We start from the raw sequence: 115,343 nt of genomic DNA on the forward strand, positions 1-115,343 counted from the left end.
CTGTCGCACTCATCAGCAATAAATTTTACACACTCTTCAAAAGTGCTGCGCGGTAATAACATATCCTTATCCTTAAGACCAAATGATTTGGTAATAAGCGGCACGCCGCCCCAGTACTTCACCAGCATGTGATAGAAGTACGCTCTCAGGAAATGCGTTTCGCCGCGCAGGCGGTTACGTAAACTTTCGTCTTTAAACGGGACCTCTCCGATTTTTTCGAAGAACAGGTTGGTGTTACGAATCGCCGTGTAATGTTTATTCCACTCACCAAACAAATTGAATGCACCAATATCGTCGGGAGACATGGCACCGTTTGTACTTTGCGTAGTGCCGTAGTTGTGTATAAACCGGCTTTCGTCTGTCATAGAACTTAGCATCACTTCATTATAGCCATGGCGCATCTGGCTGTACATATCATTTACGAAAGCCTGCGTGAGCGATGGGTCGTTCCATACATCGCGATCGCTATAGGCATCCAGCGGTTTTTTTTCTAGGAAGTCTTTGTTGCAGGCGGCCAGCAGGAACAGGCAGCATACGGGCAAGAGGTGTTTTATCTGGAGTTTCATCATCTTACGGTTTAGAGGGTTACATTAATGCCAACGTTATAAATCTTGGTCTGCGGATAGTATTGACCGCTACCGGATGGTAATTCCGGGTCGAAGATCTTCACCTTGTCAACGGTAAGCAGGTTCTGGCCACTTACATAGATGCGAAGATCATCCAGGCCAATGCGTTTGCGCCACTTTTCCGGAAGGGTGTAACCCAGTTCCAGCGTTTTTAGACGGAAGTAGTCCGTATCCCAGAACCAGAACGTGTTGGGGCGGCTCACCCAATATTCGCGGTCGCGATCGTAGGGGCGTGGCCAGGAGCCGTCGATTTATTTTTGGTCCAGCGATCCTGCACGAACTCCATCGGGAAGTTGCCTATCAGGCCAGATTCAGTACGTAGGTATTGTTTGGCGCCGGCAGCACCTTGCCACAACATGGTAACATCGAAGCCTTTATAGCTGGCCGCCATGGTGAAGCCAAACACCCAGGTAGGCGTAGCGGTTTGGTCATTACGCACGCGGTCGAGATCGTTGATCACAGAGTCTTTGTTCACATCTTTGAAGATCACGTCGCCAGGCCGCGCATCTGCCAAATGAGGATTATCGTCAATCGCTTTTTGATCGCGGAAAATGCCGATAGCCTCATAGTACAATTGGGAACCGATTTGCCGGCCGGTAGATTTTTGCCAGGCGGGAACGTTGGGTTCCTCATCCCAGAAAAGGATTTTATTATTACCGTGATACACGTTGCCCAGTACTTCATACGTGAATTTGCCAATGGTGCGTTTGTGCCCCAGCTGAATTTCGAAACCACTGTTTTCTACACGGCCGATGTTTTCGTCTGGCAGAATCAACCCGGTGTAAGCAGGAATGGAAGCCCTGCGTTTGGCCAGGATGTTGGAGCGTTTCTCGTAGAAGTAATCGCCTTCCAATGTGAGTAAACCATTCAGGAATTTAGCCTCGATACCGATATCATATTTGTTGGCCACTTCCCAGGTAATATCGGGGTTGGGCGTACGGGTTTGATAAATTGCTTTGTTCAACTCATCGCCGAATATAACACCGGTACCGCTCAGGCCATACGTGGTGAGGTACTGGAAGTTATCGATCTGGTCATTACCCAGCTGTCCCCACGACAGGCGGAGTTTTAAATAATCGGAAACATTGGCGCCGATATTATTTTTCCAGAAATCCTCGCTGCTGAGTACCCAGCCGGCCGACACGCCCGGGAAGAAGCCGAAGCGTTTATCCGACGGAAAGTTTTGAGAACCGTCGTACCGCCAGTTGAAGTCGAACAGGTACTTTTCGCGGTAGTTGTACGAAACGCGGCCGAAGTAGTTAAGACGTGCATACGCATATCCGCCGCCGCCATTGTTTTTCTCACGGTCGCTACCAGCAAAGATCTGGTCAACCAGGTCGGAGATGAAGTACTTACGAATGGCATACAGGTTGTCGCCTTTGGCTTCGCTGCGTTCTACTGCTACGAAGGTGCTCAGGTAATGTTTACCAAACGTCCTGGAGTAATTGATTTTACCGTTGAGCGTAACGGTTTGGCTCTGGTTGTACCATTCTTCAAGTTCAGGCGCACTCACACCGCGCTGCGAGCCGTTCAGGATCGGCTCACCGTCTGCATCATAGCCGGCGAAGGAATAAAGCGTCCAGGGTTTCGTGAACTTTTTATTGAAGTTGAAGTTATTGTCCAGCGCAAAGTTGCCGTCGATGAACAGCCCCTCTACACCGGGAACATAAAACAGCAGGCCGAGGTTGTTATTCAACACATAGTTACGGTCGCGTTGATAGCCAATCTCGTTCGTACTGGTTACTACCGGGTTATCGCCGTACTCTATGTCCGGGCCGGGCAAGCCGTTAGGCCAGATGGCAGCTTCTGTAGGGCGGCCCCTCAGCAATGCACGAAAAATGGAACCAGCACTTCTCGGCGGAAAGTTCCTGTCCTCCAACCGGCCCGATAGATCGAGGCGGATGGTGAGGTATCGGTTGATGTTAGCGTCGATATTAGCGCGCAGGCTGTGTTGACGATATTTGGTGGCGCTCGTTTTATAGATGCCATCCTGGTAAAGCGTACCGAGCGAAACGAAGTACAAAATTTTTTCGTTACCGCCACGCACCGATACGTCGTGCCTGTTTTGCATGGATACTGGTTTTATAACCGCATCCAGCCAATCGGTGTTCGGATATCCCCAGGGATCGGAGCCGTCCCGAAACTTTTCTATTTCTTCCGGCGTATTGGTGATAGGCGAGCCACCAGCTTCATTAATCTCGTTCTGCACCTGTGCATAGGTAGCAGCATCGGCCATTTCAGGCAGCCGGGTAGGCGTGGTAAAGCCCTGGTTAAAGCTGTAGCTCAACATCGGCTTACTGGTCTTACCTCTTTTGGTGGTGATAAGAATAACGCCGTTGGCCGCGCGGGAACCATAGATAGCCGCAGATGCATCTTTCAAAACGGAAATGTTTTCGATATCGTTCGGGTTGATGCGCTGCAGGCCATCGCGTGGAATGCCGTCGATTACCACGAGCGGATTGGCATTTCCCAAGGTAGACCGTCCGCGGATGAGCAGGCTGGAACCGTCATAACCGGGTTCGCCACTGGAGTTGATTGCCACCAGTCCGGCTACACGTCCGACCAAAGCATTGGAAACGTTTACCGTAGGCGCCTGCCGAATTTCGGAACCTTTCACCGTACTAACAGCGCCGGTTTTGGTTACTTTCTTTTGCGTACCGTACGCCACTACAACGTATTCGTCCAGCTGTTTCTCACTTTCTTTCAGCAGGATAGAAAATGTGGTTTGTCCTTTAACCGGCAGCTCCTGCGACTCGTAGCCGATGAATTGCACAACGATAGTAGCGTCGGGGTTGACGGCGTTGAGGGTGAAATTTCCCTTTTCGTCCGTAGTGGCTCCTTTTGTGGTGCCTTTTATAAGCACCGTAACGCCAGGAAGAGAGGTGTTTTTAGCGTCGCGAACTTTACCTTTTACGGTGATATCCGCAGTGGAAGTCTGGGCGCGGGCGTGTGGCGGCCCCAGGGTTAAAAATGCAGCAGCCAGCAACAGCCCGGCGCTGAAAAGGCGTGGAATTGCAGTCATGATCAGGGTTTTTGGGTGATGGAATTGTTATACCAAGTCGAGTTACGATTTAAGTGTCCTGAATAAATAATGCGACGAGATCACGGGTACTTAAGCACGAGGATCAGATATGGTTACCAGTTTAGGTTTGATTTTTGTGAATGACGTTTTGATCAGATGAACTTCCGGGTCACATTGACGATCTGGATTTTTTGGCGTAATTTAATAACAAGGAAACGGATCAGCATCTTCGGTTTTCAGCATCGTAAAATTCCGGTCTATACTACTTTGGGCGTTGTAAATGTGGAGTCAGAAGTATTCAAATAGCTGTTGACGATTTAGAATTTGGTTACTTAACCAAGTTAAAAAAATAAGCGTTAAACGTTTTCTAAATATAAGTGTCGATTCGACACAATCATTCAAAAATCTCAAAACAAACCCTGCATCACATGAGGACCAGAACCATATTCGCAGTGCTATCCGGCGTGATGATCATCGCATCTGCCTGTAGAAAAGAGAAGAGCCAGGAAGGTACGCCCGTGGAGGAGTTATGCAGCTATGCACCTTATTACACCGGTTCCTCATTCGCTTATACGAATACAACCATCGACGATGACGTGACAGAGTATTCCGTCACGGTTACCGGCGATTCCACGATCGATGGCAAAAAGTATAAAATGCTGGAGACCGACCTGGACGGCAGCATCGCTTTTTCGCGCTGTGAGGGCGGGGTCTATACGCAGGTGGCTACAGATGTCGCTTTACAAGGTTATGAAGCCGACATCATTATCAGTACTAACCTGAAAGACAATGTGCGTGCAGGCAGCTCGTGGGAAGACACGCTTTCGGCCGATACGCCGCTTGGTTACGCCAAACTTACGCTTACCTACACCATTACCCAAAAGGATATCAGCAAAACTGTACTCACGGAAACCTTCAAAAACGTGATCGGTGTACGCATGGACGCCTCCGCGACAATCATGGGGTTCCCGGTTGACCTGGGTACGCTTGCGACTAATTACTACGCGGCAGGTGTTGGGTTGATACAAGTCGATACGGACAGCGACACTACGCGCATTACGAGTTACACGATCAATAAGCCCTAATAATTAGCCCTTACATTCATCAAAAACTTCTCTGTAGCCCTGCGAACATTGGTGGAGGTATTATGATGGTTATTCACCAGTATGCTAAAAATCAACGTTTTACCTTTCGCTGTTAACAGGTAACCGCTTAAGGCTACAACACCATTTAAGGTGCCAGTTTTCGCAAACACCGTTCCGGGATGTTCCCTGAAGTAAGCGCGAAGCGTGCCTTTACCGCCACTGGCAAATAGGGGGAATAGTCTTTCCTTCGGATAAGCTTTGTACATCTTTTCCAGGATCATCGTAAAGTCGCGCGGCGTAAACAGGTCGAACCGGGAAAGCCCCGAGCCGTCTACCCACTGCGGTGTGTCGGGCAAATCCTTCAAAGAGGTGGATAAGATGTCGTCAATCACCCTGCGCGAGCTGATCGTGTCATGCAGTTTTGCGCTCACCATCATTAAAATTTGTTCTGCGAAGAAGTTGTCGCTGCGGTGCATCATCGGTTGCAGCAGCGAGTCTGTCGGCTGGCTGTAGAGCGTGCGTACTGCCACTCCTTTGGGCCATGTGTCACCGATAGCAACCGGTTTCGCCAGCGTATCCTGCAAACGTAAAGCGATGTCCTTGAGCTGCCCCGTAATGTAAGGTACTTCGCCTTCGAGCCTTGACGTGTCGCCGGGGCGATAGTTCAGGTAAAAGAAATTGCGGCGTTCCTCGCGGCCGGCAACGGGTGCGCCTGCGTTGGGGGTAGGCTGTAATGAAAAATATTCTGGGTGATGAAAGTAGGAGGGATGCACGCTGTACCCCCGCTTATCGTAGTTGATCCACGCGACGTTGCCATACAAAGGAAACTCATTTCGCTCCGGCTGGTAATAGTCCGCATAATCGCCCCAGCCCCAACCGGGACCATACCGCTCGTTTTCATTGACCGCCGGTAACAGGATGATGCGTTTGTTTGTTTTGGCGAGGTAATCGAAAGCCGGCTGGTAGGTAAAATCAGGGTAAAGGAAAGATGGATCCCCCATCCCCTGGATGAAAACAGCCGTATCATTCTCCGCATAACGGATGGAAGGCAACGAATCTCCTAGAAACGAGAGCCCGGTAAACAAGGTAAGTATTTTCGTATTGGAGGCCGGTACAAAAAACTTATCCGGTTGATACTGATAAAGATACTTTCCCGTGGCCGGATCATAGATCGCCACGCCGGTATGAGCATTTTTCAGCGCAGGCGATTGTAACATCTCATTCGCCCAAGACTGCATTTGCTTCGTTTGCGCGTGAAGGTTGATAATGTTGAAGGTGAGCAAAATGGCCGGCAGGTAAAAACGAAAGCTCATAAACACGTTTATCATCAATATAAAAAAATAACCCCGTGCAGCAAGTACTGCACAGGGTTGTATGTAAGGTGTGAAAAATTAGCTAAAGTATTTGAGCGTGCCTGGTTTAGCGTAGGAATACAAACCATCCGCACCCGGAATAATCGGAGGAGGCGCATCAAATGCGTACTTCGCCGGCTGCAGGTTAATGTTGCTTTCCAGCGCTTTTTCCCACGGAATGGTTTGTCCGCTGTAAGTAGCCATACGACCGATAATGGCGCTCAACGTAGTTTCAGCGCCACGTTTTGCATCTTCAAACTTGTATTCGCCTTTGGCAATCGCCTCAAACAGTTCGTCGTGCTCGGTTTGATAAGGGTTGTTTTCATTCTTCTTATCGAACTTGTAGATGGTGTTGCCTTTATGATCGAGGATCACCGCACGATCGCACATCACGCGGCCTTTGGTGCCCACCAGTTCCTCGTCTACACGGCTGGTAGAGTCTTTCCAGTGGCGGCACTGGCTGTTCATCACCACACCATCGGCATAACGATACTCTACATAGTGGTGGTCAAAGATTTCGCCATACTCCTTGCCATTACGCCATGAGCGGCCGCCCATACCGACAGCACTTACGGGCAGTGCGCCTTTAAACCAGTTACCTACGTCAATATTGTGGATATGCTGTTCTACGATATGATCGCCGCAAAGCCAGTTGAAGTAGTACCAGTTACGCATCTGGTATTCCATTTCGGTATACTCAGGTTTACGTGGTTTTACCCAAAGCGCACCCTGGTTCCAATATACCTGCATAGACAGGATGTCGCCAATAGCGCCGTCCTGCACACGTTTGAACAGTTCGCGGTAAGAGTTTTGATAGCGGCGTTGCAAGCCTACTACCACGTTCAGCTTCTTCGCCTTTGCCTGTTCTGCAGTGGCCAGTACGCGTGCGATGCCAGCGGGATCGGTAGCTACCGGTTTTTCCATGAAGACGTGTTTGCCCTGCTTGATCGCCTCTTCGAAATGAATAGGGCGGAAGCCGGGAGGTGTGGTAAGGATCACCACATCTGCCAACGCAATGGCCTGTTTGTAACCGTCAAAACCCACGAACTTGTTGGATTCAGGTACGTTTACGCGGCTTTCATTGCCTTCAACGCCTTCTTTAATATTTTTATATGCATCGTCGAGCCGGTCGCGGAAGGCATCGGCCATAGCCACCAGCTGTACGTTTTGTTTTGTGCGAAGCGCCTGCACTGCTGCGCCGGAACCACGGCCGCCGCATCCGATAAGGGCAACTTTAATCACATCGGCAGCGCCGGAAAAATAGTTGGCGTGGGATAAGATCGGGGCTGCGAGCATGCCACCCGCCAACAGGGTGCCTTGCTTCATAAAGTCTCTGCGGCCTTCGTGGAATTTTTCGTTCTTTTCGTTTTGCATGATTACTATTTTGCGGACCTGCGGGAACAAGCCCAGAGTGTGTAAAATGGAACAATAAAGGAGGCGTACCTGGAACACCAAAAAATTACAAAATCAGCGGCACATTTTTCGGAAAATTTTCCGTGCCGGCCTACTGCAGTCTTTTAGCGGGAACCTTTATACTGATCAACAATTTCTTCAAAAAATTTCTCTACCTCTTCGGCGCTGGGTTGCTTCACCGGGCGCACCAGCCTGAAGCCGATAAAAGGCGAGTCCGCGTTCCACCAGTAGCTGCGTGGAATTTGTGGATCGCGGCGGTTCCAGTCCATGTCTGATTTCAGACGTGCTGCACTGCGCAGGCGACCGGCCGGGTCGGCATAGTGACCGCCTTTGATGGTGCGTGGATTCTTAGCAGTAGGTTTATTCCAGGGCGATTTCGCATCCATTTTAGCAAGATAGTCGGCGTCGTACTGGTCCAGCGTCCATTCGGCCACGTTGCCGAGCATGTCATATAGTCCCCAGGCGTTGGGCTTCAGTTCACCTACCTTATGATATTTTGATTCGCTGTTGCCGGCAAACCAGGCGTATTGCGACAGTTTGGAAGTGTCCTCCCCGTAAGGATAAGCAGTAGTGGAGCCGGCGCGGCAGGCATATTCCCACTCCGCTTCTGTCGGCAGGCGGTAAAACACGCCCGTCTTTTTGTATAGCCATTTACAGTACATGAGCGCACCATACTGGCTCATGCTGTTCGCCGGGAAGCCCCCAGCTTTGCCCATACCAAGCGTGAGGTCGATATAAGGAGGGCTCGGCCGCGTCATACCATCCGGCAGGTTCGTTTCTTTGTCCGGATCGGCGTAAAAGTCATATGCTTCGAACGTAACCTCCGTCGCGCCCATCCAAAAGGCTTCTACAGCCACTTTTTTACGGGGACCTTCGTCCGCACTGCGGTTTTTCTCCGAAGCGGGACTACCGATCATAAACTCGCCCGCTTTGATGGGCACCATTTTAAAAGAGATTTCCGATCCTGGAACTTTTTGGTCGTATGCGGTGAACTCAGTTTTTGTTTGTGCAAAGGCCGCACCGGTCAACAAGGCCGGTAGCAGAAAGGCCACAGTTTTTTTCGTCATTAATAGAATTTATAAAGAAGGATGGGTGAATTTATTAAAATGTTCCCGGGCATGCAATTGAAATTTGATGAGCACTAACCAATCATATAAAAACTTGCATTTTTTTTGGGATTATCGGCAATTAGCTGAAAAAAGCTATTAAATTTAAAGCGTATCTAGTAACCCTTATTCAACTAAATAGCTATATGGAAAGAAGAAAATTCCTCCAGCAGGGAACGCTGGCGGGGATCGGTTCCCTCGCGTTTGGAGCCGCCACCGCCAACAGCGTAACCGCAGATTCCACGTTACAAGAAAAAGGAAAACCCTTTAACCTTGACTATGCTCCACATTCTGGTATGTTTAAGAACAGCGCCGGCGAAAGTTTTCTCGATCAGATCCGTTTTATGTACGACCAGGGCTTCCGCAGCCTGGAAGATAACGGTATGATGGGCCGCAGCAAGGATGAGCAGGAAAAGGTGGCCCAGCTGATGAGCAAACTCGGTATGCGTATGGGTGTGTTTGTGATAGATGCAGGCGACAACTGGAAAGTATCGCTCGCCACCGGTAAGCAGGAGTTCAAAGACCGGTTCGTTGAGGTATGTAACAAAGCCGTTGAAGTGGCCAAACGTGTAAACGCCAAATGGATGACGGTAGTGCCAGGCTATTTCGAGCGTAATCTGCCTATCGGTGTGCAAACAGGTAATGTGATAGATGCGCTGCGCCTCGGGTCCGACATCCTGGCTAAACATAACTTAACCATGGTACTGGAACCGCTGAGCGATAATCCTGATTTGTTCCTTCGCACTGCGGATCAAACATATATGATCTGCCGCGCCGTGAACAGCCCTGCCTGTAAAATACTGTACGACATTTACCACATGCAACGCAACACTGGCCAGCTGATCCCGAATATGGACTGGTGCTGGAGCGAGATCGCTTACATTCAGATCGGTGACAATCCAGGCCGCAAAGAGCCGACATCCGGCGAGATCAACTATAAAAACATTTTTAAGTATCTACATAAAAAAGGTTTTAAAGGCGTACTGGGCATGGAGCATGGTAATGCCAAACCCGGGAAAGAAGGAGAGGAGGCGCTGATTAAAGCGTACCGCGAAAGCGATAACTTCCTGTAAGACATTTTTCGTGGCTGTGCGTAAAGTTCGTACAGCCACTTTATACCCCAACACCCCATGATACTACAATTTGTGCTGCTCATTCAGCTGCTCGCGTTCGGCATATTGGCCGGACAATCGTTCTATTATCTGGTTTGCTTTTCCTCTGTGCTGCGCGATTTACCGGCCCGCGAGTACATACTCATCAGGCAATCTATTGATCGACACATTATTAAACCGTTTAAAATCACTTACCTGGTTGGCTTCTTCAGCTGTTTGGCCTCCGTTTGCCTGTTGCTGGCAGCCAGCTTCCAGTGGCGCCATGCGTGGTGGTATGCTGCTATCTTGTTTTTTCTTTTTGATCTACTGCTGGCGCTGAAGGGGAATAATCCCATCAACAAGGAAATTGCGGGCTGGAACGCGGAACATTACCCCGCAGACTGGCAGGTTTATCGCGACCGTTGGGCTAAAATTTTTGCCTGGCGGAAGGTATTGGCTGTTGGTTATTTTATATTAATGATGATATTCCTGGTGTCTGCTATGAATGGGTAAAAGAAATGCGCTGAGGGATCTTACAACTTCAGCTTTTCGCGGATCCACAGCACCGCTACACCAGGCCAGGTATTAATCACCGGGTCTTTCGGCGCCATGCCGTAACCGTGGCCGCCATGGTCGAAGATGTGCAGGCTCGCTGGTATCTTGTTTGCTTTGAGTGCGTTATAGAACACCAGACTGTTTTCTACCGGTACGGTTTTATCGTCGGTAGAGTGGATTAGCATGGTCGGTGGCGTTTGTGCATTTACACGGGTTTGGGTAGATAGTGAATCTGCCAGTCCGGGCCGCGGATCAGCCCCTAACAGATTGCGTGCACTTCCTGCATGCTTGAAATCAGCAGAGAGCGAGATCACCGGGTATACCAACACCGAAAATGCCGGCCGCGAACTGAATTTCTCTGAAGTATTTTTAGCTTCGGCATTCGCCGGAGTATGAATTGTCGTAAGCATAGAGGCGAGGTGCCCGCCGGCAGAAAAACCGATTACACCGATTTTTTCCGGGTCCACCTTCCAGCCGGACGCTTTGGATTTTACAATGCGCATGGCGGTCGTTACATCATTATATTGATCGGGATAACGGGAGCCGCTTTGTTCCGCATCGTTGAGGCGGTAGTGAAGAACGATCGCGTCAAATCCCTCGTTGTTAAAAAACTTAGCCACGTCCGATCCTTCATGCCCAACGGCTAAATGTCCGTAGCCACCGCCCGGACAAATGAGAATAGCTGCACCATTACGTTTGTCTCCATTCGCCGCGAAGTGCTCAATAAAAGGGGCATCCTGCTCTTTTCGGGTACCGCCTATCTTTAGCCCCTTTTTTCGGGGTATAAATAAATTTTTTCCTGGGAGAAGACCGATGCTGTACTAATCATAAAAAGCGCAGTAAGAAAAAACGATTTCATGTTGGGTAGTAGCGTTGCTTTTTCATAACAGGGAACGCATGTCTGAAAGATAGTGAAAAGTCGCGTGGCGTGCAAGCTGCCTACACATGCGTGGCGCGGCGTTTGATCATGCCTCCCTTGGTATCGTTGATGTTGTGCTGAATGATAAACGCCTTTTCATCGATCTTTTCTATCTCATCGATGATTTTGTGCACCTCCAGCCGCGTTACGACCGTGTAGATGATATCAATCTCATTATCTACCTCCCCACGTTTTCCGTAACCGCTTTTGCCTTTAAACACCGTTACGCCCTTCTTTAATTTGAGCGTAAGCGTTTTGCGTACCAGGTCGCTTTGGTTAGAAATGACAGTCAGCGCGATGTATTCCTCAAAACCACTGATCACGAAGTCGACCGTTTTGGAGGCCGACAGGTAAGTGAGCATGGCGTAAAGCGCCGTTTCCACATTGATGAGCAGCGCTGCCACGGCAAATATGATCACGTTGAAGTACATAATTACTTCTCCCACGGAAAGAACAGTTTTCCGGTTGATGAATAGCGCGAGTACTTCCGTTCCATCAAGCACGGCGCCGCCGCGAACGCTGAGGCCAATGCCTGCCCCGAGGAAGAAGCCGCCGAAGATCGCGATCAGTAATTTATCGTGCGTAAGTACCGGCGCATTAAAAAACACCAGGCAGGCCGCCAGTCCCACAATCGCCGCCAACGTTTTGATCGTAAAAATCTTCGACAGTTGCTTGTAAGCAAGTAGTATGAACGGCACGTTCAGCAGCACGATCAGTAACGAGATGGAAATGCCTGTAAGCCGGTTGATGAGCAACGAGATACCGGTTACCCCGCCGTCGAGGAAACCATTGGGTAAAAGGAAACACTTGAGGCCGACGGAGGCCAGCAATACGCCAATGGCGATCAGCGAAGCGTCCTGCGCGTTTTGAATGATGCTCAGGCGCGCGATCCTTTCTCTCCGGGTGCTCATAACTTCTTTTTAAGGCCTACAGCCTTTCCTGCGACCGCAGCCAGCGCTCCGGTATTTCATTGTTGCTCGCAATCAGGTAGTCGCTGTAAGCGCAAGGGATAAATTGTTTATCCGGCAGCTGCATCCACCAACGGCCGGTTTTTTTACTCTTGATAAAAGTAGTGTTGATGTCGGTAAACGCGATGTGAAACTCGAGGAATGCTTCTTTTTCGTGCAGCATGGCCTCCTTGGCTTTAACGGAGCGGCCGTCCATAAAGTACCATAACATTTGCGCCACCTGTTTGGCGGTGAGATTGTCTTTATCCTTCGCGGGGTTATAACCGTAAAGGCCATACGTACTCAGCTGGGAACTCATACCTGCGTAGCGGGAGAGCGCACAGGCCTCTTCGCCGCTAAAGCCATTCGGAGAAAGGCTGTTGGCCGGCGAGTCTGCATGTTTGATCATGTTGAGGTCTACGCTAAACATGTCGGTGTTGCGAAGCACGGGCTCAATTTCCTCCAGGTTTTCGCGCACTTTGCCCAGGCGGAAGCAGTCGAAACGGAGCTTGTCCAGTGTTTCGAGCATACGTGGCTGTACAAAATAGCTCTGGAAGCCGATGTGATTGTAGTGGCGAATATAGTTTGGCTGTTCGGTGAACATCGTCATCAGGAAGCCGGTATCTGCAGTAGACGATTCCTCCATCAGGTCGATGAGCGCATCTGCCACAGATATTTCGATGATATATTTTTTATCGGCGTAGGCGCGATATTGTGCGTAAGTAAGGTCGTGGGAACCGCCGAGGATGATTACCGTTTTGTTGGCGTCAATAAACTCGGTGAGAACGGTGCGCATGGCAGCGTAAGCATCGATGAGGCTATTGCCGGGAAGAAGGTTGCCCGCGTCTGCGATTTTAAGGTCGCGATGCCAGTGGTAAAGGCGGTAAAATTCGCTGCGGATCGTATCCGGGCCAGTATGGCTCGTCTTGCGCGCAGCACCGCCACGTTGTTCACCAACGCCTAATAATATAATATGCGCCGCATCAAAATCGGGAATGCTGTCTTCGTCGTAGAGGTCTACAACGTGACCGATCTGATAGTCGTCATATTCATTCTCGTCATTCAAAAATGACTTGGAAACAGGCGATAAGAAGTCTTGGAGGTGCGAAAAGTCAATCATTCACAACGGATTTAATTGCTCGCAAACCTAACAAGAAAAAAGAAATTGACAGTGGTAGATTTAAAACGGGAGGAAAAAGTATGGACGTCGGATATGATTTTGCTACGCGGCGATATTCCTTTTCTATAACGTTTCTCTGCTATCAGTTCTTGTGGATAATAAATTCAAAGGCACGAGGCTCTTTCCTGAAAAAGGCTTTTTCCAGGACGCTGCGTTTACTACTAACGCGATGTTTGTTACAATCTGCTACTTCCGCTGCCGTGGAAATGTAATCCATAGTTTCGATCAATGACAGCATATCGCTCAGTTGTTTCACTTCATTCTGAATTTGCTGCTCATTGTAGCGGTCTTCATGAAGCAAGATCAATAAGTCTCTTTCTACAGGCTTCATTTGAAATAAATTTGAGTGTTCTCTGATTAGTTGACATTCTTGCTTAGCATTTTCCAGGATAGAAGGTTAGTTAGGCTATGGCTCAATGCATTCGTTTCTTATTCATCGTGGGACAGCCGCAATCATTTTTTTTCAAGACACCGCAACCCTGTGAAAGCAAACCAACAGACAACAACAGTAGCAAAATCCAATGTATTCTTTTCATCTTTCGATCTTCATTTAAACTTCCAGCCGCTGTGAGAGTTTACTGTTTCTTAACAATGAGCATTTCTAAATTAAACTATTTTCGTAAAAAAAACAGAAATATTTGTCCACATCTTCTCCTGTTCCAAAAAAATCCTCATAGTTCCGCTGGACTGGGGGCTGGGCCACGCCACGCGGGACATTCCGCTCATTGCTGAACTATTAAACGCCGGTTGTGATGTGCTTATTGCAGCAGAGGGAAAGCACGCCGCACTGCTCGCTCAGGAGTTTCCGCAACTGACCATTTTACCCCTGGCCGGCTATAAAATCACCTACGCAAAACGAGGTGTATTTTTCGGACTGAAGATCGTGCAACAAATACCTAAAATCTACCGGGCAGTGGCCAACGAACAGGCCTGGCTCCGCAAAACGGTGAAGGAACACGGCATCGATGCGGTGATTTCCGACAATCGCTTTGGATTATCTCTTCCTGATTTACCCTGCGTTTTCATCTCTCACCAGCTATTAATTAAAACGCCTTTTGGAGGAATTACGGAGCGCATCTTAAAGAAAATCAACTTTTTTTATATTAGGAAATACACTGAGTGCTGGGTGCCCGACTTTAAAGACGAACCTAACCTCAGTGGCGAACTCGCTCATCTCGAGGACATGCCAGGCAATGTTACCTACCTGGGCTGTCTCTCCCGCTTCGAAAAGAAGCCGAACGTTACTCAAAAATACGATCTGCTCGTCCTCATCTCTGGTCCTGAACCACAGCGCACCCGGTTGGAAGAGCTCATCATCTCCCAAATAAAACCGCTACCAGTAAAGGCCTTGATCGTGAGCGGCAAGCCGGACCAGGCATTCCGTAATGAAATTGCCACCGGCATAACTCACGTTAGTCACCTCAACGCCAAAGAACTGAACGACGCTGTGCTGGCTTCCGGGCTGGTATTATGCCGCTCTGGCTACACCACGCTGATGGACCTTGCTAAGCTCGACAAAAAGGCGATACTGGTGCCTACGCCGGGGCAAACCGAACAGGAGTACCTGGGTAAATGGCTGATGGACAAAGGCTATTTCTATAATGTACCGCAACACCAGTTCGACCTGGCCAAAGCATTGAAAGCATCCAAAAACTTCCCTTTCCGCTCCTTTAGCCAGGAACAGGATATGAACGCTTACAAGGCCGTTGTGCGCAGGTTTGTCGATTCGCTGCATGCGAAAGAAAAGGTGCTGGCAGCGGTTTAAATTCTTTACAAATATTAAACGATCCTATTTTTCTAAAGCGACCTTTAGGGCTTCCACCGTTTTCTTATCATTCCCTACAAAAATGCTTTTGCCGATAATGGCTACGGGGCGTTTCAGGAAAGTGTATTCCTGTAAAATGAGATCGCGGTAGTCGTTTTCGCTCAAGGTTTTCTCATGCAGTCCCATCGGACGGTATTTCATAGAGCGGCGGCTGAAAAGTGATTCATATGTGCCGGACAGCGACTTCATTTCGTCGAGTTGCGCGGGTGTGATCGGTTCGGTTTTTATGTCCTGCAGTTTGACGCCTTTTTCCACAGCGCCAACTTCCCCTAAAATTCGCTGACAAGTGCTGCAGGATGATAAATGGTAGATTTTTTTCATGCCGGCAAATTTAAAGAAATCGGTTCAGCATCAACATTAAATTAGAAACAGGTTTATTCCTTACTTTTACCCCCATGAGTAAGAAATTGTTTTTATTAGATGCAATGGCGCTTATTTATCGCGCCTATTACGCATTGATCCGTAGCCCGCGTATTACGAGCAAGGGCCGCAATACCAATGCGCAATTCGGTTTTACTTCCACCTTGTTCGACCTCATTAACAAAGAAAAACCTACCCACATTGCCGTAGCTTTCGATACGCATGCGCCTACCGAAAGGCATACGGACTTTGTCGATTATAAAGCCAACCGCGAAGAAGCACCGGAAGACCTGCTCGACGCGTTGCCGGACATAAAAAAAATAATAGAAGGATTTAATATTCCCGTGCTGGAACTGGACGGTTACGAAGCGGACGACATTATTGGTACCGTCGCCTGGCAGGCAGCTGCGCAGGGTTACGAAGTATACATGGTTACGCCCGACAAAGATTATGGACAGCTGGTGAAAGATAACATCTTCATCTGGAAGCCGCCTTACCAGGGTAACAAAGAAGAAATCCTTGGTCCAAAAGAGATTTGCGCTAAATGGCAGATTAAAGATGTGCACCAGGTGATCGATATCTTAGGAATGATGGGCGATGCGGTGGACAACATTCCCGGCATACCCGGCGTGGGCGAGAAAACGGCGATGAAGCTGCTCGCTGAATATCACTCCCTCGAAAATGTACTCGCCAACGCCGATAAAATTGGCGGCAAAATGGGTGAGAAAATTAAAGCAGGCGCAGAAAGCGCGATCCTCTCGAAGAAACTGGCAACCATCATTACCAATGTTCCGGTGGAGTTTCACGAAGAAAACTACTGCATCAAAGAAATGCAGAAGGATGTTTTGTCGGAGATTTTTACAGAACTGGAGTTTAAGTCCCTTGGCAAACGCATCCTCGGCGAAGGTTTTAATGCCCTCACCAGCGACCCATCGAAGCCGGTACAGCAAGACCTGTTCGGCAACGCGATAGAAGGCGCCGTGAAAACTGAAGCGGTGGCTGAAGAGTCGGAAGGACCGCAATTTGGTTTGCAGGCAGATAAAAATATTGAGAATACGCCGCACGAATATCATTTATCAGATACGCCCGAAAAGCAACAGGAGCTGGTAAACATCTTACTCACCCACGCAGAGATTTGCTTCGATACGGAAACCACCGGTACCGATGCGAATAATGTGGAGTTGGTGGGCATGAGCTTCGCCTGCAAACCTGGAGAGGCCTGGTACGTACCCGTGCCCACAGGTCGCGATCAGGCGCTGGCCGTGCTCTCTATCTTCAAACCGCTGTTCGACGCGATGGATATTACTTTCATCGGACAGAACCTGAAGTATGATATGCTGGTCTTAAAGTGGTATGACTACGAGATCAAAGGCAAAATATTCGATACCATGCTCGCGCACTACCTGATTGAACCAGAAGGTCGCCGTAGTATGGATTTGCTGAGTGCGCAATACCTGCAGTACGCGCCGGTCTCCATCGAAACGCTCATTGGAAAAAAAGGAAAGAACCAGGGCAACATGCGTGACGTCGAAATCGAGAAGATTAAAGACTATGCTGCGGAAGATGCCGATATCACTTTACAACTGAAGGAAAAATTCCTGCCCATCATCGATGCAAAAGAAGTAGCCAATGTGTTTTATGATGTGGAAAACCCGCTTGTAAAAGTATTGGTTGATATGGAGTTTGAAGGTATCGCGATCGATCATATTACACTGTCCGATTATTCGCGGCAATTAGGCGAGGATATTCGCCGTGCGGAGGAAAGTGTGTACGAACAGGCGGGTGTTCGGTTCAACCTCGGTTCGCCCAAACAACTGGGAGAGGTGCTGTTCGAAAAACTGCAACTGGACCCGAAAGCGAAGAAAACCCGTACCGGTCAGTACGCAACAGGTGAAGACGTACTGGCGAAGCTGGCGAGCAAAAGTAAGATCGTTGAAGACATCCTGATTTACCGCGAGTTGAGTAAACTTAAGTCAACTTATGTGGATGCGTTGCCTTTGATGGTAAATCCCCGCACAGGCCGCGTGCATACGTCGTACAACCAGGCAGTTGCGGTGACAGGCCGCCTGAGCTCCAACAATCCCAACCTGCAAAACATACCCATCCGCACTGAGCGTGGCCGCGAAGTACGTAAGGCTTTTGTACCACGTAACGCGGGATATACATTGCTCTCGGCGGATTATTCCCAGATCGAATTGCGCATCATAGCCGCCATCAGCGAAGATGAAAGCATGATCTCCGCTTTCCAGAACGGGATAGATATTCACACTGCCACGGCGGCCAAAGTTTACGGCGTAGAACTGTCGGACGTAACTTCTGACATGCGCCGCAACGCCAAAAGCGTAAACTTCGGCATCATTTACGGGCAGAGCGCTTTCGGCCTCAGCGAAAACCTCGGCATTGCCAGGAGCGAGGCTAAAATGTTGATCGACAACTACTTTGCACAGTATCCGGCGATAAAGGAATATATGGAAAAGCAGGTAACCTTTGCGCAAACGACTGGTTATGTGCAAACGCAACTGGGCCGAAAACGCTGGCTGAAGGATATTAATTCCTCCAACGCGGTGGTGCGTGGTTATGCGGAACGAAATGCGATCAACATGCCGATACAGGGAACTGCCGCGGATATGATCAAACTGGCGATGATCAGCATCCATAAAGAGATGAAGCAACAAAACTTTAAATCGAAGATGTTGCTGCAGGTACATGACGAGTTGGTGTTCGATGCACATGTGGATGAACTGGACCGCCTGAAACCCCTGATTCTCGATTGCATGAAACGTGCGTTGCCATTGCGTGTACCGGTAGAAGCCGAAATTGGTACCGGCGCTAACTGGCTTGAAGCGCATTGATAATAAACCATTTAAAAGGATAGTTAGTGAGTACTCCTAACTATCCTTTTTTTTAAGACCCCATTGCAAATTCCAAATTCCTTTACTAGTTTTCTCCCATGATCGAAACCTCAAGGTTACAATTGTTACCCTGCACGCTCCATCATTTCGAAGCCCTTTTCCAGGGCGAAGAAGTGTTGGCCAACTTGCTGGACATTACCGTACCTGATGACTGGACCGAATATCCCGAAATGGTATTACTCGCATACGACAAGCTGCGTAACGACCCCACTATGCTTGGCTGGTTTTTTTATCTCGTGATTCATAAAGAAGATAAACGATTAATCGGTACCGGCGGCTTCAAGGGCAAGCCGGGTGAAAGTGGCGTGGTGGAAGTTGGCTATGAAATTGCTCCCGACTACCGCGAAAAAGGCTACGCGACCGAAATGGTACAGGCCCTGATCAGCTTCTCCTTTAGTCATTCTTACATTAAAACGGTTAGAGCGCATACCCTCGAGGAATATAATGCGGCAGTAAAGGTGCTGCAAAAGGCCGGGATGCACTTCGCCGGCGCATTTACAAGCGAGGAAGATGATGAACTTTGGCGCTGGGAGATAAACCGCAGCGATTTTAAGCCGTAACGGCTGGCTTTCCGCTCTTCCTAAACTTTGTGCCCGTGTTGGGTCTGTTTCGTTATATTTGGTCCGTTTTAAAAATCAATCATTATGAAGAAATGGATCATATCTGCGGCGGTGCTCTGCACCTCTGCGGCATTTGCCCAAACCAAAACCAACAAAGAAGGTAGCAAGTACGAGTTCACTACCATTAAAAATCTTGAAGCCACCGCTGTTCAAAACCAGGGTCAAACCGGTACCTGCTGGTCTTTTTCCGGACTTTCCTTTTTCGAATCTGAAGTATTAAAGGCGGGTAAAGTAAAAAATGCCAACCTGAACCTGAGCGAGATGTTCGTGGTTCGTAACATGTATCCTTTAAAAGCAGAAAACTACGTGCGCATGCACGGTAAAACCAATTTCGCCGAAGGCGGTGGTTTCCCCGATGACCTGCTTTGCCTTAAAAATTACGGCCTGGTACCCCAGAGCGTATACGACGGTAATCGCACAAAAACATATAACCATGCCGAAATGGTAACCCTGCTCGAAGGCATGGTAAAACCACTTGGCGATGCGAAAGCTGTTAATCCGGCCTGGCGAAAAGCTTTCGACGGAGTATTAGACGCCTATATGGGCACCGCTCCCGAGAAGTTTGAATACGAAGGCAAAACCTATACGCCGCAATCTTTCGCAAAGCATCTTGGTCTGAATGCAGATGATTATGTCGTGATTTCTTCTTTCACGCACCATCCGTTCTACAAACAGTTCGTATTGGAAGTTCCTGATAACTGGAACTGGGAAAGCGTTTATAACGTTCCTTTAGACGAGTTTACAAAAATCGCCGAGAATGCGGTGACAAATGGCTATTCCATCGCCTGGGCTGCTGACGTAAGCGAAAAAACATTCAACTTCCGCGACGGCCTGGCCATCATCCCTGAAAAAGAAATGGCAGACATGACGCAGGAAGAGCGTTCCACCCTGTACACCGTTCCAGGTAAAGAAAAAGTAATTACCCAGGAGATGCGCCAACTGGCTTTCGATAACTACGAAACGCAGGATGACCACGGTATGCACATCACCGGCCTGGTGAAAGACCAGAAAGGCGGTAAATACTTTATCGTGAAAAACTCCTGGGGTACCGAAAATCCTTGCGGCGGTTACTTCTACGCTTCTATGCCTTACTTTGCCTACAAAACCACCTGCTACATGGTGAACAAAAAAGCGATTCCTTCGGATATTGCTAAGAAGATGGGCATCAAATAATCAGAAACTTACTTATTGTGCAGAAAGGCCGCCTGTTTTACGGGCGGCCTTTTATTTATACTGAATATCGTATCTTAGTAAGGATTACGTGTCAAAGCTGTATGCAGCCCCCAATTCATCAACGAGTAAAATACATTTTATGTCCGCAGCAGTCCCCAATTCCAAGCCGCGCTTATCTGCCGACCGGTTGAAAGAGCTGATCACGCCTTTCGTAATAGACAGGTCGCAACATCCCTTACTGATCATCGGCATCCGTGGTTATTATCTCAACACACTCGGCAAGGCCAACCAGAATGATCGCAGCATTTATGATGATGCGCTGTTCATCGACTCGCCGTTCGTTACCGCGGCGTTCAACGCCAATACCGACCCTTCCACATTCCGAAAAGGAAGAGGTACTGGTGCCGCCAAAGGTATGGCCTGCCTGCAGCCCGGCTTGTGGAAGGCACACCAGTTTGGCCTGCATAAAGGGCAATACCTTGCGCTGGTGCAAACCAAGGGTCAGGTAACGGTGATGCGCGATAGTGAGCCGAATTACGAGGATACCGGAATGTTCGGCATCAATATCCACCGGGGCGGTTATAATACAACGTCCAGCCTGGGTTGCCAAACAATACATCCCGCCCAGTGGGAAAGTTTTATCAGCCTGGCCAAAGATCAGGCTTCCCGCATTTGGGCCGCGAGGTGGAATAAGGAAACAATCCCTTACATCCTCATCGACAATAAAGGACAGGTTTAGTGTTTACCTTCGAGGCGATTCGTATGTTCCAGTGACCCAAGCCGGAACCGGATCGGTATGTTCGTCCGTTTCTCAAGCATCCATTCCTGTTTGCAGAAAAAACCGAAGTGACTTTGATAGCTGCTTGCCGGCGAAATGGAGAAGTAGCCGGAACTGCGTTTAACGGTGTCAGCTTTTAGTATCGTCTGAAAGAGGCTGGCACGTTTTGGAGCAGGCGCTATGGTCTGCGCCAGGCTGACCTGCCCGAAGAAAAGAAGTATTAATATGCCTGGGAATAGTTTCATTTAAAGTACTGCATCGTAACTGCCAACGCCTTCGCGTATCAGCTCTGGTTCACCGCTGGTGCAATCTATGACGGTGGAAAAGTGCATGCCGCCCGGCCCGCCGTCTACCACAATATCCACCAGTTTGCCGAATTTGTCGTGAATGATCTCCGGGTCGGTATATTCTTCTACATATTCGTCGATGGGTAACGAGGTACTCATCACCGGGTTGCCTAGCTCCTTAACGATCGTGCGACAAATGTTATTGTCAGGCACACGAATACCGACGGTATCGCGCTTGGTTTTGAGCATCTTAGGCACTTCGCGGCTGGCGTTCAGAATAAATGTGTAAGGACCGGGAAGCGCTTTTTTCAACACACGAAAGATGGGCGTATCCACACTTTTCGTATAATCGGAAAGATGACTGAGGTCATAACAGATAAAAGAGAACTGCGCTTTTTTAGGATCAATCTGCTTGATGCGACAGATGCGTTCCACAGCTTTATGTTGAAAAATGTCGCAGCCCATCCCATAAACCGTATCGGTTGGGTAAATAATCACCCCGCCATCTTTTAAACACTCAATAATAGTTTTAAGATGCCTGGGATTCGGATTCTGCGGATGTAGCTCTAATAACATAAGCTAAACTTACTGATTTATGCCGTATTAACAATCCGGCTAACAGAATGTTACAAATGTGGTTCCGAAATAATCTTTATAATAAATAATCTTTATAACTTTCCGGCGATTAAGAAAACCGGTTCCCTGAATGAAGACTAAAGGAATTTTTCCCAGGATCTGGCGCAAACTCAAAATCGTACTGTTAGTTCTGTTTGTGGCACACCTGGTTTATATAGTGATATTGAAATGGATCAATCCGCCTACAACTTTAACAATGATCGGCAGTCGCATCAGCCTCATCGGTTCCGGTAAAAGTTTTAAGCGGGATTGGGTCGATTTTGACGAGATCTCCGCAAACGCAAAACTGGCTGTTATATCCAGCGAAGATCAATTATTCCCCGATCATGAGGGATTTGATTATAAATCCATTGAAAAAGCGATGGAGCAGAATAAGAAGGGTAAACGGAGACGCGGGGCCAGTACCATCAGCCAGCAGGTTGCCAAAAACGTATTTCTTTGGCAGGGTGGTGGTTGGTTCCGGAAAGGCCTGGAGGTATATTTTACTTTTATGATCGAAAAGATATGGGGCAAGAAACGGATTCTGGAAGTGTACCTGAACGTAGCAGAAATGGGCGAGGGTATCTTTGGGATTGAGGCCGCTGCACAAACCTACTATAACAAACAAGCTCTGATGCTGAACCGCGAAGAAGCTGCGATGATTGCCGCCTGTCTGCCCAACCCGATCACGCATACCGTTGTTCCTCCCGCCCGCATCACCGTCTGGCGGCAAAAACGCATCCTGCAGCAAATGCGTAATCTCGCACCCGATCCTGATATCAAAGAAATGCTTAAAGTAGAAAAGACGACTAAACCAGATAAAAAGCCCGGAGCATAAACTCCGGGCTTCTTTTTTATGCTCGGTCAAAGATAACCTTGTCAACCGCCTTAATGGCCTTTTGCAGCCTTTCGTCATAACCTCCGCAAATATCTACCCAGGGAACACCAGAATTGATGACAATGTCGCGATACACCTGGTAAAAGTATTTACGCTCTTCCGGCTCGGGATGTTCGCGTTGCGGATCATGCTCCCACTCAATGTCGATGTAAGTGAGTAAGTACAAGTCGTAAGAGCGTGCGGCAATCAGCTGCATGATTTTCGGATCGCAGTCGCCATACTTCGCCTCACTCCACACCTTGATTACGTGGAGGTCTGTGTCACAAATTAACACGTCGCTGACGTCTGCGGCGAGTTTATCTTCCGTCGCCAACTGACCTTGGGCAATTCGCAACAGGTCATCCTTTTCGTAAGGCCTGGGCAAATTATCGATATAGCCGCGCGCAAATTCCGGCACCCAAACTGTGTTGTAATGCCTGGCGAGCATGTCGCTCAGTGTACTTTTCCCGGTAGACTCCGGCCCAATTACGACTACTTTTTTCAAGAGGTGGTTTTTAACGACTGCCTGTAAATACGCAGCCACTGGAAATACCCCATTACCGCAATGATGAACAGGAAAATAGTAAGCAGCCCCGTTAAGGCAAGATGTTTATAGAACAGCAAAGGTACGGCCACAAAGTTGGAGATATTCAGGAAAATCCAGTTCTCCACCTTGCGTTTCGCGAGCAGCCACATGCCAGCCCACGCCGTGGATGATACAAATGCATCCAGCACCGGCGTAGTTGAATCGGTGAAATGTTTTAAAACCGACCAAATCACCAGCCAACCTAAACCGGAAATAGTTACCGCGATGTACAATTCTCTCTGGTTGATTCTGCTGATGTTTCGTTCATGCTGTTGCGCGTCCTTCCGCGTCCACAGGAACCAGCCGTACAGGCTCATCACGAGATAATATGCGTTGAGTGATGCTTCCGCATACAGTGCGGCATTAATAAACAGGTAGATGTAAATTCCTGTACTTACAATCCCCGTCGGATAAACGCCGATGTGGTTTTGCTTCGAGAATAATACACTCAGCACGCCGAATACCACCGCGATTCCTTCCAGCCAGGTCATCGCCTGAAAGCCTTTGATCAGTTCTATATAGATTTGTTCCATGCTTATTTTTTGTCGCCTATCAGCGTTCCGGATACGTTCCACGCACTAAAGCTGCCTCCTTCAGGTTTGCCGAGCGGGATAGCTACCTTGAACGTATGTTTGCCGGGTTTCAGGTCCGGCAGTGGAACATCCACCGGTAATGTGAGTGTGCCCGGGCACCAGTTGGAGCGGCTTAAGTCCGAAGAGCTAAGCCCGGTGCCAAAATTCCCTGATGCTGGATTGCTAAGGCGGTACACCGCGCAATCGGTGCGCCATGGAATGAAGTGATAAACACGCTGCTCGTCCACAAAGATCTCATTCAGTTTCGGATTAAATTCATCGCCGCCTCCCCAGCCACCGTGGCCGGTTGTGATATAACGCATCTTCAGGTTGCTTACGCCTTCAGGAATATCCACTGTAACTGTCAACGAATCTTTCTCGAATATCGTCCCATATTCCTGCCCCGTCATCTCCATTACATTAGTCGTGTTAAAGATCGGGTTGATCCACGCTGTATGTTGCGCTTCAGGCCGATCGCCATCGAAACCAGGATAGTATTTAAAGTCGAGACTTACTTTATGACCGCCTTTATCGTAGTTGCCGATGAACACACCGATCCAAACTTCGCCTTCCAAACTCGGCGAGAGCTCCGTGATGTCTTGTTTATAAATCACTGAATCGGCCCAGGGATAGCCTTTGATCTGCACCTGTTTGTTGTAATGCCGCACGCCGAAAGGAGTGAAAAAGCGCATTATTTCTAACGGTGGCTGATAGGTGTCCGTGGCAACAACGCCCTGGTAGGTTTTACCATTGCTGGCAGTAAAAGAAGGAAGCGCCTTTGCGCCGTCGCGTAAACCGGTGAGAAAACTTTCCTTTTTATCGGTTGGGATAACGAAAACAGATCCTGTACGATCATATGCGTCACCGTTAGAGTATTGCGTAAGTTCGATAAACAGGTTTTGTCCGCGACGCATTTTAGGTAATTGCACTTTTTTAAGCACGATGGTGCCACCGGAATAATGATACGTTTCGTTCAGTTTATCTCCTTGCGGATTATTGATCGGATTGCCGAAGCTCAATTGCTCCTGCGTGAAAATATTGATGGTCCTATACCTGCTGCGGATAATGTTCGCCTGGTAAGTCGGCTCATCTACCACCTCGGCTTTCCCCGGCCACGAAAGTTCCTGCTCGGTGACAGGCCTGAAAGTGATTTCCTTCGCGTACGTTTCGGAGTTTCCGTTACGCACAGCTTTCAGTACAAGGCCTAACTGAGGCGCCGAACTGATGCCGGGCGCACCTTTGATCGCAAGTGCTGTAGTATACCATACCTCTATGGTGTTTGACCGCAATACAAATTTTGCCTTCTTCACCGGGTAGCCTAATATCGTGTCAGTTTCCGGCAGCAGCGTTACTTCCGGGTTGGCGGAGAAGGGCTTTTTAAGCAGATACGTTCCGTCGTCGAGTGTGAGAAGCTGCAGGCTGGATTTCTGGCTATAGTCGAGGTACTGTCGCTCGCGGCCGCCTGTTTGGGAAAAAGCAACTTTGTCATTTTTGATAAAAATCCGCACGGGGTTGCCCTGCATTTCGCGGCCGTTGCTTTTAGATGCGTAAGTGATTACAGCTTCTTTTGCCGCGTTGTTTTTCTTCGGTTCACTGTTTTTCTGGGCGAACGACGGGAGTTGTGCAAAACACAACACCGCCAGGGTCGCCGACATAAATCGTATCATAATAACTTGTTTAATGATCACAAGGCCGTAAAGCTATGAAAAGAAGGAAGAAAAAGACAGGCGCTTACACCGGTGGTCGTCGGCGGAGGCGCAATGGTAACCCTAGAAATAAGAAAAGCACGGTCAGCGACCGTGCTTTCTATTATCATTCACATAACTAAAAGTCTTATTCAGCTTCTGCTACTACTTCTTTCACTTCCGGGATCATGCGCTTCATCATACCTTCGATGCCTGACTTTAGGGTGATCATGGAAGACGGGCAGCCAGAGCAAGAGCCTTGGAGCATGAGCGTAACAACACCGTCGTGGTAATCTTTGAACTGGATAGCGCCACCGTCCATTTCAACCGCCGGTTTCACGTAGTTCTCCAACAGTTCCTTGATACGGGTCACGATATCGTTATCGTCGGTGCTCAATACAGGCTGCTCTATTTCTTCCTCATTGATAACGCCACGGTTATCTTCCAGGTATTCTTTCAGAAAAGCTTTGATGGAGGGAATTACATCACTCCAGTCAGTATCCGGCGTTTTGGTCAGGGTCACGAAGTTGCTGCAGATAAATACACCGCGAATAAAGGGGAATGTAAACAATTCAGCTGCAAGCGGAGATGCCTTAGTACTGGCCGCATCCGGGAAATCGATAGATTTGTTCGGATATAACAGCTTGTTAACCACAAACTTCATCGTTTCAGGGTTAGGCGTCATTTCCGTATAAATGCTGATGATTGGATTTCCTGTCTTAATCATTTTTTTCAATTTAACTGTGAACAAAGGTAGCAACTTTCGGCCATATAGGGGTTAAATAAAGGCCTGCCTGCCATCGAATTTTGTGATTGACCTATAGGCGCGGCCTATTTTACTTTTATATATTGAAGTTCAGTGCTATAACAAATTAAAATCTATTTCTATTTTTGTGCCATGCAACAGATCAAGACACTACATGCCCGTAAACGGATCGCGTTGATTGCGCATGACCACAAAAAGGCTGAAATGATAGAGTGGGCGGTATATAACAAAACCGTACTCACGCGTCACGAGTTATATGCTACCGGTACCACAGGCAAGCTGATAGAGGAGGCGCTGGATGTGCCTGTCCGCAAGTTGATGAGCGGCCCGCTCGGCGGTGATCAACAGATCGGAGCAATGGTTGCTGAAGGCAAAATTGACGTTATCATCTTCTTCTGGGATCCTATGGAGGCCTTGCCGCACGACCCGGACATCAAGGCGTTGCTCAGGCTTGGCGTCGTTTGGAATATTCCAATGGCCTCCAATCGCGCTTCCGCAGACTTCCTGATGACGTCACCGCTCATGCACCAGGAGCACGAGGTGAAGATCCCGGATTATACGGTCTACGTCGGACGTCAGGTCTAGCCGGCTCTTGCTGCTTGTTTACGGAAACGTTGTGAAATTTTGTGGTGGCTGTAACGGGTTGCCTCAAAGAGAAAGCTTTGCTGTTGGCATAAATAAAAAGTCCGCTTGAAAGCGGACTCTGTTACTAAACTAACCCAAACAAACGTTTAAATTAAATGGTTTAATGTCAACGTTATAAACTCTTATATATCCGGGAGCGACAGGATATTGCGCCTGCCGGCTCCCGTTTTATTTTTTATGTAGTTCTCTCCGTTTGCCGGTACCCATGAACGGACTAGCCGATCGATGAAATACCTCTTTCTGTTTAAGCGTTTGCCGCTTGTTGCTGTTCCAGCAACTTCGCTTTGATCTTTCCTTCTATTTCCGCAGCCAGCTCCGGATTGTCAGCCAGTAATTGCTTAACCGCATCGCGGCCCTGACCCAGTTTGTTGCTGTCGTAGCTAAACCAGCTACCGCTCTTCTGCACAATACCGAACTCAACACCCATATCGATCAACTCACCGACTTTGGAAATGCCCATACCGAATATGATATCAAACTCTGCCTGGCGGAACGGAGGTGCCACTTTGTTTTTTACCACTTTCACTTTCACGCGGTTACCCACAGCCTCGTCGCCATCCTTAATCTGGCTCATACGGCGAATGTCAAGACGAACGGAAGCATAAAACTTCAGTGCGTTACCACCGGTCGTTGTTTCCGGGTTACCGAACATCACACCGATCTTCTCACGAAGCTGGTTGATGAAGATACAGCAACAGTTCGTTTTGGAAATGGTTGCGGTCAGCTTACGAAGTGCCTGAGACATCAAACGTGCCTGCAGACCCATCTTGCTTTCACCCATTTCACCTTCCAGCTCACCTTTAGGTACCAGGGCGGCTACGGAGTCAATCACCACTACATCCACCGCGCCGGAAAGAATCAGGCGGTCAGCGATTTCGAGGGCCTGCTCACCGTGATCCGGTTGCGAAATCAGCAGTGAGTCCACATCAACGCCTAAACGCTGTGCATAACTGCTGTCAAAGGCGTGCTCGGCATCGATGATGGCGCAAATGCCACCTTTCTTTTGTGCTTCGGCTATCGTATGAATCGCCACAGTTGTTTTACCGGAAGACTCTGGGCCGTATATTTCAATGATCCTTCCTTTAGGGAAACCGCCAATGCCGAGGGCAATGTCCAAACCGAGAGATCCTGTTGAGATCACCTCCATTGGATCGGTACCTTTCTCGCCCATCATCATAACGGAACCCTTACCGAAATCCTTTTCTATTTTGTCCATTGTAAGGCGAAGCGCCTTCAATTTTTCTGCATTGGCTGTTGACATATTAGTAAGTATTTTTTACAAATTTAATGGTTATGCTAAGGTATAATCAAATTTCAACTATCCCAAAAAAATTAGCATTTTTATTTTATCCTGCTAATTTTTATAGCAACGCTTGTTTATTTACGATTAACCCTCAACGACAATACAAAGATCATCTGCCGCCACGCACAGGATCTGCGCAGCGAAAGGTATTTTTAAAGAAGCGAAATAATTAGCCGAGAATCCACCAGGCAACCAGCTGTGCCATGATGCCGGTAAACAATCCAATGTATACCTCCCAGGTCGTGTGAGCCGACAAAACTAGTCTGGACGTAGCTGCAATGCCCGTAAAAAGCAGGATTACCGCGAGGGGAATAGATACGTTCAAGCCCATACCCCACATCAACACCAGGAAAAAGCCAATTACACCGCCCCAGCCAGTCGTGTGCATACTGATCTTGATAAAGTTATTCGCGACGAGGCAGATGCTTGCGGTCAGGAAAATACCCAGGAAAAAGGCATTGAAGAAGGGAGGAGCCTTGCCTTCACGCAGAAAAGTATAGAACGCCCAGAAGTAAAATATGATGGTCGCCACGTACGGAATGATCCTGTCACGCTGCTTCTCCATATGAATCGTAGATACAAACCCTAATGCGGTCGATAACATCACAACCAGCATAGGAAACAGAATGGTGTTAACCCCTACGCGGAAATAAAGCCTGTCGTAAGGCAGGCGCAGGCTCTCCGCCCGGAAGGCGGTGAAATACTCCGGCAGCGCAGTTACGGCCATAAACGTGACCAGCACGGGCAGGAATAACGGGTGCAGCAGGTAAGAAAACATTTTTGCCGCAAATGTTACGCCTCCAGAGAATTGTGACCGGGAAGCAGGCCCGGCGGCCCTAGCTGTTAAATCGTCCATCGTTCTTGAAAAGTTCTGCGCGAAATTAAAGTTCTTTCGCCAATCCGCCGAACGGTCCTTTTTGTCGCAATCGGCGAGCAATAAAAAAGGCTGACGAATGATTGGCCAGCCTTTTCCTTTATATAAAGATGTTTAATTACAGCTCTTTCCTGAGTCGCGCCACCGGAATGTTCAGTTGCTCCCGGTATTTAGCCACCGTACGGCGGGCAATGTTATAACCTTTGTCCTGCAACATTTTAGTCAGGTTTTCGTCGCTGAGGGGTTTGCGTTTGTTTTCGCCACCGATCAGGTCGGAAAGGATTTTCTTTACCTCGCGGGTCGAAACTTCTTCGCCGCTGTCAGTTGAAAGAGACTCGGAGAAGAAAAACTTCAGCTTAAAGGTGCCAAATTCCGTCTGTACATATTTGCTGTTCGCCACGCGGCTTACGGTGGAAATGTCCAGTTGGGTGATGTCGGCAATGTCTTTCAGGATCATCGGCTTCATCGTCGTCTCGTCGCCGGTGAGGAAGAAGTCGTGCTGGTAGTTCATGATCGCTTCCATGGTAGACAGCAGGGTATGTTGCCTTTGTTTGATCGCATCAATAAACCACTTGGCAGCGTCTATTTTCTGCTTGATGAACAGTACGGCCTCTTTCTGACGCTTGTCCTTCTTATCCCCACGATCGTAATCACGAAGCATGTCGCGGTAGCCTTCGGAAATACGGAGGTCCGGTGCGTTTTTAGAATTAAGCGACAGCTCCAGTTTACCGTTATTATTAAGGATGAAGAAGTCCGGAATCACATAGCTCTCCGCCTTGTTAATAGTGGCGTGGTTGCCCCCGGGTTTCGGGTTAAGGCGGATAATTTGGGTGATCGCCTCTTTCAGGTCATCATCTGACAAGCCCAGTGATTTCTGGATTTTTTCGTAGTGTTTCTTGGTGAATTCATCGAAATAATACTCCAGGATCTGGATGGCGGTTGTAATGCCCGGATCGTCCTGTGGGCGACGACGAAGCTGAAGCAGCAGACATTCTTTCAGGTCTGCACAGCATACTCCGGGTGGATCAAACTCCTGGATCACTTTGATCAGTTCTTTGATCTCTTCTTCTTCGGTAGAAATGTTTTGAGAGAATGACAGATCGTCTACGATGGCACTTACCTCACGACGAAGATAGCCGTCATCGTCAATGCTGCCAATTATGTGTTCCGCGATAGCGGATTTGCGGGGATCCAGCTCGAGCATGCCCAGCTGGTTGAGCAAATAGTCATGAAACGAGGTTTCTACCTTAATGGGGATAGTCCTGTTTTCGTCGGGATCTGGATAATTGTCGTCGCGCAGCTTGTAGTCGGCAATTTCATCGTCTCCCTCACTCACATATTCAGAGATATCGATATTATCATATTCGTTTTCGCTGCCATCCGGTTCAAAGTCGTCGGTTTCACCATCACCGCTTTCCTCCGAGGCTTCGGTAGAAGAAAAATCATCGGCAGGCTGTTGCTCGTCTTCACCGTACTCTAATGCGGGATTTTCTTCCAGTTCCTCCTTAATGCGCTCTTCCAGGATGGCAGTAGGAACCTGCAACAGTTTCATCAGCTGAATCTGTTGTGGAGAAAGTTTCTGCAGTAGTTTCTGCTGTTGTGTCTGCTTTAACATGACTTATCTATCGGGCTCAAAATTAAAGATATATACAGTTATTACTAATCAAGTAGTCTTTTGTTGGCAGCACTCGGAAAAAGTTATTCCAGGTTCAGTTCTAGTTCCAATTGCCCGGGGAGCAAGCGGAATGTTTTGCGGTGATAGGGTGTATCGCCATGAGCCCGGATCGCATCGCGGTGTTGTCGCGTTGGATAACCTTTGTTTTCTTTCCATCCGTAATGCGGAAACTGATCATGAAGCTGGTGCATGAAGTCGTCCCGGTAGGTTTTAGCTAAGATAGAAGCAGCGGCTATAGAAGCATACTTTCCATCACCCTGGATAATACATTCGTGCGGTGTTTCGCCATATGGCAGAAAACGGTTCCCATCGACAAGGATCAAACCGGGTTGCATCAATAACTGTGCCAACGCCTTGTGCATAGCCTTGAATGAGGCTTTGAGAATATTGATCTGGTCTATCTCATCATTATCCACACTGGCCACTGCATAGGCGATAGCTTTCTCTTCAATGATGAAGCGCAGCTCGTTCCGGTGTTCCTCCTTCATCTGTTTTGAATCATTTAGGAGGGGGTGACGGAACTTCGTGGGCAGAATAACCGCGGCGGCGAATACCGGTCCGGCCAGGCAGCCCCTTCCGGCCTCGTCGCAGCCGGCTTCAACTAACTGTTTCTGGAAATATGACTTCAGCAAATCCTCAGGTTTATTAGGGTAAAATTAAAAAAATGAGGTTGCTAAAAAAATCATTTATATGAAAGGAGTTGCTTACAGCCGGTAATGTACAGACGCTCCGTAGGAGAGGTTGCCTGAAATATACGCCGCCAGCCCGGGCTCCTTGATAAAAAGTACACCAAAGCGCTGTTCAATTCCGAAGCTCACCTTGCCCTGCGGGAAAAAGCGCACGCCGAAAGGAAAAATAAGTCCGGTTTCGATACTGTTTTTCATATTGTGATACATGGTAACTTCCTGTATCAGCGGGGCCGAGCCGTCTTCGAACTCAGTAGAGCGTGTAAGGCGTTCGCGGATTTGCCCGGTAAAACTGTACATCATACGCAGGCCTGCGCCACCGAAAAGCTGAATCCTTCGCCGGTCGCTGCTTTTAAGCAGGAAGTCGGCGTAAGCACCGATGTAGTGACGCTTTGGCTTGTAGGCAACACTGGTAACGCGGGTTACATCGTTTTTGCGGATGGACGTGTCCAGTGAAATAGTTTTGTAATTGTAATTGAGGTACTCGACACCGAGCCGAAGTTCCTTCCGCGTACTGTAGGCATCCCTCCGCTTATTGTAGAATTGCCACGATGTATACACCGCAATGTGCGCACCCCCGGTATTGATGAATTGATCGTTTTCCCTGTAGAGCGTATCCGTATTAAATGCCGGAAAATGTGCTGTCTCTTTTACCCGCGAAGGCATTTCGGACAATTGTCCGGGGCGGGCACCGCTAAAGTATATACCGCCGTATCCATGAATGCTGTTAAGCTTCAGTGCTGGTTGTTGAGCGAGGGCTAACTGGCAGTAAAGGGCGCATAACAGTAATAGCAATATGGTTCGCATGCAGGGTAGAAATATCTTATTCTAATATACGCATAAATCAGCGGAGTTGTTGACGATTTCTGACGTAATTTTGCCCCGTTTATGGACACAAATATTTATCAAAGGAACCGCGCCATTGTAATCTGGCTGTTTGTAGGGGTAGGCATGATCATCGTGCAGGTTTTACTGGGAGGCATTACCCGTTTAACGGGCTCGGGGCTTTCCATAACTGAATGGAAACCAATCATGGGCGCATTGCCGCCGATGAATGAGCAGTCGTGGCAACAGGCGTTTGAAAAATACCAGCAAATTGCGCAATATCAATATGTAAACGATCATTTTACGCTGCAGGATTTTAAGCACATCTTTTTCTGGGAATGGCTGCATCGCAACTGGGCGCGGTTTATCGGCATCGTGTTTTTTGTTCCTTTTGTGATATTTATCATCAAAAAGAAAATCAGCCGCGAAATGATATGGCCAATGGTAATCCTGTTCATTTTAGGTGGACTGCAAGGCGCAATTGGTTGGATCATGGTGCAGAGCGGACTGAATGATACCGATATAACGGTGAGCCACATCCGTTTATCGATTCACTTTATCGCGGCATTGGTGCTGTTGTGTTACGTGCTATGGTTCGCGTTGAAGTTAAGTGTACCGGTAAAGGAGATACAACCACAGCCGACGCTTCGGCAGCTGAATAACTGGATCTTGATTTTACTCACCGTGCAATTAATATATGGCGGGTTTATGGCCGGGCTGGATGCTGCGTTGGCCGCTGCCACCTGGCCGGATATTAATGGCCAGCTAGTACCGCGCATGAGCAGTGGCGAAGGATTTATGCATAGCATTACGCATAACCTGATGGCGATTCACTTTATCCATCGCGGACTTGCTTATTTACTTACTATTCTTATCGCGATATGGTTCTGGAAATCGGCTGTGGTGAAAGATGACAGTCAGCTGCACCGCATTCGCATTCTGCCATTGCTGTTAGTATTGCTGCAAGTGTTCCTGGGTGTGATTACCGTGTTAAACAGTAAGTCGGAAATTCCTTTGTATTATGCGTTGCTGCACCAGTTTGTGGGTATGTTATTGTTGATGGCGATGGTGTGGACGCGCTTCCTGGTCCGGAAATAAATAGGAGGGGAAGGGACCGGCGCTTGGATTTTTTCCGTAAGTTTATCGAAACGACCGGTCACAAGTGAAATATTTTGTGTTCAAATTTTACTATTCCTTCCCTATTCAGTTATTGCTGTTGCACTTTCGTAAGTACCAGGTGCTGTTGATCTTTTGGGCCATTCTTTATAGTACCATCTTTGGTGGTTTTGCAAAAGTTTTTGGTGGAGATGCACTGTACCTGGCGCCGGAGTACCTGGGAGATGTGAGTTTTTACAGCACGACGATGCTGGGTATGGCGACTGCTGCTTTCACGATGAGCTGGCACATCACTACATTCATTCTGCATACAGGCCGTTTTAAATTCCTGGCCACTACCTCACAGCCGTTTTTTAAGTACTGCCTGAACAACTCCATCATCCCGTTCGGCTTCGTTTTTTGCCTGTTGCTGCGGCTCGCGCAATACCAGGCGTTCCAGGAGTTAAATTCTGTTCCGGGTATATTATTGCTGATGGAGGGCTTTGTGTGCGGTTACCTCATCATCATCTTCTTCTGCTTCTTTTATTTTTTTAATGCTGATAAAAATATTGGCCGCCGGCTGGAAAAGAAGTTTGGTAATCCACGCAACTTCCTGCGTACGGTGTTAAAGCCTTCGCAGGAGCCGGATGAAAACGCGCTGCCTGTCCATAACTACTTCACTTCTCCGTGGAGAATAAGACGGGCGCGAAATGTAAAACACTACAATAAACATTACCTCGACAACATCTTTAAACAACACCACTTCGCAGCGATGATCACTGTCGGTTGTGCGTTGGTATTGCTGGTGATTCTTTCTTACCTGATGGACTACGCCGCCTTCCGTTTACCGGCCGGCGCCAGCGTGATGATATTTTTTGCCTTCCTGATCGGAGTGGCCGGCGCGTATGCTTACCTGTTACAAAGCTGGGCTATTCCGATGGCGCTGGTGTTACTTTTTGCACTGAACTGGATGGTAAAAAACGATTGGGTCGACAGTCGTAATAAAGCGTACGGCATGAACTACCGGAACAAAGACGCACGTCCGGAATACAGCGTGCCCCACCTGCAGCGGTTTTTTACGGAAGAAAGGTCGGAAGCAGATAAGCAACACACACTCGCAATACTTGAAAAATGGCGCGCCCAGTTCCCGGCGGATGAAAAGCCCAAACTGATCGTAGTAAATACCAGCGGCGGCGGCACGCGTTCGGCGCTTTGGACGTTGTGCGTATTGCAACGGCTGGACAGCCTCCTTCAATTTGGCTTCAGTAAACGTACGACGGTTATTACCGGGGCTTCTGGCGGTATGATGGGGGTAACATATTACCGCGAACTGTACCTGAGGCATCTGCAAAACCAGCCAGTCGATCCGCGGGATACGATCTGGCGGGCGAAGATTTCGGGGGACTTACTGAATGCCGTATTTGGTTCCCTTTCGGTAAACGATTTCATTACGCCGTTCCGGCAATTCAGGATCGGGGATAATAAATATGGGCGTGACAGGGGATATGCATTTGAGATGCAGTTCAACATCAACACCGGTGATGCACTGGCCAAAACGATCGGCGACTATGCACAACCGGAGCGGGATGCGATTATACCGATGCTGATCTGGAATGCGACGATCAACGCGGACGGCCGGCGGTTAATGATTTCGCCGCAACCGATCAGTTACCTGTGCGCAGCGGACTATCTTTATCCGAATCGTAACGTGCGGGATATAGACGGGGTCGACTTTTCACAGTTCTTTCATGCGCAAAACCCTATGCAGTTGAGAGTTTCGAGCGCTATTCGTATGTGCGCGACGTTTCCCTATGTATTGCCGAATGTATTTTTGCCAAGCAAACCGATCGTAGATGTGATGGATGCCGGCATTCGCGACAACTTCGGACAGGAAACGACGTTGCGTTATCTGTATACCTTTCGCGAATGGATAAACGATAATACCAGCGGGATCATTTTTGTACAGATCAGGGATACGCGGAAGAATGATGTGCACCCGGTAAAGGCGCACAAAGATCTCAGCGATCTGTTGTTTGAACCTTTATTTTCTATGCAAACGCATTGGAGTGCCATGCAGGACTTTCACCAGGATCACCTGATCAACTATATGGAAGGGTATTTTGAAAAAGACCGTTTTCAACGAATTATCTTCCAATACGTTCCGCAGAGCGATGATAAGGCGGCGGCCTTAAGCCTGCACCTCACTTCCCGCGAGAAGCTCGATATTGGAAGGGCGCTGGATAACCCGGCGAACCAGAGCGCTTTCCAGCTGCTGCTGCAAACGGTTAAATAAAGAGAATACGGCCTTTTGTCCTGAACGTACTACGCAGGTAACAAACAATCAAGGTGGCAAATGACAACGCTCATCCGGTTGCTGCTGGTCGGTAGATAAAGACCGCACGTCTCCTTGCCGGACATACCAGTAATTTGTAGAATACAAGCCTCCGGAAGTCGTCTGAAAAGAAAGCACGTCTTCGTTCAAAACGAAGACGTGCTAACATCATTAGAAAACATCGCTAATTATACTCCAAAAACGCAATCAGCGGATTGATAAACCGGCTGTAAGCCTCTATATGCGGCAAGTGGCCTACACCTTCCAGCGGAACGAGGGTGGCTCCAGGGATGGTTGCTGCAGCGCGTTTACCCAGTTCCGGGTAATTACCCATCGTTTTCTTTACATCGTCTGGTACGTTGGCTTTGCCAAGGGCGGTGCGGTCGCGCTGGCCGATAATGAGTAAGGTTGGCGTTTTTATCTGGCCGAACTCGTATACCACCGGCTGCGTGAAAATCATATCGTAAGTGAGCGCGGCGTTCCAGGCGACGCGTGGGTAATCGGCGTGTTCGGTCCAGGAGGCGAGCAGGGCGGCCCATTTTTCGTAAGCAGGCGACCATTGGCCGGCGTAATAATTATCCAGCTGATATTTCTTGATCTTTTCGTAGTTCTGCGTTAACTCTCCTTTGTACCATTGGTCGATGGGCTGGTAAGGCACCTTCAGTTTCCAGTCTTCGAGGCCGATGGGGTTTTCAAGGATGAGTTTTTCGGCGGTTTCCGGGTACATGAGGGTGAAGCGTACGGCAAGCATGCCTCCCATCGAGTGGCCCAATACGGCCGTTTTTTTGATGCCGAGTGAGTCCAGGAGAGCTTTGGTGTTCTGCGCCAGTTGCTGAAAGGTATACTGCAGTTGTGCTGGTTTAGACGATTTGCCGAAGCCTACCTGGTCGGGCATGATGACCCGGAAGCCTTTGCTGCTCAGCGATGCGGCCGTGCTGTCCCAATAAGCGCCGCAGAAGTTTTTACCGTGCAGTAATACGATCGCTTTGCCGTTAGGCGTTGCGGGCTGCACGTCCATAAACGCCATCCGAAGCGATTGCCCCTGGGTGTGCAGCTGAAAGTAATGCACCGGGTACGGATATTTGTAGGTGCTGAGTTCTGCATCCTGCGGGGCAGGTTTCTGTGCGTTTGACAGGTAAGCTATGAATAGCAGGAGGAGAGTAAATGCTGATTTTCGATACATCATGGTGGGTTTATGAAAGCTGTGTTCGTCGCAAATATTGCACCGGATTCGGCTGGCTAGCCTTGTTGCGGTTGAAGAGTGCGACGGCGGTTGAAAGAAGGGAAGAAGATGGGTCAAAAACACTTATGGGTTTGCTTTAATGTGCTGATAATCAAATGAAAAGTAGATATGATACTTTGATTACATTAATTTAAACCTTCTCTCACCTCTAATGCGAAGGATTTTCGTACCTTTGCGCCTTCTTTTGGAAGCGCTGTCTGTTTTTTGGTCTGAAAAGTTGAATTGAACCAGGGTTACGGATAGCTAAAAGGTTGAAAATTATGCAAATAAGAAACATCGCTATCATTGCGCACGTAGACCACGGCAAAACTACCCTGGTGGATAAAATCCTCCATCAGACCAACGTATTCCGGGCAAACCAGGAAACTGGCGATTTGATCATGGATAACAACGACCTGGAAAGGGAGCGTGGTATCACTATCCTGGCAAAAAACGTTTCCGTAGTATATAAAGACGTTAAAATCAACGTAATCGATACCCCAGGCCACGCCGACTTCGGTGGTGAGGTAGAGCGCGTACTGAAAATGGCAGATGGCGTTATCCTCCTGGTGGATGCCTTCGAAGGCCCTATGCCGCAGACCCGCTTCGTACTGCAGAAAGCACTGCAGCTGAATCTGAAGCCGATGGTGGTTATCAACAAAGTAGATAAACCTAACTGTCGTCCTGATGAGGTTCACGACGCTGTATTCGACCTGTTTTTCAGCCTGGACGCTACCGAAGAGCAGCTGGACTTCCCAACCTTTTATGGTTCCGGTAAAAACGGCTGGTTCAACGATTCCAATGTTCAATGTGAAGATATCACCCCGCTGATGGATGGTATCCTGAAATATGTTCCCGAGCCTAAAATTCCCGAAGGTAACCTGCAAATGCAGATCACTTCCCTGGATTACTCTACCTTCCTTGGCCGTATTGCCGTAGGTAAAGTAACCCGTGGTATGGTGAAAGAAAACCAGCCTATCTCCCTGATGCAGGTAGATGGCACCGTGAAAAAAGCAAGGGTTAAAGAGCTTTACATCTTCGAAAGCCTCGGTAAAAAACGTGTTACCGAAGTATATGCAGGTGATATTTGCGCCGTAGTTGGCCTGGAAGATTTCAACATCGGTGATACCATCGCTGATGCTGAAAATCCCGAAGCACTGCCGGTAATCAGCGTAGATGAACCTACGATGAACATGACTTTCTCCATCAACAACTCACCGTTCTTTGGTAAAGACGGTAAATTTGTAACAAGCCGTCACCTGCGTGACCGTTTGAACAAAGAGCTGGAGAAAAACCTGGCGCTTCGTGTTCAGGACAGCGACAACGCGGATAGCTTCGTAGTATACGGCCGTGGTATCCTTCACCTGGGTGTATTGATCGAAACCATGCGTCGCGAAGGTTATGAGCTGACCGTTGGTCAACCGCAGGTAATCGTTAAGATGATCGACGGTAAACGCAGCGAGCCTTATGAGAACCTGGTAGTAGACGTTCCACAGGAATTTGCTTCTAAAGTAATTGACCTGGTTACCCGTCGTAAAGGTGAAATGCACATTATGGAAACCAAAGGCGACATGCAGCACCTGGAATTCGAAATTCCTTCGCGCGGTCTGATCGGTCTCCGTACGCAAATGCTGACAGCTACTGCAGGTGAGGCTGTAATGGCGCACCGCTTCAACGAATATAAACCATGGAAAGGCCCGATCCCCGGTCGTAACAACGGTGTACTGATCGCTAAAGAAGCAGGTACAACTACTGGTTACTCACTGGATAAATTACAGGATCGCGGTTTCTTCTTTGTTGATCCGGGAGAAGAAGTGTACAAAGGCATGATCATCGGTGAGAACAGCAAACCAGGCGACCTGGTAGTAAACGCGAATGAAGGTAAAAAACTGACCAACATGCGTGCTTCCGGTTCTGATGCTGCTACCAACATCGCTCCTAAAACCCTGATGACACTGGAAGAATGTATGGAGTACATCCAGCATGACGAGTGCATCGAGGTTACGCCTAACTTCATCCGTATGCGTAAAGTATACCTGGACGAAGAAGATCGTAAGAAATACTCTAAAATGATGAAGATCGAAGAGGCTTAGTTTAGTCCTCCCATGATATAAAAAAGGCGTTCCGTGAGGAGCGCCTTTTTTTATGCCTTCGTATACGGATCGTATATCCTGTGTATACGCTAAATCGCTGAAACCCGCCATGGTGGCGAGGGGTATATGCAAAGCATATAGGATGGATATACCTTGAGTAGGATTACATCAATCCTGCCAAGGGTCCGAGCATGCCGCCGGCCACATCTTTCATTTCGGCTTCCCAGGCGCTTTCTGCGTTTTTGAGGGCGCGGTTGAGGGCAGTAATGAGCAGGTCTTCCATTTCTTCTTTTCTTTCCGGCGTACACAGCTGGTCGGCGATCACGATGCTTTTTATTTCGCGGTTGCCTGTAACGGTTACTTTTACGGCGCCGTCGCCTGCTTCACCGTCCATGGTAACACCCGCCAGGCGGTCTTTACTCTCTTTCATTTTTTGCTGCGCTTCCTGCAGCTTGCCAAAAATATTACCGAACATGATTTGTGCTTTTTGCGGCAAAGATAATCGCTGTTAGCCACAGAAATGCTTATCTTACTGCCCGTTATGATAGAAACACCCGTTTGTATTATAGGTGCCGGTCCAGGCGGCGCCACAGCTGCCCTGCAGCTGAATAAGCTCGGCATTTCCTGCGTTGTAGTCGATAAAGCAGTATTTCCCCGCGACAAAGTTTGCGGCGACGGGCTTAGCGGCAAGGTAATCATGCACCTGCAACGCATCGATCCAGAAATGGCGCAGCGTTTTCGTAAAACTGTATTGAAGGAAGATAGCTGGGGCGTACGATTCGTGTCGCCGGGCAGGCTGCACATCGATGTGCCGTACAAACCGAACTACAGCAAAGTAACCGACCAGCCCGCGGGCTTCGTGTGCAAACGTATGGAGTTCGATAACTTCCTGGTGCAGGAGTTGAAGCGGGCGGATAAGCACGTGCGTTTATTCGAAGGCGTTAGTGCAGAGAAGTATAAGTTGACCGAAGACGGCTACGAAATAAGCGATGCGAAGGGCGAGTTTAAAGTGAAAGCGAAACTGCTGATCGTCGCCAACGGAGCGCATTCTACCTTTACCAAAGAAGTAGCCGGTATTAAAATGGAGCCGCAGTATTATGCCGCGGGCATTCGTGCTTACTATAAGGGCGTTACCGGTACGCAGGAAGACAGTTTTATCGAACTGCACTTTTTGAAATCGTTGCTGCCAGGCTACCTGTGGATCTTCCCACTACCAAACGGGGAAGCGAATGTGGGCATGGACATGCTGTCGGAAGATGTGCGCACGAAGAAAGTAAATCTAAAAAAGTTATTGACAGATACGATTGCCAACGATCCCATTTTCCGGGAGCGGTTTAAGAACGCGGAGATGGTTTCACCATTGGAGGGTTATGGTTTGCCGTTGGGCAGTAAGAAGCGCACCATTTCGGGCGACCGCTTTATGCTGGCCGGCGATGCAGCTTACCTGATCGATCCGTTTACAGGTGAGGGCATTGGTAATGCGATGTATTGCGGAGTGTATGCGGCCGACCAGGCGGCTACTGCCCTGCAGTCCGGCGACTTTTCGGCGGAGGGCTTAAAGGCATATGATGAACGCGTGTACCGCGCCTTATGGCCGGAATTGCAGCTGAGCCATCGCCTGCAGAAGCTGGTGAAATATCCGCGGCTGTTCAATTTGCTGATGAAAGCTGCTACCCGTAACAAACAATTACAGGAACTGGTATCGTGCATGTTTTACGAGATGGACATCCGTAAAAAGCTCGCCCAGCCATCCTTTTACTTTAAATTATTGCTAAACCGATGAAGAAAGTAACGGCGATTATTGCCGCCTTGTGCCTTTGGAATGCATTGCCCGGCCAGGCGCAAAGCCCGCTTTACACCGAAAAAGCCGGCGTACTGGCGTTAACCGAACAGGGAGCCTCCCATTTTGCCAAGCTGCCGTTAAAGTGTATGCAGCAGCCCTTCCCTTACAAAACCGGTATCGTATTTAGCGATAGCAGTCTCATTACGGCTCCGAAGGACTATCATCCTGCCTTTTATGGCTGCTTCGACTGGCATAGCAGTGTGCATGGCCATTGGATGCTGGTGCGCTTACTGAAGATGTTTCCCAATCTGCCCGAAGCGGCTACCATCCGCCAGAAGCTAAAAGAAAATCTTTCGGAAGATAACATTCAACAGGAGTTAAAATTGTTCCGCAACCGCGACAATAAAGGTTTTGAGCGTATTTACGGATGGAGCTGGCTGATGCAGCTTCAGCGCGAACTCGCCACCTGGAACGATCCGCTGGGCGTGGAGCTGAGTAAAAACGTAGCACCGCTGGCGGGTTTCTTCAGCAAATCGTACGTAGAGTTCTTAGGAAAACTGGCGTACCCGATTCGTGTGGGAGAACATACCAACCTGGCGTTCGGCTTAACGCTCGCCTGGGATTATGCCGTGACCACGAAGGATGTGCGGCTGGAGAACGCGATCAGGAAAGCGGCGACCCAGTTTTATTTGGAAGATAAGGCCTGCCCGGTGGCGTATGAGCCCGGCGGTTACGACTTTCTTTCACCCTGCCTCGAAGAAGCCGATCTGATGTGGCGCGTCTTGGATGCCGCTCAGTACCAGAAATGGCTGAAGACCTTCCTGCCTCAGATTTATGTTCCCGGTAAAACCTTTTTATCGGTAGGACAAGTAAAAGACCGTACAGATGGTAAACTCGTGCACCTCGATGGGCTGAATTTAAGCCGTGCCTGGTGCCTTTACAATATTGCCCGCCACGCCGGTTCCAACGAAGCGGCCATTCGCGGGCTGGCCAAACGCCACTTAGATGCGTCGTTAGGCCAGGTAGCCAGTGGCGATTATGCCGGCGAACATTGGTTGGCGTCGTTTGCCGTGTATGCATTAACCGCCGAGGCGCAGAAATAACGTAGAAAGGATTTTGACAGAGGAAGGGGCTGACCATACTATATGGTCAGCCTCTTTTTATTCGGATACGTGACGGAGAACATCTGCGGTTTAAGCAATTCTAAAAGCCTTCATCTGGCTTTTTGCTCAGTCCCTTTTCGTATTTTTGATCCTCAGTCCGATAAACATCGGACGATCATCAGCCAATGAGTCGCGTTGCCCGCATTTTACTGCTTTGGACTGTCAGCCTTTTATTAATGTTGCCGGTAATCCTGCGCGGGCAGAACATGCGCGTTTCTATTTCTTCCACACCATCCTGGCTTGTTCCTTACCAACCCGATCCTAAAAGGCAGCCTGCACTGCGCGAGGTGGATAACGGTTACTATGAAGTGTTGTTCGAAGAGCAGCATCATGTGGAGCGTAAAACGGTATACAATCATGTGGTGCGGCGTATCGTGTCGGAAGCGGGCGTGCAGAACGGGGCGGAGATATCTGTCGAATACCGCCCGGCTTACGAGCAACTTCATTTTCATACGTTGCAGCTCCGTCGTAACGGGCAGCTCATCAACCTCCTGAACCCCTCCAAGTTTAAGTTCCTGCAACAGGAAAAAGACCTGGCACAGTTCATTTACAACGGAACGGCTACGGCCCTCTTTTTCCCGGAAGATTTGCGGAAGGGCGATGAACTGGAGTACTCCTACTCCGTTATTGGCCGCAATCCCATTTTTGAGGATAAGTACTTCGACTCCTTTTACTTTTATTCGGATGAACCGATCATGAACTACTATTGCGCGCTGATCGCAAGTCCAACGCGGGAGCTGGAGTTCAGCGCGTCCGATGGTGCAGATGACCCGGTGGAAAAAAGATGGGGCGGACTGGCGTTGTACGAATGGGACCTGAAGGATAAACTGAAGGTGACGGACTCCGACGATGAGGCGCCTTACGTGCAGGTGACAGAGTATACATCGTGGGCGCAGATTATCAACTGGGCGTTCGCTATTAATAAAACAAGTGGTACAGGCATTCAACTGGCGGAAAAGATACGGGAGCTAAAAAGCAAAGCCAATGGTGATACGACGCGTTACCTGCTAAGTGCCATTCGTTTCGTGCAGGACGATATCCGTTACCTGGGTATTGAAATGGGCGAAAACTCGCACCGCCCTGTTGAGCCGGATCGCGTGCTTATACAGCGTTATGGTGATTGTAAGGACAAGTCACTATTGCTGGTCAACCTGATCGATGGCATGGGCGTAAAAGCTTACATGGCGTATGTCAACACCTTTCGCGGAAGCGAGGTGATCGACTTTCTTCCGAGTCCGTTTGCATTTAACCATGCGATCGTGATGATCGACTATCATGGTAAAAACTATTGGATTGATCCGACGATTGCCTATCAACGTGGCGTGTTAGACAAACGCGGCTCGCTGCCTTACGGACGGGCGATGGTGATTAAACCAGGTGCCAAGGGTTTCATGAAAGTGGATGGCGGTAATGATGGCAACATCGAAGCGAAAGAGAAATTCCTCTTATCCACCAAAAACGATGGCAGCACACAATTGCAGGTGCGCACTAAATACAGCGGTGGCTTTGCAGATGAGGTGCGGGCAGAGTTTGCGGAGTACAGCCTGAAGTCGCGGGAAAATAGTTTTCGCGATTATTACAACGATACCTATTGGGGCGTCTATGTGAAAGACTCTCTTTACACAAAAGATGACGAAGAGAATAATGAATTTGAGGTGATTGAAAGCTACAAGATCATACAGGCCTGGATGTACGATACCTTGTTGAACAACGGCAGCATCACCTTCACCTCCCATGTAAAAACCCTGGCCGACCAGGTACCGGGCGTAGGACTTACGTTGGGCACGGGCGATGTGGTGTTGAAATATCCTTACAAAGTAGATTACGAAGTGGAGTTGCATATGCCGGTTAACTGGAGTAATGTGCCGGCACCTGTGCATCTTAAAAATCAATATTATCGTTACGATTTTACGGCGACCACCGAGGGCAATGTGATCCGTTTGCGGTATCAGTATGAAACTTTTGGTAGTGATATTCCGGCGCTGTACAAAGAGCAGTACCGTGCTGAGGCGGCAAAAATGGCCGCGTCATTAAACCTGCTGTTCACGTTTAATCCGCGGGGCTCCTTTTTTGATGGCGGTCCGGCAGGCGGATGGAACTGGTTGATGGTGGTGTTAGGCGGCCTGTTCACGATAGCGTTCACCGTGCTGGCGGTGTTATATGCCAGTCAGCATGTACACCCGTTGAAGCTGAAGGCTGCGCCGTTGCAGATAAACGGGCCGTTAGTTTTACTGGGCCTCTGGCTCGTGTTTAGTGCGTTTTATCTGCTGATGGCGTTGGTAACAACGGACAGCTTTTTCTATTGTGTTTGGCAGGAGATGGTCACGCTGGCCCCCGGCAACGCCAGCACATTATTGCAGCTCGGCCTTGTTTGCCTGGTGTTATGCCAAGTGATGGTAACCGTGTACGCGGTAATGTTGTGCGTGTTGTACTTCCGTCGCCGCGATACTTTCCCGCCAGCGTTGGTCGCTTTCCATGTTTTATTATTGATACTGTTGGTGGCCATTCGTTTTCTGCCGGATGAGTTGCGGAGGCATCAAACCCTGTCGTCCGGATTTGTGCCGGATTTGGCCATGTTGCTTTCGGCGGCCATTTGGGTGCCTTACATCTTGCTGTCTGCACGGGCGAAGGGAACGTTCGTGATGCCTCACTCGTCAGATATAGCGGTGGTGGAGGACGAGGGGCCAGTGGTAGCGGATTATTCGCCGATGAAAGAAGGCATCGTGCCCGTGAAGCCGTATGTGGAAGGGCGCGTGCGGGAGACGAGGCGAAGGGTAGAGGTAGATGCGGAGTTGATGGATGCGATGTTGCCTCTGGGGCGGCAAGTGGCGGAGGTAGGTTTTAAGGAAGATGCGGACGCCGTGAACGCGATGTTGGTTGCAAACCAACCAGCGCAGGAGAAAAGCCTTCAGGCAGATGCGAAGCCTGGGCATGTGATGCCGTATGCAAAACAACATGTAAAGGAGACAAATATCGAGGTTGGTGCGATGCCTTCGGCTAAAGAGTTGTCTGACCAATATCAATTGCAAAAAACAGTTCGCCAGGCAGATGCAGAATCAATAAATGCAAAGCAACCTGCTGCGAAAAGCCCCGCAACACATTCCGCCTCAGACGACGTTCAAAGCGCCCCGGAACCAGCACAGCGTGGGGTATCACCATCACCTGGATCCGCTGCAGCCGATGTGCTAGCCACACTGCGTACCATTCAAAGCGCCCCGAAACCGGCTGCGCGCGAAGTTCAGCCAACATCACTCTCTCCAGAACCCGAACCCGAATCCGCAGCCGATAATATTCTTAAAACCATTCGCTTCCTGCATTCCCAGAAACAACAAGACGGCGGACCGCTCGACAGTCCAAACATCCTGCTGATCAACGAAAAGCCGAAGGAAGATTAGATGCTTACGGAATCGAAGATCACCACCTTCTCCCAATACTGGTTACACGTTTCTACAAAGTTCAGATGCACAGGGTGAACCTGGTAAATGTCATGGTCTTCCTGGCTGGCAAATACCGTGAGCAGGCAATAACTATAGCTGCGGTCAATTACCGGGCGGTCGGTAGAAGCAGGTTTGCCCACGCTAAAGGTTTGGATCACTTCTATTTTACCCAGTTCACTTACCCCTTGTTCAAATGCTTTAACGTCTTCGGCAGACAGGCCCGCCTTCAGGTAAAAGTTCACTACATGCACGAATTTGTTGTCTGACATGACTGTATCTTTTAATGTTGTTGAATGTATTTACGCACGTTCCACGCGTTTACGAGATAAACTAGCAGCAAAATGATTACCGTGCTGGCAATGGTCATTACGCCCGGCCAGGGAGAGATGTACATCATTTTACCCGCGAGTACCGTAGAGGCCCACCATTGTAAAGCCGCCACCAGCAAGAAGGAGCACAATCCAATAGTGAAATACATCGGCACAAACTGCTTCATCAGGTAACGGCGTAGCTGTTTGGGCGATGCGCCCAGCGTGATCAGCAACTGTATCTCATATTTACATGACTCCACTACTAATTGGATGAACATGCTGAATACGAGCAGCGCGAACAACAGCAACACCAATCCGAAGAAGCCCACCGCCGATGTAATGATGTTCACAATACCGCGATAGCGGCTGAAACGCTGTTTCTCTTTATCGGTACTAAATCCATGATCGGCTAAATACTTCACGAACGCCGGGTTGGACGGATCTTTCGTCTTCACAATAATGCGCGAAGGCGCTTTTTCTTTTTCCGTTCCGTACTTCGCATTCGCCCAGCGCATGAACGATTCGGGCACGAGTATCGTGGTGATGCGGTCGGAGAAGCCAGCCACTCTGCCAGTAAATATATCGCCGTTAACACCGTTATACACATTGATGCGGATGCTCGCAATGTTCTTTACCGTTTCTTCCGAAATCTGCGGCGAGCCCTGTCCTAACGCGAAACCGAAGTTATACAGGTCAAGAAAGTTAGTTGGGAGAATGATCGGCACCTCACTGCTGCCTTCCGTCCATTTCCACGAATCCACTTTAACATCGATAAACTCGTCGGGCATTGACTCGAAGAATAACATCGACGATACGCCTAGCGCGGGCATGTCGGCCATCACCTTGTATTGATTGGCGGTAATGGGCGCGTACGTTTGTACGAAAGGTTGCTGTTTAAGGTCGGCAAGTTCCGCAGCGGTAAACGCATTGGCCTTTTCGTTGCCGGAAGTGGCGTTGGTAATTTTTTTGTTGATTACCAGGAAGTCCATACTTTCATTGGCATTGCGGGTGCCGTACAACAATTCGTTAAAGTCGGTATGCACCTGTGCGGCAATGAGCAGCAGCAACATAGCAATACCAAGCCCGATGCCCGCCATCAAGAACCTTACCCGCCCTATACCGGTACGGATGATCTTTTTCAGTAAATCAAAAAACTGGCGCATGAAGCAATAAGGTTAAAGATGGTAATGGTCGTGGTAAGTAAATCGCTGGTCGTCGTCCAGGTCGGTGAGGATGAAGCCGGCTTTGCGGGCCGTACACTCTTCGGCGATCAATTGTGCGGCGCGGGTAGCGTTGGCATCGTCGAGGTGACTAAAAGGCTCGTCCATCATCAGCCATTCGAACGGTTGCATGAGCGCGCGGATGATCGCGATGCGCTGACGTTCGCCATAGGATAGCGTTTTGGCGCTCTGCTGCAGTACATGGGTAACACCCAGTTGTGCTGCCATCTCTTTTATTTTTTCCTGCGGATGATAAGGTTTCGGTAACATCGTCCGCTTCAGTTCCACGTTTTCCCAGGCAGTTAGCTGGTCGAACAGGCGTAGGTCCTGGAACACCACGCTCACCTTGCTCTGGCGGATGCTCGCCAGTTCTTCGGCGGAATAGTCTGCCCACGGCTTGCCATTGTACAACACGGTGCCCGTATAGTCGTAACGGATGTTGTACAGGTAATGAATTAACGTGGTTTTACCCGTTCCGGACGGCGCTTTTATCTTGATAAACCGTCCTTGCCGGAAGGTAATATCGCTATTCCACACATCTGAACGTTGCTGGATTATTTTTTCCCTGAGCGGGATGGGTACCAGCTGTTGAAGTACGATTTCCATGATGTAAACCTGGCATTTTGCCGGGCCACTAAAGCTAATACAAATCCCGTGGCCACCAAATTCCGGGCATAAAAAAAGCTGCCCGTACAGGCAGCTTTTTTTACAATAAGTTGATGAGTGTTGAATTAGAACGGAGCAGCTACTGCGGTATCAACCACTGCGTCTTCCGCAACGGTAGTATCTTCTTCAGTTTCCCATGCAGCACGTTGTGCAGCTTCTTTCTCTTTGATCACTTTAGCGGCTTTAGTACCGAAGTTGATCAGCTGAGCGAGGGAGTTCTGTTCTTTATTTTTGAAGTTCAGCACGAAAGTAGAGGTAGATACACCGCCATTAGGTTTAGCGCTGATGATGCGGATATCTTTGAACAGGCTTTTCAGCTCAGTTTCTACTTCAGGAGCACCGATTTCGTCGAGAGGAGCGCTGGCCAGGATTTTCTCCAGGTCAACCCAAAAAGCACCAGGATTACCTTTTGCTTCGCTCAGCACTTCAGCAGGAACGGTAGCTTTACCTTTACCGGCTACGTATTCAGCCTGCAGCGCTGCGTCAGAAGCAACGATGATATCTTTCGAATCGATAGATACCGCTACTTTGCTCATAGCTGCCATTTCTTCTTTCAGGATGTATTTATCACCTTGTTTAGTGAACATCTGCTGACCGAACTGGGAGCCCATTACTTTATCAAAAGCTGCTTTTTCGCCAACTTTCAAAGCAAAGAGCCATTTAACTTCCTGGCTGTTGTAAGTGTAGGTAGAATCCCACTCAGATACCTTTTTCACGTTTTTGAAATCGGAAGCAACGGCTACGATCTCACCTTTAAACGCTTTCAGGATATCGTCGAGTGTAAGGCCGCTTTGTGCCAGACCCATATTCACCAGGCCGTCCATACCAGCTTCTTTTACGATATCGGCGATCATGCGCAGGTCGAAATTAACCAGGGCAAAACCGTTGATGTTGGCAGAAGGATATTTTTCAAGCATAGACAGGTCAACGCCATCCCAATCATATTTCTTCATGATCTTAGCCAGTGCTTCGCTTGGGTAAGTTTTCATAGAAGCCTCGATTTTACCGTTTTCGAAGTTAGCAGTAGCAGTGTAGTAAGCACCTTCGTACAGTTTTTTCAGGCTGCCCATCATCATGGCTGCGGCACCGCTTTGCTCCATACCATAGAGCGCGCCGATGTTCGCGAACATTGACATATCAGCTTTCTCTTTCATCAGCTTTTTGAAGCCATCGATGCTGTTAGCAGACTCGCTTTCTTTCAATTTGAAGAGGCGGGCAACTTCTACTTTAGCGGCAGAAGTGCTTTCGTCGCCATAGCTACCCTGGATAGCTACGCCGATAATCACATCTTTGTTCCAACCTACTACTGCTTCGTCGATAGCAGCGTATTTGAAATCAGACCCTTCGGCTTTGATTTCTACAGTAGATTTATTTTTCTTCAGGAATGCTTCGAATTTAGCGGCGTCGTCCAGTTTGCCTACGAAGTTGAAGGTCATTTTGCCACCGGTTGCAGGCGTCATGGCAATAAATACCTGGCTTTTGAGGTCAATACCGGAATTTTCGATTTCCTTCATGCCTTTGGCTACCTCGCTGGTAGTATCACCACCCTGGATAGACTCAAACAATTTGTCCATGGTAATTCCGCTGGCAACGAGTTTGTCGTGCAGCTGTTTGCCATCAATGCTCAGCACAAATGCCGCTTCTTTGGGAATGTGCTTGCTCTGGGTCGGAACTTTCGAGCACGACGACATCAGCACTACGAAGGCAGTGCCCATCGCCAACAAAACTTTGGAAAGGTTCTTTTTCATAAAAGAGATAAAACGTTAAAAGGATTTTGAGAATTAGGAGCGAAAATACAATGTTTTTTGCTAATGCGTTTCGGATTCTTTATAACCGGTTAACAAAAGTCTTGCCGAAGGAATGCGGAGCCCAAACAATAAAACCCATGATTTTCAGTTTATTAACAAACCATATTCCGGAAAACTGGCCGCCCTGCGACTATTTCTCCCTTTAAAACGCTGTTTATTATAAAAAATAAATATCTGATAGATTTATATACCTTTGTATTAATCAGTGATTCATAACCATTTATTGAAAAGAGCCGATGTTTTTAATCATGTTACAATACATCCGACCGCTGGCCGCTATTGACCACTACCTGGATGCCCACAAAGTTTTTCTAGATAAGTATGTTCAGAGCGGGCATTTTATCTTGTCGGGTCGGCGTAAACCTCGTACCGGGGCAATTATTTTATGTAAGTCGTCTTCCCGCAAGGAAGTAGAGGCTATTTTGGCCGAAGATCCCCTGGATAAATACCAACTCGCGCTTTACGAGATTATTGAAATTGAGCCAATTTTTGCCGCGCAGCAACTGGAACAGCTGCTCTAATTGCAACTATACCACCGCCAACATCTAATCGCGACCGCTCTCTTTTCCTGATTGTTTTGTACTTCTGATGCAGCAGAGTAGTGCCTTTTACAGGTACTGACCGAACTATGCGCCTACCACTTTACCGTAACGGGTTTACGGTGCTCCACGACAGCTTTCATATTATCTAACCCTTGCTGAAAGTCCTTTTCCAGCGCACCTTTCATAAACATACCCATGATGTTTTCGGGCCGGCCGTAGTTAGCGTCAAAGCCCCAGGTAACTTTCGTTTTGCCGTCGGCATCTTCGAGTTGAAAAAAGATATTGGCTTGTGAGTGGTAAGGTTTGAAGAAGTAAATTTTCTGGCGGATGTGTTTGTACGGCTCCAGCGAAATATGCTCCAGTTTGCCTTCTCCGATCTTTTCACCTTTCCAGGTGATGAATGCGCCGGCTGTGCCATCGATGCCGGTAAGCGTGTATACGGCAGCGGTGTCCGCCAGTTTCCAGGTACTCCATTTATTAAAGTGTTCGAACTTCGCCAGGTAGTCCCACACCACGTTAGCGGGTGCATTGACCAGGATAGAGCGTTCAACACGCAGGTGAGAAGGGGCTGCAAAAACCAATACGAGGAATAGTGCGACGACGACGCCTACAATCCAGGCAAGAACTTTTAGTGCTTTCATAAATGGAGTGTTTAGGCCTACTAAATATAAGCCTTTTTGGGCGGCGGCAGATTTGGGGGCAAAAAAATCCGTACCGCTGTGGCGTTCGTGTAGCCATAGCTGGTACGGAGAAAAAGTTTTTTTAGACGGATGGCTGGTTTTGTTAATGAACTGTTACTTGTCGGTGTCCTTCTCTTTGCCGGAATACTTTTTATCTGCTTCCTTCGCTTTATCGAAGTCGAGGATGACAGAGTTGATGCAGTAGCGCAGGCCGGTAGGTGGCGGTCCATCGTCGAAAACGTGGCCCAGGTGCGCTTTACAGCGACCACACATTACCTCTGTACGCGTCATTCCGTGCGAATTGTCGGGTGAATAAATAACGCTCGTCTTTGAAATTGGCTGGTAAAAGCTAGGCCAGCCGCAACCACTCTCGAATTTTGTGTCTGATACGAAAAGTGGATTGCCGCATGCTGCGCAGTAATACGTGCCTTTGTCTGTGGTATTCCAGTACTTGCCGGTAAAAGCCCACTCTGTGCCCTTTTCTCTCGCTATTTCGAAAACTTTGTCGGGTAAAACCTTCTTCCACTCTGCATCCGTCATGTTAACCTTGCTGCTATCCGTGCGGGAGTAGACGGGATTCTTTTTATCCTCCATATGATTGGCATTTTTCCCACGTTGCTGGGAGTATGAACATTGACTAAATAAAACGGATAAGATCAAAATTACCAGATTCCTCGCTTTCATATTTATTCTGATTACCTGTTAACTACATTTTAACACCAATATTCATACCATTGGTGTATTAACATCTAAAGTTACGAAGATGCGCTGGCATTGGATTGTAAGCGGATGTTATACCATATACTTTAACAATCCTTTACGGCGGGTGTGAATATTATTGCGACTCAATCTTTCCTGAACAAAGGAGGAGAATTGCTACATTTGCGCAAAAGGCAGGAAGTGGCTGACATCATAAATTTATTACCCGATAATATAGCGAACCAGATTGCTGCCGGTGAAGTAATTCAACGCCCGGCTTCGGCAGTGAAGGAACTGCTGGAGAATGCGGTAGATGCCGGCGCAACAGAAATACAACTGATCCTCCGCGATGCCGGTAAAGAACTGGTACAGGTGATCGACAACGGTAGCGGCATGACCGAGACCGATGCGCGCATGTGTTTCGAGCGGCATGCAACGTCGAAGATCAATACGATCGACGACCTGTTCGCCATTCGTACCATGGGCTTCCGTGGCGAGGCGCTGGCCTCCATTGCGGCCGTTTCGCAGGTAGAATTGAAATCGCGCCGGGCCGACTCGGACCTTGGCACTTATATAGAGATCGACAACAGCGTCGTGAAGAAGCAGGAGCCTTGCCAGGCACAGATAGGTACCAGCATCGCGATGAAAAATCTGTTCTTTAACGTGCCCGCCCGCAGGAACTTTCTGAAGAGCAATGCTGCGGAAATGCGCCATATTGTAGACGAGTTCATCCGTGTGGCGATGTCTTTCCCCGAATTGCAGTTTTCGCTCAACAGTAACGGGCAGGAACTGTTTCACCTCGAGAAAGGTTCTCTCAAACAGCGCATCGTGGCCATCCTCGGCCAGCACTATAATGCAAAGCTGGTGGCCGTAAAAGAAGCAACGGATTACATGGACCTCAACGGGTTTGTGGGTAAACCGGAAACGTCCAAGAAAACACGCGGCGACCAGTTTTTCTTCGTCAACAACCGTTTTATTAAGAGTCCGTACCTGCACCATGCAGTGATGAACGCATTTGCCGAAATGATCCCGGCCGACAGCTTCCCGCTATACGTGCTGTTTATTGATGTGGATCCGGCGCATGTGGACATCAACGTGCATCCTACCAAGCAGGAAATTAAGTTCGATGATGAAAAACTGATGTACGCTTTTGTACAATCGGCCATCCGACACGCGCTGGCGCAGTTTAGTGTAACGCCTGCCCTCAACTTCGACCTTGACCCGGGAATTTCTCAGCTGGATGCGATTACCAAGCCGTTTACGCCGGAAGACCAGGCCTTATCGGTAGGTTCCTCTATCTATAAAAGCTTTACGCAGGCCAACCAGGCCCACGTGATCGATAAAGGCAGCAACAGCAACCTGAAACACTGGAAAGACCTGTACGAAGGTCCGCGCCCGGTGTCGTCGGGCAGCTCGTCGTTCCCCTCAATACCTTCGGCGCCGCATGAAATACCGGCGGCGGCATCTGTTATCGATGAACGCTGGCAGGAAGTGAGTTCTGCACAGAAGGTACCGATGCAGGTACATCTGCAGTACATTCTTTCGCACATCAAATCTGGTTTTATACTGATCGATCAGCAGGCTGCCCACGAGCGTATCCTGTACGAGCGTTACAACCGTGCATTGTCTGATACGCCGATGGCTACACAGCAAAGCCTTTTCCCGCAAACGTTGCATTTGCAGCCTGCGGATGCGGTGCTGGTAACGGAAATGCTAGCCGATCTGCACGCCCTTGGTTATGACCTGGAGCCGTTCGGGAATAATACCTTCATTGTTCGCGGTACGCCAGCGGATATACAAACGGGTAATGAGCAAGCGAGCATCGAAGGATTGCTGGAGCAGTTCAAGAACTTCAGTCATGAATTGAAGCATAACCGCCGCGAGCAGCTCGTACGGTCAATTGCCCGCAACAACGCCATTCCCCGGGGCAAGCCGCTTTCTACACGGGAGATGCAGAATCTCATCGACGAATTATTTGCCTGTACCATGCCGAGCGTTTCGCCGGGAGGCAGGTTTACTTATATATCCTTCAAATTGCAGGATCTGGAAAGAATGTTTGAAAGGGGGCTTAAGGCCTCCTTTTCTTTTTACCTGGGGGATGAGTTGAGGTGGTGTAAGTTGTTTTCTGGGTGTTGTCAGGGAGTGCCTGACAGCAAAGCAGTGTAAGCACCCCGCAAACTCCTGCGACCTGACAGCAAAGCAGTGTGACTCCTCAGGAAATTACCTCAGCACCCGCCCAATTTCCTTCATCTGCGCATACAGCATCCCGAAAGCCCGGTAATTCCGCATGTACAACTGATGATGCTGCCCGTCCGGATTGAACACCTTCGTTCCGGGAGGCGGCGAATAACTCCACATATCCAGCTCCTTTAAGGCGTGCCAGCCCAGTAGCGCTGCACCAAGGGCAGATGCGTCGTTTTCTTTTTCCAGGAGCATCGGCAGCTGGAAGACATCGGCCAGTAACTGGATCCATTGCTCGGAGGCGGTAAATCCACCGCTGACAGATACTTGTTTGATCGGGCCTGTGACGGTAAACAGTGCTTCTACGATACTATAAAGACTGAAAGAAATGCCTTCGATCAACGCCCGTTGAAAATGGGCGGGGGTATGATGCTGACGAACGTTCGCAAAGGTGCCGCTGGCCCGGCTGTCCCAAACGGGAGCACGCTCGCCTTGCAGGTAAGGTAAACAAAGTAAGCCTTCGCAGCCTGGCGCTACGCGAAACGCATCTTCCGTAAACTGCGGAGCAGAAAATTTTCCGGGAGTAAGCAGGTTGCCGAGCCACTGAACGGCTACGCCGCCGTTGTTAATAGCCCCTCCGGCTACGTAGCGATCTTCCAGTACATAAGTGAACAGCCGGCCGGTTTCATCTGCCTGCGGGTTGCCCGTTACGGTCCGAATCGCGCCGCTCGTGCCGATAGTGATCGCTGCTTCACCAGGATTAACCGCCCCGCTGCCTAATTGTGCCAGGCAGCCGTCACTGGCACCGGCTACAAAAATCGTCTGCGTCGAAAGGCCATTTGCTTCGAGCAGTGCGGCGTGCACCGGGGGCAAAATGTGCGTGGAAGGTACAATCTCCGGCAGCCTGTCCGCCGTAACGCCAGCGTGTTTCAACGCGGTTTGGCTCCACTTCTTTTCGCGGATATTAAACAAACCAGTGGCGGAAGCGATCGCGTAATCGGTGATGTACACGCCGCACAACTGGAACAAAATGTATTCTTTGATGCCGATAAACTTATGCGCCGTCTCAAACACCGCCGGCGCCTCCTGCTTCATCCACATCAATTTGCTTAGGGGCGACATCGGATGTACCGGGGTGCCGGTTTCGCGGAAAATAGCTTTGCCTTCCCGGGTATCCCGTAAGTCAGCGGCGTAAGCCTCGCTGCGATTGTCGGACCAGATGATGAGTGGTGTTAAAGGCGTCCCGGAGGCATCTACCGCCATCAGGCTGTGCATCGCGGCGCTGAAGCTTACCGCGGCAGGAGGGTAGCCAAGTTGTTTAATTACATCCCGAACGGTTTGCATCGCCGCCTCGTACAATTGCGGGGCGTTTTGTTCGCTACGACCCGGTTGTGGGTTTTGGGAGGGATAGGCCTGCCTGCTCTCCGCGATCACTTTACCGCTATGCAAAACGGCGATGGTCTTGGTGCTGCTGGTGCCGATATCTACGCCTAATATGTAAGGTGCCTGTGCGCTCATCATACAGTAAGTTAAAAAACAGCTTCCATTTACGCCGTTTAATTTTTAGATTTAGTTAAGTTAAGATGCCAATATAAATCCACGATTATGCCATTTCAGATAAGGAAAAAAGGTCCGGTGTACGATGTGTGCATTGTCGGATCGGGCGCCGGCGGCGGTATGGCCGCCAAGGTGCTGGCCGAAGCCGGACTAAAAGTCGCCCTGCTCGAAGCGGGGCCCAAATTCGATCCCAAAGATCCCGAACAATCCACCCAACTTAAATGGGCGTACGATTCTCCCCGCCGCGGAGCCACCACTACACGGCCGTTCGGCGACCTCGATGCTGCGTATGGCGGCTGGGAAATTAACGGGGAGCCGTACACGCAAAAAGGCAAGACAAAGTTCGACTGGTTCCGCTCGCGAATGGTAGGCGGCCGTACGAATCATTGGGGCCGCATCTCACTAAGATTTGGCCCGCGCGACTTTAAGCATAAAAGCGTGGACGGATTTGGCGACGACTGGCCTATCGGCTACGATGACGTAAAACCTTTTTACGACCGGGTAGATAAGATGATCGGTGTATTCGGCACCAAAGAAAATATGCCTAACGAGCCGGATGGTTTCTTTCTGCCGCCACCCAAACCACGGCTGCACGAATTACTGATCCGCGATGCCGGCCGGAAGATCGGTCTGCCGGTTATCACCTCCCGTATGTCGATGCTCACCCGCCCGGTAAACAAAGAACGCGGCGCGTGTTTCTATTGCGGCCAGTGTAACCGCGGCTGCTCGGTATACGGCGACTTCTCCTCTTCCTCGGTGCTCGTGAATCCTGCACTCAAAACAGGGAATGTTGATTTGTACGTGAATGCCATGGCACGCGAGGTAGTCACCGACGGCAATGGAAAGGCGACGGCTATTTCTTATGTGGATAAAACGGATTTACAGGAGTACCAGGTAAACGCCAAGGTGTTCGTACTCGCCGCCAGCGCCTGCGAATCGGCCAGGCTGCTGCTTAATTCCAAAGGTGCGGGGCACGATAACGGTCTGGCTAATTCCAGCGGCATGGTGGGCAAATACCTGCATGACTCTACCGGCGCATCCCGCCGTGCGTTTTTGCCTTACCTGGTCGATCGTAAACGTTATAATGAAGATGGTGTTGGTGGTATGCACATGTATGTGCCCTGGTGGCTCGATAATAAAAAGCTGGACTTCGCCCGAGGCTACCACATTGAGTTTGGCGGTGGTATGGGCATGCCGATGTATGGATTCGGGTTTGGCGTAGAAGAACTACAGCCACTGGTAAGCGGTATGCAGGCCGGAGGTTACGGCGCGTCGCTGAAAAACGATTACCGCCGCATCTATGGCGCCACTATCGGCATGGCCGGCAGGGGAGAAGCGATTGCCCGGGAAGATAATTACTGTGAGATCGATCCAAACACGGTTGACAAATATGGCATCCCGGTATTGCGGTTCAACTATACGTGGAGCGAGCATGAGATCAAACAGGCGAGGCATATGCACGATACGTTCGAGCAGTTGATCCATGAGTTAGGCGGAGTGGCGCTCGGCACGAAGCCCGGCGCAGAAAAAAACTACGGGCTCGAAAACCCTGGCCGCATCATCCACGAAGTAGGTACTACCCGCATGGGCGACGATAAAAGGAAGTCGGTGGTGAACCGCTTCAACCAGGCGCACGATGTGAAAAACCTGTTCGTGGTCGATGGCGGACCATTCGTATCGCAGGCAGATAAAAATCCCACCTGGACGATCCTCGCACTTTCCCTCCGCGCATCCGAATACATCGTGGACGAACTTAAAAAACAAAACATCTGACAAATGGACAGAAGAGAATCGCTCAAAGCGTTATTTATAGGTTCTATTTCAGCCGGTACGCTGGTTACTGCATGTGACAACCCGGATAAAAAACCGGAAGCAAAAACTGCGGCTACCAAAGGTTACGGCCGCACGCCTGACGAAGCCACACGCGACGAAAAGCTGCATGCAGAGAAATTCTTCACCGCGGCGGAACTCACTACGATAGGTTTACTCGCCAACATTATCATCCCGAAAGATGAACACTCCGGAAGCGCTACTGATGCTGGTGTGCCCGACTTCATAGAATTTATGGCGAAAGATCAACCCGCGTTGCAAACACCACTTCGCGGCGGGCTGCGTTGGCTGGACGTATTCAGCCTTAAAACCCATGGCCACATATTTTCCGAAAGCTCCGAAAAGCAACAGCTGGCCATCATCGACCAGATCGCGTATCCAGCTAAAGCAAAACCGGAACTGAGCCAGGGGGTAAGCTTTTTTAACCTGATGCGCAACCTGACCGCGACTGGCTTCTTCACCAGTGAAATGGGCGTAAAAGATTTAGGCTACCAGGGAAATAAACCCAATGTGTGGGACGGTGTGCCCGAGGAGGTCTTGAAGCAATACAACACGTCTTACGATGAAAAGCTACTGCCATTGTACATCAAACCAGAAGATCGCGGTACGATCATGACCTGGGATGAGGCATAAAAAGAACGGGCTGCCTTCTTGCCAGGCAGCCCGCTCTTTCAAAGTTTTGCCTGATAGCAGGCAGCTCGTTCTCAGTATTTAATGGACAGCCAGATACCGGCGACCCTTTCTATCATTACTTAACGTACTCCTTAAAAATCGTGTTCAGCCAACGCAGCATCAGGAAGATAATTCCCGCCGCAATACCCAGCAACACAAAGTTCACCAGGAAGTAATTCGCTTTGTTGTCATAGCCATCCCACAGCGTAGCCAGGATGCCCGACAATTTATTACCAATAGAAGTCGCCAGGAACCAGCCGCCCATCATGAGCGATGTGAGCCTCGGCGGACTCAGTTTCGATACCAGCGACAAGCCCATCGGGCTGAGGAACAATTCGCCGACAGTAATCACCCCGTAAGCTCCCACCAGCCACCAGGGCGATGCCTTGATCGCACCGTTGCTGCAAACGTATACCGCAGCGACCATCATAAACGTGGAGAACGCAGAGATCAATAATCCCCAGGCGATCTTCTTCGGTGTGGATGGCTCTCTGCCACGTTTACGCAGCGCGGTAAAGAACAGGATCACCAGCGGCGTTAGCGCAATTACAAAAAACGGGTTGATCGATTGGAATAATTCTGTGTTCAATAGCCTAACTGTCGAACCTTCGGCCGGCAGCTTTTCGGGCGCTACGTTTTTGAAGTAAGGGTCAGTACCCCATTCCTTCATTGGCTTACCTTCTGCATCGCGCACGAGGCGGAACTCTTTATCGTACGCCACCACAGAATCCTGCTTGTATACAATGTCCTGCACGAGCGACAGTGACTGCGCCGGCTTTTCCAAAGCGGCAGGAATTTCTCTATCTGTATAATACTGCGCCCAGGTTGTAAGCGCGGTACCGTTTTGCTTAAACACTGCCCAGAACATGATCGACACGGCGAATACGGCCAGCAGTGCGGCAACAGGTCGCTTATCTTCCAATGACGCTTTACGCAGCAGGTTGGCGAAGAAGTAAATAATGGGCAGGCACGCAAAGATGAACGCATCCGTACTATCAGAACCGAAGATGTTACCGGGAATAAACCAGCCGCCAATACCTACCACCAGCGCCGGTACAAACACCTGCATCATGATGGCCGACATCGGCATATCTTCCGGCTTGGCTGGTTTCAGCACATCCGCATGTTTGTAATGTTTGCTGCCGGCCACGAAAATGATCACACCCAGGAACATGCCTACGCCCGCAGCAATAAAGGCGGCTCCCCAGCCGATGTTGTTGCGAAGCGCCGCCGCAAAGAAGTTACAGATGAAAGCACCAATGTTGATGCCCATGTAAAAAATGTTATAACCAAGATCTTTGTTCGCTTTGTAAGCATCGTCGTTATACACGTTACCTAGCAGGGTGCTGATATTAGGTTTGAAGAAACCATTACCGATACAGATGAGCGCAAGCGAAAGATAAAACACCGTGAGGTTATGCACCGCCAAACCGATATAACCGAGCCCCATCAATATGCCGCCAATGACGATAGACCGGCGGTAACCCATGATCCTGTCAGCCAGCAATCCGCCAATAAAAGGTGTAAGATATACGAAGGCGATATAGGTACCGAAAATGTCCGCGGCCGCACTGTTATCCATTCCCCAGCCATTAACCGGATCTTTTAAATAAAGCGTGAATATGCCAAGGATGAGATAAAAACCGAATCGTTCCCACATCTCTGCCAGGAATAGAAATGGCAGCGCTGCAGGATGCTTTTTAGTAGCAGACATGCGTAATCAGTTGTTTTGATGATGGTTTCAAAAATAGCCCGTTTTCCACTTATACCGGAAATTATTATTTGAATTGATTTTCTTTTATATTGATTCAAAATTATCCACTCATGCTTCAGGAGAAAACAACTAAGGAAAACCAGGTTTCCCGCAGATCATTTCTGAGGAACGGCGCCGCAGTGGCAGCTGGTTTCATGATCGTTCCACGTCACGTATTAGGAGGTAAAGGTTATACAGCACCCAGCGACAGATTACGCGTAGCCGGCATCGGTGTAGGCGGTAAAGGTCAAAGCGATCTGGCGGAGATTGCTAAAGGTCCGGCCGACGTCGTATTACTCTGCGATGTGGACGACAGGCGTGCAGCCGCTTCTATCAAAGCGTTCCCGAAAGCGAAGTATTACAAAGACTTCCGTGAAATGCTGGACAAAGAGCATAAAAATATAGATGCCGTTACCGTGTCTACCCCGGATCATAACCACGCCATACAGGCGCTGGCAGCTATGCAACTCGGTAAACACGTATACGTTCAAAAACCACTTACCCACGATATTTACGAAGCACGTGTGCTGACAGAAGCCGCGAAAAAATATAAAGTAGTTACACAGATGGGCAACCAGGGTGCATCCGGCGATGGCGTACGCCAGTTGATGGAGTGGTACCGTGCAGGCCTCATCGGCGAGGTTACCGAAGTGAACTGTTGGACTAACCGTCCCGTTTGGCCGCAAGGTATTCCCTGGTCAGCCAATAAAGGCCTGGTGCCTAAAGAACTGGATTGGGACCTGTGGTTAGGTACGGCTCCTTATAAAGAGTATGTTGATAAACTGGTGCCTTTTAACTGGCGCGGCTGGTGGGATTACGGTACCGGTGCATTGGGCGACATGGGTTGTCACATCATCGAGCCGCCTTTCCGCATCCTCGACCTGGGTTATCCTACCGAAGTAGAATGTAGCGTAGGCAGCGTGTATGTAGATGAGTTCAAACGCGGCTACTTCCCCGAAAGCTGTCCTCCGTCTTCGAGCGTAAGGCTGAAGTTCCCGGGCAAAAACGGTAAACCTGTCTACATGAACTGGATCGATGGCGGTTTAAAACCTGCGCGTCCGGAAGAACTGGGCCCGAACGAGCCAATGGGCGACCGTGATGGTACGAGCGGCGTAATCTTTATCGGTACGAAAGGTAAAATGATGTGTGGTACTTACGGTATGTATCCAACGTTGCTGCCAACTTCCCGTACGAAGGAAGTAAACGTAAAGCAAACCATCGCACGCGTTCCGGAAGGCCACTACGTACAGTGGGTAAACGCCTGTATCGCAGGTTACGGTAAAAAAGAACTGAGCTCTCCGTTCGAAATTGCCGGTCCGCTGACAGAAACAGTGCTGATGGGCAACCTCGCCATCCGCAGCTTTGACTACAAAGATGCAGACGGCAAATTCCCTGGTCGTGGTATTAAACTGCTGTGGGATGGTCCAAACATGAAGATCACCAACTTCGAACCTGCTAACCAGTTCGTGAAACGCGAGTACCGCAGCGGCTGGAAACTGGGTAAGTAAGCATATCACATTAACGATAGTTTAACGGGTAAAGGGTGCATAAAAGCGCCTTTTACCCGTTTTCTTTTCAGGTAAAGTTTACAATATTAACGAAATGTTATACTTTGCCCCCTGGAAGTCAGCCTGATTGAGGCATGCAGCAAACTGACCGTAATGAAATTTATACCGATTTTGGCCTGTCTGGCAATGGTAACACCAGCCTTCGGCCAGCACCTATTATTAGAAGAGAGCACGGGGTACACACTTACGAAAGCAGAGTTAGCAGATAGTATTACGAAGAAAAAATGTACATCCTATAGCGTCATCACCAAGCGCAAAGTACGCGATGCCGCCATTGCTCCGGGTTACCTTATTCATGTGATGTTCTTTCCCGGAAATACCGCTCCGAAGAACGTGACCGCGCCTGCCGCTGTGAAAAGTGTGCAGCAGCTGGTAGATGCCGCCCCGCCGGTGCAGGAGCTCATGTCTGTAGGCATCATGGACTACAGCGTGCCTTATCGCCAGAATTATCAGCTCGATTCAGTACTGTATGTAAAGGAAGGCAGCCAGTTAAAAGAGCTGAAAGGGATCGTGGTAACGTATACGTACATATTAAAACCGTATGTACAGGCGGTTAATCTTGCTGCCAATAACTTCTTCATCAATACCAGGGCAAAGAAAACAAAGATCTCTTACAGCAACGGGGTACCGTACATCGTGGAGAAGTTTATGGATGGCGATTATCAGAATAAATTGTTCCTGATAGATGAAACGAAGGATGGCCATTATCACTTCCTCCGCACTGCGCGCTTCTGCCGTGATTGTACTTACAGCGAGAAAGAAGTGGAGTTCATATTTGATATTGCTACCGGTATCTCTAAAGTGAAAACCTTTGTGCCGGAGTTAACGACGGGTTCCTTCAAGAGCGGAAGCGTATATTATAACTTCAAATAAAAAAACCTGCCACGATACCGCGGCAGGCCTCACAATGAACAGCGCTTTTTAGCGCCACAACTCTTTAAAATCCCGCTTAAACTCCTGCCATTCGCGGTCGGAGCGCTGGAAGAAAGTATCTACTCCTCTACGGGTTTTATCCCAGGTTTCAACGGTTGCATTTTTTACATCATTCAGCTTTTCGTCTAACTTCTCGCGGTTCGCTTTCAGTCGTTCGCGGGCTTTATCGGCACGCTTCGAATTATCGTCTTTTAGTTCATCTAATTTTTCGTCGATGGAGTCGCGCTGGCGTTCCAGTGCCGCCTGGGCTTTATCACGCTGGCGTTTAAAGTACGCGCCGGCAGTATCTGCCTTTTCCTGCATACCCTCCCTGATTTGTGCTGCCCCTTCGTGGATCTTCTCGTTGGAGCTGTCGGTGGAAGTAGTATGAGAGGCTTTATTTTCCTGGCACGACAGCAGGGCGGTGGCGGCCAGTATCAATAAATAGTGTTGCATGATCAGTTAGTTTTAGGTCAGCAGTAGTACAAATCATGTTCCATTTTTATCCGCTATATGACCGCAGTTCATCGTTAAAATCGATGTTATCCCTTATTAAATGGGTCGTTAGCAAAAAATTAGCTAGGTTTGGCTCCTTTTTACGACAAAATCAATACGCTAATATTTATGAAGAAAAAGCTACTCGTCGCCCTGCTGCTCCTGGCAGGCCACCTGGCGAAGGCGGATGAAGGTATGTGGTTACCCTACCTTCTCGGTCAGCAGGTATATAACGACATGGTCAAAAAAGGCCTGAAGCTCACCAAAGAGCAGCTATACAGCATTAATAAATCATCTTTAAAAGATGCGATTATCATTTTCGGCGGTGGTTGCACCGGCGAAATCGTGAGCAACGAAGGCCTGATCTTCACTAACCACCACTGTGGTTACGATGCAATCGCCAGCGCCAGCTCGGTGGAGCATAACTACCTGAAAGACGGCTTTTACGCTACGTCCAAACAAATGGAAATTCCTGCGAAAGGGCTGTCTGTACAATTCCTGCTGAAAGTAGAAGACGTAACTGCCCAGGTGGAAGCCGCCGCTAAAGGCCTCGCCGGCGCAGAAAGAGCTGCTGCCGTACAAAAAGCGATCGCCGAGATCAGCAAAAATGCGGTAACCGTTCCTTCACAGGAAGCACGCATCAGCCCTTTGTTTAAAGGCAACCAGTACCTCATGTACATCTATGAACGTTACAACGACGTTCGCCTGGTAGGTACGCCGCCCGAAAACATCGGTAAATTTGGTGGCGATACCGATAACTGGGAATGGCCGCGCCACACCGGCGACTTCTCCGTATTCCGCGTGTACGCCGGTAAAGACGGTAAACCCGCTGAATATGCTGCCGACAATGTACCGATGAAGCCTAAACACTTCCTGCCGGTATCGATCAAAGGTGTGAAAGAAAACGATTACGCCATGATTTACGGTTATCCCGGTGGTACCAACCGTTACGAAACTTCTTACGGCGTAAAACTTAAAACCGATATTGAAAACCCCTCCACTGTAAACCTGCGCGACATCCGCCTGAAATACATGTTCGAAGAAATGAAGAAAGATCCGGCCGTGAAACTGCAACTGGCTTCCAGCTATGCAGGCATTGCGAACTACTGGAAATTCTTCGACGGTGAAAGCAAACAACTGCTGAAGTACGACGTTTATGGTCAGAAACAAAAGCAGGAAGCTGCGTTCATCGCCTGGGCAAAAGGAAAACCTGAGTACGAGAACATCTTTAGCCAGTACGAAAAACTGTACAAAGACTGGACGCCCTACGCGAAGGTGCGTGTGTACCTGAATGAAGGCATCTATGGTTCTCCGCTCGCCGCCTTCGCCGGCTCGCTCATGCAGCTGGAAAATGCACTCGCCAAAAGGCAGGGTGTAAAAGAAGCCATTGCTGCCGCCGATAAAGCACGCACTAACTTCCTGGCGAAAGAAAATAAACCAAGTGATGTAAAAATCATGGCCACCACGGCGATGATGTATTACAACGATATCCCGAAAGATCAGCACCCGATCGGTTTCTACGAAGCCGTGAAGAAGTTCGGTGACCTGAACGATGAAAAAACGTTCCGTACCTGGGCTGCTCACGTGTTCGCCAACACGATGATCTTTAACGACGCCAAATGGAAAGCGTTTATCGCTAACCCGGACAACGCCCAACTGCAGGACGATCCGGCGTATAATTACGCGTCTGCCTTCTCTAAGAACTACATCAGCAAATACGCGCCTAACTTTGGCATTTTCACAAATGGCAATGCCGAACTGGGCCGCCTGTACCTTAAAGGCGTTATCGCCCGCGAGCCTAACGCCAGCCGTTATCCTGATGCCACGTTCACTATGCGCCTCAGCTACGGCCAGGTGAAACCTTACAAACCGCGCGACGCCGTGTCGTACGACTACGTAACCACGCTTACCGGTGTAATGGAAAAGTACAAACCAGGCGACTATGAGTTCGATCTCCCCGCTAAGCTGATGGATCTTTACAAAAAGAAAGATTTCGGTCAGTATAAAGATGCGAAGAAGAACGACCTCGTAGTTGGCTTCATCACCACCAACGACATTACCGGCGGTAACTCCGGCTCCCCGGTAATCAACGGTAATGGCGAATTGATCGGCCTGGCTTTCGATGGCAACTACGAAGCCCTCAGCCACAAGATCCAGTTCGACCCGGTGTACAACCGCACCATTTGTGTGGATGTGCGCTACGTGCTTTGGTGCATCGATAAACTGGGCGGTGCCACCAGCATTATCAATGAATTGAAGATCGCTAAGTAGATCATAAAAAACGGAGAAGGGGTTTCCTTCTCCGTTTTCTTTTTTGTTAGCCAGCTTCATATCTTTCCTCAGCCGCCGTTGTGTCACTCACTTCAGCAGTGGTTTTACTTCCCATCCTTCCACCCCCACAAATATCTCGCAGCGTGCGTCCGGTAAGGCGTCCACTTCGCAGATATCTCCAGCATCTTCAGCTTCTGCGCTTTTTTATCCAGCTTTTCCAGTTTATATAATTTGATCATTGACTGCTGCAGGTTCAGATCATCAATTGCAAATACATCTTCGCGGCCGAGGTAGAACATGAGCAACATTTCCACCGTCCACCGGCCTACGCCTTTTATTTGCGTGAGGTAAGCGATGACTTCATCGTTACTTAGCTTGTGTAACTTTTTATCGGTCAGTTTTTCGTCGATCACGAATCGTGCGACGTTTTGTACGTATGCGACTTTCGCATTGGATAAGCCAATGCTGCGCAGCGTTTCGGGGGCGTGGCTAATATTTGAGTGGCAGTAGGTTCTTTGCCGCCGTAAAGTGCCAGAAAACGCTTGTAAATGACCTCGGCCACTTTTACGCTGAGTTGCTGCGACATGATAGAACCGATAAGCCGCAGGGCGATATTGCGTTTGATAGGCAATACGGCCAGCGGCTCATTGAGTATTTTATTCAGGCGTTTGTCCTTGCGAAGATGGTCTAAGTAGGCCAGCTCCACGGGTGCCGGTATGTTAGTTCGTTTCGCCATAGCGGATCATTTATCCGCGGGCAGTTAGTAGGCCAGTGGCTGGGTGTACAACACCTGCAACAGGCTTTGGCCCACGGCTTTGAGGGTGCTTTTGTCGATGATCTGCATATTATCGTTTGCAGTATGCCAGTGCGGTGCGAAGTCGCCGTTCTGCTGCAAGGCAATAATATCGTAAGTAGGAATGCCGGTAAGCGTGTTCACATAATAGTGATCATCCGTGATAGCAACATCCTGCGCATTTTCATAACGGAACTGTGAGTAACCGAGTTGGTTGGCTACATCCCAGAACATTTTCATAGGGCCATAAGCGTCGCGCTTAGAGAAGCCTTCCATGAAGAACTGGGAACCACGTGCGCCTACCATGTCGAGCAGGATGCCGTAATTGGCTTTGTAACCTTTTACATGCGGGTTCTTCGCCCAGTATTGAGTGCCGAGGCAATAGCTATCTTCCACGCCGGACACGCCATAGTCTTCTACATCCGTAAACAGCAGGTCGATGCCTACCGCAGGTTTCTTTTGCTGAAACTGCCTGGCCAGCTCGATCATCACACCAACACCGCTGCCACCGTCATCTGCGCCATCAATAGCTGTTTTTTTATCGAAGGCATCCTGGTCGCCCCATGGACGGGTATCCCAGTGGGCCAGTATCAGCACGCGATCTTTAGCGCCCGGGTTAAACGAGGCAACGAGATTGATGCAAGGCAGTTTTTGTTTTTGTGGACCGGTAACGGTGGTTTCCTGTACGTACAGGGTATCCGACAACGGGCGCAGGGTTTGAATGAGCCAGGCGGCACATTCTTTTTGCGCTTTGGTACCCGGTACACGCGGGCCGAACGCCACTTGTTTCGCTACATAGCTATAGGCAGAATCAGCAGAAAATGCCGGTACGCCTGCAGTATTAATCGTTGTGGTGGCGGTTTCATTATTATTTTCCGCCGGTTTGGGTTTGGTTTGGCAGGCTGCCAGTAACAAGGCCATTCCCGTTATCCACTTCAGTTTTTGCATGTCTTCTTGTTTATTCTACAGTATAACTAACGGTACCGTCTTTTTCGTCCTTCAGTTGAATGCCGAGGTCCAGCAGCTGATTGCGGATCTTATCGGAAGTTGCGTAGTCTTTACGCGCTTTCGCTTCTTTACGGATATCGATCAGCAGTTGTAACACTTCGCCCAGTTTGTTGCTGTCACCTGCCTGTACCGGCACAAGTCCGAGTATCTTGATCAGGTACGTTTCCCAGGTTTCTTTCAACAGGTTAAAGGTGGCTTCGCTGATCTCGCTCATTTTAATCTGACCATGACGCAACGAGTTGATCACCGGTGCCAGTTCGAACAGGTTGGCCATCACCTTGGCTGTGTTGAGGTCATCGTTCATGTACTCGGTACATTCCGCGCAAAGCGTTTGCACCTGTTTGTCCAACTCCTCGTTCAGTGCTCCGCCGTTAGCGGTGTAGCTTAGTTTCTGTAACGTTTCGTATGCATCCCACAGGCGCTGCAAGCCACGTTCCGCCGCCTGCAATGCCTCGTTGGAGAAGTCGAGCGTGCTGCGATAATGCGTTTGCAATACATAAAAACGGATGGTCATCGGGGCATAAGCTTTTTCCAGCAGCGGATGCGTGCCGGCAAACATTTCCGTGAGTTTGATCACGTTGTTATAGCTCTTACCCATTTTACGACCGTTGATCGTAATCATATTATTGTGCATCCAGTAACGCGCCATCAGCTCTCCGTGCGCCACTTCGCTCTGCGCGATCTCACACTCGTGGTGCGGGAACTGCAGGTCCATGCCACCACCATGAATATCGAACTGGGTGCCGAGGTACTTGCCGCTCATGGCCGAACATTCGATATGCCAGCCCGGGAAGCCGTAGCCCCATGGACTTGGCCAGCGCATCAGGTGTTCTGCCGGTGCGTTTTTCCAGAGGGCAAAGTCTACGTTGTTACGTTTTTCACTTTGGTTTTCCAGTTCGCGTACACTGGTTTCCAGCATATCTTCGAGCACACGGCCGCTCAGGATGCCGTATTTATAGTTTTCTGCGTATTTCTTCACATCAAAATACACCGAGCCATTTGCTTCATAAGCATATCCCTGCGAAATGATTTTCTGGATCATTTCGATCTGTTCGGTGATATGTCCCGTGGCGGTAGGTTCGATGCTAGGTTCCATACAGTTGAACTGCAACATGGCCCAATGGTAAAGATTGGTGTACTTCTGCACCAGTTCCATGGGTTCCAGTTTTTCCAGCAGGGCGCCTTTGGCAATTTTATCTTCGGCTGCACGGCCTTCTTCCTCGAAGTGGCCGGCATCGGTGATGTTGCGCACATAGCGTACTTTATAGCCTAGGTGTTGCAGGTAACGGAAAACTACGTCAAAGGTGATATAGGGGCGCGCGTGGCCCAGGTGCGACTCACCGGATACGGTAGGTCCGCAAACGTACATGCCTACGTGACCAGGGTACAGTGGCGTAAAAACTTCCTTCTGCCTCGTAAGCGAGTTGTGTATCTTAAATTCTGACATATTCAATTATCGTGGACCGAATTTCTACATTTTCGGGCGGATTGCAAATATAAGGAATGTTCTGCGCAGGGGGGCGGCGGTTAATTATCCGTTTCGCCCTGTACAGAAAGCTGGGTAATAACCGGGTAGTGATCGGACAGGCCGCTCTTGTCGATCCTTTTAAAGCTATGCACGTCGAACATTGGATCCACAAAAATATAATCGATCCGTAACGTGGGCGCCAGGCTGTTAAATGTACGGCCAATCCCGTTGCCCTTTACCAGGAACACGTCCTGCAGTTTGCCTTTCACTTTGAAATAGGTGTAAGAGGCCGGCGTGTCGTTAAAATCGCCGCAAACGATCACCGGGTGCGGACTTGCGCTAATAAAGCCAGCCACCAGTTCGGCCTGTTTGCTTCGCCTCACATAAGCCTCTCTCATTTTTTGTACAATGCCTTTGGCCGCTACCAGCCCCGTATCTTCCTGTTTCTTTATTTTCTCGATCGACTTATAATCTTCCCTGTTAAAGCGGTACGACTCCAGGTGCATATTCACTACACGAATGGTATCGCCTTCTCGCATGATATCTGCATAAATAAGGCTCTCACCCATAGGCCCCAGGTCCAGCTTTACTTTATCCGACTTAAGAATCGGGTATTTGGAAAAGATGATGGAGCCCCAGTGCTGCGAACCGTTACGGTTAAAGTCGCTGGAAAAGAAGCGGAACGGAAGGTGCATCGTGCGCGAAATATCTTCCCGGTTATTGAAGTCGCCCTTTTTCTCGGAAGTATAAAAGTCCTGCATACACAGGATGTCTACCTTCTCTTTTTTGATGAGGTCGAACATCGCCTTGCGGGTAGGTTCGCTGTTTTTATCGCGGTACAGGCCGAACTGCGCTACGTTGTAGCTCATCACCGTAAACGGTTTGACGGTACTATCTGCCACCGGTTGCGCGTGCCCCGGCCAGTTAAATGCCACGAACGAGGAAATGGACTTCCAGCCGATCAGCATTGCCACTATAGGCAGCAACGCATATTTAGGATGAAAGATGAGCCACAACACTGTGAACAGCACCATCACCAGGAACAGGAACGGAAACGCCAGGGAAAAGAATCCGATGGGCCAGAAGCGGGCGGGTGACACAAACGGGGCCAGGCATGATACTAAAAAGAAAATGACGGCTGTAATATTTACAGTCAGAAAGAAGCCTTTTGTGAATAATCGTAAGAATCTCAACGCCTAGTGTTTGGTGATCGCCGGGTATAAATTTAATGGAAAAAAGGAAAAAGGAAGGCGGAAATGGGGTGAAACGGGGCTGTGCGAGTGATGAAAAGTGTTGCTGCGGGCCGGTTTGCCCGCAGCAACAAATATTTTTAATCTCTCAGGTTAAGTGTAGCTGTAATGGGAAAGTGTTCGTAACGGAACCGGCGGTTAATGCGAAAATCTTTTACATGGATGCGTTTGTCGGGCAATATGTAATCGATACGCAGGGTAGGGGCCAGGCTGGCAAAGGTACGGCCAAAGCCGAAGCCACATTCCAGAAAGGCGTCCTTCATGTCGCCGCGTATAGTGCGATAGGTGTTGGAAACGGGAATGGCATTAAAGTCGCCGGTCACGATCACCGGGTACGGACTGCGGGCTACTTCCGAAGCGACAATATCCGCCTGCATGGCGCGTATGCGGAAGGTGGCCTTCATTTTTCCCGCTACACCACGACCCTGCTTCAGGTCACCGCTATTAACAGCGCCAAGGCTGGAGTAATCGCTTTGGTTAAACTGATACGACTTCAGGTGTGCATTAAGTATACGAACGGTATCCCCGCCGATCACCACATCTGCCCGGATCATATTTTCGGTTTCCGCACCACCTTGTAACGCGATCGTCTGCGCGCTTACGATGGGGTAGCGGGAGAAAAGAGCGGTACCAAAGTGCCAGGTATCCCAACGGGTAAAGTCTTTCGAAAAGTAATGATGCGGGTATTCTCCGCGGATGCGTACCGAGTCGAAATTGTGCAGCTTCGTCGGATCATCGTTACTGTAAAACTCCTGCATACACAGGATGTCGGGCCGCTCGTCCTGCAACATTTCATACATTTTGAGCCGCAGCGCCGGGTTGTCCTGGTAATCGCGCATGCCGAACATGCTACAGTTGAACGACATCACCGTAAAGTTCAGCTCACTGGGTGCCGGGCTGGAATGAAACGGGTGAAATGCCCAGCTTTGCAGAATGGCTTTCATGCTCAGCAGGATGGCGCCGAGCGAAATAAATATGTAATAGCGCTTTTTGCCTTTGTAAAACAGCCACAGTACAAGAAAACCGGCGCATAACGCCAGTAAAAAGGGGAATGCAAACCCGGCAAAACCTGCCGGCCAGAACTTGTTGGGGCGAATGTATTGAGCATACGCTGAAAATAAGAGGCCGGCGGCGAGGGCAACATTAACCCATAATAACAAACGCCGGATGATGGTCTTGAATAGATTCACGTTAAAAGAGGTTAGGGAGCACTAAAATAGCACTCCCTAACCAAATTATGTGTGAATTATTTATGTACGGAAAAATCAGGCTCCGCCCTCTGCATCACTCGCTCTCAGCAGTATTTCCCTTTCCTCTGCGGAAAGGGAGTCGAGACCGGATTGATTGATCTTATCAAGAATTTCGTCGAGGCGATGCTCTGGCACCTTGCCTACCCTGCGGAAAGGGGTGGTTTCCTTTTTTGCGTAGATGCTTCCGGGAATCTGGTCCGGATTGTAAACGCGTTGCTCGCTGGGGTGGAACATGTGGCTGATGCCGTGAACCGCTTTGTTAAAGCCTTCACCGATGTCTTTACCCCTTTTAAGTCTTGCTGCATACAGCCACCCGAAAAGAGCGCCACCCAACAGATAAGGGTAATGCGTCAAGTCAGCCCTGTCGGCAGCATGTGCGCCAATGCTGAGGGCAAAATAGATCATAAAAACGATCCAGAAAGGAATGCCGCCTAACAGCGTCGGAAGAATCCGGTACTTTGGTGCGATTATGACTGCGGCTACTGCCAGCGCCATTACACTGGCGTGCGCGCCCGCCATGTATGCGCCGGGACGAATGGCCATAAACGGCGGCAGCAGGTTCATGGCTGCCAGGTAAAATGCAATACCGGTAAGGCCGCCGAAAAGGTAAACCGGCAATATGCGACGGTGACCGGCCTGCTGTTGCAGCAAGGTGCCAAAGCCCCATAGCCAGATCATGTTACTAACAATATCGATCACGCGTAGGTGCACGAACATAGCCGAGAGCACGGTCCAGGGATGCGTAATAAATGTAGGAAGATGCGCCGGTACGCGGATATTGGCCAGAACATCCCGCGGGAATGCGTCTGGCGCCATATTTTCCATTTTATAAATGATGTCCGTAAACTGAACCAGGATAAATATAGCCAGGTTAACAACCAATAAATTGGTGACCATATTTTTTTCTTCCCCGAGGGAAAGCCGGGAAGTCTGTTCTCTTTCTACAGCGTGCATAGCCATAATGCTTTGTTTACAAATTTAAAGAATCCATCCTTTCAAAGTTTCAAAATCCGTGCCCTGCTTTCAAGATGGATCGATGAAAAAAAGCAGCTATGTTTAATGTTTTGTAACGGTGTTACTGCCGGCCCCGCCTGGTCCAGGCCCGTAATAACAGGAAGCTGAACAACACCCCACCGAGGTGGGCAAAGTGGGCTACGTTATCCCCGGGATTGTTTTGAACCGCCATTACAACCTCCATGATGATCATGAACGCGGCGGCGTATTTGAGTTTAACCGGGAAAAGGAAGTAAATGTACAGCAGCATGTTCGGAAACAGGTATGCGGCGCCGAACAGGATGCCATATACCGCACCGGAAGCGCCCACCATCGGGATGTTGCGGTATGCGGCCACCGCATCGGTTACGAAGAAGCGGCCGGTATCGATAGCGGTAACGTTGTTCGGATTGGCATGCAATGCCGCCAACAGGCCATCTATCCCTTTATTGGTAATGTAACCCAAATTGAACTTCCTTTCAAGGTCCAGCAGGTTTTCGTAAGTAGGATTGTTCAGGAACTGGTTGGCCATGATCGTCAACTGGTGGTTTTCCCAGGCGACTACACCCATATAACACAGTGCCGCACCAATGCCGCAAGCCATGTAAAATGTAAGGAAACGTTTAGGGCCTACATAATTCTCCAGGATGGAACCGAATATCCAGAGCGAAAACATGTTATTGAACAGGTGGCCGAAGCTGCCGTGCATAAATATATGCGTAACGATCTGGTGCGGTTTAAACAGGTCGGACCCTACATAGTGCAGGGCAAACATATGATCTATCCAAACCTGTATTTCTTTGGGCATGGTGATGGTCGCAAAGTAAATAAGGGCATTGATGATCATCAGGTTCTTGATAACCACCGGCAGTATAGAAAAGTTTCCGGGCCTGTAATCGTTCATGATTCGCTGGATTCGTTTGTTGTATTTAAAATTATCTTTTCTTCAGTAAAATCACGTTTTCGATGTGGTGCGTATGCGGAAACATATCTACGGGCTGCACTTTTTCCACGCTGTACATCACGTCCAGCAGGGCAAGGTCGCGGGCCTGGGTAGCCGGGTTGCAGCTCACATATACAATTTTGGGAGCGCCCACTTCCAGCAGTTTTTGCACCAGCTTTTCGTGCATTCCGGCCCTGGGCGGGTCGGTAATGATCACATCTGGCGCGCCGTGTTGTGCAAAGAAAGCATCGTCCACTATATCTATCACGTCACCGGCATAAAAAGTAGCGTTGGTCACGTTATTTTGTTCCGCATTGATGATCGCATCGTCAATCGCTTCTTTGATCAGCTCAATACCAATTACTTTCCGTGCCTGGCGGGAAACAAAGATGCCGATGCTGCCGGTGCCACAGTATAAGTCATACACTACTTCCGTGCCGGTTAAGCCGGCAAACTCGCGTGTAACCTGGTAGAGCCGCTCGCCCTGGTAGGTGTTGGTCTGGAAAAACGACTTCGGACCGATCTTGAAAACGAAGTCCTCCAGTTTTTCTTCTACATACCCTTTGCCGTAATACACCTTCGGCTCCAGGTCAAAAATGCTGTCGTTCTTCTTTGGATTGATGGTATACAACAGCGACGTAATGGCAGGCACTGCCTTTAAAAGATGGTCCAGCAGGGCGATGCGCGCTTCTTTATCCTCATGGAAAATAACCAGGTTGGCCATTACCTCGCCGGTGGTGCAAATGCGTAATACGAGGTTGCGCAACCAGCCGGTTTGCTGACGAATGTCGAAAAAGGACAGGTCGTTGGCAGCTGCGTAATCACGAATAGTATTCTTAATAAGATTCGCCGGCTCCGCCATCAGGTGGCATTGCTGGATGTCCAATACCTTATCGAACAGCTTGGGAATGTGGAACCCGATCGCGTTGCGGCGGGGAATTTCCTCGCCTGCGGCGGCGTCCATTTCGGCCTGGGTGAGATAGGCCTTGTTGGAAAACGTAAACTCCAGTTTGTTCCGGTAATGACTGGTGAGTTGACCGCCCATAATCGGGCTGATCTCCGGCAGGGCGATCTTACCAATACGGGTAAGATGATCTTCCACCTGCTGGTGTTTATGTTGCAGCTGCATGCTGTACGGCAACATCTGCCATTTACAGCCACCACATTCGCCAAAGTGCTGGCAGAACGGGGTGGTACGATCGGGCGACAGGCTATGGAAGCGAACGGCTTTACCTTCGGCCCAGTCCTTCTTGTTCTTACCAAGACGCACGTCTACCACATCGCCGGGCACCACGCCACCTTCAATGAATATTACTTTACCGTCTTTCCGGGCCAGGGCTTTACCTTCTGCGGCATAACCACTTACCGGGACGTTTTCCAGAATTACATTCTTTTTTCTCACGGGTGCAAAGGTAACAAGAAAACAAGTTCACCATTTTTCCTATTTTTACTATTCCTATGCAAAAACTACTACTTACCGCCATTAGCCTTTTCTGCTGCGCCGTACTGCACGCGCAGGGGTATGAGATCACCGTGAAAATGAAGGATTACAAGCAGGGTACGCTGTACCTGGGCCATTATATGGGTAAAAGTACCTATCTGATGGACTCTACCCAGATCGGCCCAAACGGTGTAGCAGTGCTCAAAGGAAAAGAAAAAACGCCCGGAGGCATTTATCTTGTAGTAATGCCCGGCCGCCAGCGCTACTTCGAAATGCTGCTTGATAAGCAACAAACGTTTTCCATGACCGTCGATACCGCCAACCTCATGACCGGTACCGTTTACATGGGTTCTCCCGATAACGACCTGTTCCTCTCTTACAATAAGTTCCTTTCGGCCATGGAGCCCGAAAACCGCGAGCTGCAGCGCTTATTGCAGCAAAAAACAAAGGCAGATACCGCGAAGGCAGTACCCTTACAGGCCGAGCTGTTTAAAAGGATCAATACTAAAAGAGAAGAAATTGTAACACAGCATCCTAAAGCGTTGCTCACTTCTATCTTTAAGCTGATGAAAGAACCGGAAGTACCGCAAACCCTGCCTAAAAAGGCTGACGGTACCGCGGATTCCACTTTCCCTTACCGATACTACAAAGCGCATTACTGGGACAATACCGACTTGGCCGACGGCCGACTGGTACGCACGCCCATCTATGAAGGCAAGCTGCAAAAGTACTTCTCGCAGTTAGTGGTACCCGAAGCCGACTCCGTAAATGCCGAAGCCGACCGCCTGTTAGCCAAGACCCGTGCCGATAAGGAGATGTTCAAGTTTACGCTCTGGTGGCTTACGAACACCTATGAAACGTCGCCATACATGGGCATGGACGCCGTGTTCGTGCATCTCGTTGAAAAATATTATGTACCTGGCGATGCCACCTGGCTGACCGAGGAGCAGAAGAACAAGATCATTGCCCGCGCATATACCATTGCACCTAACCTGATTGGGCAGCCCGCGCCACCATTGGTGATGGAAGACTCCACCGGCAAACCTGTTTCGTTATATAATGTAAAAGGCAAATACACCGTGCTGGTGTTTTGGGACCCCACCTGCAGCCATTGCAAAACAGAAATTCCCCGCATCGATTCTGCCTATAAAGCATTGTGGAAAAACCAGGGCATTGCAGTGATGGGCGTTAAAACAGAAGGCACCAAAGAAGAGTGGAGCGCCTTTATTCATAAGAATAAACTCACCGGCTGGGTACATGCTTTAGATGCGCAACAAAAAACAAACTACCGCCGCCTGTACGACGTATACAGTACGCCGGTAATATACCTCCTGGACGAAAAGAAAAAGATCATCGCGAAACGTTTGGGCGTGGAACAATTGATCGGTTTTCTACAACATCTGGACAAACAAACTACGAGTAACACCACTAGATAGCTTAACGCATAATCCTTCCTAATAAACTGATCTCTAGCTGATTGTAACACATTTGATGTGCTTTGGCACAGTCTTTGGCTTTATGTTAACATATCAAAACCAAAACAATCAAATCAGTTTAAATTTAAGGTTATGACAAAGAAAATTTTATGTTCCATTGCTGCTGTAGCATTCGCAGCAGGCGTGAATGCGCAGGTGAGAGTAGGCGTTAAAGGCGGTTTAAACCTTTCAAACATCACTGTAAATAATGACGGCGGAGTAGACAATAACAAAATGCTTCCTTCGTGGAACGCAGGTGTGATCGCAGACTTTCCACTGTCTGAAATCTTATCGATCCAACCAGGAGTATTCTATTCCACTAAAGGCTCTAAACTCGAAAGAGGTGATTCCGATGATGCAGACTATTTTAAATCAACCACCAATCCATCTTACATTGAGATTCCCGTAAACTTCGTAGGTAAGATACCGTTAGGTGAAGGCAGCAGCAACAAATTCTTTATTGGTGTTGGTCCTTACGCGGCTTTCGGTGTAGCAGGTAAAAACAAATATACACTCGGTACCGGCGCGCTGAGAGTAACTGGCGAAGACAATATCGAGTGGGATGACGATACCCCGTTCAACAACGACGACCCTAACCAGGGCTTCAACAAATACAAACGTTTCGACTGGGGTGGTAACATTATGGCCGGCCTCGAATTCGGTAACGTGCTCGTATCTGCGCAATATGGCCTGGGTTTTGCTAAGATCCTGTCCGGTGAAGATGACAGCAGGAACGACAAGAACAAACACAGGGTGCTGAGCTTCTCTGTAGGCTTTATGTTGGGCCGGTAATACAGATAGCGTCGAAAGCGCACTATGTAATTAAATACGCCTAATTTAAAACCAATTATAAACAACACGACCATGAAAAAAGTACTGTTATCAGCCGCGGCGCTGTTTATCGCAGGTCTCTCCTTTGGACAGGTGAAATACGGCATCGTAGTAGGTCCGAACTTTTCAAGTATGACATCTAAACTGGGTGGCGAAAAACACACCTCAGATCTTAAAGTGGGCGTAAGGGCCGGTTTCACCGCCGATATTCCGTTAGCCGACGATTTTTATGTTCAGCCAAGCCTCCTGTACGCTAACAAAGGCGGTAAAGAAGACGGCGAATTTTTTGGTCTCGACTATTCTTACAAAACAAACCTGCACTACCTGAACGTACCCGTTAACTTCCTCTTTAAACCAGAAGTGGGTACAGGTAATATGATCCTCGGCGTGGGTCCTTACTTCGCGTGGGCGCTGTCCGGTAAATCTGGCGACAACGATATCGAATTTGGATCAGACGAAATGGATCACGACCTGAAAAGGTTCGACTCCGGCGGTAACCTGCAGGTAGGTTACGAATTGAAAAATGGCCTGAACTTCGTACTGCACGCGGAAATGGGTTTCATCAACCTGGCTCCGGGCGGTGATAGCGACAACGCTGCCCGCACTAACTCCTTCGGTGTTTCCGTAGGTTACAAATTCGGCCGCTAATTCATTGATACATAACGGCATCGGATATATATCCAGCCGCGACATAAGCATTAAAAAAATAAATATTAATGCTGATGTCGTTGGCTGGATATTTTTTATGGAAAAAATCACCAACCTTTATATACCTAATTTGTTCGCTATCCTACCCCTAATGAGAAAACAGAGGCAGAGCTGAAATTAAAACCGGTCACCAAACTGATACCTACTAAACACCGACATCATGATCGAGCGCGGATAACAGCCGTTGCCCGGTGATTGCAGCAAACACCCCCAGGCGAAGAACATTTATCGAAGCACTTATAACAAGAGCACTTATGAAACAATTTTACGGCATCTCCCTTGCCTTTACGTTTCTTTTCAGCACTTGCGTAGTAGCCGTGAGCAAGGCCCAGGTTAGCGTTGGCGTTCAGGCGGGGTACTCTATTGCGGATCTGTCGTTCAACAATCAGAACCGTAGCGACTATAGCAATGTTGCTTCCTTCACAAAACCTGTGAATGGTGTACACGTCGATCTCCTTTTCAATTTTCCGCTGGCTCCCAACAACCTGTACCTCCAGTCCAGCCTGCGTTTTGTTACCAAAGGCACCACCTTCACACCCATGGCCCAGGCACAGCCCGACCTTACCGATACTTATATTACTTCTGGCACCCGTATGCGCTTAAGTTATCTTGAAGTGCCTGTGAACCTGGTGTATAAACAGCCAATCGGGATCGGCAGAGTGTTGGTAGGTGCTGGTCTTTACGGCGCTTATGGCCTCAATGGCCGGTACGAGTATAAAGTGAGCCGCAACGGAGCTACCGTTACCAAAGACTCCCGCGACGTTCAATTCTCCCGCTCGGCCAACGATAATCCATCTGTAATCCGTATTCTGCCCTGGGATGCGGGTTTTAATGGCTTGCTGGGATTAGAGTTCAACAACCACTTCATCGTTAGCGCTAATTACGCCAAGGGGGTGATAGACGTTGACCGTACCAAGGCCACCAATACTAAAAACTACTATGTGGGCCTGACACTAGGTTACCTGTTTAGCCGTGAAGATTACTAAGCTTTAATTTTTTGTCAGATTTTTTTTCCGGCTTGTAGGGGTATGTGCCGGGAGGGGCGTCTTTTAACTGAATCATCACAATAAGTTTCACAACTTTTAAGGTGTGACAGTTATAGGGAAAAATTAAAGCCATCGCGTATCTACGGATGGCTCTTTTCTTTTTATGCTGATAAGTTTATACGATCGCTTCCACCACCTGCTGAATTACCTTGGGTTTGCCCAGCGTGTAATAGTGCAGTACGGGAATACCCGCCTTCTTTAATTCCTTCGACTGCTGGATGAGCCACTCTGTACCCACCGCTTCCACTTCTTTATCCGTTTTGCATTTCAGTATCTCGTTAGAGAACTCCGTAGGAATGTCCACATGGAAAATGCGCGGCAGCACCGACAATTGTTTTTTAGACGTCAGCGGCTTCAGGCCTGGGATAATCGGCACTTTGATGCCTGCCTCGCGGCATTTCTTTACAAAGTCGAAGAACTTCTGGTTATCGAAAAACATTTGCGTAACGATATAATCGGCGCCTGCTTCCACTTTGCGGATGAGATGCTCGAGGTCGTTTTGCATATTGGGTGCTTCGAAGTGTTTTTCCGGGTAACCGGCCACACCGATGCAGAATTTAGTTTTCACACCTTCTACCAGGTCTTCTTCCAGGTAGATGCCGTTGTTCATACCGGTCACCTGTTGTAACAGGTCGATGGCGTAGCGGTGGCCGTTAGGGTGCGGCTCGAAGAAAGTTTCATTCTTGGGCGCATCGCCACGAAGTACCAGCACGTTATCGATACCCAGGAAAGCCAGGTCGATCAAGGCATTTTCGGTTTCCTCCTTGCTAAAGCCGCCGCAAATCAGGTGCGGCACCGCATCGACATTATAATGGTTCATGATGGCGGCACAAATACCCACGGTTCCCGGGCGTTTACGGATCTCCACTTTTTCGAAAGAGCCATCTGCCCTTTTCTTGAACATATGCTCGCTGCGATGATAAGTAACATTAATGAAAGCTGGCTTAAAGGCCATCAGCGGGTCCAGGTGATCATAAATAGACTCGATGCTCTTTCCTTTTAATGGGGGAAGAATTTCGAAGGAGATCAACGTATCCTTTGCCTGCGCTATATGTTCGGTAACTTTCATATGTTGAGTAGCCGCTTTTTAGCAGCAGGGCAAAAATAATATATCGGTACATAATTAGCTAATAAAGGCTTTTCGAGTACTATTTTCTTATTTTTGCGAAGTTTGCATATATATGTCACTGAGAATACATACCCAACAACTGGTTAAACGCTACGGGGCCCGCACGGTGGTAAACCATGTATCCGTAGAAGTGAGTCAGGGCGAAATCGTAGGACTACTCGGCCCGAACGGTGCCGGTAAAACTACCTCATTCTATATGGTGGTAGGCCTTATCAAGCCGGATGAGGGAGAAGTGTTCCTCGAGGATGTGAATATTACCAAACTGCCCATGTACAAACGCGCCCAGATGGGAATCGGTTACCTGCCGCAGGAAGCTTCCATCTTCCGTAAACTGAGCGTGGAAGACAATATTTCTGCTGTGCTGGAAATGACCGAACTATCCAGGTCGCAGCAAAAGGCTAAACTGGAAGAGCTGCTGTCGGAGTTCCGCCTCACCCACGTGCGTAAAAGCCCCGGTGATGTATTGAGTGGTGGCGAGCGTCGCCGTACGGAAATAGCCCGTGCGCTGGCAGTAGATCCCAAGTTTATTCTGCTGGATGAGCCCTTCGCAGGTATTGACCCAATCGCCGTAGAAGACATCCAGTCCATCGTAGCAAGGCTTAAGTACAAAAATATCGGTATCCTGATTACGGACCACAACGTACAGGAAACCCTTTCCATCACAGACAGAGCATACCTATTGTTTGAAGGTAAAATCCTGAAGGCAGGCTCCGCGGAAGAGTTAGCGGAGGATGAACAGGTTAGAAAAGTGTATCTTGGCCAGAATTTCGTGCTGAGAAGAAAGAATTACCTGGACGAGGCAGCCAGACAATAAAAAGATTTCACCCTAGGATAAACCTTTATGAAGATTTTAAGTCCCGCAATATCACAATTGGCTAGGTTGCGTATGGGCCGCATCGAGTATTTTATGCAATACCCGCTGCAGGTACAGCAGCAGGTGTTCCAAAACCTGCTCAGCGCTGCGCAATACACCGAGTTTGGTAAACAATACGGGTTCTCCAATATTTTTAAAATAGAAGAATACAAGGCTCGTGTGCCTGTACAGAACTACGATTCCATCAAATCGTACATCCAGCGTATGATGGAAGGGGAGCAGAATGTACTGTGGAACACGCCTATCAAGTGGTTCGCCAAGTCGAGCGGCACTACGTCCGACAAAAGTAAGTTCATTCCCATTTCGGTAGAAAGCCTCGACGAGTGCCACTACCGCGCGGGGAGAGACATGTTCTCTTTGTACTATAACAACTTTCCGGAATCGGAACTGCTTACGGGTAAATCGCTGGCCATCGGCGGCAGCCACCAGGTGAATAAATTATCGCCGGATGGTGACAGCTACTACGGCGACCTTAGCGCGGTGATGTTACAGAACATGCCGTTTTACGGCAACCTGGTGCGTACGCCCGACCTTTCCATCGCCCTGATGGATGAGTGGGAAGAGAAGATCGAACGCATGGCGCAGGCGGTGATCCACGAAAACGTAACGTCTATTGTGGGCGTTCCTACCTGGACCATCGTACTCATCAAACGCATCTTCGAACTAACGGGTACCGATAACCTGGCGGATGTATGGCCGAACCTTGAGTTGTATGGCCACGGCGGTGTAAGCTTTACTCCCTACCGCGAACAGTTTAAAAAGTTGATCCGCAAGCCCGACATGCAATACCAGGAATCTTACAACGCCTCCGAAGGCTTCTTTGCGTCGCAGGACGTGATGGGCGAGGAGGGCATGCTGTTGTTCCTGAACCATGGCATCTTTTACGAGTTTATGCCGATGGAAGAGTATGGCAAAGAGTTTCCGCGTACGTTGCAGCTGAATGAAGTAGAGCTGAATAAAAACTACGCCCTCATCATCAGCACAAATGGTGGTTTATGGCGTTACCTGGTGGGCGATACCATCCAGTTTGTATCGCTGGCGCCTTATCGTATACGCGTAAGCGGTCGTACGAAGTCGTTCATTAACGCCTTTGGTGAAGAACTGATCGTCGACAATTCCGACAAAGCCATTGCTGCTGCCTGTGAAGCTACCGGCGCCGTGGTAAACGATTATACAGCAGCACCCATCTACTTCAGCGATAGCGGAAGCGGCGGCCACGAGTGGCTGATCGAGTTTGAAAAGGAGCCGGACAGCCGGGAGAAATTTGTAACCGTGCTGGACGAAACACTGAAAAAGATCAATTCCGATTATGAGGCCAAACGCCATAAAGATATGGCCCTGCGCCTGCCGCTGGTGCACGTTGTGCCCAACAATACCTTCTGCGAATGGCTGAAGAGCAAGGGCAAGCTGGGCGGGCAACACAAAGTACCACGCCTTAACAATGAACGCCACCTGTTAGAAGAGATACTGGCGTTCATGAAAAAATCATAACCATCTTCTTTTTCCTATTTTTTGACCAATTGTTAAACTGACAACAAACAATGAAATTACTTGAAAACAAAGTGGCAATAGTTACCGGTGCGAGCAGGGGAATTGGTGAGGCTGTTGCACTGCTGTTCGCTGAACATGGCGCAAACGTGGCTTTTACTTATGTAAGCTCCGACGAAAAAGCCAAAGCGCTCGAAGCAAAACTGATCGCGAAAGGTGTAAAAGCCAAAGCATATAAAAGCAACGCAGGCGTATTTGCCGAATGCGAAGCGCTGGTTAACGACGTAGTAAAGGAATTTGGTACGGTTGATATTTGTGTGAACAACGCCGGCATTTCTAAAGACAACCTGTTGCTGCGCCTTAGCGAAGACCAGTGGGATGAGGTGATGGATATTAACCTCAAGAGCGTTTACAACATGACCAAACTGGTAATTCGCCCGATGATGAAAGCGCGTAGCGGCTCCATTATCAACATGAGCTCCATCATTGGCGTGAAAGGTAACGCGGGACAGAGCAGCTATGCCGCGTCTAAAGCCGGTGTAATCGGGTTTACCAAATCCATCGCCGCCGAAGTGGGCAGCCGCAACATTCGTGTCAATGCAGTAGCGCCCGGCTTCGTAGAAACAGATATGACCAATTACCTGAAAGATGGCGATGCCGCAAAAGCGTACATCGATAAAATTCCTTTGGGTCGTTTCGGTAAAACCGAAGACATTGCCAACGCCTGCCTGTATCTGGCCTGCGACCTGGGTTCGTATGTTACCGGTCAAACGCTGAGCGTGTGTGGTGGTTTAAGCATGTAATCATTTATATTGATAATAAGAAAGGGCAGCCCGGTTACACGGCTGCCCTTTTTTGATGAATAGAAAAAGAAAAGTGGAAGAGTGCGACGCAACGGCGGCCTGACAGTAGCCACTGCGCCGGCCTCACAGTTTAAAATTTTTTCCTCCGCGCTTATTTGTGTTATTTCGCGTGGCAATTTTTACGGCATATGATTAACGTTCAGCAAATCCAGGACCTCGAAAGGTTTATTATCCATAAAGTGGGCAACTCGTCGCAGGACGAGCCGCTGCTGCTTTCGCAACAACCGTTTGAATTACAGGACGAAACGGTGGCCAACCTGCTGCTGACCTATTTTATTCAGCCATTTACCAACAATGGCGAGTACTTTCGGTTCACCCACGAGGCAGAGCTGGAACTGAACGAGATTTATAAATATTGCAGTAATATTTTTGCGGACAAGGACAGTTTTACTGACCAGTCCGTAAACATTGCCAAACACCTGTATAAACACAGCACGCACCCCAAGATCAAGGCGGGCGAGCTGTACATCGTATACTTTTCCAAATGCCTGGTGGATGGTGAAGAAGTAGAAGCGGTAGGCATTTTTAAGTCGGAGAACAAAGACAAGTACCTTAAAGTGTTCCTGAACAGCGACAATTACGAGGTGAACTATGACGACGGCATCAACATCAGCAAGCTGGATAAGGGCTGCCTCATTTACAATATGGAAAAGGAGGAAGGCTATAAAGTGAGTGTGATCGATAGCCGCAACAAAGAAAACGAAGCGGTGTACTGGAAGGACGCCTTTTTACAAGTTGTGCGCCGCGAGGACAACTACCACCAGACCGAAACCATGGTGAACCTCTGTAAACAGTTCGTAGAGCAGCGCCTGCCGGAAGAATACGAGATGAACCGCGCCGATCAGATCGACCTGCTGAACCGTACTGCCACTTATTTTAAAGAGAAGGAACAGTTTCAACTGGAAGAATTTGCCACCGAAGTGCTTGGCAACCAGGATGCTATAGAATCATTTAAAGAATACCGCGAACATTACCAGCAAGAGTATCGCCTGGATGTACCCGACGAATTCGATATTTCGGGCCCCGCCATGAAAAAACAACAGCGTGTATTCAAAAGCGTATTGAAGCTGGACCGCAACTTTCACGTGTATATACACGGAAACCGCGAACTGATAGAACGCGGTTTCGATGAGGCCAGTAATATGCAATATTACAAGCTATTTTTTGAAGAGGAAAAGTAGTGTTAGTGCACGCCCCAGCCCATTCTTGTCAGTTTTATTTTTTCGGACTCCAGCTCTTCCCATAACTGGTCGATGCGGGCATTGTAGTGATAGCTGCCTTCCTTTACGCGGAGGTACTGTACCTCGTAGTACTGCTTATACAGGCCATAGTACTCCTTGAGCGCGGTGTTGAGCCGCCTTGCACCCGGCGATAATGTGCTGGCACGCATTTCTTCCAGCAGGGCCAGGTTTTGGTCGAAGTAATAGATGCCAAAGTTTTTGAGCTTGTTAGCCACGTCGTCACTGCCATAAATAGAGCGGCCGTTGCCATACAACGTGTAGTCGGACACGGTAGAAGCCATGGCCTCGTTACTTTCCAGGCGAACGATATTGTCTTTGTATTTATCGGCGCCAAACTTCATACTAAAGAAGAAAACGATGCCGAGAAAGGCCACTACACCGGCGGAAGTGGTGAACGCCCACTTCTTAAGCCATCCCTTTTTATCCTGCGCAACTGCATAATAGTAGCAGCGGGTCAACACAAATCCGAAAATCAAACCGCCGTAATGCGCGCCATGGTCGATGCCGCTGCCTGTAATGAACGACAGCAGGTTGTCTGCCACAACAGTAATCAGGATGCTGATGAGCAGCGATTGCCGTTCCACCGGTTCTATCAGGTTTTTGATGCTGAGCATGGCGAGCAGTACGCCAATGAGTCCGTAAATAGCGCCGGATGCGCCTACGGAAGGCAGCAGATCGTTCCACCAGATGCTCGTCGTCGATGCTGCAAATCCACAAATGAGATACGCGGCCAGGAAGCGCCAGGAGCCGATAATCCTTTCAAGATAAACGCCCAATACCATGAGGATGTACATGTTGAAGAAGATATGCGTGATCGACGCGTGCATAAACACCGCGGAAAAGAGCCGCCAGGGCTGGTCGCCGAGCGTCATGAGTTTATAGTCGGCACCAAACTGTACTAATACCTGCGGGTGCACCCATAGGAACGAGTTGCCGGTAAACACCATGGTGAGCCCCAACATAAAGTAGATGAGTACGTTGAGTGTGATGAGGATGGGTGTTACCTGGTAGCCGGGTACGGGTTTAAAAACAGAGAAGAATCCCTCGACAATGCGCTCGCGTGAGGCGGTAATGTGCATCTGTTCCTGCTTTTCGCGTGTTTGGCCCCGGCGGGCTTCAAACTCCTGTTGCAGCTGTTCGGGCGGCTTGTTCTCCGCGATCGATGCGATAGTTTCTGTCAGGCGGCGCAGGTTTTTCCGGTTCTTAAAGAAGTCAATGATCTGCATACCCATACTGGTGCTCGAAAACTCGGCTTCGTAGTCGGAAACGTTCACTACTACACGGTCATGAAACGAAAGAAAAGAGAAAGGCGTAATGGCAGTAATGCTGTTTGCCTCCACGTTACTGATATCCCAGCCAAGTAATTCCATCGCCATCCAGGTGAGGGCAAGATACTGGTCGGGGGTGTACTGGTCCAGGTAAACATTGGATTGCGCCCTGGGAGGAAAGCCAATCATAGGAGTAGGTTCGGGTTTAGGAGAAAAGGTTAAAAAAAAAGCAGCGTAGTTGTTACTACGCTGCTGCAAATATATTGCTATTTATTGTTTCATGAAGGATTCTCAGGTTGAGGGCCTTGCGGACGATTGTCCGGGCGCGGCTTCTGCTGATTATCAGGCTTTGGCGGCCTTTGCCCTTCTGGGCGTGGCGGGCGGTCCGGCCTCGGTTTCTGCTGCTGTCCCTCAAGGCGTGGCTTCTGCTGACCTTCAGGTCTTGGCGGCCTGTTCTCCTGCTTCTGACCTTCGGGGCGCGGCGGACGTTCCTGTTTAGGCTTTTGCTGCTGGCCTTCCGGTCTTGGCTTCTGCTGGTTATCAGGTCTTGGCGGCCTGTTTTCCTGCTTCTGCCCGTCGGGGCGTGGCGGCCTTTCCTGTTTAGGCTTCTGCTGCTGACCTTCTGGTCTTGGTTTTTGCTGGTTTTCAGGTCTTGGTGGCCTGTTTTCCTGTTTCTGTCCTTCGGGGCGTGGCGGCCTTTCCTGTTTAGGTTTCTGCTGCTGGCCTTCCGGTCTTGGTTTCTGCTGGCCCTGCTGAGGTTGTTGAGGACCTCTGCCTCCTTTATTGTCTTTACCCTGCTGTTGCTGCTGTTTGTCCTTGTTTTTCTGCTTCCTTTTCTGGGAGGCTTTTTCAAGAGAGCGGAGGCTGATCTGGCCCACCACGTCCACAAACCCAAGGTCTGCTTCTTTGGATGGTTTGCCACTTACAACTTCTACTGCTTTCAGCTCTTCCGGTTTGATGCCCTGCTTGTTCAGCTGGCGAATCTCTTTTACGCGGGAGATGGTGAGCGGGTATTGTTTATTACTGTTTCCGTAAGAATACCACATGAGGTTCTTGAAGATGTCGCGTTTCTGCAGTGATGCAGTACCGCCCGACGTTTCGATCACGTCGGCGTCTTCAGGGAAATCTTTGAGGGCATCCAGGTACGTATCCAACTCGTAGTTGAGGCAGCATTTGAGTCGACCGCACTGGCCGCTCAGCTTTGCCTGGTTAATCGAAAGGTTTTGGTAACGGGCAGCGGTGGTGTTAACCGATTTGAAATCTGACAGCCAGGTAGAGCAGCAAAGCTCACGTCCGCAACTACCAATACCGCCTACTTTGCCGGCTTCCTGGCGGGCACCGATCTGGCGCATTTCCACCTTTACCCGGAACTCGGAAGCGAATATTTTGATGAGCTCGCGGAAATCCACGCGGTCATCAGCAGTATAGAAGAACGTAGCTTTCCGGCCATCAGCCTGAATTTCTACTTCGGTAAGTTTCATTTCCAGACCAAGGTTGCGGGCGAGGGCGCGGGATTTGACCAGTGCTTCCTTTTCGCGGGCCTTGTTGTCTTTCATGCGGTTCAGATCGTCATTAGTGGCGCGGCGGAGTAACTTTTTTACTTCGGGCGTATCGTCCACACGGCGTTTTTTCATTTGCAGCTTTACGAGTTCGCCGGTAACGCTTACCATGCCAACGTCAAAGCCGCTTACGCCTTCCACAGCTACCATATCTCCTTTATCAAAGAGCTGCTTGGTAACATTGCGGAAAAAATCTTTACGACTACCGTTATTGAAACTTACTTCTATTATGTCAAATGGTGCTAAACTATCACCCAAGGGTATATTCGCCAGCCAGTCAAACACATTAAGGCGGTTACATCCGCCTGTATCGCATCCTCCGTTACTCTTACACCCTGACGGCTTCCCTTCCGCACCTGTACCACATCCGGCACAAGCCATATTATATCAATTTAAAATTTACAAATAAAACAAATCCAGTCTAAAGCCAACGTCTTTTAAAAATACATATTTAGTTTGAGTAAACAAAAAGCGCAGGCGTTAACAACAAAGGTAAGTGTTATGGCTTACATAACAACGGCCTGGCCTTACACAGGCAGCGGCCGGTTACGGAAGATGTACTGCAGTTTTATCGACAGCGCGTGAAAGAGCATTTTACCATTTGCATTTCGTTCGATGTGATAGCAGGCGTTGTCCAACTCCTCTACAATACGCTGCATCTGCTCGAGGTTAGCCAGCTTTTGCAGTTTAGCGGCAAAATCCATCTCTTCGGTAGAAAACGCGAGTTGACTGCGATCCATGAACTGCAAACGCACGGTGTGCTCCAGCAGGTTGATGAAGTAACGCAGGAACTGCTTTTGATTTTCGCGGCCCATCTTAGCGTTGGATACATGCTCTACCCACTCCTGTAATGCCACCCGGTTTTGAGTGAAGATGTAGTTGAGCCAGTTACGCAACAGTTCGTGATAGTCGTTTTCGGCATGCTGCAACAGGTGCAACGCCTCCCGGTAGTTTCCTGAGGATATAGTGGCAATCTGGCGGGCTTTCGCTTCCGGCACATTGTTACGGCTCACAAGTGCTTTAACAACTGCGTCTTTTGGCAACGGGTTGATTTTGACGAGCTGGGTGCGGGAGAGAATAGTCGCCAGTATCTGCTCCTGGTTTTCGGCGGCCAGGATGAAAATAGTATTGGCCGGCGGCTCTTCGATGAGCTTCAGCAACCGGTTGCCTTCGTTGCCCAGGTATTCGGGCATCCACATCATCAATATTTTATACTCGCTTTCAAAGCTTTTAAGGCTCAGTTTACGGATGATGTCCTGGCATTCGTGGGTGGTAATGTTGCCCTGTTTATTTTCCGCGCCGATGAATTGTAACCAGTCGTAAGCATTTCCGTACGGCTGTTGCGACAGGAATTCACGCCACTCGGCGATGTAATCGGTACTAATCGGTTTATCGCCCGATTTGCGTGGGATTACCGGGTAGGAGTAATGAATGTCCGGGTGAATATATTGAGATGCCTTTATGCAGGCCGCGCAGCGACCACAGGAGTCGTGCTGCTGGCGGTCTTCGCAAACGAGGTACTGTGTAAAAGCAAGTGCCATGAAGAGGCCGCCTGCACCCTCGGGTGCCAGGAAGATCATTGCGTGACTCAGCCGGTTATTTTCCACGGCCTGCACCAGATGATCGCGTACTTCTTCCTGTGCTATGATATCTGAAAAAAACATGTGCGATGGATTCGGGCGTGAAAATAGCACATATTATTTAATCACCGGGATGGCGGGCAGCTACGTTTTACTTCAACGACTGGAAGCAAAGTTTGCGAAAGTACCCGCTGGCGGTCAGCTGCGGCGACCTGGTTTCTACGTAATATTTGCCCGTTACAGTACGGTTCACCGGGTCCACGGACGTAATTTCAATCATCGCGCTATCTGTAATGGCAAAATGGTAAGCATCGCTGCGCCCTAGTCCCACTAAAATGCGACCGGTGGTGTCGGTGCCACGGCTCGAGTAAGTGTATTTGCCAACCGGGATGCTATCGTTCTGAAGATCGCCGTAAGTGATGTAGCGACCGCTTTTGATGTTAGCGATCACCTTGATCGAGTCGGTGACACCTTCGAGGCTGAGTAGTTTGTAGCTGCCCTCTACATTCGTGATCCTGATCATGGTAGAGCTTACCAATTTTAGTTGGCGCGGTTGATTGGCAATGGTAAGACCGAGTTCTGTTTCGGTGCAGTTGGATCCCATGCTGTCGTCAGCGGCACATGAGTAGATAAAACAGGTGAAGATGCCTGCTAAGATAGCAGGTAAGGGACGTAAAAGTGTATTCATTCGGCGTTACTGTTTCCTGGAAATGGAAAGAGGCTGTCTCAAAAGTAATTTACGCCCGTTTTTATTCGGGCACTTGATGGAGTGATTTTTCGTTTACGCGATCCTTATGACCATCCAACTACTTTTGATACAGCCCCGACGTATTAATTATATTTCTTTTCGATGGCGGCGGTCACTTCCGGTGCCAGCGGTAATGTTTTTGGCGGAAAAACGGCTACAAGGTTGCCTTTTTCATCCAGCAGGTACTTCTGGAAGTTCCAGGTAACTTCTTCCGGCGTGAAATGTTTGGCCTTGCCTTCTGCGAGCAGCCACTTGTACAGCGGGTGAATGTCGTCTCCTTTACAGATATCTTGGCAGACATTGGGAAGGTTACGCTATAGTTGCTGGTGCAGAATTGTTGAATTTCCTGGTTGGTACCCGGCTCCTGTCCATTGAAGTTGTTAGCCGGAAAGCCAACAATTACCAACTGGCCTTTGTACTTTTGGTACAGGGCCTCCAGGCCTTCATACTGAGGCGTCAGCCCACATTTGGAGGCAGTATTGACGATCAGGATCTTTTTGCCCTTGTAATCAGAGAAGTTGATTTTCTTTTTGCCATCGAGCCCGTCCACCTTGAAATCGTAGATTCCCTTAGGCGCAACGAACACGAGTGCTGACAGTAACATCAGTTTAAACATATGCTGCGGCTTTTAATTGATTAGTATAAAGTTAGGTATCCTACTCCAATATCGAATGATAATGAATTGTTAATAGGATGACGAAGCAAATGCTTCATTATGAACGAGGTAGGGGGACTAAGGACTAAAGCTTTATTTATTCTGAAGATAGTTTTCCAGTGGAAGCCTGTTCGTAAGTGACCGGGCGAGCGTCATTTCATCTGCATATTCCAGTTCACCGCCGAATGCAATGCCGCGCGCGATCGTCGTAACTTTAACCGGCAGGTCCTTCAGCTTTTTAGACAAGTAATAGATAGTGGTATCTCCCTCAATGGTGGGGCTAACCGCCATAATTACCTCTTCCACGCCATGTTGCTGAACACGCTCAACCAGGGTGTGGATGTTCAGCTGGTCGGGGCCGATGCCATCGATGGGGGAGATGATGCCGCCTAAAACATGGTAGGCGCCGTTAAACTGCTGCGTGTTTTCTATAGCAATAACGTCACGGATGCTTTCTACCACGCACACTAGCTTTTGATTACGGGTGTGGCTGGCGCATATGTTGCAAACGTCGTCGTCGGAAACGTTATGGCATTGTTTGCAGAATTTAATCTGGCGGCGCATCCTGGTAATGACCTCGCCAAATTGCTCTACTTGCGGCGTTTCCTGCTTCAGCAAATGCAAAACAAGCCTGAGCGCGGTTTTTTTACCGATGCCGGGCAGTTTGGCAAATTCATTCACCGCATTTTCAATCAGGGCAGAAGAAACGATCATACCACAAAGATAATAATAACTACAGGGTTATATCATTCGGAACAACCCAGTTGGCCTTGATATTAGTCGGTTTTGGCACCGAGAATACCTTTTCCGGTTGTTTCTTCGGATTTCCGTAATAAATACCGGTATCCCATACGCCGTTTTTGTTTTCATCCACAAGAATGCGGATATCATATTGGCCTGGTTGAATCAATCCGCGCTTCCATGTGCCGTTATTGATGTTGGCGCTATACTTCACTTCTTTATTTAGAACCAGCTGCACAACCAGGTCTACGCTGTCCTTCATTTTCAGAATGGTGCTGTCGGTAATTTTAAGGGTTACCATCACTGTTCCATAATCGGATAGCTCTTTTGACGTAAACCGGATGGTATCGGACTTGGCAAATGATTGCTCCAGCGTATCCGTGGCGAATCCTGCCGGCAGGATCAGCTGGTACGGGGTACCCTCTTTCCACTCATAATTCAAGATCAGCGTTTGACGGGTGGTGTCATCCATTTTGGCGGTGAAGTTCACCCTGCGAAGGGTTGTATCTTCCAGAAGCAGGATTTTCGTCGAGTCCAGTTGACGTATAGGGATGGTAAATCCAACATGCATCGGATCGCCCAGCTCCTGTTGGCCGCCCTGTAATTGGGCGGATGCCAGGAATTTTGGCTTTTTCTTCTTTTCCTCGTCCTTCTTCTCCTCTTCCTCTTCTTCCTCTTTCTCCTCTGACTGAGGAATGACTACGGTATCTTTCTCGCGAAATAATGGCAGATTGATCCCCGAAATATTCGCCGACAGATAGACCGCGCTGTCTACGAACGCGATGTATTCGGAGTGCTGCGTATACTGCAGGTCACGATCTTCCTCTTTGAGGGCAAATACTTTGTAACGTCCGGGGGCCAGGTTCTTGAAGCGAAAGCTGCCATCGCCCCTGCTCCTGGCATAATAAAGTGGTTTTTCCTTCGACACAATGGAATCTTCCATGCCGCTGTACAGGAAAACGCCCACGCTGCTATCTACCTGCCCGGTTTCCGCAACGAAAGTGGTTCCCGTGATCTGAAGCGAGTCAAGGTAGTCGCCGGTAGACACTACATATTGAAAGTCTTCAATGGGGTTGCGCTCGTTGAGGTCGCGCACAGCGTCGTTAAAGTTGAAGGTGTAAGTGGTATTAGGCTTGAGGGTGTCTTTTATATTGATGGTAATAGTGCGCAGTTTAGCCGTAATCGTCGGTGTACGTTTCAACGTAGGCGAAACGATCAGCTTCTCGATCACGTTATCCAGCTCGATATATTCATCGAAGGTAAAAGAGATTCGTTTGCTGGAGAAATGCAGCGACGAATCGGGCGGGTTAACCCCCAGCAAACGAGGGGGCAGGCTGTCTTTGGGCCCGCCGCCGGGAGGAACGATGTTGGCGCATTGCGTAAAATAGCAGGAGATTACCACTATCAGTACCAGTGCCGTTGCCCTAAAAATCTGGTTCATATTACCTGGTCGGATGTATAAATTAGGTACAAACTTAGTGTCTTTCGGTCAAAATCACGTGGATCTGAGGTATTTTACACCTCTTCTTCCTCCTCGCCGACCAACTGGTGTAATGCCACCTGCAGTTTATTGTCTTTGACGAAGTTGCACCAGCGACAATCTTCCTTGCCACAGCCCGTATAAAACTCCTTATTCTGGATTTTCCCCCAAACCTCGGTTATTTGTTGAGTAACGGTGGTAATATCCTCGGGCGTGATATAAACTTTCTCTTTGTGATATTCTTTCTGCTTGTTAGGTTCGATAAAGTCAAACTCGGTACTTACTACCTGCCAGTTCTTCAGCTTATAGTTGTCCAGCAGTATTTTGTAGAACACCGCCTGTCGCCAATAGTCACCTCCGTTCGGCTCCCGGTCGTTCGGGCGTTCGAATTTGCGGTAATCCTTAATGGCTTTTTGGTAGTCGCCGGTTTTATAGTCCACTACGTTCACCTCGCTGCCGTCAAATTCGAGCTTATCTATCTTACCCTTAATCGGCACGCCGTTGACTGTAATATTCCGGAGGTTACGCTCCACACTTACAATGGTATTCCAGGAGGGAAGATATTTGTCGTAGTAGTCGCCGAGTATATCCGTTCCATACTCCATCCGCCGGTCAAACGATTCGCGGGTAAAACATTCGCGGTTGCGCATCATGCTGCTTCTGAAGTCGCGAAGAAACTCATCTTTCGAGGGAAACTCGTTATGGTTCGCCTGCATCTTCTGAAACAGCTTTTCCAATGCATAGTGTACCGCAGATCCAAATTCCGTATTTTCTGACCGGCCAGATGGTACCCGCACCAGGTTTTGGTAGAAGAAGGAGAGTGGGCAGTTCAGGTAGTTGTTGAGCGCTGTTACGTTCATCGCGAAATTGGCGAGCAGCGCGTCTATGAACAGCTGGTCGACCTTCTGTATTTCGGGGGCAGACTCCTTACCATACTGTAGCACTTCAAAATCGAACAAGATTTCCTCTTTCAGTTCGATCTTATGGTTAGGTAAAATATGTTGCTCCAGTATTTCTGAGATGAACATGCTGGGCTCCAGCGGTTTACCATCCTGGCGAAACTCCGGATAAGATATATAGAGGTACTTTTCCGCCCGCGTAAGTGCTACGTAGAACAGTCGGCGTAATTCCTGTTCATCTGTGGAGGTAGATTGTGTTGTGAACACGGTATCAGGAAATGAAAACCCTGTGCTGTTTTTCCTTTTCTTTTCCCAGAGATGAGAATTGGTGCTGGCGACAAATACATATTCGAACTCGAGCCCCTTCGATCCATGCGCAGTGATCAGGTTTACGCCTTTTTCATTACCTGACACCTGCACCAGGGAGATCGCGATTCCATTGGCCTCCATCAGGTCGATGGTTTCCATCAGCTTCTGGATTTTCATATTCTGATCGCGGTGGGTTTCGTCTTTGATAAAGTCGAATACGGCCTGTAACACCTTCATCAGCCAGATCTTTTCCGGCGAATCCATCACATACCGAAGTATGCCGCCTTCAGCAATGATATTGCTGAACAGCTGCTGCAACGTAAGGTTTTGTGCCTCGCTCAGCCATTTTTCCAACATCGCTCCAAGCGCCAGGATTTCATCTGGCGGTGCAGTCGAAAACAAGGTCGGGTTCCTGGCTTTGTTCCATTCCTGTATATATTGACGGATAGAGGTCTTGCCATCTGTATAGCTCTTCTCGTTCGTGCGAATGCTGACAAGGGCTGCTTCAATGGGAGCGATCTTATAGAAATCGTAGTGCATGATCTCAAAAAGAATATCGTCACCACTGTTGGGCGTTTCCAGTTCAGCTGCGAGATAGCGAAGCAATTGAAGAATTTTTCGCGCGAACGGGATCTCGAAAAGATTCGTGTTTCTCTTGGAATAAAACGGGATCCCCTTTAATCGAAAATATTGTGTTAACTCCTCGCCGTAACGGTTCTCTTTATAAATGATCGCAATTTTGCCCGGCGATACTCCTTGCTTCAATAACTTCTCTACTTCCAGGGTAATGCCGGCCATCTCATCTCTGCCGGTATTATACCGGTGAATCTCGGGCGGAATATCGAGCGCCGCGAGTTTATCATTGCTGGCGATCAGTTGTTTGCTTAAGCCGGGAAGCTGATTTACGAGGCGGGAATCTTTATTGTTTTCTATGAGCGTCATAGATGCGTCCAGCACGTTCTGTACCGAGCGGTAGTTCTGCGTTAACACAACGGTATGAAGATCGGAAGCAAAGCTGCTCGCGAACAGTTCCATATTCTCCACGTTGGCGCCCTGGAAACGATAAATAGATTGGTCATCATCACCTACAACGAATACGTTTGGCTTTTCCTCGTCCTTAATCAATAACTGGATGAGCCGATTCTGAGTACCGCTCGTATCCTGGTATTCGTCTACCAGCAAGTATTGAAAACGCTCTTTATAATCAGACAACAGGGCATCATGCTGTTCGAACACCCTGATTACCCAATTGATCATGTCATCGAAGTCGTACCTGTTTGCTTTCAGCATCATTTCCTGGAAGGTGTCGAATTGTTCGACGGCCGCTTCCAGCCGGAGCATTTTTTCCTGTTCCACTTCAATCTTATCGGTCCTTACTTCTCCTTTTTTGAAGAACTTGGTGGCCCTTTTACAGATATATTCGTCCCGGAATGGCAGGCTGTCGAGGTAAACCTTTATCCTTTCCTTTATGAAGGCGGATGTCCAGCCTTCTCTTTTCATGGTGGAAAAGAGCCAGGAGAAGTTGCGCATATCGAAGTAAACATCTCCCCGATAACGTTTCAGCGGATTGTCTTTCGAAAAACTGTCGATCATCTTTTTCAGCATCTGGATTTTTTCCAGGTCTGAAATAGGGTCGAGCGTGTTTTTATCAAATAAGGAAAGGTTGTCCTGAATCACTTCGTTACAAAACGAGTGGAACGTGTGGATGTTTACGCGGTAAGCATCCGGGCCAATGAAGTCGGTCAGGCGTTTCCGCATAGCGACCGTTCCCGCATCCGTATATGTGAGGCATAGGATGTTTTGCGGAAGAAAGTCCGTGTCCTGTAAAATCTTGCCGATCCTGGAAGCCAGGATTTGTGTTTTCCCCGTGCCGGGTCCGGCAATTACCATTACCGGTCCTTCGGTATGATCTACCGCATCCCGCTGCCGCTCGTTCAGACGGGCGTAAACTTCCGTAAATCGCTGTATATATTGCTGATTGTCGCGTGCTGTCATTCTCAATGTTGGTACTTAAAGTTAAGGCTAATGCCCCAGCCCGGAAAATGTACTTTCCCGGATCATCTGCAAAAATACGGGAAGCCCGTGACTTGCCGCGAAGATGTTCGTTACGGAGCTCAATCACTCTTTTTTTGTGATTTCTTTTTCGCCTGCTGGTCGATTATCACCAGTATTTTGGCGGTCTGAGATGTCGTGGGGGAAGCGTGCTGCTTGTCCGTCGCCCTTAGCATCTTAGCCGCTTTAGGCGGCGTGATGGATATCTTGGCGGATAGTATATCCACTGGGTTTTTCGCCTGTTTGGGGTACGCATGGGACATCTTCGAGGCCGGCTTCTCGCTGTCAGCAACAGCTGGGGCATTTGGAAGTTCAGGTGAGGGCTGAGATGTCTTCGGGATATCACTTTCTGTCACAGCTAGCTTCTTAGCGGCTTCACGTTTCGTGAGTGATGTTTTCGGGATATCATTATCTGCCACAGTTGGCTTCTTAGTGGATTTACGTTGCGTCAGCGACGTTTTTGTAGCTGGCATTGCGCTTTCATTCACCGCTTGCTTCTTAGCACCCTTAGGCCTCGCCTCAGGTTTCTTCGGGGCTGGCATCTCATCTTCGGACGCTTCAAAATGTTTTTTGACATTGGTAAGCATATAATATTTATCCCTGCCGGTGCTATAAAAGGCCGCTGACGAGTAGATGTAATTCTGCATATGGAAAGTTTAGATGTTCGTGGGGCAGCGCATGTATAAAGTTCAGTTCCAACATCGCGTCCTCATAGGAGCTGATCTTGACTTTCTGATTCTTTCTTTCCCAGAATTGGTAGATCCGGTCTACGCGACGGCTACGGAAATGCTCCAGGTCCTGGCGATGATTTGTTTTAATATTATGCTTGATCCTTTGCGCGGTGTATTTCAGGAATACCTGGTATATATTTTTATCACCCCACTCTTCCTTTTTGCTCCATACAACGCTGATGGATGTAGGCATAATCACAAAACCATAAAGCCGGATCCGACCGCTGTCCACGAGGAATTTGAGACTGTCTGTCACAATCTTTTTGTGTGCAGGTCTCGAAAAGACCGGCTGTTTGTTGTAGCAGGATGCCGTAAATGATTCGATTACATTTTCCATGAATAATCGTTTTAAATGTTTGGATTGGGTTATTGCTAAGCAGGTATTGACCCACCAGTCGGCATCCCCATTTTGAGCCGCGCTGGCGGGTCGGGCTGCTGCTTCCGGTGACTAGCCCTTCACCGGGTTGGCGCACAGCCGATATACCTGTAGATTCTATTGTTGATATTTTTGATGCGTCGAACGTCACAGGATCATTCTTTTAGAGGCACGACTATCCTATAACAGTTACCCCGCGTCTAATACAAAGCGATCCCTTGCCCAAGCTGGACGCCTGCCTGGACACTTTAGCGGAAAAAAGTTGCGATACCACAATGACGGTCCAGACGCTACAGGCATCCGCATTCCATTCACCGGGCACTATACCCTAAATGAATGTCAGTCGTTTGAATAGCGAAATCAGGCATCCTCGCATACCACATTCTCCGCCTCAACCGCGAAAAGCGTTAACCGTTTTTGCCTCTTCGTGGCCGCGGTTTGATAGGCACGGGGGCATCATCGCCTACGGGCGCACAATCCTCTGGTGGGTCAAGTGGATTTTCCCAGGTATCCGCATAGTATATCTTCATGACGTGCTCAAGCAACTCACGAAGAGACATCGGTTGGCAGGGGTGGCGCCGGCTAATTCTAAAGGGGTACCTGTTGATGGCGTTTTTTAATTGCTCCAACGGATCTGCTGGATTACTCATAGTATGGTTGATTTTTTATGTACTCTTCTTTTGGAGTTGGCCTCCCGGCTTACAGTACAAACATCCGTTATCATGCAAGCATTGCATCACAACTTGTACTTGGCAGCGTACAAGGGTTAAGATTGGTTGTCACTCAAAATACCAAAACGTGGATTGTTTTGAGAATGGCAAATTAATGAGAATGCATCAAAAATGCGCTGTTCATTTTGTTCATTTTGGGAAGGTGGTGTTAACACCGCCTAGTTTGCTGTAGCTCAATGTGGTTAGGTGAAGAAGGGCGTGAATATGCCTGAACGAACGGGTTGCCCGATCGTCGTATATCCTTATCAGGTAAGGAAAAGCCCCAAGCGAATTTTTTTTACTGCTCGTTATGTTCTTTTTTTCGCTCCTCTAATAGCCGAAATAATTTTTCGTTGATCTTGTCCAGGTAAAAGATCATATCGTTAACGCGCATCGCCCATCTAAGCAGCAGCAGTTGCAGGATTATTGTAATGATAATCAATGCTAAAATCCAGATCAGGGAGCCTGATTCATATAAGAAAGCATGCATGGTAATTGGGGTTTATTACCTGAAATTACTAATAATACCGGCAATGCGAAAGGGTTGTAAGTATACATATTCAGGGATATAAAATGTTAATTAATTACTAATGACGGGGCTGTTCACAAAATGAACAGCTTTGGCAAAACGCTGCTCAGAATGAACAGGAATGAACAGCCCGTTTATGGAGATGAGTCGTAAGTTTACATTCGCTATAGAATAGTAGCCAACCTTTTCTTATTGAAAAACCCTGTGGTCGCCCGGTAATACCGGTAGCCCCGATACTTCCCGCAGCAAATGAATGGTGTTTGTTCGGTACCTCCCGATGGGTAGGGTAAGCATATGGGAAGTAGACATGTATCAACTAGCTTTTTAACCAAAAATCCTATATACAATGGAAAACTTGCAAGTTCAAAACTACGGTTGCCAGGAGTTGGATGCAACTATCGCTCAGGAAACAAATGGTGGCTTTCTGACAATTGGTCTGTTCAACAACAATGGTGTTGTTTCTACCGGCATTAGCCTCGACACTAAGTCACTTGTTAACGGTTTGGGTAACCTCGGCGGTGGCCTCGGTGGCATCGGCGGCGGTACCGGCGGTGCAAACAACCTGCTGGGTTCTGTATCTAGCCTGCTGAATAGCTTGTTAGGTGGCATCAACCTCGGCGGCGGTGGCCTCCTGGGCTAATTAGTTTCTAACCTCGCAACGAGACGACATGGGGCTGACCACTGGTCAGCCCCAATTTTTTTACCCCCAAGGATGCTCGTTACCTGTGTCCCCCTTACACACTTCACTAATTTCCGCATCTTCTGTTATTTTTGCTCCAAATCAATATCATGAGAGTTGCCACCTATAATGTAAATGGCCTCAGGTCTGCCATGAACAAAGGCTTTGCTGAATGGCTAAGTACGGCCCCGCTGGATGTAATCTGTCTCCAGGAGGTGAAAGCACATCGCGAAAATGTAGACTTCAAACAGTTCGAGGCGCTCGGTTTCCACGACTACTGGTTCCCTGCCCAAAAGAAAGGATATAGTGGTGTGGCCGTGTTCACGCGCATTAAGCCAGATAATGTTCAATACGGCAATGGTAATCCTCAAAGTGATGCAGAAGGGCGCGTAATAAGGCTCGATTTCGGTGACATTACACTCATCAACGCATACTTTCCGTCCGGCACCACGGGCGATGAACGCCAAACTTATAAGTACCAATGGCTCGATGAGTTTTTTAGTTACTTGTCAGACCTGCGCCAATCCCGACCAAACCTGGTTGTTTGCGGGGACTATAATATCGCCCATAAACCGATCGATATTCACAACCCGGTAAGTAATAAAGACTCTTCAGGTTTCCTGCCGGAAGAGCGCGCCTGGATGGATAAGTTGCTGGCAAATGGTTTTATTGATACATACCGCATATATCACCCGGAGCCGCATCAATATAGCTGGTGGAGCTTTAGGGCAAATGCGAGAAACAATAACAAGGGCTGGCGTATCGATTATATCACGGTGACCGAGCCGCTTCAAAACCGCCTTGCGGATGCGAATATATGGCAGGACGTGAAGCACTCTGACCATTGCCCGGTTTACTTACAGCTTAAAGACTAATAACGCATGATTGTATATAATGTAACTACGAAAGTGAGTAATGCTATCAAGGACCGCTGGTTAGACTGGATGAAGGCAGAACATATTCCTGAGATCATGGACACAGGGCTTTTTCACGATTACCGCATCTGTCGCCTGCTTGAACAAGACGACTCAGACGGCCCTACCTATACCATCCAGTATTCGACTGATACGTTGGAGAATTATCAAACCTACATCAATGAGCATGCTCCCCGCATCCGGCAACGATCTTATGCGATGTTTGGCGATCATTTTGTGGCCTTCAGAACCGTTATGCAGGTCGTATAACGGTTACAATAATGTTAAACTTATCCACAGGAAATTCACTATTTTCAAGGGGTTCAGGGGGTAATACAATACATGGTTAACTGGTGCCGTATGCAGCTATATGTACTAAAACCCTTTGTGGTACAGCGTTTTGAGTAAAGTATATGGTGTAACAGACAGCGGTTTGAAATGTACCGATCAGCTGTAACCGTTACCAGCAGGGTTTTTCAGCCGATAAAAAATCAGTTCTGAAATTTTTGAAAAATTTGGTAATCTGATAAAACGCGCTATATTTGCTCACATCAAACATTTTCTCACTAGTTAAATCTTAACTAACTATGAACAAAGCCGAATTAGTAGACAAACTTGCCAAAGATGCTGGCATCACCAAAACCCAAGCTAACGAAGCCCTGGATTCTTTCACTAAAGCTGTTGCTGATACCCTGAAAAAAGGTGGTAAAGTAACGTTAGTTGGTTTCGGTACTTTCTCAGTTTCTAAACGTGCTGCACGTAACGGTAGAAACCCACAGACTGGTCAGATCATCAAGATTAAAGCTAAAAAAGTGGCTAAATTCAAAGCTGGTAAAGCTCTGTCTGACAAACTCTAGTAGTTGGCAACCCAACTTATTCGGGCAAGGAACATTTTTTGTTTCTTGCTTTTTTTATTTTTGCAATGTAAACCGGGTTTTGTGCACAACAAGGCCTGTATCAAATACAATTAACAACACAATTTAAAAATTCAATCATGGGTAGAGGTGATATCAAAACCAAGAAAGGTAAGATCTCAAACGGCTCTTTCGGTAAAGCAAGACCAGCTAAGCCTAAAAAGGCTGCTGCTGCTAAAGCTGCTGCAAAGAAAGCTGAGTAGTTATTAAAAAGGCGGAAGATGATCTCTCAACTTCCGCCTTTATTTTTATGTGTCAGATCACGGTGCCAGCCGCTCGATCTTCCAGTTGTCTTGTTGCCACGAATACCTGATCCGGTCGTGCAAACGGCTGCTCCGTCCCTGCCAGAACTCCACCATGTCTGGCTTCACCAGGTAGCCTCCCCAATAGGAAGGCCGTTCCGGCGTAACTCCCCCATACTTCTGCTCCACTTGCTTTACTTTATGTTCAAGATATTCCCGGTCGGGAATAACCTGGCTTTGCGGCGATGCAATAGCACCAATACGGCTTCCAGCTGGTCGTGAAAGATAATAAGCGTCACTCACCGGCTCGGGCGCCTTTATAACGGTACCCTCTATACGAACCTGGCGCTCCAGTTCCTGCCAGAAGAAGAGTAGTGAAACCTGCGGATTTGCCGCTAACTCAAGTCCCTTGCGGCTTTGGTAATTGGTGAAGAAAAGGAAACCTTCAGCATCAAAGCTTTTGAGCAGCACGATCCTCGCCGATGGCCGCCCGTCCGGCGTACTTGTAGCCAGGGTCATTGCATTAGGCTCCGGCAATTCACTACTGATAGCTTCCTGCCACCACTTCTCAAACTGCTGTAACGGTAAGCCAGCCACGTCGCTTTCGCTGAGAGATGCCTTGCGATAATCCTGGCGCAGATCGGCCACTTTTTGGTTTAACATTTGTATTGGTCTTTTGCTTTATCAAAGGTAGGATTTGTACCCGCGCCATAAAGATGATTTTTAGCAGTCTGACGACTGAACTTTATATTTGTAATGATCAACATGACATGAAACCATGCAGAAACTAGCACCCATCCTGGCCCTGATGGCATTTGCTGCCTGTCAGCCCAAACCCGCAAAAAATACCGGTACCGCCGATAGCACCCAGGTAAACGAAGCTGCTGCCGATGTTCATGGCATTAGCGGCATGCCCAACCGCTTCTACAAACAATTCAAAGGCACCATTGCCGGGCAACCGGTTACCTTACAACTGATTCGTGCAGGCGATAACAATATCTCCGGATATTATGTGTATGATAAGGTAGGTGAGCCTATCCGCCTGTATAGCCAGCAAGACACCAGCTATTCGCTCGTATTGCTCGAAGAGGATTTCTCCGGGGAATCTAAAAAGAAACTGGCAGGAAAGCTCGATAATGGAGCTTACACGGGTAATTGGACGGATGGAACGAAATTGTATCCGTTTTCCTTGAAAGAAGATAATAACGGCATTATCGAGCTTAAATTGATTGTTTTGGAAGATACGGCACGCCTTCGTCCATCCGATCCCGAATCTGCCTCCGCTACTTCGTTGGTGCAGGTGTTATGGCCGGTAGGCGGGGCGCCTGAACAAACACTCCAGATGATCAGGGATACGATCACCAAACTGGAGAAGGGACGTTTTACGGATGGAGAAACATATGCAAAGGCGATCGTCGGCAGTTTTGCCGCCAGCTCTATGGAGGGCCTTAAAGAGATGGATACGATCAGGGATATGGGTTCAGCCATGAAATCATGGTCATCACAACAGGTGACGGATGTGGTCTGGAACAAGTACCCGTATCTCGTGCTGGAGAACATGTACTGGGAATATACGGGCGGCGCTCATGGTAATGGCGGATCTATGTTTACCTTTTTCGACCTGGCAAAAAATAAGACGCTTACGCCTGCAGACGTATTTAAACCCGGCTATGAGGCGGCGGTAGGAAAGGCGCTGGAAAAAGCACTTCGCAAAAAATACGATATTCCCGCCAACGAAGGCCTCGATAACGTGCTGTTCGGTAAAACGATCGCACCGAACGACAACTTCTATATGACCGATAAATACGTGGTGTTTAGTTATACGCCTTACGAAATTGCTGCCTATGCAGTGGGGCAGATCACGCTGGCGGTACCATTGTCCGAAATATCAACGGTATTGAAATAGAAAAAGGGCTGACCACAACATTGGTCAGCCCTTTTTCATTAAGGCCCTGTCGGGGGGCGTCACGCGTAAGCCCCCATAATTTCTTAGCCTTTTACAAGCGTTCCCACGTTGCGGCCCATTATCACATTTAACAGGTTGCCCGGTTGGTTCATGTCGAACACAATGATCGGCAGCTTGTTTTCCTGGCATAATGTAAAGGCAGTCATATCCATTACGTTCAGCGATTTCTGGTAAACTTCGCTAAAAGTGATCGTTTCGTATTTGGTAGCGGTTTTGTCCTTTTCAGGGTCAGCGGTGTATATACCATCAACCCTCGTACCTTTCAGGATTACATCGGCCTGTATTTCGATGGCGCGAAGGGAAGCGGCAGTGTCTGTCGTAAAGTAAGGGTTACCGGTGCCGGCACCGAAAATTACGACCCTTCCCTTTTCTAGGTGGCGAATAGCACGGCGGCGGATGTAAGGTTCAGCGATCTGTTCCATTTTGATGGCAGACTGCAAACGAGTATAGAGGCCCATTTTCTCGAGGCCGCTCTGCATTGCCATACCGTTAATAACGGTGGCCAGCATGCCCATATAATCTCCCTGAGCCCTCTCGATACCAGTTTCGGCTTCATTCATGCCCCGATAAATATTGCCTCCTCCTATCACGACCGCCACTTGTACTCCCAGGTCAGTTATAGACCTGATATCTTGCGCATACTGTGTTATCACCTTAGGATCTATTCCATAATTTCCCTCGCCCATAAGGGACTCACCACTCAATTTGAGCAGAATACGTTTGTACTTTGGCAGCATGATACTTTATGATTTGTTAGTTCAATTCCTCTTTTGGTCCCGACCATTCGCGGTGCAATTTACAAATACAGGGGCAATTTTCACTGTTTCGGTGCCCGGCGATTTTCAGCCGGTTACGAGTATACACAAAAAAAGGAGAGAATGTTAAATTCTCTCCTTTTTTATGGTGAAGGTGCATTATCCTAATGCAACCCTTGTAAATCCAGTTACAGTAAGATCAGCAGCTACTGATTTCAGGTATTGACCAACGGACTGATCGCCGTTTTTCACGAAAGCCTGTTGCAGCAGGGTGCTTTCTTTGTAGAATTTCGCCAGTTTACCCTGAGCGATTTTCTCAGCCATTTCAGCAGGTTTGCCTTCAGCTTTGATCTGCTCAATAGCGATTTCTTTTTCGCGCTGGATCAGGTCGGCAGAAACACCTTTCTCGTCAACTGCGATCGGGTTCATAGCGGCGATTTGCATAGCCACGTCTTTACCTACTTCAGCAGAAACTTCTTTGGTGAAACCAACCAGTACGCCCATGCGGTAGTTGCCGTGGATGTAAGCGGTTACAGACTCAGCGTCGATTCTTTCGAAACGGGCGAGGGTGATTTTTTCACCGATTTTAGCAACCTGGTCGTTTACTTTATCGGTTACTGTTGCGCCGTCAAGTGCAGTTGCACCCAGTTCTTCAACAGTTTTAACGTTGTTGGCCAGGGCCAGGTCAGCGATAGACTGAGCGAATTTTACGAAGTCTTCGTTTTTCGCAACGAAGTCGGTTTCGCAAGCCAGCAGTACTACAACACCAGTTTTGCCGTTAGATTTTGCGATCACAACGCCTTCTTTGGTTTCGCGGTCGGAGCGGAGGGCAGCTACTTTCTGGCCTTTTTTGCGCAGGTAGTCAACTGCTTTTTCGAAATCACCGTCGCTTTCAACGAGTGCTTTTCTGCAATCCATCATACCAGCTCCTGTTTGTTGACGCAGTTTGTTCACGTCAGCCGCTGTAATTGTTGCCATGGTATATAAAGAGTTTTAAATGTTACGAGTCAAATTACTAAATAGAAAAAGGGAGGAAGAGAGATATCAGTTACTAAATGGTTAAGCCTGTTTGGAGCAGGATCCCTTTTACATTCCATTTAATACTGAATTGTTGAATTGCTTAAACCTTAGTATTTCATAAGTTTTAGGCAATTCAACAATTACAGGTATATATTCCCTCGCGGGTTAGATACTACTTATCTTGGACCAGCAGGCCTTCTTGCGCCACCGCCAGCGTTGCCACCGGGACGGCTTCCACCGCCACCAGGACGGTTACCGCCAGGACGGTTGCCACCGCCACCAGGACGGTTACCACCGGGACCACCAGTGCGGTTGCCACCACGGCCACCAGGACCGCCGGGGCCACGACCACCAGCTCCACCAGGACCGCCAGGACGACGACCTCTTTCACCACGCTCGCCTTCGCCGCCTTCCAGCTCGAATTTGCGGGCTTTGTTGTCCGCTTCTTCTTCTTCAGCTACGTCATCAGTTTTATCAGTTGCCCTTTCAGACAGACCTTCTGCGATTGCAGCGGCGATATAGTTAACGATGATAGCGATAGATTTAGTAGCGTCGTCATTCGCAGGGATAGCGAAATCAACTTTGGTAGGATCGGAGTTAGTATCCACCATACCGAAAGTAGAGATGCCCAGTCGTTTTGCTTCCGCCAGTGCGATATGCTCGTGGCTGATGTCTACCATGAACAAAGCTGCCGGAACACGTGCCAGTTGAGCAATACCGCCCAGCACTTTCTCCATTTTCTCTTTGTCGCGGGTAAGCGTCAGTTTCTCTTTCTTAGTGATGTTATCGAAAGTACCGTCAGTCAGCATTTTCTCGATGCTCTGCATCTTCTTAACGCTCTTACGGATAGTTGCGAAGTTGGTCAGCATACCACCTAACCACCTTTCGGTAACGTAAGGCATGTTAACGCGTTTTGCCGCTTCGGCCACGATTTCTTTAGCCTGCTTTTTAGTAGCAACGAACATGATTTTCTTACCGCTTTTAGCGATAGATTTCAGTGCTGCTGCAGTTTCCTGCAGACCTTCCACAGTTTTGTTCAGGTCGATGATGTGAATACCTTTCTTCTCAGCGAAGATATAAGGCAGCATTTTCGGATTCCATTTCTTCTTCAGGTGACCGAAGTGCACACCGGCTTCCAGTAACTGCTGCTGTAATGAAGTATTATTTTCCATGTTATTTTAATCAGATTGATAGTCAAAAAATAAATTCGACGATTCCAGCTATTAACGTTTAGAGAACTGGAAGCTCCTTCTAGCTTTACGTTTACCTGGTTTCTTACGTTCAACAGCTCTTGGGTCGCGTTTCAGTAAGCCAGCAGCTTTCAGCGCGGGACGAAACTCTGGGTTTACTTCGCAAAGACCGCGGGCAATACCCAGTTTAATTGCTTCAGCCTGGCCTTTAATGCCACCGCCTGCAGCGTTCACCTTTACATCGAATTTATCTACAGCATCAATAGTTTTCAGCGGCAGTTCCACCTGGTTCTGCAGATAGATCAGAGAAAAATATGTTTTATAGTCTTTGTCGTTTACGGTAATAGCGCCGGTGCCTTTGCTGATGTATACGCGGGCAACTGCTTCCTTACGACGACCAATGGTATTTTTTTGCTTTTCCATGTATCAAGAAAAATTAGAAAGTTAAAGACTGTGGTTTCTGAGCAGCATGAGGATGCTCGGCGCCAGCATATACAAACAGTTTTTTGTACATTTTACGACCCAGGCGGTTTTTAGGGAGCATGCCTTTTACAGCCTTCTCGATCATTACCTCAGGACGGCGGCGGATAAGGTCTTTAGCCACCTCTTTCTTCTGACCACCAGGGTAGCCGGAGAAAGTGATGTATTCCTTTTCTTCCATTTTGTTACCTGTAAAAACGATCTTCTCAGCATTGATAACGATCACATAATCACCACAGTCAGCATGGGGAGTGTAATAAGGCTTGGTTTTGCCTCTTAAAACAGAAGCAATCTTAGCCGCCATACGTCCCATTGTGAGGTTGGTAGCATCTACAATGTGCCAGTCGCGCTTGATAGTCGCTTCGTTGGCATGTTTTGTTTTGAAGCTTAAAGTATTCATTGTTTAAAATAAGTTTAACGTCGTCTATTTCGGGAGGGCAAAGTTAACCGGTTAATAAATAATAACCATCGATTTTGATAAGTTTTTTTGATAGGGCCTTTGTAACTTACTGATTTACAATAAAAAATTTGTATCTCTTTTAAAATACACCTGTAGAATGCCCGCATTTCACGGCTTTTACGGCACATTTGCCCCCGGATTTAAGGTAAAAAAGAACCCCGTCCGGCATATGATGCGTCGGACGGGGCTATATTTTAAAGCAGTTCGCGTTAGTCGCGTCGACCGCCGGCGTAGATCATTATATACTGAATGAGGATTACCAGGGAAGATATGGCCGCTATCACGTAGGTCATAGCCGCCCATTTCAGCGCGTCTTTCGCCTGCTCCTGCTCACGCCCACGGGTAATATTTGTGCTCTCAAGCCATGCCAGGCCGCGGCGCGAGGCGTCAAACTCCACAGGGAGGGTAATGATAGAGAACAGCGTGGTTACACCGAACAGTATAATACCGCCAAGCAACAAAGCCGGAAAAGCATTGATTAACAAGACGCCAATCATCAGTACCCAGGGAACGATGGATGAACTGAACTGCACCGCCGGTACAAGCTTCGAACGAAGCGCGATCCAGGGGTAATTGGTAGCATACTGCACCGCGTGACCGCATTCATGGGCCGCTACGGCGGCGGCTGCTACGCTCCGGCCCTCATACACATCAGGGCTCAGCGCCACCGTTTTAGTAGCCGGATTAAAGTGGTCGCTCAGGAAACCCTCGGATAAAGTTACCCGAACGTCAGTTATTCCATTGTCTCTCAACATCTTCTCTGCCACTTCGCGTCCGGAAAGGCCGGAAGAAGTGGGTACGAGGCTAAATTCCTTAAACTTACTCTTCAGGCGCCAGCTTACCAGCATCCCTATCACCAGGAACGCGATCGAGGTAAGGGTAATGGCCGGTGAAATCATAGGTGAAAACATATTATTAATATTTTATCTTTTGTCAGGTTTTAAATTATACAAAGTCATCGCAAATCACCTACCAATTCCATCAATTTAATAAAGCTTTAACACTTTTTGACAGTGGTGTCAGGCTGCCCCAGCTGTTTGTCATGTACGAAAAATTAACACTGTCAATGTGGCCGAAAAGTGGGTTTAAACAACAATTTTCCAAGCGAAATATGAGTTTATTATTGGTTCTAATATGATTTAATACTTATATATCAAACTAATCTTTACCACCTCTATTTATCAATAATTTACGATTGCATAATGGAAGTTCTTGTCAATTGAAATAGGCTACGATCGGGGGTTTGCGCCGATCTGACAACTACGCAATTAACACTTTAAAAGTTATTAACATCCTTTAAATAAACTTTTTTATTCTAAGCCCATTTAGTAATTTAGACCTGAATTTAATGGGTTAGTAAGTAGAAAGAGTCAGCGGAATCTTCCGTTGGCTCTTTTCTCTTTTTACACATTTTTCTTCCTCATTTTCGACAACAATTTTTGCTTCTGTTCAGATGATGTTTGACGTCAGAAAAATCCCCACTTCAAGTTCTCGCATCATCGAAAAATTTCTTTTCCATTACCTTTAACGCATGAGTAAAATTAGAACGGCTTTCTTTTGTCAAAACTGTGGATATGAAACTGCTAAGTGGACGGGAAAATGTCCATCGTGTAATCAATGGAACACATTTGTAGAAGAAAAGGTTCAGAAAGAAATTCCTTTACGTCAACAGGAATGGAAAGAAGACGTCAAACGTGTGAACAAAATCGTGAGCCTGGACGAAGTGGATGCGATTGAAGAGCAACGTTTTCTTACACCTGATGGTGAACTCAACCGCGTACTGGGTGGTGGAATCGTTGCCGGATCGCTTGTGCTGGTAGGCGGCGAACCCGGTATCGGAAAATCTACTTTGTTTCTCCAGAATGCCTTACTGCTAAAGCATTTGAAGATATTGTACGTAAGCGGCGAAGAAAGCGAACAGCAGATAAAAATGCGCGCCAACAGGTTAAAGATCAATAACGAACAGTTCTATCTGCTCACCGAAACTTCTACCCAAACCATCTTCGCTGAAATTAAAAAACTGAAACCCGACCTGGTGATCATCGATTCTATTCAAACGTTGCAAACGCCATTGATAGAATCTGCCCCAGGTAGCGTATCACAAATAAGAGAAACGGCTGCCGAAATGCAGCGGTTTGCCAAAGAAACCAATACACCTGTTTTCCTCATCGGCCATATTACCAAAGATGGATCAATTGCTGGTCCTAAGGTGTTGGAACATATGGTGGATACAGTCCTTCAATTCGAAGGTGATCAGCATTATGCTTACCGCATTTTACGCACAATAAAAAACCGTTTTGGATCCACCGCCGAACTAGGTATTTACGAGATGACCGGCGATGGTTTGCGGCAGGTCACAAATCCCTCCGAAATACTCATTTCCCAGCGGGAAGATATGCTGAGCGGCGTAACGATCGCGGCTACTATCGAGGGACTCAGGCCGATGCTGGTAGAAGTGCAGGCGCTGGTCACCCAATCTGTTTACGGAACACCACAACGTACGGTCACCGGTTTCGACCTGCGCAGGCTGCAATTGCTGCTGGCGGTATTAGAGAAAAGGGGCGGTTTCCACTTCGGGGTTAAAGATGTGTTCCTTAACATTGCGGGCGGCTTAAGGGTAGAAGACCCTTCCATCGACCTGGCGGTGTTATGTGCACTATTGTCGTCGTTCGAGGACCTGGCGATCCCAAATAAAGTTTGCTTCGCCGGCGAGGTGGGACTTAGTGGCGAGATAAGGGCGGTAAACAGGATTGAGCAACGAATTGCAGAAGCAGAGAAGCTGGGCTTTGAGAAGATTTTCATCTCCAAATACAATAAGAAGGGGCTTGATTTCTCTAAACTGAAAATTGAAGTGGTGCCTTTGGGTAGGGTAGAAGAGGTGTACCAGCTGTTATTCTGATAAAAGTAGATAATACCAAAAGGACTGGATTTCTCCAAAATCAGGAATGTGCCTCTTGGGAGGATATGCCAATAGATTGGAAAAATAACAATGTAAGAGCCAGATTTGATATAAGTTAAAAACGTGCGGCTCTGAAATGCGAACTTCAGTTGTTCTTATGGTGAAAAAACAGCCGAACACCGCCCTAAAGTACATCTATACATAGCTTCCAAATCCTTTGTAGCAGCGTATCTTTGAACGAAATAGATACGGTATGTTTTCCCCTCTCCTCCATTTGTTTTACCCGCACAGCTGCGAGGGCTGCGGTCGTGATCTTTCCCGGCATGAAGAGGTGCTTTGCCTGCGTTGTTACCAGCGAATGCCGGCTACCCGTTTCCATATGGTAGCCAACAATCCAATTGAAAAGTTGTTCTGGGGGCGCTCACCGGTAGCGCATGGCAGCGCAGCTTACTTCTTTGGCAAAAGATCAAATCTCCAGCAACTGATCCACTCCTTTAAATATCTGGGTCGTCGCGACATTGCATTGTATCTCGGCCGGCAGATGGGCAACATGTTGCTCGAATGCCCATGGTTCAATGATGTATCGGGTGTGGTGCCGGTGCCATTGTTTAAAAGCCGCGAGCGGAAGCGCGGTTACAACCAGGCCGGCGTGCTTGGCGAAGGAATAAAGGACGTGACGGGTTGCCCGTTACTCCATGATGTATTGAAACGGAAGAATTACACGCAAACACAAACCCATAAAGGCCGCGGCGATCGCTGGCAAAACGTAGGCGATGTATTTGCCGGGCAACATCTTGCCCAACTGGAAAACAAACATGTACTGCTTGTCGACGATGTACTAACCACCGGCGCCACACTCGAAGCCTGCGCCCGGCAACTACAGCAGGGCCACAATGTTACGGTGAGCATCTTCTGCCTGGCTTATACCATGATCTGACCGGAGTTTATACAAAAAAATACAGGCGCTTGAGAGCGCCTGTCTACGGTAACTATTCCACGTTATGAATACGCAATTGTTGCATTTATCTTTAAACGAAACCTACTTCGCAGGCTTCGGTTTTTTCTTGTTACCTGGCGGAGTGCCCAGCAATTCCTGTTGCCGGTGCAGCTCGTATTTGTTTATAAAGCACACTTTAAAGGTGTTGCCCGTTAATGAGTCTTCCTGGCCTACTTTGGTAAGCCCAAGTTTCTCGAAATTGGTCGTCAGCTGATTGATGTACTGCTGTATGGTCATCTTGGTCGGTTTTGAAAGTGAATAAGTTGGTTGTTAAGCACCGCATCCTCACAAGGAGTGTGCCTGGCCTATTCACATTCGCATACAACTACATCCGCCGTTAGGAAGAAGGCGGTATTTTGCCTGCTCAGTCTTTCTCGTGTTCAGCTTTTGTTGTTGTTCCAGGATAATCATAATAATGGTGGTTTGGTTCTTCCGGCCAGTGAACAGTACCTTTGTACTATCCTGCCTGTTGATTACCCTACAAAACTAGTAGGGTTTATGGACTATACCAAATAAATTCTTGACTTTTTTATAAAAAATACCTGAAATCCTTTGCTGATAAGGGTTTGGAATCTTTAGTAATAGTTTTATTATCTTTGCTCACTCTTTGGTGGATTTGTTTATTGTTGACCAGGGGCATTCTTAAACCGAAACTAATAAACATAACAAAATGAAGACACTCCAACAATGCGCCGCAGAGCGCATTCTGATAATTGATGGGGCCATGGGCACCATGATCCAGCGTTACAAGCTGGAAGAAGCCGACTACCGTGGCGAACGTTTCAAAGACTATCATGCTGATGTGAAAGGTAATAATGACCTGCTCTGTATTACGCAGCCGCAGATCATCGAGGCTATTCACCGCGAATACCTGGAAGCAGGTGCCGATATTATTGAAACTAATACATTCAGCAGTACGACTATCGCGCAGGCGGACTACGATATGCAGTCGCTGGCGTATGAACTGAACCTGGAAGCCGCCCGGATCGCGCGCCGCGCTACCGACGACTACACGGCGCGTAACCCTGAAAAGCCCCGCTTCGTAGCAGGCGCTATCGGGCCGATGAACAAGCCGTTGTCGCTTTCGCCCGATGTGAATAACCCGGGTTATCGTTCCGTAACATTCGACGAGGTGGCAGATGCTTATTATGAGCAGATATCCGGCCTGGTAGACGGTGGCGCACATATCCTGCTTATCGAAACAATATTCGATACACTCAACTCCAAAGCTGCTATCTATGCTGCCAAGAAGTATTTCCGCGAGCATAATATAGAACTGCCGATCATGATCTCCGGCACCATCACGGATGCCTCGGGCAGAACGCTGAGCGGACAAACGCTGGAGGCCTTCTACATTTCGGTAATGCACGCACATCCATTCTCCATCGGCCTGAACTGCGCCCTTGGTGGTGAACAGATGCGTCCCCATATATCGGAACTGTCGCAGATCGCCAGTTGCTTTACCAGCTGCTATCCCAACGCGGGCCTGCCAAACGCATTCGGTGAATACGATGAAGAGCCGGAAGATACTGCCTGCATTATCGAGGACTTCGCCCGTGAAGGTTATGTGAACATCGTTGGCGGCTGCTGCGGCACCACGCCCGACCACATCCGTCACATCGCACAGCACGTAAAAACTATTTCACCAAGACCCTTACCGGTTGTAGAAAAGGTGTAGGCTATATTAACACCGAACCTTAGCACAAGGAGAAAATGAATACAAGCACACTCACGATTAAACCATACTTACGCCTCGCTGGTCTAGAGCCGCTGGTAGTAAGGCCCGAAACCAACTTTCTGAACGTCGGCGAACGTACCAACGTAACCGGTTCCAAGAAATTTGCCCGACTCATTCGAGAAGGACTGTACGAAGAAGCGCTGTCCGTTGCCCGCCAACAGGTGGAAAGCGGCGCCCAGATCCTCGACGTGAACATGGACGATGCGCTGCTCGACGGCGAAAAGGCTATGACCACGTTCCTGAACCTGCTGGCCGCGGAGCCGGACATTTCCAAGATCCCTATTATGATCGACTCCAGTAAGTTCAGCATCATCGAAGCGGGACTTAAATGCGTGCAGGGTAAGTGTGTGGTAAACTCCATCAGCTTAAAAGAAGGCGAAGCCAAGTTCATTGAACAAGCCCGCATCTGCCAAAGCTTTGGTGCAGCGGTTGTCGTAATGGCATTCGACGAGAACGGGCAGGCTGATTCTTACCAGAAGCGTGTTGATTTCAGCTACCGTGCTTATAAGATCCTCACCGAACAGGTAGGGTACGATCCGCAAGACATCATCTTCGACCCGAACATCTTCGCCGTGGCGACGGGTATTGAAGAACATAATAATTATGCGATCGACTTCATTGAGGCGACGCGTAAGATCAAAGAACTGATGCCGCTCACCAAGGTAAGCGGTGGCGTAAGTAACATCTCCTTCTCTTTCCGTGGTAATGATGTAGTGCGTGAGGCGATGCACTCCGTATTCCTCTTCCATGCGATTAAGGCGGGTATGGACATGGGCATTGTAAATGCCGGTATGATCCAGATCTATGACGAAATCGACCCTACGTTACGTGATCTTTGCGAAGATGTGATCCTTAACAGGCATGAAGATGCTACGGAGAAACTGATTGCATTTGCCGAAACGGTAAAGGCGAAAGGTAAGGTTATCGAGAAAGATGAAAAGTGGCGTAACGGTACGGTGGAAGAGCGTTTGAGCCATGCACTCGTAAACGGTATCACCGAATATATAGAGGGTGATACGGAAGAAGCCCGTCAGAAATATCCCCGCCCGCTGGATGTAATCGAAGGTCCGCTGATGGATGGAATGAACATCGTTGGTGACCTGTTCGGCAGTGGTAAAATGTTCCTCCCACAGGTAGTGAAAAGCGCCCGTGTAATGAAGAAGTCGGTAGCGGTGTTAACACCATTTATCGAGGAGGAGAAAGCCAGGATGGTGGCGGAGAACGGCGGCGTTATCAAGTCGGCCGGTAAAATATTGCTCGCCACTGTAAAAGGCGACGTACACGACATCGGTAAAAACATTGTGGGTGTGGTGTTGGCCTGTAACGGTTACGACATCATCGACCTGGGTGTAATGGTGCCCGCAGAAAAGATCCTGCAAACCGCCCGCGAACAGCAGGTGGATATTATCGGCCTGAGTGGCCTCATCACCCCGAGCCTCGACGAGATGGTGCACGTAGCCCGTGAGCTGAAGCGTCAGCAGTTCGATGTGCCTTTGCTCATCGGTGGTGCTACTACTTCCCGTACGCATACGGCCGTTAAGATCGCGCCGGAGTATGCAAATGGTGTGATACACGTACTGGATGCTTCAAGGAGTGTTACGGTGACAGGCAGCCTGCTCAACAAAGCACTTAAAAAGAACTTCCTCACCGAGGTACAGTCCGAATACGAAAAACTGAATGAATCTTTCCGTAATAAAAAGCCGGTAAAACAATACCTGCCTTTCCCGGCTGCGCAAAAGAATAAAACCAATATCGACTGGGAGAAGTTTCAACCGGTAAAGCCTGCAAAGCTGGGCATACAGGTGTTTGAAGATTACGATCTGGCCGAAATCGCGAAATATATTGACTGGCAACCGTTCTTCATCGCCTGGGAGCTGCATGGTAAATTCCCGCAGATACTTACGGATGAAGTGGTAGGTAAGGAAGCGACGAAACTTTACGAAGACGCGAAAGCCTTGCTCGACCGACTTGTGAAAGAAAAGTGGTTAGGCTGTAAAGCGGTAATTGGCTTGTTCCCTGCTAACTCTAATGGCGGCGATACCGTTACAGTAGATCTGCCGGATGGTTCCAAAGTAAACCTCGAGTTCCTGCGCCAGCAGATCAAAAAAGCACCTGGTCAACCTAACCTGTCGCTCGCGGATTATATTGCGCCGGCAACTACTGGTAAGCAGGATTACATTGGTGCCTTCGCGGTAACTGCTGGTATTGGTATCGAGAAGTGGCTGGAGAAGTTTGAAAAGGAGCACGACGATTATAACAGCATTATGCTCAAAGCGCTGGCCGACCGTCTTGCAGAGGCCTTCACGGAGTTGATGCACGAAAGGGTACGTAAAGAGTTTTGGGGTTACGCCAACCAGGAGCACTTCAGCAACGAAGAGCTGATCAGGGAAGAATACTCCGGCATCCGCCCTGCGCCCGGTTATCCCGCCTGCCCCGACCATACCGAAAAGTGGAAGATGTTCGATATGCTGGAAGCGACTAAAAACACCGGCATCATTCTTACAGAGTCGCTGGCAATGTACCCGGCTTCGAGCGTGAGCGGCTGGTATATGGCCAATCCGGAGGCTAAATATTTCGGTTTAGGTAAGATCGAAAAGGACCAGGTTGAGGACTACGCCGCGCGTAAAGGCTGGTCTGTGGAGGAAGTAGAGAAGTGGCTAAGGCCAAACCTCGAATACGATATCTAACTAAAAGGATAAAAATACAAACCCGCTGCATCGTTCATTTGCAGCGGGTTTTTTATTGTGCAACAAGCAATGCCATGGCTGATTTACGTGCTATCTCGCAATGGAAAAATTGCGTAGAACTACGCTTGTATGCCACGGCCCGCTGGTGTTACTTTGCATCATGTTTCAAAGACATTTAACCCCAAATCCCTGACGGGACCCCAAAAATCAGTGATAAACACCTGCCGCTTCATCCGGGCAGGTGTTTTTATTTATAGTATTAATGCTGATCATCATGGCGAGCAGCGCGTGGCCATCCTCGTGTACAGTCTTCGTTTTGTACCTCATGGCCGCCTGGTTGTATTGTCCGGGGACTGGAGCGAAGGTTCGCTTCACTTCATTCGCGATGACGATGTGAGTGAGGCAGCTACGCTAACGAGCATCCACCCACATCCCATTGTCCTTGATCAGGTTAATCAGTTCTGTAACGGCTACATCGCTGTTGAGACCGCGTTTCATCACATCTTTGCCTTTATAGAGCGTGATCTTTCCAACACCGCTGCCTACATAGCCAAAGTCTGCGTCCGCCATTTCACCTGGACCGTTAACAATGCAACCCATGATCGCGATCTTAACGCCTTTCAGGTGATTGGTTACCGCGCGGATGCGCGCAGTGGTTTCCTGCAAATCAAATAAAGTACGGCCGCAGGAAGGGCAGGAGATGTATTCTGTTTTGGAAATACGTGTACGCGTCGCCTGTAGTATGCCGAATGCCACGTTATTCACCACCGACGGCTGATGTTCCGCATTAGCCGCCTGTTTCAGCCACAATCCATCGCCAAACCCGTCCAGCAACAATGCGCCGGTTTCGGTGGAGTAGTGGATCAGGTCATCGTCTGCATGGTCCCATTTGCTGATAGTGTGGAGAATAACAGGATTACTCAATCGCTTGTCCAGCAGTTCTACCAGCATTCTGCGCACGGCCGCCATCGCATGTTCGGAAGAAGCGTAAATAACCGGCACCACGGCATTGGCAAGGGCCGGATCACTGAGCTGAGCGATTAACTCCTGCACCGGAGCGCTGGAAAGTTCGTCCGCATTCACTGCTACAAAGTTGATGGCAGCTTTGTAGTTCGCCGCCAGGAAGCTCTCTGTATTGAAGAAGGGGAAATACTTTGTTTTGTCTGTTGCTTTTTCCCAGGCAGCCGGGTAGGTAATCACCTTCAGCATGCCGGGCAGTGCGAAGTCGAGCAGCTTATCACCGGTAAAGATGTAGTCTGCAGCTGCGTCACCAATGTTCCATTTGTCGGTAGCCTTATCGTAGCTGTAGCCGAT

At 48.7% G+C, this 115,343-nt stretch carries 102 protein-coding genes and 1 pseudogene (2 of these 103 only partly in view); 41 read left to right on the top strand and 62 right to left on the bottom strand.

Translation table 11 applies throughout. The features are described from left to right. The 3 genes in view from MKQ68_RS22630 to MKQ68_RS22640 are tightly spaced (at most 11 nt apart) and all read right to left on the bottom strand, a layout consistent with a single transcriptional unit that may run on beyond the window. Positions 1-566: the 5' end (the start) of a RagB/SusD family nutrient uptake outer membrane protein gene (locus MKQ68_RS22630; protein WP_264281062.1), read on the bottom strand. 1,195 nt of this gene lie to the left of the window's left edge; 566 of the gene's 1,761 nt are visible here — the first part of the coding sequence; its start codon is at positions 564-566; the stop codon falls past the left edge of the window. Positions 567-577: 11 nt separating this feature from the next. Further along, positions 578-829 (bottom strand): TonB-dependent receptor, encoded by a 252-nt coding sequence (locus MKQ68_RS22635; protein ID WP_264281063.1) that lies wholly within the window; start codon positions 827-829, stop codon positions 578-580. Then, complete coding sequence (locus MKQ68_RS22640; RefSeq protein WP_264281064.1) at positions 826-3,648, bottom strand: SusC/RagA family TonB-linked outer membrane protein; 2,823 nt, start codon at positions 3,646-3,648, stop codon at positions 826-828. The genes MKQ68_RS22635 and MKQ68_RS22640 overlap by 4 nt, the downstream gene beginning before the upstream one ends. A gap of 428 nt (positions 3,649-4,076) precedes the next feature. On the opposite strand from MKQ68_RS22640, the gene MKQ68_RS22645 reads away from it, so the two are divergent. Further along, positions 4,077-4,733: a hypothetical protein gene (locus MKQ68_RS22645; protein ID WP_244836512.1), complete on the top strand. Its 657-nt coding sequence runs from the start codon at positions 4,077-4,079 to the stop codon at positions 4,731-4,733. On the opposite strand, the gene MKQ68_RS22650 is transcribed toward MKQ68_RS22645, so the two are convergent. The 3 genes from MKQ68_RS22650 to MKQ68_RS22660 all read right to left on the bottom strand — a co-directional run bounded on the left by MKQ68_RS22650 (position 4,730) and on the right by MKQ68_RS22660 (position 8,565). Next, positions 4,730-6,046, bottom strand: a complete 1,317-nt coding sequence (locus MKQ68_RS22650; protein ID WP_264281065.1) for a D-alanyl-D-alanine carboxypeptidase/D-alanyl-D-alanine-endopeptidase — start codon at positions 6,044-6,046, stop codon at positions 4,730-4,732. The genes MKQ68_RS22645 and MKQ68_RS22650 overlap by 4 nt on opposite strands. Positions 6,047-6,124: 78 nt before the next feature. Further along, the gene (locus MKQ68_RS22655; RefSeq protein ID WP_244836514.1) at positions 6,125-7,459 is read right to left on the bottom strand and encodes a Gfo/Idh/MocA family protein; all 1,335 of its coding nucleotides are present in this window, start codon (positions 7,457-7,459) and stop codon (positions 6,125-6,127) included. A gap of 143 nt (positions 7,460-7,602) precedes the next feature. Continuing rightward, on the bottom strand, positions 7,603-8,565 hold the full coding sequence (locus MKQ68_RS22660; protein WP_264281066.1) for a formylglycine-generating enzyme family protein: 963 nt from the start codon (positions 8,563-8,565) through the stop codon (positions 7,603-7,605). A 185-nt stretch (positions 8,566-8,750) separates the two neighbouring features. On the opposite strand from MKQ68_RS22660, the gene MKQ68_RS22665 reads away from it, so the two are divergent. Further along, positions 8,751-9,677 carry a hydroxypyruvate isomerase family protein gene (locus MKQ68_RS22665; RefSeq protein WP_264281067.1) on the top strand — a complete coding sequence of 309 codons (927 nt, stop codon included), beginning with the start codon at positions 8,751-8,753 and terminating at the stop codon, positions 9,675-9,677. 57 nt (positions 9,678-9,734) lie between these two features. Next, positions 9,735-10,208: an anthrone oxygenase family protein gene (locus tag MKQ68_RS22670; protein ID WP_264281068.1), complete on the top strand. Its 474-nt coding sequence runs from the start codon at positions 9,735-9,737 to the stop codon at positions 10,206-10,208. 20 nt (positions 10,209-10,228) lie between these two features. On the opposite strand, the gene MKQ68_RS22675 is transcribed toward MKQ68_RS22670, so the two are convergent. From MKQ68_RS22675 to MKQ68_RS22690, 4 genes are all read right to left on the bottom strand, one after another. Next, positions 10,229-11,065, bottom strand: a complete 837-nt coding sequence (locus tag MKQ68_RS22675) for an alpha/beta hydrolase (RefSeq protein WP_349773828.1) — start codon at positions 11,063-11,065, stop codon at positions 10,229-10,231. A 124-nt stretch (positions 11,066-11,189) separates the two neighbouring features. After that, positions 11,190-12,080 (bottom strand): YitT family protein, encoded by an 891-nt coding sequence (locus MKQ68_RS22680; RefSeq protein ID WP_264281070.1) that lies wholly within the window; start codon positions 12,078-12,080, stop codon positions 11,190-11,192. Positions 12,081-12,096: 16 nt separating this feature from the next. Further along, complete coding sequence (locus tag MKQ68_RS22685; RefSeq protein WP_264281071.1) at positions 12,097-13,236, bottom strand: formimidoylglutamase; 1,140 nt, start codon at positions 13,234-13,236, stop codon at positions 12,097-12,099. 142 nt (positions 13,237-13,378) lie between these two features. After that, complete coding sequence (locus MKQ68_RS22690) at positions 13,379-13,627, bottom strand: hypothetical protein (protein WP_244836519.1); 249 nt, start codon at positions 13,625-13,627, stop codon at positions 13,379-13,381. 423 nt (positions 13,628-14,050) lie between these two features. Here MKQ68_RS22690 and MKQ68_RS22695 point away from each other — a divergent pair, with 423 nt between their 5' ends. Further along, on the top strand, positions 14,051-15,061 hold the full coding sequence (locus MKQ68_RS22695; protein WP_264281072.1) for a glycosyltransferase: 1,011 nt from the start codon (positions 14,051-14,053) through the stop codon (positions 15,059-15,061). Positions 15,062-15,085: 24 nt separating this feature from the next. Here MKQ68_RS22695 and MKQ68_RS22700 read toward each other — a convergent pair whose 3' ends face one another. Continuing rightward, the gene (locus tag MKQ68_RS22700) at positions 15,086-15,442 is read right to left on the bottom strand and encodes an arsenate reductase family protein (RefSeq protein WP_264281073.1); all 357 of its coding nucleotides are present in this window, start codon (positions 15,440-15,442) and stop codon (positions 15,086-15,088) included. Between the two features lie 74 nt (positions 15,443-15,516). On the opposite strand from MKQ68_RS22700, the gene polA reads away from it, so the two are divergent. The 4 genes from polA (at position 15,517) to MKQ68_RS22720 (ending at position 20,925) form a co-directional block, all read left to right on the top strand. Next, positions 15,517-18,333, top strand: a complete 2,817-nt coding sequence (polA, locus tag MKQ68_RS22705; protein ID WP_244836523.1) for a DNA polymerase I — start codon at positions 15,517-15,519, stop codon at positions 18,331-18,333. A gap of 98 nt (positions 18,334-18,431) precedes the next feature. Next, positions 18,432-18,953, top strand: coding sequence for a GNAT family N-acetyltransferase (locus MKQ68_RS22710; RefSeq protein WP_244836524.1), 522 nt, complete (start codon positions 18,432-18,434; stop codon positions 18,951-18,953). Positions 18,954-19,037: 84 nt separating this feature from the next. After that, on the top strand, positions 19,038-20,186 hold the full coding sequence (locus MKQ68_RS22715; protein WP_264281074.1) for a C1 family peptidase: 1,149 nt from the start codon (positions 19,038-19,040) through the stop codon (positions 20,184-20,186). 139 nt (positions 20,187-20,325) lie between these two features. Beyond that, a complete protein-coding gene (locus MKQ68_RS22720; protein ID WP_244836528.1) occupies positions 20,326-20,925 on the top strand; it encodes a hypothetical protein in 600 nt (199 codons plus the stop codon). On the opposite strand, the gene MKQ68_RS22725 is transcribed toward MKQ68_RS22720, so the two are convergent. Together MKQ68_RS22725 and MKQ68_RS22730 are read right to left on the bottom strand one after the other, a co-directional pair. Continuing rightward, on the bottom strand, positions 20,922-21,209 hold the full coding sequence (locus MKQ68_RS22725) for a hypothetical protein (RefSeq protein WP_244836529.1): 288 nt from the start codon (positions 21,207-21,209) through the stop codon (positions 20,922-20,924). The genes MKQ68_RS22720 and MKQ68_RS22725 overlap by 4 nt on opposite strands. Further along, entirely contained in the window at positions 21,210-21,827 is a 618-nt protein-coding gene (locus tag MKQ68_RS22730) for an L-threonylcarbamoyladenylate synthase (RefSeq protein ID WP_244836530.1), read from the bottom strand. A 130-nt stretch (positions 21,828-21,957) separates the two neighbouring features. On the opposite strand from MKQ68_RS22730, the gene mtgA reads away from it, so the two are divergent. Then, positions 21,958-22,704, top strand: coding sequence for a monofunctional biosynthetic peptidoglycan transglycosylase (mtgA, locus tag MKQ68_RS22735; protein ID WP_264281075.1), 747 nt, complete (start codon positions 21,958-21,960; stop codon positions 22,702-22,704). A gap of 16 nt (positions 22,705-22,720) precedes the next feature. Here mtgA and MKQ68_RS22740 read toward each other — a convergent pair whose 3' ends face one another. From MKQ68_RS22740 to MKQ68_RS22755, 4 genes are all read right to left on the bottom strand, one after another. Beyond that, the gene (locus MKQ68_RS22740; RefSeq protein ID WP_264281076.1) at positions 22,721-23,248 is read right to left on the bottom strand and encodes an ATP-binding protein; all 528 of its coding nucleotides are present in this window, start codon (positions 23,246-23,248) and stop codon (positions 22,721-22,723) included. Continuing rightward, positions 23,245-23,862, bottom strand: a complete 618-nt coding sequence (gene pnuC / locus MKQ68_RS22745; RefSeq protein WP_244836531.1) for a nicotinamide riboside transporter PnuC — start codon at positions 23,860-23,862, stop codon at positions 23,245-23,247. The genes MKQ68_RS22740 and pnuC overlap by 4 nt, the downstream gene beginning before the upstream one ends. 2 nt (positions 23,863-23,864) lie before the next feature. Continuing rightward, on the bottom strand, positions 23,865-25,568 hold the full coding sequence (locus MKQ68_RS22750) for a PNGase F N-terminal domain-containing protein (protein WP_264281077.1): 1,704 nt from the start codon (positions 25,566-25,568) through the stop codon (positions 23,865-23,867). Positions 25,569-25,734: 166 nt separating this feature from the next. Next, complete coding sequence (locus MKQ68_RS22755) at positions 25,735-26,313, bottom strand: NifU family protein (protein WP_244836534.1); 579 nt, start codon at positions 26,311-26,313, stop codon at positions 25,735-25,737. A 171-nt stretch (positions 26,314-26,484) separates the two neighbouring features. Between MKQ68_RS22755 and MKQ68_RS22760 the strand changes: the two genes are divergently transcribed. After that, entirely contained in the window at positions 26,485-26,937 is a 453-nt protein-coding gene (locus MKQ68_RS22760) for a methylglyoxal synthase (protein WP_244836535.1), read from the top strand. A 304-nt stretch (positions 26,938-27,241) separates the two neighbouring features. Here the strand turns inward: MKQ68_RS22760 and recA are convergent, their stop codons facing one another. The 5 genes from recA to MKQ68_RS22785 form a co-directional block, all read right to left on the bottom strand. Beyond that, the gene (gene recA / locus MKQ68_RS22765; RefSeq protein WP_264281078.1) at positions 27,242-28,258 is read right to left on the bottom strand and encodes a recombinase RecA; all 1,017 of its coding nucleotides are present in this window, start codon (positions 28,256-28,258) and stop codon (positions 27,242-27,244) included. A gap of 211 nt (positions 28,259-28,469) precedes the next feature. Beyond that, the gene (locus MKQ68_RS22770; protein ID WP_244836536.1) at positions 28,470-29,078 is read right to left on the bottom strand and encodes a hypothetical protein; all 609 of its coding nucleotides are present in this window, start codon (positions 29,076-29,078) and stop codon (positions 28,470-28,472) included. Between the two features lie 214 nt (positions 29,079-29,292). Next, positions 29,293-30,789, bottom strand: coding sequence for an RNA polymerase factor sigma-54 (rpoN, locus tag MKQ68_RS22775; RefSeq protein WP_264281079.1), 1,497 nt, complete (start codon positions 30,787-30,789; stop codon positions 29,293-29,295). Between the two features lie 83 nt (positions 30,790-30,872). Further along, the gene (gene rnhB / locus MKQ68_RS22780) at positions 30,873-31,481 is read right to left on the bottom strand and encodes a ribonuclease HII (RefSeq protein WP_264281080.1); all 609 of its coding nucleotides are present in this window, start codon (positions 31,479-31,481) and stop codon (positions 30,873-30,875) included. A gap of 72 nt (positions 31,482-31,553) precedes the next feature. Further along, a complete protein-coding gene (locus MKQ68_RS22785) occupies positions 31,554-32,342 on the bottom strand; it encodes a hypothetical protein (protein ID WP_264281081.1) in 789 nt (262 codons plus the stop codon). A gap of 81 nt (positions 32,343-32,423) precedes the next feature. Here MKQ68_RS22785 and MKQ68_RS22790 point away from each other — a divergent pair, with 81 nt between their 5' ends. Next, positions 32,424-33,458 carry a COX15/CtaA family protein gene (locus MKQ68_RS22790; protein WP_264281082.1) on the top strand — a complete coding sequence of 345 codons (1,035 nt, stop codon included), beginning with the start codon at positions 32,424-32,426 and terminating at the stop codon, positions 33,456-33,458. 76 nt (positions 33,459-33,534) lie between these two features. Further along, a complete protein-coding gene (locus MKQ68_RS22795; RefSeq protein WP_264281083.1) occupies positions 33,535-35,748 on the top strand; it encodes a patatin-like phospholipase family protein in 2,214 nt (737 codons plus the stop codon). A 223-nt stretch (positions 35,749-35,971) separates the two neighbouring features. Here MKQ68_RS22795 and MKQ68_RS22800 read toward each other — a convergent pair whose 3' ends face one another. Then, positions 35,972-36,970, bottom strand: a complete 999-nt coding sequence (locus MKQ68_RS22800; RefSeq protein WP_264281084.1) for an alpha/beta fold hydrolase — start codon at positions 36,968-36,970, stop codon at positions 35,972-35,974. 320 nt (positions 36,971-37,290) lie between these two features. Between MKQ68_RS22800 and typA the strand changes: the two genes are divergently transcribed. Then, positions 37,291-39,102 (top strand): translational GTPase TypA, encoded by a 1,812-nt coding sequence (gene typA, locus MKQ68_RS22805; protein ID WP_264281085.1) that lies wholly within the window; start codon positions 37,291-37,293, stop codon positions 39,100-39,102. Positions 39,103-39,265: 163 nt separating this feature from the next. Here typA and MKQ68_RS22810 read toward each other — a convergent pair whose 3' ends face one another. Then, positions 39,266-39,577, bottom strand: a complete 312-nt coding sequence (locus MKQ68_RS22810) for a YbaB/EbfC family nucleoid-associated protein (protein ID WP_264281086.1) — start codon at positions 39,575-39,577, stop codon at positions 39,266-39,268. 66 nt (positions 39,578-39,643) lie between these two features. Here MKQ68_RS22810 and MKQ68_RS22815 point away from each other — a divergent pair, with 66 nt between their 5' ends. From MKQ68_RS22815 to MKQ68_RS22825, 3 genes are all read left to right on the top strand, one after another. Continuing rightward, on the top strand, positions 39,644-40,885 hold the full coding sequence (locus tag MKQ68_RS22815) for an NAD(P)/FAD-dependent oxidoreductase (protein WP_264281087.1): 1,242 nt from the start codon (positions 39,644-39,646) through the stop codon (positions 40,883-40,885). Further along, positions 40,882-41,988, top strand: a complete 1,107-nt coding sequence (locus MKQ68_RS22820) for a DUF2891 domain-containing protein (RefSeq protein ID WP_244836549.1) — start codon at positions 40,882-40,884, stop codon at positions 41,986-41,988. Before MKQ68_RS22815 ends, MKQ68_RS22820 begins: the two co-directional genes overlap by 4 nt. 236 nt (positions 41,989-42,224) lie before the next feature. Continuing rightward, positions 42,225-45,443 carry a DUF3857 domain-containing protein gene (locus MKQ68_RS22825; RefSeq protein ID WP_264281088.1) on the top strand — a complete coding sequence of 1,073 codons (3,219 nt, stop codon included), beginning with the start codon at positions 42,225-42,227 and terminating at the stop codon, positions 45,441-45,443. Here MKQ68_RS22825 and MKQ68_RS22830 read toward each other — a convergent pair. The 4 genes from MKQ68_RS22830 to MKQ68_RS22845 all read right to left on the bottom strand — a co-directional run bounded on the left by MKQ68_RS22830 (position 45,440) and on the right by MKQ68_RS22845 (position 49,430). Continuing rightward, on the bottom strand, positions 45,440-45,754 hold the full coding sequence (locus MKQ68_RS22830; protein WP_244836554.1) for a Dabb family protein: 315 nt from the start codon (positions 45,752-45,754) through the stop codon (positions 45,440-45,442). The two genes, MKQ68_RS22825 and MKQ68_RS22830, sit on opposite strands and share 4 nt — an antisense overlap. 11 nt (positions 45,755-45,765) lie before the next feature. Then, complete coding sequence (locus MKQ68_RS22835) at positions 45,766-46,959, bottom strand: ABC transporter permease (RefSeq protein WP_264281089.1); 1,194 nt, start codon at positions 46,957-46,959, stop codon at positions 45,766-45,768. 12 nt (positions 46,960-46,971) lie between these two features. Further along, positions 46,972-47,622: an ATP-binding cassette domain-containing protein gene (locus MKQ68_RS22840; RefSeq protein ID WP_264281090.1), complete on the bottom strand. Its 651-nt coding sequence runs from the start codon at positions 47,620-47,622 to the stop codon at positions 46,972-46,974. A 125-nt stretch (positions 47,623-47,747) separates the two neighbouring features. Further along, the gene (locus tag MKQ68_RS22845; protein WP_264281091.1) at positions 47,748-49,430 is read right to left on the bottom strand and encodes a DUF4836 family protein; all 1,683 of its coding nucleotides are present in this window, start codon (positions 49,428-49,430) and stop codon (positions 47,748-47,750) included. A gap of 308 nt (positions 49,431-49,738) precedes the next feature. Between MKQ68_RS22845 and MKQ68_RS22850 the strand changes: the two genes are divergently transcribed. After that, on the top strand, positions 49,739-50,011 hold the full coding sequence (locus MKQ68_RS22850; protein WP_264281092.1) for a YciI family protein: 273 nt from the start codon (positions 49,739-49,741) through the stop codon (positions 50,009-50,011). Between the two features lie 113 nt (positions 50,012-50,124). Here the strand turns inward: MKQ68_RS22850 and MKQ68_RS22855 are convergent, their stop codons facing one another. Beyond that, positions 50,125-50,673, bottom strand: coding sequence for an SRPBCC family protein (locus MKQ68_RS22855; RefSeq protein WP_264281093.1), 549 nt, complete (start codon positions 50,671-50,673; stop codon positions 50,125-50,127). 153 nt (positions 50,674-50,826) lie between these two features. After that, positions 50,827-51,306: a peptide-methionine (R)-S-oxide reductase MsrB gene (msrB, locus tag MKQ68_RS22860; RefSeq protein WP_264281094.1), complete on the bottom strand. Its 480-nt coding sequence runs from the start codon at positions 51,304-51,306 to the stop codon at positions 50,827-50,829. Between the two features lie 306 nt (positions 51,307-51,612). On the opposite strand from msrB, the gene mutL reads away from it, so the two are divergent. Beyond that, on the top strand, positions 51,613-53,577 hold the full coding sequence (mutL, locus tag MKQ68_RS22865) for a DNA mismatch repair endonuclease MutL (RefSeq protein WP_264281095.1): 1,965 nt from the start codon (positions 51,613-51,615) through the stop codon (positions 53,575-53,577). 54 nt (positions 53,578-53,631) lie between these two features. Here mutL and MKQ68_RS22870 read toward each other — a convergent pair whose 3' ends face one another. Continuing rightward, positions 53,632-55,113, bottom strand: a complete 1,482-nt coding sequence (locus MKQ68_RS22870) for a gluconokinase (RefSeq protein ID WP_264281096.1) — start codon at positions 55,111-55,113, stop codon at positions 53,632-53,634. 84 nt (positions 55,114-55,197) lie between these two features. Between MKQ68_RS22870 and MKQ68_RS22875 the strand changes: the two genes are divergently transcribed. Continuing rightward, positions 55,198-56,922: a GMC family oxidoreductase gene (locus MKQ68_RS22875; protein ID WP_264281097.1), complete on the top strand. Its 1,725-nt coding sequence runs from the start codon at positions 55,198-55,200 to the stop codon at positions 56,920-56,922. A 3-nt stretch (positions 56,923-56,925) separates the two neighbouring features. Further along, positions 56,926-57,612: a gluconate 2-dehydrogenase subunit 3 family protein gene (locus MKQ68_RS22880; protein WP_264281098.1), complete on the top strand. Its 687-nt coding sequence runs from the start codon at positions 56,926-56,928 to the stop codon at positions 57,610-57,612. A 115-nt stretch (positions 57,613-57,727) separates the two neighbouring features. Here the strand turns inward: MKQ68_RS22880 and MKQ68_RS22885 are convergent, their stop codons facing one another. After that, positions 57,728-59,365: a peptide MFS transporter gene (locus tag MKQ68_RS22885; protein WP_264281099.1), complete on the bottom strand. Its 1,638-nt coding sequence runs from the start codon at positions 59,363-59,365 to the stop codon at positions 57,728-57,730. A gap of 110 nt (positions 59,366-59,475) precedes the next feature. On the opposite strand from MKQ68_RS22885, the gene MKQ68_RS22890 reads away from it, so the two are divergent. Together MKQ68_RS22890 and MKQ68_RS22895 are read left to right on the top strand one after the other, a co-directional pair. Beyond that, complete coding sequence (locus MKQ68_RS22890; RefSeq protein ID WP_264281100.1) at positions 59,476-60,912, top strand: Gfo/Idh/MocA family protein; 1,437 nt, start codon at positions 59,476-59,478, stop codon at positions 60,910-60,912. Between the two features lie 153 nt (positions 60,913-61,065). Beyond that, positions 61,066-61,845 carry a hypothetical protein gene (locus MKQ68_RS22895; RefSeq protein ID WP_244836575.1) on the top strand — a complete coding sequence of 260 codons (780 nt, stop codon included), beginning with the start codon at positions 61,066-61,068 and terminating at the stop codon, positions 61,843-61,845. 48 nt (positions 61,846-61,893) lie between these two features. Here the strand turns inward: MKQ68_RS22895 and MKQ68_RS22900 are convergent, their stop codons facing one another. After that, positions 61,894-62,340 (bottom strand): hypothetical protein, encoded by a 447-nt coding sequence (locus MKQ68_RS22900; RefSeq protein ID WP_244836577.1) that lies wholly within the window; start codon positions 62,338-62,340, stop codon positions 61,894-61,896. Between the two features lie 168 nt (positions 62,341-62,508). Between MKQ68_RS22900 and MKQ68_RS22905 the strand changes: the two genes are divergently transcribed. Then, positions 62,509-64,650 (top strand): S46 family peptidase, encoded by a 2,142-nt coding sequence (locus tag MKQ68_RS22905; protein WP_264281101.1) that lies wholly within the window; start codon positions 62,509-62,511, stop codon positions 64,648-64,650. Between the two features lie 104 nt (positions 64,651-64,754). Here the strand turns inward: MKQ68_RS22905 and MKQ68_RS26005 are convergent. The 8 genes and pseudogenes from MKQ68_RS26005 to rlmD form a co-directional block, all read right to left on the bottom strand. Further along, positions 64,755-65,386 (bottom strand): annotated as a pseudogene (locus MKQ68_RS26005) (DNA-3-methyladenine glycosylase family protein). 24 nt (positions 65,387-65,410) lie between these two features. Then, positions 65,411-66,391 carry a M28 family peptidase gene (locus MKQ68_RS22920; RefSeq protein ID WP_244836580.1) on the bottom strand — a complete coding sequence of 327 codons (981 nt, stop codon included), beginning with the start codon at positions 66,389-66,391 and terminating at the stop codon, positions 65,411-65,413. A 10-nt stretch (positions 66,392-66,401) separates the two neighbouring features. Continuing rightward, the gene (gene cysS / locus MKQ68_RS22925; RefSeq protein WP_264281102.1) at positions 66,402-67,898 is read right to left on the bottom strand and encodes a cysteine--tRNA ligase; all 1,497 of its coding nucleotides are present in this window, start codon (positions 67,896-67,898) and stop codon (positions 66,402-66,404) included. Positions 67,899-67,978: 80 nt separating this feature from the next. Continuing rightward, positions 67,979-69,112: an endonuclease/exonuclease/phosphatase family protein gene (locus tag MKQ68_RS22930; protein WP_264281103.1), complete on the bottom strand. Its 1,134-nt coding sequence runs from the start codon at positions 69,110-69,112 to the stop codon at positions 67,979-67,981. 137 nt (positions 69,113-69,249) lie between these two features. After that, complete coding sequence (locus MKQ68_RS22935; RefSeq protein WP_264281104.1) at positions 69,250-70,359, bottom strand: endonuclease/exonuclease/phosphatase family protein; 1,110 nt, start codon at positions 70,357-70,359, stop codon at positions 69,250-69,252. Positions 70,360-70,434: 75 nt separating this feature from the next. Beyond that, positions 70,435-71,379, bottom strand: coding sequence for a rhomboid family intramembrane serine protease (locus tag MKQ68_RS22940; protein WP_264281105.1), 945 nt, complete (start codon positions 71,377-71,379; stop codon positions 70,435-70,437). Positions 71,380-71,494: 115 nt separating this feature from the next. Continuing rightward, positions 71,495-72,316: a rhomboid family intramembrane serine protease gene (locus MKQ68_RS22945; protein WP_264281106.1), complete on the bottom strand. Its 822-nt coding sequence runs from the start codon at positions 72,314-72,316 to the stop codon at positions 71,495-71,497. A 31-nt stretch (positions 72,317-72,347) separates the two neighbouring features. After that, a complete protein-coding gene (rlmD, locus tag MKQ68_RS22950; protein WP_264281107.1) occupies positions 72,348-73,757 on the bottom strand; it encodes a 23S rRNA (uracil(1939)-C(5))-methyltransferase RlmD in 1,410 nt (469 codons plus the stop codon). Positions 73,758-73,813: 56 nt separating this feature from the next. On the opposite strand from rlmD, the gene MKQ68_RS22955 reads away from it, so the two are divergent. From MKQ68_RS22955 to MKQ68_RS22970, 4 genes are all read left to right on the top strand, one after another. After that, a complete protein-coding gene (locus MKQ68_RS22955; protein WP_264281108.1) occupies positions 73,814-75,232 on the top strand; it encodes a TlpA family protein disulfide reductase in 1,419 nt (472 codons plus the stop codon). Between the two features lie 132 nt (positions 75,233-75,364). Further along, positions 75,365-76,063: a porin family protein gene (locus tag MKQ68_RS22960; protein WP_264281109.1), complete on the top strand. Its 699-nt coding sequence runs from the start codon at positions 75,365-75,367 to the stop codon at positions 76,061-76,063. Positions 76,064-76,135: 72 nt separating this feature from the next. Further along, positions 76,136-76,750 carry a porin family protein gene (locus MKQ68_RS22965; protein ID WP_264281110.1) on the top strand — a complete coding sequence of 205 codons (615 nt, stop codon included), beginning with the start codon at positions 76,136-76,138 and terminating at the stop codon, positions 76,748-76,750. Between the two features lie 314 nt (positions 76,751-77,064). Next, positions 77,065-77,796, top strand: coding sequence for a porin family protein (locus MKQ68_RS22970; protein ID WP_264281111.1), 732 nt, complete (start codon positions 77,065-77,067; stop codon positions 77,794-77,796). Positions 77,797-77,971: 175 nt separating this feature from the next. On the opposite strand, the gene metF is transcribed toward MKQ68_RS22970, so the two are convergent. Next, a complete protein-coding gene (gene metF / locus MKQ68_RS22975) occupies positions 77,972-78,925 on the bottom strand; it encodes a methylenetetrahydrofolate reductase [NAD(P)H] (RefSeq protein ID WP_264281112.1) in 954 nt (317 codons plus the stop codon). 112 nt (positions 78,926-79,037) lie between these two features. On the opposite strand from metF, the gene lptB reads away from it, so the two are divergent. The 4 genes from lptB (at position 79,038) to MKQ68_RS22995 (ending at position 83,391) form a co-directional block, all read left to right on the top strand. Beyond that, positions 79,038-79,799: an LPS export ABC transporter ATP-binding protein gene (gene lptB / locus MKQ68_RS22980; protein ID WP_264281113.1), complete on the top strand. Its 762-nt coding sequence runs from the start codon at positions 79,038-79,040 to the stop codon at positions 79,797-79,799. A 27-nt stretch (positions 79,800-79,826) separates the two neighbouring features. After that, on the top strand, positions 79,827-81,350 hold the full coding sequence (locus tag MKQ68_RS22985; RefSeq protein WP_264281114.1) for a GH3 auxin-responsive promoter family protein: 1,524 nt from the start codon (positions 79,827-79,829) through the stop codon (positions 81,348-81,350). A gap of 50 nt (positions 81,351-81,400) precedes the next feature. Continuing rightward, positions 81,401-82,150 carry a 3-oxoacyl-[acyl-carrier-protein] reductase gene (gene fabG / locus MKQ68_RS22990; RefSeq protein ID WP_244836604.1) on the top strand — a complete coding sequence of 250 codons (750 nt, stop codon included), beginning with the start codon at positions 81,401-81,403 and terminating at the stop codon, positions 82,148-82,150. Positions 82,151-82,338: 188 nt separating this feature from the next. Then, a complete protein-coding gene (locus MKQ68_RS22995; protein WP_264281115.1) occupies positions 82,339-83,391 on the top strand; it encodes a nucleoid-associated protein in 1,053 nt (350 codons plus the stop codon). Positions 83,392-83,393: 2 nt separating this feature from the next. Here MKQ68_RS22995 and MKQ68_RS23000 read toward each other — a convergent pair whose 3' ends face one another. From MKQ68_RS23000 to MKQ68_RS23050, 11 genes are all read right to left on the bottom strand, one after another. Beyond that, positions 83,394-84,908, bottom strand: a complete 1,515-nt coding sequence (locus tag MKQ68_RS23000) for a rhomboid family intramembrane serine protease (protein ID WP_264281116.1) — start codon at positions 84,906-84,908, stop codon at positions 83,394-83,396. An 89-nt stretch (positions 84,909-84,997) separates the two neighbouring features. Then, complete coding sequence (locus MKQ68_RS23005) at positions 84,998-86,659, bottom strand: regulatory iron-sulfur-containing complex subunit RicT (protein ID WP_264281117.1); 1,662 nt, start codon at positions 86,657-86,659, stop codon at positions 84,998-85,000. Positions 86,660-86,805: 146 nt separating this feature from the next. Continuing rightward, entirely contained in the window at positions 86,806-87,942 is a 1,137-nt protein-coding gene (locus tag MKQ68_RS23010; RefSeq protein WP_264281118.1) for a DNA polymerase III subunit, read from the bottom strand. Between the two features lie 67 nt (positions 87,943-88,009). Next, positions 88,010-88,546, bottom strand: coding sequence for a hypothetical protein (locus tag MKQ68_RS23015; protein ID WP_264281119.1), 537 nt, complete (start codon positions 88,544-88,546; stop codon positions 88,010-88,012). Positions 88,547-88,760: 214 nt separating this feature from the next. Further along, positions 88,761-89,222 (bottom strand): glutathione peroxidase, encoded by a 462-nt coding sequence (locus MKQ68_RS23020; protein ID WP_264281120.1) that lies wholly within the window; start codon positions 89,220-89,222, stop codon positions 88,761-88,763. A gap of 132 nt (positions 89,223-89,354) precedes the next feature. After that, entirely contained in the window at positions 89,355-89,975 is a 621-nt protein-coding gene (gene recR / locus MKQ68_RS23025) for a recombination mediator RecR (RefSeq protein WP_264281121.1), read from the bottom strand. 19 nt (positions 89,976-89,994) lie between these two features. Further along, a complete protein-coding gene (locus MKQ68_RS23030) occupies positions 89,995-91,443 on the bottom strand; it encodes an Ig-like domain-containing domain (RefSeq protein WP_264281122.1) in 1,449 nt (482 codons plus the stop codon). A gap of 74 nt (positions 91,444-91,517) precedes the next feature. Continuing rightward, entirely contained in the window at positions 91,518-94,685 is a 3,168-nt protein-coding gene (locus MKQ68_RS23035) for an ATP-dependent DNA helicase (protein ID WP_264283666.1), read from the bottom strand. Between the two features lie 119 nt (positions 94,686-94,804). Continuing rightward, positions 94,805-95,389, bottom strand: a complete 585-nt coding sequence (locus tag MKQ68_RS23040; protein ID WP_264281123.1) for a hypothetical protein — start codon at positions 95,387-95,389, stop codon at positions 94,805-94,807. Continuing rightward, positions 95,352-95,810, bottom strand: coding sequence for a hypothetical protein (locus MKQ68_RS23045; RefSeq protein ID WP_264281124.1), 459 nt, complete (start codon positions 95,808-95,810; stop codon positions 95,352-95,354). Before MKQ68_RS23045 ends, MKQ68_RS23040 begins: the two co-directional genes overlap by 38 nt. Before the next feature lie 1,047 nt (positions 95,811-96,857). Continuing rightward, positions 96,858-97,049, bottom strand: a complete 192-nt coding sequence (locus MKQ68_RS23050; RefSeq protein WP_244836618.1) for a hypothetical protein — start codon at positions 97,047-97,049, stop codon at positions 96,858-96,860. A gap of 385 nt (positions 97,050-97,434) precedes the next feature. Here MKQ68_RS23050 and MKQ68_RS23055 point away from each other — a divergent pair, with 385 nt between their 5' ends. The 5 genes from MKQ68_RS23055 to MKQ68_RS23075 all read left to right on the top strand — a co-directional run bounded on the left by MKQ68_RS23055 (position 97,435) and on the right by MKQ68_RS23075 (position 99,798). Further along, positions 97,435-97,728 (top strand): hypothetical protein, encoded by a 294-nt coding sequence (locus MKQ68_RS23055; protein WP_264281125.1) that lies wholly within the window; start codon positions 97,435-97,437, stop codon positions 97,726-97,728. Positions 97,729-97,877: 149 nt separating this feature from the next. Next, the gene (locus MKQ68_RS23060) at positions 97,878-98,642 is read left to right on the top strand and encodes an exodeoxyribonuclease III (RefSeq protein ID WP_264281126.1); all 765 of its coding nucleotides are present in this window, start codon (positions 97,878-97,880) and stop codon (positions 98,640-98,642) included. 6 nt (positions 98,643-98,648) lie between these two features. Further along, the gene (locus MKQ68_RS23065; RefSeq protein WP_244836621.1) at positions 98,649-98,951 is read left to right on the top strand and encodes a DUF4286 family protein; all 303 of its coding nucleotides are present in this window, start codon (positions 98,649-98,651) and stop codon (positions 98,949-98,951) included. A gap of 317 nt (positions 98,952-99,268) precedes the next feature. Further along, positions 99,269-99,538 (top strand): HU family DNA-binding protein, encoded by a 270-nt coding sequence (locus tag MKQ68_RS23070; RefSeq protein WP_248077511.1) that lies wholly within the window; start codon positions 99,269-99,271, stop codon positions 99,536-99,538. Between the two features lie 137 nt (positions 99,539-99,675). Next, on the top strand, positions 99,676-99,798 hold the full coding sequence (locus tag MKQ68_RS23075) for a 30S ribosomal protein THX (protein ID WP_244836622.1): 123 nt from the start codon (positions 99,676-99,678) through the stop codon (positions 99,796-99,798). Between the two features lie 57 nt (positions 99,799-99,855). Here MKQ68_RS23075 and pdxH read toward each other — a convergent pair whose 3' ends face one another. Beyond that, complete coding sequence (gene pdxH / locus MKQ68_RS23080) at positions 99,856-100,500, bottom strand: pyridoxamine 5'-phosphate oxidase (protein ID WP_264281127.1); 645 nt, start codon at positions 100,498-100,500, stop codon at positions 99,856-99,858. Positions 100,501-100,615: 115 nt separating this feature from the next. On the opposite strand from pdxH, the gene MKQ68_RS23085 reads away from it, so the two are divergent. Continuing rightward, the gene (locus tag MKQ68_RS23085) at positions 100,616-101,743 is read left to right on the top strand and encodes an RsiV family protein (protein WP_264281128.1); all 1,128 of its coding nucleotides are present in this window, start codon (positions 100,616-100,618) and stop codon (positions 101,741-101,743) included. Between the two features lie 83 nt (positions 101,744-101,826). Here the strand turns inward: MKQ68_RS23085 and pyrH are convergent, their stop codons facing one another. The 6 genes from pyrH to MKQ68_RS23115 all read right to left on the bottom strand — a co-directional run bounded on the left by pyrH (position 101,827) and on the right by MKQ68_RS23115 (position 106,619). Next, positions 101,827-102,540, bottom strand: a complete 714-nt coding sequence (gene pyrH / locus MKQ68_RS23090; protein ID WP_349773798.1) for a UMP kinase — start codon at positions 102,538-102,540, stop codon at positions 101,827-101,829. Positions 102,541-102,717: 177 nt separating this feature from the next. Further along, entirely contained in the window at positions 102,718-103,536 is an 819-nt protein-coding gene (gene tsf / locus MKQ68_RS23095; RefSeq protein WP_264281129.1) for a translation elongation factor Ts, read from the bottom strand. Between the two features lie 218 nt (positions 103,537-103,754). Further along, complete coding sequence (gene rpsB / locus MKQ68_RS23100; RefSeq protein ID WP_244836631.1) at positions 103,755-104,750, bottom strand: 30S ribosomal protein S2; 996 nt, start codon at positions 104,748-104,750, stop codon at positions 103,755-103,757. A gap of 51 nt (positions 104,751-104,801) precedes the next feature. Further along, on the bottom strand, positions 104,802-105,191 hold the full coding sequence (gene rpsI / locus MKQ68_RS23105; RefSeq protein WP_264281130.1) for a 30S ribosomal protein S9: 390 nt from the start codon (positions 105,189-105,191) through the stop codon (positions 104,802-104,804). Between the two features lie 13 nt (positions 105,192-105,204). Further along, complete coding sequence (rplM, locus tag MKQ68_RS23110) at positions 105,205-105,648, bottom strand: 50S ribosomal protein L13 (protein ID WP_264281131.1); 444 nt, start codon at positions 105,646-105,648, stop codon at positions 105,205-105,207. A 269-nt stretch (positions 105,649-105,917) separates the two neighbouring features. Further along, entirely contained in the window at positions 105,918-106,619 is a 702-nt protein-coding gene (locus tag MKQ68_RS23115) for a zinc metallopeptidase (RefSeq protein ID WP_264281132.1), read from the bottom strand. Positions 106,620-107,239: 620 nt separating this feature from the next. Between MKQ68_RS23115 and radA the strand changes: the two genes are divergently transcribed. Together radA and MKQ68_RS23125 are read left to right on the top strand one after the other, a co-directional pair. Continuing rightward, on the top strand, positions 107,240-108,607 hold the full coding sequence (radA, locus tag MKQ68_RS23120) for a DNA repair protein RadA (RefSeq protein WP_264281133.1): 1,368 nt from the start codon (positions 107,240-107,242) through the stop codon (positions 108,605-108,607). A 253-nt stretch (positions 108,608-108,860) separates the two neighbouring features. After that, positions 108,861-109,544 (top strand): ComF family protein, encoded by a 684-nt coding sequence (locus tag MKQ68_RS23125; RefSeq protein WP_244836635.1) that lies wholly within the window; start codon positions 108,861-108,863, stop codon positions 109,542-109,544. A gap of 102 nt (positions 109,545-109,646) precedes the next feature. On the opposite strand, the gene MKQ68_RS23130 is transcribed toward MKQ68_RS23125, so the two are convergent. After that, complete coding sequence (locus tag MKQ68_RS23130) at positions 109,647-109,841, bottom strand: hypothetical protein (protein ID WP_264281134.1); 195 nt, start codon at positions 109,839-109,841, stop codon at positions 109,647-109,649. Between the two features lie 433 nt (positions 109,842-110,274). Here MKQ68_RS23130 and MKQ68_RS23135 point away from each other — a divergent pair, with 433 nt between their 5' ends. Together MKQ68_RS23135 and metH are read left to right on the top strand one after the other, a co-directional pair. Further along, entirely contained in the window at positions 110,275-111,282 is a 1,008-nt protein-coding gene (locus tag MKQ68_RS23135) for a homocysteine S-methyltransferase family protein (protein ID WP_264281135.1), read from the top strand. Between the two features lie 35 nt (positions 111,283-111,317). Beyond that, positions 111,318-114,029 carry a methionine synthase gene (gene metH, locus MKQ68_RS23140; RefSeq protein ID WP_264281136.1) on the top strand — a complete coding sequence of 904 codons (2,712 nt, stop codon included), beginning with the start codon at positions 111,318-111,320 and terminating at the stop codon, positions 114,027-114,029. 411 nt (positions 114,030-114,440) lie between these two features. On the opposite strand, the gene ispG is transcribed toward metH, so the two are convergent. After that, positions 114,441-115,343 carry the 3' portion of a (E)-4-hydroxy-3-methylbut-2-enyl-diphosphate synthase gene (ispG, locus tag MKQ68_RS23145; protein WP_264281137.1) on the bottom strand. 1,053 nt of this gene lie beyond the right edge of the window, so only the last 903 of its 1,956 coding nucleotides appear in the window; its start codon lies beyond the right edge, outside the window; its stop codon occupies positions 114,441-114,443.

The organism is Chitinophaga horti, from assembly GCF_022867795.2.
GTDB lineage: Bacteria > Bacteroidota > Bacteroidia > Chitinophagales > Chitinophagaceae > Chitinophaga > Chitinophaga horti.

Excerpts from the sequence above, each read along its gene's own strand:
- MKQ68_RS22725 (WP_244836529.1), bottom strand. The coding sequence starts at position 21,209 with ATGAAACTATTCCCAGGCATATTAATACTTCTTTTCTTCGGGCAGGTC.
- MKQ68_RS22670 (WP_264281068.1), top strand. The coding sequence starts at position 9,735 with ATGATACTACAATTTGTGCTGCTCATTCAGCTGCTCGCGTTCGGCATA.
- MKQ68_RS22720 (WP_244836528.1), top strand. The coding sequence starts at position 20,326 with ATGTCCGCAGCAGTCCCCAATTCCAAGCCGCGCTTATCTGCCGACCGG.
- MKQ68_RS22845 (WP_264281091.1), bottom strand. The coding sequence starts at position 49,430 with ATGAAAAAGAACCTTTCCAAAGTTTTGTTGGCGATGGGCACTGCCTTC.
- MKQ68_RS23125 (WP_244836635.1), top strand. The coding sequence starts at position 108,861 with ATGTTTTCCCCTCTCCTCCATTTGTTTTACCCGCACAGCTGCGAGGGC.
- MKQ68_RS22715 (WP_264281074.1), top strand. The coding sequence starts at position 19,038 with ATGAAGAAATGGATCATATCTGCGGCGGTGCTCTGCACCTCTGCGGCA.
- MKQ68_RS23055 (WP_264281125.1), top strand. The coding sequence starts at position 97,435 with ATGGAAAACTTGCAAGTTCAAAACTACGGTTGCCAGGAGTTGGATGCA.
- rpoN (WP_264281079.1), bottom strand. The coding sequence starts at position 30,789 with ATGTTAAAGCAGACACAACAGCAGAAACTACTGCAGAAACTTTCTCCA.
- MKQ68_RS22750 (WP_264281077.1), bottom strand. The coding sequence starts at position 25,568 with ATGATACGATTTATGTCGGCGACCCTGGCGGTGTTGTGTTTTGCACAA.
- MKQ68_RS22810 (WP_264281086.1), bottom strand. The coding sequence starts at position 39,577 with ATGTTCGGTAATATTTTTGGCAAGCTGCAGGAAGCGCAGCAAAAAATG.
- MKQ68_RS22665 (WP_264281067.1), top strand. The coding sequence starts at position 8,751 with ATGGAAAGAAGAAAATTCCTCCAGCAGGGAACGCTGGCGGGGATCGGT.
- typA (WP_264281085.1), top strand. The coding sequence starts at position 37,291 with ATGCAAATAAGAAACATCGCTATCATTGCGCACGTAGACCACGGCAAA.
- tsf (WP_264281129.1), bottom strand. The coding sequence starts at position 103,536 with ATGGCAACAATTACAGCGGCTGACGTGAACAAACTGCGTCAACAAACA.
- MKQ68_RS22660 (WP_264281066.1), bottom strand. The coding sequence starts at position 8,565 with ATGACGAAAAAAACTGTGGCCTTTCTGCTACCGGCCTTGTTGACCGGT.
- MKQ68_RS23005 (WP_264281117.1), bottom strand. The coding sequence starts at position 86,659 with ATGGCTTGTGCCGGATGTGGTACAGGTGCGGAAGGGAAGCCGTCAGGG.
- MKQ68_RS22700 (WP_264281073.1), bottom strand. The coding sequence starts at position 15,442 with ATGAAAAAAATCTACCATTTATCATCCTGCAGCACTTGTCAGCGAATT.
- rpsB (WP_244836631.1), bottom strand. The coding sequence starts at position 104,750 with ATGGAAAATAATACTTCATTACAGCAGCAGTTACTGGAAGCCGGTGTG.
- MKQ68_RS22770 (WP_244836536.1), bottom strand. The coding sequence starts at position 29,078 with ATGTTTTCTTACCTGCTGCACCCGTTATTCCTGCCCGTGCTGGTCACG.
- MKQ68_RS23130 (WP_264281134.1), bottom strand. The coding sequence starts at position 109,841 with ATGACCATACAGCAGTACATCAATCAGCTGACGACCAATTTCGAGAAA.
- metH (WP_264281136.1), top strand. The coding sequence starts at position 111,318 with ATGAATACAAGCACACTCACGATTAAACCATACTTACGCCTCGCTGGT.
- MKQ68_RS22730 (WP_244836530.1), bottom strand. The coding sequence starts at position 21,827 with ATGTTATTAGAGCTACATCCGCAGAATCCGAATCCCAGGCATCTTAAA.
- MKQ68_RS22995 (WP_264281115.1), top strand. The coding sequence starts at position 82,339 with ATGATTAACGTTCAGCAAATCCAGGACCTCGAAAGGTTTATTATCCAT.
- MKQ68_RS23070 (WP_248077511.1), top strand. The coding sequence starts at position 99,269 with ATGAACAAAGCCGAATTAGTAGACAAACTTGCCAAAGATGCTGGCATC.
- MKQ68_RS22785 (WP_264281081.1), bottom strand. The coding sequence starts at position 32,342 with ATGCGAACCATATTGCTATTACTGTTATGCGCCCTTTACTGCCAGTTA.
- MKQ68_RS22900 (WP_244836577.1), bottom strand. The coding sequence starts at position 62,340 with ATGCAACACTATTTATTGATACTGGCCGCCACCGCCCTGCTGTCGTGC.
- MKQ68_RS22830 (WP_244836554.1), bottom strand. The coding sequence starts at position 45,754 with ATGTCAGACAACAAATTCGTGCATGTAGTGAACTTTTACCTGAAGGCG.
- MKQ68_RS23135 (WP_264281135.1), top strand. The coding sequence starts at position 110,275 with ATGAAGACACTCCAACAATGCGCCGCAGAGCGCATTCTGATAATTGAT.
- MKQ68_RS22905 (WP_264281101.1), top strand. The coding sequence starts at position 62,509 with ATGAAGAAAAAGCTACTCGTCGCCCTGCTGCTCCTGGCAGGCCACCTG.
- MKQ68_RS22825 (WP_264281088.1), top strand. The coding sequence starts at position 42,225 with ATGTTGCCGGTAATCCTGCGCGGGCAGAACATGCGCGTTTCTATTTCT.
- pnuC (WP_244836531.1), bottom strand. The coding sequence starts at position 23,862 with ATGGAACAAATCTATATAGAACTGATCAAAGGCTTTCAGGCGATGACC.
- MKQ68_RS22655 (WP_244836514.1), bottom strand. The coding sequence starts at position 7,459 with ATGCAAAACGAAAAGAACGAAAAATTCCACGAAGGCCGCAGAGACTTT.
- MKQ68_RS22710 (WP_244836524.1), top strand. The coding sequence starts at position 18,432 with ATGATCGAAACCTCAAGGTTACAATTGTTACCCTGCACGCTCCATCAT.
- MKQ68_RS22885 (WP_264281099.1), bottom strand. The coding sequence starts at position 59,365 with ATGTCTGCTACTAAAAAGCATCCTGCAGCGCTGCCATTTCTATTCCTG.
- MKQ68_RS22945 (WP_264281106.1), bottom strand. The coding sequence starts at position 72,316 with ATGAACGATTACAGGCCCGGAAACTTTTCTATACTGCCGGTGGTTATC.
- MKQ68_RS22755 (WP_244836534.1), bottom strand. The coding sequence starts at position 26,313 with ATGATTAAGACAGGAAATCCAATCATCAGCATTTATACGGAAATGACG.
- MKQ68_RS23115 (WP_264281132.1), bottom strand. The coding sequence starts at position 106,619 with ATGTTTTCACCTATGATTTCACCGGCCATTACCCTTACCTCGATCGCG.
- cysS (WP_264281102.1), bottom strand. The coding sequence starts at position 67,898 with ATGTCAGAATTTAAGATACACAACTCGCTTACGAGGCAGAAGGAAGTT.
- lptB (WP_264281113.1), top strand. The coding sequence starts at position 79,038 with ATGTCACTGAGAATACATACCCAACAACTGGTTAAACGCTACGGGGCC.
- MKQ68_RS22955 (WP_264281108.1), top strand. The coding sequence starts at position 73,814 with ATGCAAAAACTACTACTTACCGCCATTAGCCTTTTCTGCTGCGCCGTA.
- MKQ68_RS22650 (WP_264281065.1), bottom strand. The coding sequence starts at position 6,046 with ATGAGCTTTCGTTTTTACCTGCCGGCCATTTTGCTCACCTTCAACATT.
- mtgA (WP_264281075.1), top strand. The coding sequence starts at position 21,958 with ATGAAGACTAAAGGAATTTTTCCCAGGATCTGGCGCAAACTCAAAATC.
- pyrH (WP_349773798.1), bottom strand. The coding sequence starts at position 102,540 with ATGCTGCCAAAGTACAAACGTATTCTGCTCAAATTGAGTGGTGAGTCC.
- MKQ68_RS23010 (WP_264281118.1), bottom strand. The coding sequence starts at position 87,942 with ATGTTTTTTTCAGATATCATAGCACAGGAAGAAGTACGCGATCATCTG.
- MKQ68_RS22680 (WP_264281070.1), bottom strand. The coding sequence starts at position 12,080 with ATGAGCACCCGGAGAGAAAGGATCGCGCGCCTGAGCATCATTCAAAAC.
- MKQ68_RS22640 (WP_264281064.1), bottom strand. The coding sequence starts at position 3,648 with ATGACTGCAATTCCACGCCTTTTCAGCGCCGGGCTGTTGCTGGCTGCT.
- MKQ68_RS22940 (WP_264281105.1), bottom strand. The coding sequence starts at position 71,379 with ATGGCTATGCACGCTGTAGAAAGAGAACAGACTTCCCGGCTTTCCCTC.
- MKQ68_RS22870 (WP_264281096.1), bottom strand. The coding sequence starts at position 55,113 with ATGATGAGCGCACAGGCACCTTACATATTAGGCGTAGATATCGGCACC.
- recR (WP_264281121.1), bottom strand. The coding sequence starts at position 89,975 with ATGATCGTTTCTTCTGCCCTGATTGAAAATGCGGTGAATGAATTTGCC.
- polA (WP_244836523.1), top strand. The coding sequence starts at position 15,517 with ATGAGTAAGAAATTGTTTTTATTAGATGCAATGGCGCTTATTTATCGC.
- MKQ68_RS23040 (WP_264281123.1), bottom strand. The coding sequence starts at position 95,389 with ATGCAGAATTACATCTACTCGTCAGCGGCCTTTTATAGCACCGGCAGG.
- MKQ68_RS22970 (WP_264281111.1), top strand. The coding sequence starts at position 77,065 with ATGAAACAATTTTACGGCATCTCCCTTGCCTTTACGTTTCTTTTCAGC.
- MKQ68_RS23060 (WP_264281126.1), top strand. The coding sequence starts at position 97,878 with ATGAGAGTTGCCACCTATAATGTAAATGGCCTCAGGTCTGCCATGAAC.
- pdxH (WP_264281127.1), bottom strand. The coding sequence starts at position 100,500 with ATGTTAAACCAAAAAGTGGCCGATCTGCGCCAGGATTATCGCAAGGCA.
- MKQ68_RS22690 (WP_244836519.1), bottom strand. The coding sequence starts at position 13,627 with ATGAAGCCTGTAGAAAGAGACTTATTGATCTTGCTTCATGAAGACCGC.
- MKQ68_RS22800 (WP_264281084.1), bottom strand. The coding sequence starts at position 36,970 with ATGTATCGAAAATCAGCATTTACTCTCCTCCTGCTATTCATAGCTTAC.
- MKQ68_RS22820 (WP_244836549.1), top strand. The coding sequence starts at position 40,882 with ATGAAGAAAGTAACGGCGATTATTGCCGCCTTGTGCCTTTGGAATGCA.
- MKQ68_RS22890 (WP_264281100.1), top strand. The coding sequence starts at position 59,476 with ATGCTTCAGGAGAAAACAACTAAGGAAAACCAGGTTTCCCGCAGATCA.
- radA (WP_264281133.1), top strand. The coding sequence starts at position 107,240 with ATGAGTAAAATTAGAACGGCTTTCTTTTGTCAAAACTGTGGATATGAA.
- metF (WP_264281112.1), bottom strand. The coding sequence starts at position 78,925 with ATGAAAGTTACCGAACATATAGCGCAGGCAAAGGATACGTTGATCTCC.
- recA (WP_264281078.1), bottom strand. The coding sequence starts at position 28,258 with ATGTCAACAGCCAATGCAGAAAAATTGAAGGCGCTTCGCCTTACAATG.
- MKQ68_RS22895 (WP_244836575.1), top strand. The coding sequence starts at position 61,066 with ATGAAATTTATACCGATTTTGGCCTGTCTGGCAATGGTAACACCAGCC.
- MKQ68_RS23015 (WP_264281119.1), bottom strand. The coding sequence starts at position 88,546 with ATGAATACACTTTTACGTCCCTTACCTGCTATCTTAGCAGGCATCTTC.
- MKQ68_RS23075 (WP_244836622.1), top strand. The coding sequence starts at position 99,676 with ATGGGTAGAGGTGATATCAAAACCAAGAAAGGTAAGATCTCAAACGGC.
- MKQ68_RS22645 (WP_244836512.1), top strand. The coding sequence starts at position 4,077 with ATGAGGACCAGAACCATATTCGCAGTGCTATCCGGCGTGATGATCATC.
- MKQ68_RS22960 (WP_264281109.1), top strand. The coding sequence starts at position 75,365 with ATGACAAAGAAAATTTTATGTTCCATTGCTGCTGTAGCATTCGCAGCA.
- MKQ68_RS23035 (WP_264283666.1), bottom strand. The coding sequence starts at position 94,685 with ATGACAGCACGCGACAATCAGCAATATATACAGCGATTTACGGAAGTT.
- MKQ68_RS22880 (WP_264281098.1), top strand. The coding sequence starts at position 56,926 with ATGGACAGAAGAGAATCGCTCAAAGCGTTATTTATAGGTTCTATTTCA.
- MKQ68_RS22855 (WP_264281093.1), bottom strand. The coding sequence starts at position 50,673 with ATGAAAGCACTAAAAGTTCTTGCCTGGATTGTAGGCGTCGTCGTCGCA.
- MKQ68_RS22985 (WP_264281114.1), top strand. The coding sequence starts at position 79,827 with ATGAAGATTTTAAGTCCCGCAATATCACAATTGGCTAGGTTGCGTATG.
- MKQ68_RS23085 (WP_264281128.1), top strand. The coding sequence starts at position 100,616 with ATGCAGAAACTAGCACCCATCCTGGCCCTGATGGCATTTGCTGCCTGT.
- rplM (WP_264281131.1), bottom strand. The coding sequence starts at position 105,648 with ATGAATACTTTAAGCTTCAAAACAAAACATGCCAACGAAGCGACTATC.
- MKQ68_RS22685 (WP_264281071.1), bottom strand. The coding sequence starts at position 13,236 with ATGATTGACTTTTCGCACCTCCAAGACTTCTTATCGCCTGTTTCCAAG.
- MKQ68_RS22790 (WP_264281082.1), top strand. The coding sequence starts at position 32,424 with ATGGACACAAATATTTATCAAAGGAACCGCGCCATTGTAATCTGGCTG.
- MKQ68_RS23000 (WP_264281116.1), bottom strand. The coding sequence starts at position 84,908 with ATGATTGGCTTTCCTCCCAGGGCGCAATCCAATGTTTACCTGGACCAG.
- MKQ68_RS22835 (WP_264281089.1), bottom strand. The coding sequence starts at position 46,959 with ATGCGCCAGTTTTTTGATTTACTGAAAAAGATCATCCGTACCGGTATA.
- MKQ68_RS22965 (WP_264281110.1), top strand. The coding sequence starts at position 76,136 with ATGAAAAAAGTACTGTTATCAGCCGCGGCGCTGTTTATCGCAGGTCTC.
- MKQ68_RS23030 (WP_264281122.1), bottom strand. The coding sequence starts at position 91,443 with ATGAACCAGATTTTTAGGGCAACGGCACTGGTACTGATAGTGGTAATC.
- MKQ68_RS22840 (WP_264281090.1), bottom strand. The coding sequence starts at position 47,622 with ATGGAAATCGTACTTCAACAGCTGGTACCCATCCCGCTCAGGGAAAAA.
- MKQ68_RS23050 (WP_244836618.1), bottom strand. The coding sequence starts at position 97,049 with ATGCATGCTTTCTTATATGAATCAGGCTCCCTGATCTGGATTTTAGCA.
- MKQ68_RS22850 (WP_264281092.1), top strand. The coding sequence starts at position 49,739 with ATGTTACAATACATCCGACCGCTGGCCGCTATTGACCACTACCTGGAT.
- MKQ68_RS22920 (WP_244836580.1), bottom strand. The coding sequence starts at position 66,391 with ATGCAAAAACTGAAGTGGATAACGGGAATGGCCTTGTTACTGGCAGCC.
- MKQ68_RS22760 (WP_244836535.1), top strand. The coding sequence starts at position 26,485 with ATGCAACAGATCAAGACACTACATGCCCGTAAACGGATCGCGTTGATT.
- MKQ68_RS23020 (WP_264281120.1), bottom strand. The coding sequence starts at position 89,222 with ATGTTTAAACTGATGTTACTGTCAGCACTCGTGTTCGTTGCGCCTAAG.
- msrB (WP_264281094.1), bottom strand. The coding sequence starts at position 51,306 with ATGGAGGATAAAAAGAATCCCGTCTACTCCCGCACGGATAGCAGCAAG.
- MKQ68_RS23065 (WP_244836621.1), top strand. The coding sequence starts at position 98,649 with ATGATTGTATATAATGTAACTACGAAAGTGAGTAATGCTATCAAGGAC.
- rpsI (WP_264281130.1), bottom strand. The coding sequence starts at position 105,191 with ATGGAAAAGCAAAAAAATACCATTGGTCGTCGTAAGGAAGCAGTTGCC.
- MKQ68_RS22815 (WP_264281087.1), top strand. The coding sequence starts at position 39,644 with ATGATAGAAACACCCGTTTGTATTATAGGTGCCGGTCCAGGCGGCGCC.
- MKQ68_RS23045 (WP_264281124.1), bottom strand. The coding sequence starts at position 95,810 with ATGGAAAATGTAATCGAATCATTTACGGCATCCTGCTACAACAAACAG.
- fabG (WP_244836604.1), top strand. The coding sequence starts at position 81,401 with ATGAAATTACTTGAAAACAAAGTGGCAATAGTTACCGGTGCGAGCAGG.
- MKQ68_RS22875 (WP_264281097.1), top strand. The coding sequence starts at position 55,198 with ATGCCATTTCAGATAAGGAAAAAAGGTCCGGTGTACGATGTGTGCATT.